Origin of the sequence: Mesorhizobium sp. M0910 (assembly GCF_040319465.1) — a bacterium.
Lineage (GTDB): Bacteria > Pseudomonadota > Alphaproteobacteria > Rhizobiales > Rhizobiaceae > Mesorhizobium.
Window position 1 is genome coordinate 1 of the sequence record NZ_JAMYNZ010000014.1, and the last position, 107,557, is coordinate 107,557.

The window sequence follows — 107,557 nt, forward strand, 5'->3', positions numbered from 1 at the left end:
GATGGCGTCTTCGATGCCTACTTCCGCCACCAGAAAATCCAGACCATCGACCTCAATGCAAGCCAACGATAGGATGGCAAACTGTTCGCGATGTCCTCGCACAGCTGTTCGCGATGTCCCCGGTCCAAACACCCCCTTGAGGGGGAGATGTCCGCGAGGACAGAGGGGGGCGCGAAGGAATGATGCGTCCGGAAAGCTTGCCCCGTGCGACCACGCCGTTCCTCGGCTTCGCCCGGTTGCTTCGCAGCCACGCCTTCGCCATCGCCCCCGAGCAGGTCTCCGGTTTCATGCAGGCGGTTACGTTGCTCGGCCCACGCTCGATGGCCGACATCCGCGAAGCGGCCCTCGCCACGCTGGCGCCGCCGCCCGACCGCCGCGACGAATTCGAGGCGCATTTCCGGAGCCATTTCTATGGGGATGCCGCGGCGCTGGTCGAAGGCGACGCCGACGAGGAAGCTCGCATCAAGGACGACGGCAAAACCAGCAAACAAGAAATCGAAGTGGTCCGCCAGGAGGAAGGTGGCGAACTGTCTTCGGCCAGCGAACAGTTGAGCGTCCGCGAGTTCCAGCGCGATCGCGACGGGCTTGCCGCCTTCCGCCGCAAACTCGCCACCGCTTTGCCCGCCCGCCGGTCCTTTCGCACCGTGCGCACACATGCGCGCGGCAAGCTCGACCTGCGCCGCTCGCTGCGCGAAATCGTCAGCGCCGACGGCGATATCCCCTCGCCGCTGCTGCGCCGGCGGCAGACAGTGCCGCGCAAGCTTCTCATCCTGATCGACGTGTCGGGCTCGATGAAGCACTACACATCGGACTATCTCAAGCTGGCACACGCGGCGGTGCAAGGCGCCGACCGGGCGGAGGTATTCACTTTCGGCACACGGCTGACCCGCATCACCTCGGCGCTGCGTATTCGCGACCGCGACCAGGCGCTGGCCCGCGCCGCTGCCCAGGTCGACGACTGGGACGGCGGCACCCGCATGGGTCCAACGCTGCTAGCCTTCCTCTCGGTGCCGCGCTTCTCCGCCTTTGCACGCGGGGCGGCAATCGTCATCCTGTCGGATGCGCTCGAGCGGGGCGATCATGCCGAGCTGGAAATGGCGATGCGCCGGCTGAGTGCCCGCGCCTTCCGACTCTCCCTGGCGACGCCGTTGGCCGGCGATCCGCGTTTCCAGCCGGCAACGGCAGCACTTCGCGCCATCCTGCCGATGCTCGACGACCTGGTCGACGGCTCGTCCATCGCGGGCCTCACCGATTTCATCCTGTCGCTCGCCCGCCCCGCCCCCGTGGCCGCGGCAATCTGGAAGAGGGTTTCGTGATGCAGAAGGCGATCGACGCGCATTTCCACATCTGGCGCCAAAAGGACCAGCCGTGGCTGGTCGGGCCGATGGTCCCGCGCATCTTTGGCCCCTACGAGCCGATCCGCCGCGACTATCCGATCGAGGAATTCCTCGCCGACCAGCAAGGCTCGGGCGTCGAGAAGGCGGTCTATGTCCAGACCAACTGGGCCAAGGAGGATTTCGAGAACGAGGTCGCCTTCCTGCAGAAGACCGCGGAAGAAACCGGCTGGCCGCACGCCATCGTCGGCTATGCCGACATGACGGTGAACGACGTGCGTTCCCAGATCGACCGGCTGATCAAATACCCTCTGCTGCGCGGCGTGCGCATGCAGCTGCACTGGCACGAAACGCCGGCCTTCCGCTTCGCCGCCTCGGCCGATCAGGTCATCGACCCGAAGGTGCGGGCCAATGTCGCGCGACTCAGGGATTATGGCCTGTCCTTCGACCTGCAGCTTTTCCCCGCCCAGATGAAGGATGGGCTGACGCTCGTCGGCGAGAACCCCGAGACCAATTTCATTCTCACCCACGCCGGCATGCTGACTGGCATGGAGCCCGAAACCACCGAGGCCTGGAAGGCAGGGCTGCGCACGCTGTCAGCGGCGCCCAACCTCTACGCAAAGCTGTCCGGCCTCGGCACCTTCGTCCACCGTAACGATCCGGGGCTGATCAGCTATGTCGTCGACAACGCGATCGACATCCTCGGCAGCGACCATCTGATGTTCGGCTCGAACTTCCCGATCGAGAAACTGTGGACCAGCCACGGCGAGCTGATCAGGGCGCACCGGCAGGCCGTGGCAAAACACGGCGCGACCGCCGAGGCGGATGTCTTTTGGAACACGGCGGAGAAGATATATCGGCCGGTGTAGCGCCGCTCTTTCCTTCTCCCCTGTGGGAGAAGGTGGCCGAGCGAAGCTCGGTCGGATGAGGGGTGCTGCAAGGATCGCTACCTCGAAGACGTAAGCACTTTAAATTCTTCGATATTTGCGCATCACATTTCTCCAATATCCTCATCCGTCTCGGCGCTACGCGCCGATCCACCTTCTCCCCCAAGGAGAGAAGGAAAAGCTCCCCGCCTCCGCCGACACAGGACGGACAACTGCGGCCGATTTCAGCTCCGCAAAACATGGCCCGAGACCTCGGCGCCGGCAGCGTTCGGCAACGCCAGAAAGCGGCACGAGGCGGCGAGCCCGATTGCGCCGATCGCCAGGAAGGCAAGGCGGAAGTCGACGAGATCGAGCGCTGCCGCGCCCCTGGCGATCTGCGACAGGTTGAGCAGCGCCGCGGCGACCGCCACGCCGAACAGCATCGCCACCTGTTGCAGCATGCTGGATAACGTCGCCGCCGAGCTGCGCTGCGGTGAGGCCACATCGGCGAAGGCCAGTGTGTTGAGCGCGGTGAACTGCATCGAACGAGACAGTCCGGCGATCAGCATCAGCACCACCACCAACGCTTGCGGTGTCTGCGGCGAAAGCGCCGCGCAGGCCATGATCGACAAGGAGGCGATCACCCCGTTGACGATAAGCACCGAACGGTAGCCGAAGCGCCTCAGCGTCGGCGTCGTCACCGCCTTCATGCCGAGATTGCCGAAGAAATAGGCCAGGATCATCATGCCCGCATCGATTGGGCTCAGTCCGAAGCCGACCTGGAACAAAAGCGGCAGCAGGAACGGCGTGGCGTTGATGGCGATCCGGAAAATCGTGCCGGCCGACAGCGTCGAGATGGCGAAGGTCTGCACCTTGAAAGCTGTGAGATCGAGCAGCGGATGGTTGGCGCGTCGCAGATGCCGCACCGCCAGCCAGCCGACCAAAATGCCCGTGCCGAGCAGTGCCACGGTTGGCAAGGCACCGTCTTGCTGATGCGCGATGCGCTCGAGGCCGTAGAGCATCGAGGCGAGCCCCACCGAGGTCAGCAGGAAGCCCGGCCAGTCGAGCGGCTTGGCTCCGGCTTCGCGGTCGCCGGGAATAAAGCGGGCGACCAGCGCCAAACCGGCAACCCCAAGCGGGATGTTGATGAAGAAATTCCAGTGCCAGGAGAAATAAGTGGTGATGAAGCCGCCAAGCACCGGCCCGACCACCGGCGCAAACAGCGCCGGCCAGGTGATCAGCGCCGTGGCGTTGAGAAGCTCGGATTTCGGCGCATTGCGCAACACCAGGATGCGGCCGACCGGCGTCATCAGCGCGCTGCCCAGGCCCTGCACCGCGCGGGCGGCAACGAACTCGGCCAGGTTCTGCGAGATGCCGCAAACGAGCGAGGCCAATGTAAACAGGGCGATCGCAACGAGGAAGATGTTGCGCGCGCCAAAACGGTCGGCGAGCCAGCCGGACAGCGGCACGAACACCGCCATGGTCAGCATATAGACGGTGATGCCGATGCTCATCGCCACCGCCGCCACGCCGAAGGATTCTCCCATCTGCGGCAGCGAGGTCGAGATGATGGTCGAATCCAGAAGCTGCCGCCAAAGGCGACGGCGACGATCAGCGCCACCCGCCGGGCTTGCCGCGCCGTCGCGGTTTCCGGCAAGGCTTCGTTTTCGGGAATGGCGGTCATGCGCAGAACTATCCGAAGGGAATTTTCACCCGCTCCATCGGCAGCCGCACAATTGTCCGGCAAACCGATGACGCACCGGTTTCAACAGCGTCTGGCCGGTGCCGTCCAGACAGGGACCAACAAACTTTCGTGTGGCATCGCAGCCGGCTATGCGATGACCTGGCCCTGCCGCCGAACCGGCCTTTTACGATCCGCGATGGCGCTTCGCGCCGCAGGCGGCGTGTCTCATGCGGCTTCGATCTTCTCCATAAACAGGCTGAGCTGGTCCGGGTCCATGTGCACGACGTGCCTGTCTTCGGGATACGCCAGGCTGTTCACATCGGCGACATATTCGGAAAAGGCGGCGATGCGTTCGGCCTGCAGGCGATCGTATTCGGCGGCGAAATTGCGATAGACCTTGGAATGGCGCGGCATGTGGCCACGGTTCTGGCCAAGGATGTCATCTGCGAACAGGTATTGCGCATCGCAGCCGGTGCCCGCCCCCATCGACAGCATGATCAGCGACGTCCGTTCCGAAATCGCCTTGGCCACCTCGACCGGCACCACCTCGATCTCGGCGCCGATCGCGCCGGCGGCCTCCAGTTGCTTCACCGCCTCGAACACCTGCATGGCGGTATCGGCGGTCTTGCCGACGGCCTTGAAGCCGCCAGTCCAGGTGGCGCGTGACGGGATAAGACCGACATGGCCGATTACCGGAATGGCATCGTCGGCCATCCGCTTGATGGTGGCGTAGCCGGCGCTGCAATAGACCGCATCGGCGCTGGCCTTGTAGAGCCGGAACGCCCAGCGGACGAAATCATCTGCGGTGCCGATCTCGAAGAAATTCTCGCCCGGCATGGTGAACAGGCTGGGTGCCGCATCGCGGTATTGCGGATTGAGCACCAGCTCCGGCGGTACCGAGACGATATCGACGCCGGCGCGTTCGGCGGCCTCGGCCTCGTCCATCGTCAGCACGCGCAGCATCGTCAGCTGCCGCTTGCCCTTCATGGCACGCAGGTCTGCGACGGTCGGTCTTTTCCGGCTCATGGATTTTGGTCCCCTTTGCTACGTGACAGAAGGCCGGTCAGGCGATCTGGATCATCACCTTGCCAGCTTCCACCTTGACGGAATAGGTCTGCAGATTGACACAGACGGGAGCCCCTTTGGCCTGGCCGGTTTTGTAATTGAAGCGGCCATTGTGCTTTGGGCATTCGATGATGTCGTCCATCACAAGCCCGTCGGCCAGATGCGCCTTCTCATGCGTACAAAACCCATCGGTGGCGAAGAATTCATCGTCCGGCGAACGGTAGATAGCGAAGGTGCGGCCGCCATGGTCGAAGCGGATGACGTCTTCCTCGTCGACATCGTCCACGGCGCACGCTTCGACCCAATCGGCCATCTCTGCTTCTCCCGAAATTTCTGCGTTGCGCTGCTGCGGTGCCTATTCAGCCGCCGCCGACATGTTCACTTCGTGGAACTCGCCACGATAGGGCCTAGCCGTTGGCGGCAGTTCGCGCTTGAGGAAATAATCCTCGTATTTGAGTTGCCTGAGCAGGACCGGCCAGACCTCGCGATAGGCATGCCATATCGACGGGTTCGGCTCCGGCAGATCGTGTTTGATCAGTTCGTGCAGCCTGGGCAGCGCGTGGTAAGGCACCATCGGAAACATGTGATGCTCCACGTGGTAGTTCATGTTCCAGTAGATGAACCGGCTGATCGGATTCATGTATACGGTCCTGGTGTTGAGCCGGTGATCGACGACGTTGTCGGCCAGACCGATGTGTTGCAGCAGGCCGGTCATCACCATGTGCCAGGTGCCGTAGAGGCGCGGCACGCCGATGAGCACCACCGGTATCCACGACCTTATGAAAATGGCGAGCGCGATCGTCGCAACGTAGATGGCGATGTGCCAGCGCGCCGCGATGACGGCCTTGTGCTGTTCCATCTCGGGAACGTAGCTTTTCTCGTCGGGCGTCAGCTTGCCGAACGCCTGGCGTACCAGTGCCGGGAGCGAATAGCGAAAATCGAGAATGCCGGTGAAAGCCAGCGCCGCACGCAAAAGGTCCGGCGGGCGCATCACGGCGATCTCGGCGTCGCGCCCGACGATGATCGTGTCTGTATGGTGGCGGGCATGGCTCCAGCGCCAGGTCACCGGGTTGCGCATCAGCATGAAGCTGGCGATCTGGTAGACGACATCGTTCATCCAGCGCGTGCGGAAGGCCGTGCCATGGCCGCATTCGTGCCAGCGCGAGTCGCTGGACGAGCCGTAGAGCACGCCGTAGACGAAGAAGAACGGCACGCACCACCAGGTACCCCAGAAATAGATGGCGCCGGCGGCCGAGCCGAGGATGGCGACGATCCAGATGATCGTGTCGCGGATCGCCGGGCCGTCCGAGCGCTGCATCAACTCCTTGATCGCCTTGCGGGGGACATCCGTGTGGTACCACTCCGCCGAGGCCAGTCCCGTCTCGATCGCCCTGCGCGTGCTTTCGCCGACCAGGCTGTAATCGCGCTTTACCGTGCCCGCCATTGTGACCTCCAATTCCCGATCGGCCGCGAGCCCTCCCCGCTCCGGCCGGAGCCAGCCTCCCGACTGGTGTCTCGTATCCTGTTCGCCATTATCACGACCTGCCTCCAAGAACAGGAAAACGGCCCGACGGCTGCGGATAATCCTGCTGCGGCTGTCTGGCAATCGCCGCGATCCGGCTTTCGGCGGCGGCGATCTCGCCGGCACCGTCGAGAACCCGGAACACCGCATCGTAGGTGCGGCTCTCGGCGTGCTCCAGCCAGATCATCTCGCCGCGTTCGCGCGCCGCCAGATTCCCAAGCACATGATGCGTCGACGGCTCGATGCCAAGCGCGTACTGTCCGGCCTGGAAATTCTGCCATTGATAGGCGCAGGGCAACTGGTCCTTGCGCGTGACCACCTCGAAACCGAGGCCGAGCCTGTCGTTGACCACCGCCACCGGGACTTGGCCGGTGCTGTCGGCGCCGAGTTCGTGCTGCCAGACCTGTTCCTTGAATCCCGGTTGCGGCGCCGGCACCGTGCGGTAGCCGACCTTCTGCGCCTCATAGCGCTCGCCGGCATGGCCTGCCCAGACGACGTCGCGGATCGGCGCCAGGTAGCGCGATCCCTCGTCAAGCACCGGATGACTGACATTGATGTGATAGAAATACATATGAGGGGTCCGGTTGAAGCCGTGATTGACGACACGGTCCGAAAGCCGGATCTCGTTGCCGCCGACATCGGCCTCGATGCGCCGCAGCAGCTGCAGATCCTCGCCGAATACAGTCGATTGCTGGACGATGCCTTCGGCCCACAACACGCAGTGGTCGCCGTCCCAGGTCTCGCCGTAGCCGGTCAGCCGCGCCGGGATGGTGCTGACACGGCCATGCAGCGAGTGGCGCACCGTCTTCTTGGGCGGGTAGTTGTAGGTGTCGGCCGGTACCTCGTTCATGAACAATATATGGTCGAGGCCGCAGGTCAGCAGAAGGCCGGAAAACGACCGCGCCCAGGCCAGCCCCTCCTCGCCTTCGTATTCGTGCAGGCCGGGATGCCGAAAGCCGCTCGGCGAATGCCAGCCGATCGCCTGGCCCCTGAAGTCGCAATCGGCGATATCGAGCGCCCGGTCGACCAGTGCGGTGAAGCGCAGGCCGGAGCCGGTGCGGAATTCGAGCATACGGATGCCGCGCTCGACGCCGTCGCCAAGCGTCATCAGCCTCACGCCGGCGAATTGCGACAGCATGCCCGAGCGTTCCGAGACCTGCCGGCGCGACAGCGTCTTGCCGTAAAGCTCTACCATGTGACGGCCAGTTCTTTCACGTTGCTCCCGTCCATCACTTCGCTCTCGTCTCCTTCAGCAGGGCCGACATGTCGGCGCCGGTGATGATGCTTTCCACGGTCAGCAGATCGGTGCCGGCGACCGTCTGCTCGGCGACGATCTCGCCGCGGCGCATAACGATGATGCGATCGGCGACCTGGAAGACGTGATGGATGTTGTGGGTGATCAAAAGCACCGAGTGACCGGCATCGCGCACCTCCTTGACGAAGCGCAGTACGCCGTGTGTTTCCTCGACGCCGAGATTGTTGGTCGGCTCGTCGAGGATGATGACCTTGGCGGCGAACTGCATGGCGCGCGAGATGGCGATCGACTGACGCTCGCCGCCCGACAGCGTTGAGACCAGCGCATCGGCGTCGAGTTTCTTCGAGATGCCGACGCGCTTCAAAAGTGCCGAGGCGGCATCGCGCAATTGGGCGAGATCGAGCGGCGCGAACACGCCAAGCCATTTGAGATTGACCGGCTCGCGACCGAGGAAAAGATTGCGCGCGATGCTGAGATCGGGAGCCAACGAGGTGTCCTGGTGGATGGTCTCGATGCCGAGATCCATCGCGTCGCGCGTCGAGCGGATGGAGACCTTCTGGCCGCGCACATAGATGTCGCCGCGATCGACCGGAAAGACTCCGGAGATCGCCTTGATTAATGTCGATTTGCCGGCGCCGTTGTCGCCGAGCAAGGCCACCACTTCGCCCTCGTTGAGCGTGAAGGAGGCGCTCTTCAGGGCGCGGACGCTGCCGAAGGATTTTTGCAGGTTCTGCAGCCGAAGCACTTCCATGATCAGCTCCTGGCGGCGTTCTTCTGCAGCAAAGCGTGCAGGATGAGCATGGCAAGGATGATGACGCCGACGAAGATGTTGTAGGCGAGCCCTGGCACGCCGATCAGCACGATGCCGTTGCGGATGCTGCGCAGCATCAGCGCGCCGACGATGGTGCCGAAAATGGTGCCGCGCCCACCGGTCAGCGCCGTGCCGCCGACGACCACCATGGCGATCACTTCCAGCTCATAGCCGGTGCCGGCCACCGGCGATGCCGCCGAGATGCGGAAGGCGCTGATCATGCCGGCGAGACCGGCCAGCACCGAGGTCAGGATAAACAGCCAGATCTTGACCGCATCGGCCGGCACACCACGCGCTACGGCAGCGTTACGGTTCGAGCCGATAGCGCTGATCCAGTTGCCGAGCTTGGCGTAGCGCAGCACATAGACCGCCAGCAGAGACAGGCCGATGAACCACCACAGCGAGGTATAGAAACGGAACGTTCCGATACTAAAGCTGCCGGCCAGCAGCGTCACGAAGAAGCCTGGCTGGTCCCAGGACTTCAGCGGAAAGCCCTGGGTGATGTAGAGGGCCGCGCCTCGCACCACCAGCAGCATCGACAGCGTCACCAGGAAGGACGAAATGCCGATCTTGGTGACGATCAGTCCGTTGATCGCACCGATCGATATGCAGAGCACCAGTCCGGCCAGCAGCGCCACGCCGATATCGACCCCGCCGTTCTGCACCAGCAGCATGACCACGACCGGCGCCAGCCCGAATACGGCGCCGACCGAAAGGTCGAATTCGCCGGCCGTCAAAAGCAGCGTCATGCCGAGCGCGATGATGCCGAGCTCGGGCAGAAACGCCATCATGTTGGAGATGTTGAGCGGCGACAGGAAATTGGCGTCGGCGATCGCGAATACCGCCAGCAGGACAATCAGGATGACGAGCGAAGAGAACTGCGGCGAGCGCATCAGGCTCGACCTGCGTTTGGCACGCGGCATTTCCTCTTCTGCGGCAATTGTCATGACTGCTTCGACCATATCTCAGGGGGACGCCCGCCGCCTGCGCGGCGAGCGTCAGTTCCAATCACTTGTTGTAGAGTTTCAGGATCGGTTCGACGCTCGAGGCGTCGTAGAGGCTGAAGGTGCGGATGTCGTAGCCGATCGGTTCGCCAGCGGCGGCCAGCCCGAGCAGCGCCACCGGCATGAAGCCTTGCGCCGAGGGAAACTGCCAGGCAGCCGCGTTGATGAACCCAGACTTGACTGACTCGGCCGTTTCCTTCGAATTGCCCCAGCCGACGACCGGGATCTTGCCGGCCGGCACGCCGGCGCCGTCGAACACCCGCTTGACGCTGGCCGCAACGGAATCGCCGAGCGCGATGATTGCCGGCGGGTTGTTGGCGACCATGTAGTCGGTCATCTTGGCGATGATGCCGGCCGGATCGGTGCCGCAATCGACCACGTCATATTTGATGCCGAGCGGATCGAAGACGCTGGCAATGCCTTCGGTCTCGAGCTGCTGGTAGCTGGCGCCCGGCACTTCGACCGGCAGGAACACCTTGTCGCCTTGCTTCACCATCTTGTGGTCGACCAGATACTTCGCCCAGATGACACCGGCTTCCTTCAGGTCGGCGCCGACATAGGCCTGCCGGCCGGTCGCCGGATCGTCGGTGTTGAAGAACACGATCGGGATACCGGCAGCCTTTGCCGCCTTGACCTCCTCGGTCCACAGGCCGGGCTGCGCCGAGGTGGTGGCGATGCCGTCCGGCTTGGCGGCCAGTGCCGAGGTGAAGGCTTCCTTCTGCGCCGCCATGTCGCCGCCGCTGAACGAGATCTTGCAGGTCACCTTGAGCTGGTCGCACGCCTTGGTGGCACCGGCATTCCAGTCGATCCAGAAGGCGTCCGACGGGCCGCCATGCGACAACAGGTAGAACGTCTTCTGGGCATCCTGTGCCACCGCCGAGCCAGTGGTCACGCCGGCGAGCACGATCGCCGCAGCCGCGATTTTCAACGCGAGTTTCAACATTTCTCTTCCTCCCTTGTTTAGTAGCCGAACCGCTCCGTCACAGTCCGTTGGCGCGGAATTTCCCGTCGAGGAATTTCTTGGCGCGCGGCACGTCGTCTTCCGAAAGATGCTCGATGATGACCGGAATGTTCGGATGCTTTTCGGCCAGCCGCTTGAGATAGAGGTCGTAATTCAGCGAACCGAGGCCAGGCGCCGGCAGCTCGATCTCGCCGACGCCGCGGAAAGTGTGGCTCTCCAGCGCGTCCTCGTCGCCGATGTCGGCGTGCTTCTCCGACTTGTCGCCGCCAGAACGCTTGACGTCCTTGGCGTGGGCGATTTTGATCTTGTCGGTCAGCGTGTCGAACACCTGGTTCAGGATCTGGTCCATCCTGTCGATATTGTGCGTTTCGAAATAGTTGGTCGGGTCCATCAACAGGCCGAGGCCTGGGTGGTCGACCTGCGCGAACATTCTCACCGTCTCCTCGACCGAACCGACGACATTGTTGACATAGGTTTCGAGCAGGAACACCGCGCCGTGGTCATAGGCGGTCTGGGCAAGGTCGGCGATGACCTTGCGACATTCTTCAAAACCTTCCTCGGTCTTGTTCTTCGGGTGATGCACCCAGTCGGACTCGGTGTTGTAGGTACCGGTTTCCGAGATCACGTAAGGGGTGCCGAAATGGCGTGCGTTACGGATGATCTCCTTCAGATAGCCGACGCGCCGCTCGCGCTCGCCCAGGTCCGGATGGATGATGTTGGTGTAACCCGATACGCAGCAGATCGGCAGATTGTGGTCGCGAAACGTATCGCGGACGGTCTTGGCCTTGTCCCTGGTGATCTGTCCGGCCGACAGGTCGATGTCCCTAAAATGCAGGTCGAGCTGCACGGTGTTAAAATCGAGCGCACGGATCTTCTGTGCGGTTTCCTTGAGACCATACGGAAAATAACCCGTGAAAATACCTGCCTGCATCATGGTGTGAAGTCCTCCCTGTAAGTGGCTCAGTCAGTTGATATTTCGGAAAGTTTGACCGTCCGGCCCTTGTCGATGGAGCGGTAGCCGGCTTCGACCAGCGCCATGGTCTTGACGTTGTCGGCGACGGACAGCGCCGGCGGCTCGCCAGTCTTGACCGCGTGCTGGAGCTGCTCCATGACGCCGATAAAAGCATGCGGGAACCACTTCGTGTCCCAGCTGGGTGTCACCCATTCCCCACCGGTGGTCTCGGTCGAGGCATAGGTCAGCGTCGAGGCAGCGCCAGTCGGCCAGCCGATGGTGCCCTTGGCGACGCCCTTGGTGCCGTCGACGCGCCAGTTGATGTGCTGGTCGTCCTTGTAGCCCTCCTGGCGCGGCCCGGACCAGACATCCTCCAGCGATACGGCAAGTACACCGGATGGGAACTTGATCGTCGACACTGTGATGCCGTCCGAATGGTCGAACCGGGTGCGCGGGTCCTTGCGGGTCAGGGTGGTGATCTCTAGGGGATCGCCGAACAGGAAGCGTAGTACGTCGAGATGGTGGACGCTCATGTTGGCGAGCGTCAACCGGTCATAGTCCTCAAGGAAGCTCTGCCAGTGCGGGATCGCATGCATGTCGATCTGGGCAAAGACGATGTCGCCGAGCGCGCCGCTGTCGATGACCTGCTTCAAGACGCGCATCGACTGGTCGTAGCGCATGTTCTGGTTGACCGAGAGGATCTTGCCTGTCTTGGCCGCCTCGTCGCGCAGTTTGACGGCCTCTTCAAGGGACAGCGCCAATGGCTTCTGCGCCAGGATCGCCTTGATATGTGCCTGCTTCAGCGCATGGCGGATCAGCGCCGGCTGCTGGTCGGGCGGAAAGGCAAGGTCGATGATCTCGACGTTTTTATCCTCGATGAGCTGTTCCGGCGTGTCGTGGACGGCCGGGATATCCCAGCGTTTGGCGACCTTCTCGGCGCTGGCCTTGGTCCGCGAGGCAATCGCCACCACGGGGAAACCGGCTTCCTTGTAGGCGGCAAGGTGACATTCGGCCATGATCATACCCGCGCCGACGCAGCCGATCCTGTATTCCCTGGTGCGGACTTTAACGTCCGGCTCGAAGCCGTTGCCGACCATTTCTTGGCTTGCCATATGTTCCTCCCGAAGCTCGTTTCTTGCAGCCGCCGTCACCTTGCCAGCGCTCCCCCGCTTTGCCCGAAATAATGCACCCTGCCCGGCTCGCAGGATATCGCCACCATCGCGTCCGGCCTGATGTCCGGCTGGCCGCGCAACAGCGCCCGCAGACGCGCCTGCCCGGCGGCGAGCGTCACTACGGTGTAGCCGCCGAGCGGCTCGACCTCGAACACTCGCGCCGGGCGGCCCGCGCCCCCCTCCGACCAGGCCTTGACCTTGATGTCTTCCGGCCTGAGTCCGATCTCGACGGCATCGGCCGGCGCCGTCTTGTCCGCGATGCGGATCGTGCCTTCCGCCGCCTCCACGCCTTCAGCGCCGTGCACCGACTTCAGTATGTTCATCATCGGCGAGCCAAGCAGCCGCGCCACATAGGTGCTGGCCGGCCGGTCATAGATCTCGGCCGGCGCGCCGATCTGCCTGATCTTGCCGTTGTCCAGAATGGCCATTCGGTCGGCGACCGACATCGCTTCTTCTTGGTCGTGCGTGACATAGATCAGCGTCTTGCCGAGCTCGCGCTGGATGCGCTTCAGCTCGACCCGCGTCTCCTCGCGCAGCCGGGCGTCGAGCGCCGAAATCGGGTCGTCCATCAGATAGGCGGCGGGATCTCGTACCAGCGCGCGGGCAATCGCCACACGCTGCCGCTCGCCGCCTGAAAGCTGCGCTGGCGGCTTGTGCAGGATATGGCCGATATGCAGCTTGGCCGCGACGTCGGCGACGCGCTTTTCGATCTCGGCTTCGGCGACCCGGCGTTCGACCAGCGGAAAGCGGATGTTGTCGCGCGCGCTCATATGCGGAAACAGCGCCAGGTTCTGGAAGACCATCGCGACGTTGCGTTCGGCCGGCGACACCGCGTTGACCGGCTTGCCACCGATCAGGATCTCGCCCGTGTCCGGGGTTTCCAGCCCGAGCACCAGGCGCAGTACCGTCGACTTGCCGGAAAGCGGCGGGCCGAAGAAGCAGAAGAACTCATTGTCGTTGACAGTGAACGAGGCGTCATCGACGGCGAGCGTGTTGCCGTAGCGTTTGGTCACATTGCGGAAGACGATATCGGCCATGGTCTCAGCCCGCTCTCAAGGCAAGGCCGGTGGCGGCGTCGAAGACACGCACCGCCTCCACCGCAGGTGCGACGACGGCTGTCTGCCCGATCGCCAGCCCGACATCATTGTCGAACACCGCCTTAACCGCGGTTTCCCCGTCGCCAAGGTGGATGATGGTGCGCGCGCCGATCCGCTCGACGAAACTCACCGGCATCGACAGGCCACGGCCGCCTTCAGTCAGCGTCACCTGCTCCGGTCGAAAGCCATAAAACACCTCGCCGCGCATCCGGCGTGCGGCATCGGCGATCTCGACCGGCAGCGGCGGCGTCGCCCCCAGTGGGCCAAGATCGATGACTAGGCCACCGTCGCTTTCCGCCGGCCTGCCCTTGAGCAGGTTCATGCCCGGCGCGCCGATGAAGCGGGCGACGAAGACATTGGCCGGGTTGTTGTAGACTTCCAGTGGCGTGCCGACCTGCTGCAGCACGCCATGGTCCATCACCGCGATGCGATCGGCCATGGTCATCGCTTCGAGCTGATCGTGGGTGACATAGACCATGGTCTGCCGGAACTGCCGCTGCAGCTGCTTCAGTTCGGTCCGCATCACCGCCCGGAAGGCGGCATCGACATTGGAAAGCGGTTCGTCGAGCAGGAAGATCGCCGGCTCCATGATCGCCGAACGGCCGATCGCGACCCGCTGCAATATGTTGACCGACAGCCTGTCGGCCTTGCGGTCGAGCAGCGGCGTCAGTTGCAGCATCTCGGCAATGGCGCCGACACGGCGGTCGATATCGGCCTTTGCTGCGCCGCGCATTTTCGGCCCGTAGGCGAGGTTCTGCCGCACGCTCATATGAGTGAAGATCGCATAGTTCTGGAAGACGAAGCCGACGCCGCGCCGCCCCATCGGCACGCCGGCCATGTCGCGCTCGCCGAACAGGATCTTGCCGCTGGTCGGCTCTTCCATGCCGGCAATCATGTTCATCGTCGTCGACTTGCCGCAGCCGGACGGCCCGAGCAGCGCCATGAACTCGCCGTCGGCAATGGCCAGGTCCATCGTCTTCAGCGCGGTGAAGTCGCCGAATTTCTTGACCAGGTTCTGCAGATGGATGGTGCTCATGCCGTCACCTCGCGTACCTGGGCCATGCGTTTCATGGCAAACACCGCGGCAATGGACAGCACGATCAGTATGGCCAGCGCGATTGCCGCCACATAGCCCCAGATCAAGTCCTGGGTGGTGAGCTTGTAGATGTAGACGGAGATGGTTTCGGTAGCGACGCCGGGACCGCCGCCGGTCATGATGTAAAGCGTGTCGAAGATCTTGAAGTTCTCGATCACCCTGATCGCCAGCGCGATGACGATGATCGTCTTCATCTTCGGCAGCACGATGGTGACGAAGCGCTGCCACGGGTTGGCGCCGAGCAGCGTCGCCGCCTTGATCTGGTCCTCAGGCACGCCGACCAGGCCGGCAAGCAGGATCAGGAACATCAGCGGCGTCCACTGCCAGATGTCGGCGACCATGACGGCGATGAGTGCCAGCGTCGGGTCCGACAGCCAGGCGATGGTGACGGGAAAGCCTGAGATCGCCGACAGGATGTCGTTGACCGGGCCGCCTGATTGAAACAACATGAAGAACATGTAGCCGGCCACCGCCGGCACCACCATCATCGGCATCAAGAGGATCGAGTAGAAGATCCGTTTGCCCGGAAACTCGTCGGCAAACAGCGTCGCGAGCGCCAGCCCGAGCAGGACCTCCGTCGGCACGCAGACGATCATGACGATGGCCGTGCGCTTCAGCGCGCTCCAGAAGCGTGCGTCGACGGCAAGGTCGGTGTAATTGGCGAAACTGTTCCACATCGACCAGGCATTCCACCAACCGGTGCCCGACAGCGGCGACCAGTCGGTGAGGCTGATATAGAGCTGCATCAGGAGCGGGAAGACGGCGATGAACAGCACCAGGATCTGCGCCGGCAGGGTCAGCTGGAAGCCGAGCCGTGCGCCCTCGTCCGGCAACACCGACGCCGCTTTGGAGGCAAGCATGTCGCCCTCCGAAATCGTCGCTGCCACCGCGCTCATTGCTTGAGCGCCCCGAAGGTCAGCCCGCGCACCAGATGGCGCTGGATGGCGATGCCCATGATCACCGGCGGCACCGCGGCGATCAGGCCGAGAGCAGCCTTGGCGCCGTAGAGCTGTCCGGTCATCGAGGAGGACAGCGAGGCCATGTAGACAGGGACCGTCACCCATTCGCGCGTCGTCAAAAGCAACGCGATCAGATAGTCCGACCAGTTGAGGATGAAGACGAACAGCGCCGCACTGGCCAGCGGCGCGCGCATCATCGGCAGCGTGATGCGGGTGATGACGCGCCACCGCGAACAGCCCTCGACCAATGCCGCCTCCTCGATCTCGCGCGGCATGTCGTCGAAGAAGGTCTTCATCAGCCAGAAGGCGAAAGGCAGCGTGACGATGCCATAGATCAGCGACAGCCCCCACCAGCTGTCGGTGAAGTTGAGGAAAGCCCACATGATCATCACCGGGGTCATGACCGCCATCGGCGGAAACAGGCGAAGCTGGATCAGCGCCAGCGGCAGGTTCTGGCCAGAGCCGAAGCGCGACAGCCCGTAGGCCGCCGCGGTGCCCGCCGACATGGCGATTGCCGTGCCGAACGTGGCCGACAGCAGCGACGACAGGATCGGCTTGAGGGCGGTGCGGTCGAGCGCGACGATCAGATTGTTGGTCGATTCCCCGAAGACGAAGCGGAAATTGCTGAGCGTCGGGTTCTTCGGCCACCAGGTCAGGTCGGCGCCGGTCGCCGACCATTCGGCGATCGGCTTGAGCGCCATCGACACCATCCACAGGATCGGCACCAGCGTCACCGCCATCGCCGCAAGGATCGCGGCATAGCGGAATATCTCGAAAGGAACTGAACGCTTCATCTTGCGGCTTTGCTGGGTCCTTCGTTGGCGAGGGGAAGAGCGGCCGCTCCTCCCCTCCTTGGTAAGATCCTGCGAGGATCAGGCGATCGGATCGAGGACGGTCGGCCAGGCCTCCTTGTTGGTCTTGATGGCCTCGAGAAGCTTCTCCTCGCCGGTCCGGCGGGCAATCTTCTTCCACTCGGCCTCGGTGTCGGCCATCGCCTGCTCGGCTGTCTTGGCCTTGGTCAACGCGGCGACGAGGTTCTCGTCCAGCGCGTTGTGGAAGGCGGTGGCGCCGGGATAGTTGATGGTGGGCACGGTGCGGGCGACCGTCTCGCGCACCACGTCCATGTGGTAGGCGTGATAGGTCTGGCGAACCAGCGGATCGGAGAAATCCGACAGCCGGAACGGATCGAAATAGCCGCCCGGATTGGCGGTCATCCAGGCGTAGATGCGGCTTGAACCCAGCCATTGCAGGAACAGGTAGCAGGCTTCCGGGTTCTTGGCTTGCGAGGAAACCGACGCCGACAGGTTAAGCCACAGCACCGAACGGCTGACCAGTTTTCCGTCGATCTCGCGGCCGGGCGGCAGCATGGAGCCGATCTTTCCAGTGACAGCTGAATCCTTGTTGCCGGCATTGTCGAGAAATTTCGGCAGGTTGGAGAAGGCACAGGTCATGGCCGCACCGCCCTTGGCGAAATTGCCGTACTGCTCCGGCCAACCCCAGGAGATCGCATCCGGCGAATGATGCGAGAGCGACGCAATGTACTCGCTGGTCGCCGCGATACCTTGCTCCGAATTGATCAGCGGCTTGCCGGCATCGTCGAACAAGAACTGATTGGGCGAAGCCATTGAGACATAACGCTGATACCAATTGGTATAGCCCCAGCCCTGGTTGCGCAGATCGGTCGAGCCGAACAGGCCCTTGTCCGGGCGCTGGAAGAAGGCTGCGATCTCGTCATGCTGCTTCCACGTCTTCGGCGCCGCCAGTTCATACCCGTATTTGTCGGAGAAGGCCTTCTTCTCGGCTGCGTCGCCGAACAGATCGGTGCGGTAGACCCAGGTCTGGAAATCGCCATCCAGCGACACGCCGTAGGTCGAGCCGCGATACTGGTTGAGCAGCGACACGCCCTTGCCGCCGTTGACGTAGCCACGCTCGGGATCGTCCCATTCCGGCTTATATTGTGCAACGAAGTCGTCGAGCTTGAGGATGCCGCCGGTTTCGGCGAGGTCGCCAAGACGGTTCCATTCGACCGCGTAGATGTCGTAGGCTCCACCCTTGGTGGAGATGTCCTGCATCGTCTTGGTGAATTCCTGGCCGTTGGGCACACCGACGATCTCGAGCGGAATACCGGTTTCCTTCTCCCATAGATCCTTGATCGACGGCGCGCCCGCCGGAAACGGCTGCGTCAGCTGGCCGATCGAACCGTCGGACAGGCCGAGCACGATCTTCGTCGGCGCCTTGCCGGCGCCCTTCATCGCCTTGGCTGCCTCGATGGCGCGGCCCTCGGGTGTGTCGGCGCCATACTGATAGCGCTCCGAGCCGTCGAATCCCGTCGGGCCGCCGATCATGCCGGGCGCCAGGGCATCGGCCGCATAGGCACGGCTTGGGCGAATGAATTTCGGCGCGATACCTGCGGCGGCAACAAGGACTGCCGCCTTTCCACCGGACGCCAGCAAACGGCGCCGCGACACGCGGATCAAATTCGACATTGGAACTCCTCCCTCAGGGCCTTGTTCCTCCACGGCCCTTATGATGGATATTGACGGCACTACACGAACGCTGTCAACATCATAAATAATCAAGACACATCATAATATCTCAAGGGACGGGAAAAATGGCGTTTATCGAGGCTCTCGCACTGAAGCCGGTGCTTGAATTTGAGGGAACCAGGCTGCCCACCTCGCAGCTTTGGTCCGCTTCGGAATTTGGTCTAGCGCAGCGGCTTGCGGATCGGCCAAGGCCGGTTACATCATTTCCCATCAGAATCGCGAGCGGCGATGAGGCCGCTCTCCGACATCGGACCTATGAAATGCGTAATCTCGATGCGCCTTTGGCACATTTTGGAATGAGGTGATCGACAGTGCGGTCCACCCTGACAGACATAGCCCGGGAAGCTGGCGTTTCCGCCGCCACGGTCGACCGTGTGCTCAACAACCGCGCCGGGGTCAGGGCGCGCACTCGCGAGGTCGTGCTCGAAACGGCACAGCGGCTTGGCTATATCGCTGAAAATTCAAATAATCCGAGCTCGCTCAACGCGCTGCGCGGTGAGGTCATACGGCTCGATTTCGCCCTGCCCGCCGGCACCAATTCCTTCATCAAGATGCTGCACCGCCAGATCGAGGCGCAGGCGCAGTCGCGGCCTGACCTCGACGTCCGCGTCGCCACTATCGAAGGCTTCAATCCGGATCGGCTCGCCCGTCTGCTGCAGGAACTGCACGGGCAGACGCAAGGCGTCGGTGTGATCGCGCTCGACCATCCGACGGTGCGCGAGGCGATCCGCTCGCTTTCGGCCAGCGGCGTCAAGGTGGTCACCCTCGCTTCCGACATCCTGCATGTGCCGAGGGTTGCCTATATCGGCATCGACAACCGCGCCGCCGGCCGGCTCGCCGGCTACCTGCTCAACCGCTTCATGGGCGCAGGGTGTCCGGGCAAGGTCGCGCTGTTCGCCGGTTCGCTCTCCTACCGCGGCCACGAAGAGCGCGAGATGGGCTTCCGCCACATACTGACGGAAGAATCGCCCAATCTGCAGATCGTCGAGATGCGCGAAATGCTCGACGATCGGGAAAAAGCCTACTCTGAGGCCTCCGCCCTGCTGGACCGGCACCCGGACCTGGCCGCCATCTACAATGTCGGCGCTGGCAACACCGGCATCGCCCGCGCGCTGAAGGAACGTGGGCGCGCGCTGTCGACGGTCTTTCTCGGCCATGAGGTGACGGAAGGCACCAAGGAGCTTCTGCTCGACGGCACGCTCGACGCGGTCATCGACCAGAACCCGCGCGTCGAGGCCCGCGAGGCGCTCAACACCTTGACCCACGCGGTCAGGGGATTGCCTTACGAACTGCACCAGCCGAGGCTGCAAGTGATCTTCAGGGAGAGCATCCCGGAGATCTGAACCCAGGTGAATGGCTGGGTTTTGTGAATCTTGCCGGCGCGCTCATCGACGCCAAGATCGTCAGCGTCGTCTATTCCGGCCAGCCGCTGAACAACACGCCGCTCGACCGCTCGCGGCGACCGTCGGCTTCAGGATGTTGGAAGACCAGCTCACCGTTGGCGCGCAATATCCCAGCGTTGGCAAGATCACGCGCACCAACCGCAGCAAACCGGACGAACCGGCGCTCGTCGATGACGGCTTCGATCTGGTCAACGTCTTTGCCAACTGGCGCATCAACGGCCACGCCAAACTCGATTTCAGCGTCGACCTGGCGGCGGGGCGCGGCGGAACCGATGGCCGGCTAGAGCTTGCTCACCATCGCTTGCGCATCTTCGCCCAGACCGATGGCGATCCGGTCGCCGGAGGCAATGCCTGATATGTCGCAGACGACCAGCGGCATGCTGATTTCGTAGAGGAATTCGGCAACGATGGCGCCGACGGCAAGGATCGGGTCCGGCCGCTCCAGGATAATACCGGCCGGCGCCGTTCCTCTGCGGATCGCTTCGGCCAGAACCGAAGACGAGGACGACGACCCCCGCCCGCTCGGCATCACCAGGATCCTGCCGGCGATATTGCCGCCCAGGTCCGGATGCGAATGGTCGATGATGTCGCCCGTTTCGACGTCGATCCCGCCCCAGAAGCTGAGCGCCTGCGAAAGCACCAGCGCCGGGCCTTGTGCGGAGCCGGCAAGGTGGAATGTACCGGTTCTGGCCGGCGCCTTCATGGCGCGCCTCGCACGACGCGGCCGGCCGCGGCCGAGCGGACGCAGTCTTCCATGTCGCCGAAGGCCACCGAGACACCGATGTTGCCAGGTGCGTAATGCGCCCATTTGCCCGAATTGGTCATCACCACGCCGTCGAGACGCTCGAGGATCGACGTGACATAGGTGCAGGTGTCGGTGACCGGGACAAGGCCGAAGACTTCCATGCCGGCCAGTGCGCCTTCGTCCTGCAGTCGTGTCAGCGTGGCACGCCCTGTGTTGACATAGATCGGGACGCCCCTGCCCGGCGCAACTTCGCGCAGCAGCGGCAACAGGCGCATCCACTCTTCATGGGAGAAATGCGGCGTGCCTAACGACACGGCTGCAAGCTGCACGCCGTCGGGGACGCTCGACAGCCTGGCCAGCGCATGGCGGATATCAGCGCGAGAGATCCGGATTTTTTCCTCTGGCACCAGGCCGTGCAACGCCTCATCCAGCGTCGTCGCCTCCGGCGTAATGCCGACCGCATGAAACAGCGCCACAGCGCCCGTCGTTGCCGCCGCCGCCCCCAGCGCCTTCAGTTGGTCCTCGTCGCGCGGCTGCGGCAGGCCTGATATGACAGGAATGCGGTCGCCGCTCTTTTGCCCGACAAGTAGTCCGACACCCACGAACAGGGCGTCGCTGGGCTCGAGACCGCCAGTCAGCTCGAACAGGATCTGGCCTCGTCGATTTTCACTCAGATGCAGCCCCCAGGCCGGCGCGCGTCCGGTCATTGCGCAGCATAAATCGATGAAATCGCCATAGCGGTTGGTTCGCGCCCCGATCACCGAATTGGCAAAGACGATGGCATTGGACTCACCCCAGGCGATCTGCTCGCCGAACCTTGGCCGGAACCGAGTCTGATAGGGTGCGCAGGTGAAGGTCGCCTGGCAGCCGAGGTCCAGATGCGCCATCATCAGGCGTCGCGCCGGCGCTTCTTGCGACATCGGCATCTTCACCAATCTGGGATGGATGAGGTCGAACGAACCGACATTCAGCGTCGTCGGCACCCGAACGCGGCCGACGCCCTCGATCAGCCTTTCGACGAGATCGAGGCTGGCCTGGCCGTGATAGAGGCAGCCGTCGATATGGGCACCGGCAATATCCAACAACTTGCGCGCGCCGACCGCCTTCGCGAAGGCGACCAGGATCTTCATGGCGGCAGCCGCTGCCGAGCCTTGCTCGCCATGCAGCATCGACTGGTCACCGGCCGTCAATTCCAGCATCATCGGCAAATTCCCGAGCCCGCACTATGCCGATCAAGCACTCCCTGATTGCGGAGCGTCTGGCAAGACAGAGCTTCGGATCTCTTCTACTTCGCGGCGATCAGCAGACCAGACGTTCACAGCTCCTCGCAAAGCGAGAGAGACGCGAAGCACGGTCGGAGAGCGGGCGATCCACGGCGGAAACGGCGCTATTCCTTCTGGGACGGTCCGTCGGCCGTGCTGCGGTCGCCATCTGCAGAATGCGGCAGGATGCCGAAGTCGCGCGACTTGGTCCCATGCGCCGCCGTCAGGAAACCATCGGCTGTGAGACCTCGCCTCAAAAGCTCACGTACCGCGGCCGACCGGCTCGGCATGTGCTTTTCGAAGCGCCAGTTCTCCAATGCCGCCAGTTCATCGACAGTCAGCATGATCTGCAGTCGTTCCGGGCGTTCCAGTTCGGACATCTCGGCCTCCAGTCATACCAGCCTAGTTAGTATGTCCCTGATTTTGTGTAGAATTAGCTACATGAGCAGAGTACGTCAAGGCCTTCAGATGTGTGACTCATGCAGAAGTCTGATGAAGCGGATCAAGCATCAAATGGACAATCCACAAAATACGCTAACTATTTGACACGAAACGATTTTTCAATGGTCTTCGCTTGCCAATCACGAGCCCTGGGCGCATGGTAGAACACGAGGGACAAACCGCTCCTGAAAGGAAGGTTTTCCATGCGCTACGGATTTTCGGTTCGCCTGCACGAAGACGTCGGTTCCCGAGTTCGAGCTACATTGCGGTCCGGGATTGCCATCAATCTGACTGCTGTCGCCGAAGCCGTGCGACTGCAAAACCTCGCCGAGAATATTGCGCGCGAAGACATCGAATGGCTCGTCATGCAGGCAGCCCAGCTCCAAGGCGCAGCTATCGAGTTCGACGGCTTCGCGGAAGCCGATCTGGCGGAGTTTGCGTGCACTCAGCTGATGCAAAGCAGCCCCGCATTGGGCTGGGACGCCCTGGAAGGCGGGGGGGCCGTTTCGCCGGATCTTGGCCGTCAAACGCATTGAAGCGCGTGCTCCTGTGAGCCCAGCCATGCTGCCGCCACGTGCTCGGCAAAAAAGCCCGCCGCAATGGCGGGCTTTGGACTGCTGGAGGTCTGGTGGACGAAGGCCTCTCGGCCCGGTCCGACATTTCATTCCGATGTATTCGCCTTAGCGGCGCGCGATAAGCAGGCACAATTGGCGCAGATCGCTATCGTAAGTGCCTTCGCTACTCAGCACGTCGACGCAGCGCTTCTTCATCCTGGCCAACTTGTCGCTCGACATGTCTGCGACGACCTGGGGTAAGCTGGGATTGCTGGGATTGGACGGGCTGCCCGGGTTGGACAGATTGCTCGGATTGGTACCACCGATCCCGACACCGGCGCCGACATTGATGCCGCTGCCGACCCTGACCCCCGCGCCAGCCCCAACGCCGCTGCCGATACCTACCCCCGCGTCGGCGGCAATGCCGCTCGAACCGCCAACCGTTGCGCCGGCACCAGCGTTGATGCCGCTTCTGCCCCCAACCGACGCGCCGGCGCCTGCGGCGATGTCCCTGGAACCGCCAACCGTAGCACCGGCACCGGTGTTAATGCCGCTGCCGCCGCGACCGCCAACCGTCGCGCCGAGGCCGGCATTGATGCCGCCGTTGCCGCCGATGGATGTTCCAACACCAACGGCAATTCCGTTCGCGGCATTCACGGGCATCGAGAGCATGAAAAGCATCAAACCGACCCCTCGGCAATAGAACAATGGGCCGAGAATATCCGCGCTGCGCGGGTTGCTTCACCGTGCTGCGTCATTTTTGACCGATCTGGACTGTCTCTGCTGCCGACCGCGGACGAAAGTACAAAGCGCCGAACCGCGAGATCCAGCGATGGAATCAAATCCGCTCGAGTTCACGCTTTGCGTGGTCGCGCCTTGGATTTGGTTTCCTCCTTGGCGGCGGGCGCCGTCTTAGGCTGACGTGGTGATGGCTTCGGCCGGCTGGCGGTCTTCTCTTTCGTGGCGATTTCTGCGTCGATTTCGGCGGTAGCCTGATCCCAATGTTGCTGATGCGCCCCGTCGGGCCTGCCTGCCCGTTCCCAGATCGCGTGTGCACGCTGGCGAATCCGTTCCTGTCTGTCCCTCACCGTTGCCTCCGTCGGTTTATGCGTAAGCAACTTTGTTCTAGCTGAAATTTCGACCGGCGTCTTGATCCCCAGGCAACACCGTCATTGAACCTCTCTGTCACACAGGACGGCGACGCCGAGGAGCGCCGCCTTCTTGATGATCAGCCCTTCAAGGTCGGCGTCCGAGCGCTCGGTTCCGGTGCGTTCGCGCAACAGTGCAATCGCCGCCTTCATCGACAGCAGCCCATCGCCTCGTTCAGCAAGCAGTTTGTCGACGGCGGCGGCCACGTTGGCCCGCTCGACATGCGGCAGCATGGGAATGGCTCCTTTCCTTGTTTCGCGACGACAGCGGCTCCATCCCGATCGCTCGGGATGGAGCTCTTATTCGATAATTTAGACCGTGACCTTTCCAAATCCGGTTCGCGGTTTGGAACGCCGATCACTCGATGACGTGCACGATCTTGCGGGTGCCTGGATCGACGAGCACGGTGCGATTGCCGACGACGACGTATCTGTACTTCACGTCGGGAACATCGATCGGTTGCAGCTCGACCGTATCTGGCACCGTGGAACCGATATTGAGCTCCACGCCCAGAAGATTGATCGACGCCAACGGGTGCTTATGGACGTATTCGCGGATGACCGTCTGCTGTTCGGGCGTGACAATCACCTGGTCCGCGGTGGCCACGCCGACGCCGGCGAGCAACACCAATCCCGCCGCAGCAGGAACAAGGTGGATTTTCATCGTCTACTCCTGTTGTTACGGGCCTCGCCCTTACAGTTGCGACGCGGCTTCCGGTCGAAGCGGCGAACCCTCTAGGCAAACGCCCACGCCACCTTGTTGTTCCGTAAGTGGCGGCTAATCGAATGGCGGTGAAGTGCCCGCGCGGTGCGGCGAATGAACTGCAAATGAGCTACGGTGGCCCGCGTCGCAAGACGCGGGCCGATCGGTTTCCCGATCAGCAGCGACACCGGAGGGGGATGATATCGGCTGCGTCTGAAACAACGTTTAGGACAAGCTAATGTTCCTGAGAGAGGGCAACAAACCTGCCGGTACAGCGCGACGTTACCGCCCATGGGCAAGCCCCTGTGGCCGCAAATGAAGCGGCTACTGCTTTGGCGGTTGTGGCGGCACCTCGCCGGGCTTGAGCACCGGGGTCTTGCCCTCGTCCGGCGGTGGCGCCGCCATGCCCTGATCGCCCGTTGGCGGCGGCTTCAGGACCCCACCGCATGGCTCGAGCGTGTCGGACAAATTGTTGCCGGCCGGCTTCTGCTGCTGGTTCTTCTGATCCTGCGGCTCGACCTTGCAGCGGTCGGATTGCGCCTGTTCGCCCGGCTGCGCGGCCGCCGGCGCCGCCAGCAGCGCACCTAGCATATACGGCAAGAAAATGAGCGGTCTCATGTCGAGCTCCTTTCGCGCCAGTATCTTCTGAATGTGAAGGCGGGCAGGCGCGATTGGTTCCGTCGTGCGGCAATGCGCCCAGACCGCAGCGGCCCGGAACCGGCTGCCAGACTTATGAGTTCAACCACTGAGCCAGTTCAGGGCTGCCGACATTATGGAGAACCAGCGATGGAACCGCGCAGGAAAGAACGAACCGACGACGAGACAGAGAGCCCGACCATCCAGCAACAGGACTGGGATGCCATCCGGAGTGGGAGAATCCTCCCAGACGGCGTGCCGCAAAACGGCGACATCCGTTACGACGTCGAGAAAGACGGCGAACTGCCGGAGGAGGACGACGACAACGCCTACCAGGACAGCGACGAGGCCTTGCCGGACGATAATGAGGAACGCGTTATTTCACGCGATCTCGCACGCGAAGGTGGTCCTTTCGACGAGGAATGAGCGACTGCCTTTCGCACTGCGCTCGCTATCCGGGTAGACGGTCGGATGAGCCTCTGCTTTCAATTCGGGAGGTCGAAGACCGGCTCCTGGCAGCGATAGACCAGACATTGACCATCACGCGTCTTGATATACGCGGAGCGCGGCACTTGCGGCCAGTCGCATTCATTGCCGAATTGGCGGACGTAACGGTCGTAGGTGTTCTGGCCGGTGGTCAGCACCACCGAGCGATGCCTCTGGATCAGAAGCTGCGTCTGTTCGCATGTCATCGCGCGGCTGTCCGGCCGGGCGTCGGCCGTCGCGGCAGACAGAAGCGCCCCGGCTGTAAGGACTGCCGCTTGTGTCAGGACTCTGCCAAGCATGAGACCATCTCCCGTGAAGCCTAACGCGCATCTTGGTTTCGCAAGCGCCGGATCGAGCCGCCCTCGCAAAGAAAAGATCGTACAGATTGCCAGGAAAAATGCAAAAGCCCGCCGCACCTTTCGGCGCGGCGGGCTTCAACTGAACGTCACTCTTAGTCAGGCTTGGGCGGCTTACTCCTCCTTCACCGGCCCGAACCGGCGCACGATCATTTCGAAGACGATATCCGAGATCCACATCGCCGATACGCCAATCAGAAAGGCCGCGGCCAGCGTCGTGGTGTCGTCGTCCGGCGAAGGAAAGGGCAGGCCGGCGGCGCGGAAATAATGCACGACCGGCAGCGTCAGATAGGCCGCCGCCAGCGCGCCGCAGATCGGCGAGGCCACCATTTCGCGGACCTTGTAGCGGTGACGTGACAAGGCCCGCAAAATGCCGCCGGACAGGCCGGCGACCAATACCGGCGCCTTGATGCCCAGAACGTCGAGCAGCTCATGCATCATGGCGTCCACCCGCACCATCTGGCGCCCTGCCCGTTGAAGGCGTTCATCTCGTCGAGCTCGGGCCGGGTCATGGCGGCGACGACCGGGGCGGATGGCCGGCGTGGCTGACTTTGGTCGCACCAGACTTGCCGCGGATTGCCGGCCGGCGCGGTTGTCGTGCAGCCGGCCAGCACCAGGCAGAGGATCAGCGCCTTGCCCATTTCTCAGCCTCCGCTCTTGCTGCCGCATCGATCATGCCGGCGGCCTTCCGCCCTTCGGCGGAAGCCTCGCGGTTCATTTCGAGGCGGTCCTCGGCGGCCGCGATTTTTGCCTCGACCTGTTTGACCGCCTCCTTCTTCGCCCGGTTGAAGCCGCCTGCAATGTAAAGGCCGATGCCGCCGGCCACAGCAGCGAATACCGTCATGACGACCTTGTTGCCGATGATGGTGCTGAGAATGGCGAGGAGCGCGGTCATCACAAATCCTCGGCGCGGCGGCGGCGCAGGAACTCGGTCAAGACGCCGTTGATCACAAGAAACCAGGGGAACCATTCCCCTGGGATGACCGGCGAAAGAACCTGCGGGTCGACATAGGTGACGATGCTCGCGATGATGCCGATAGCCGCCTGAAGCCGCGCCCAGACAATTGTTTCGCTGTCGCGGAAGAAGCTCTTGATCCGGGTCCACATGTCATTTCCTTCCGAATAGTTTGAGGATTGCTGATAATTTGAGGATGGTGGCGATCAGCGCTGCCCAGAAGCCGGGCTTGGCGGCAGGCACAGGAGGCCCAGGAGGCGCGTGCGTGGCGGCCGCTTGTGGAACGGGAATTGGGCTGGCTGGCTCTGGCGGAGTTGCAGGGACGACCGCCGACGACAGCGGGCCGGCAGACGGCCAAGGCGTGTCCTTGATGCGCGACCATTTGCGATAGGCCTCTGCGAGCCTGGTATCGTAGGCGTTCTTGCGATAGCCGGCGCCGTTGTAGCCCTTGGCGAAGCCTGCCCAGTCATGGTTGCGCAGATTGTCGTCGAGCTTGTTCGTCTTGATGAAGTTGATCGCGGCCTCAAGCTGGGCTTCCTCGTCGGCCATCATGGCTTCCACCATGGCCTGCACTGTCGCGAACCCGGCGGCGGCGTGGTTTTCGCCGAGAACCTGGCCAAGACCCCATGACGCGGATTTGAGCGCCGCGGTTTCGTCGATCGCACAAGCTGCCTTGAGCCGTGGGTAGCCATCCCTGGGATAGGGCTTCTCGCCCCACTTCGAATAGGCGAGGCCAGCGGCTACCGCTCTTGCCCGCTTGGCACCCGACAGGTTGCGATAGAAGACGTGCGGCTCGAACAGGATGACCGGCCGGCCAAGGGCGTCGAAGCCGTGCCCGCTCGTTTCAACATCGAGGAACGCGTGCATCTCGTCCTCGCCGACGCCGATCCGGGCGCCGAGTTTCGGCAAGTCCATATCATCGAGGCGCCTGGCGGCGCCCTTGAACAAACGGTCCATAGGTTTCCTTTCCGCCCTCGCGGGCAGAGTTTTGAGCTTGAAACGGCACGTGCGTGGCGGCAGAGCAGAATTGGGCGGCAGCGCGCGCCGATGTGGCAAGCAAGGTTGATGTTTTCGACCCGCCATGTGAAATGGCCGCGGGATGGTGCACATGTCTGATGACGAACAAACCGCTGCGGCGCGCTGGACGGTGAAGTCCGAACTCCGCGCCGTCGGTCGCGACAAGCCGCTGCTGCTGGTGCTGGCGGCGATCCTCTGCCTCTATTGTGCGTTTATCGCCGGACCGATCGTCTACGCGGTGCTGGCCATCAACGGCATTGCGAATTTCTTCAAATGAAGCCGGTTCCGGCGATCTCGCTCCGGTCCCGGTTCCTGCGTCCACCGCGCCCGAAATTGCTCGACCTGGATGAAATTGCTTAGCCGGGATGAAACCGTTCCCGTCTATCGTTCGTACCTGTAGCGGGTACGGGAGGACACGTGACGATAAGAATCAGGCTTCCAGGCGGGACTTTGAAGATCAAGAAAAGGGACGAGCTGCGGCGGCGCGAGCAGAAGCGCGAGGTGCCGGTTTGGCAGGTCGGCAATTATTTCGTCATCTGGTGGCCGAGCGGCATGTCCGATCGCCCATCGTCGCCCAACAAGTCCTCGCCCAGGAAATAGCCCGGGCACCCGACGATCCCGACCCGGCACTGATGCCTCGGTGCCGGATCAGGAACCGCCGTGCGCGCCAAACTTCCGAGACCGCTCGACAAATCCCAGAAAAAGTCAGCGGACAGGCGTTGACTCTTCCGCCACGGAAGGTTTTGATGCTGCATTGCACAATCAGGCGGGGGCCGATGGCAGTACGTATCAGAATGCCCGGCGGCACGCTGAAGGTGAAAGTGTACCGCGAATTGCGCGATCGCGAGCGCGCCCGCCGCATACCTGTCGTCAAGATCGGCCGGGTTTATTTCACCTGGTGGTCGAACCGCCAGCGACTCATTGACGACCAGTCGCCACGGTGAACGTCCCAATTCTTCCGACCTGGCATGCGCCTGGGAAGCCCGCTCAGCCTCCGCAGGCGAGCTCGCAAGATAAGTTGATGAGGCTGCTGTTGACTCTTCCGTGACGGAAGGTCTCTACTTACCGCATTGCACGAAAATTGCTGCGTTGCACAACGGGAGTTGGACCGATGGCAGTGCGTATCAGGTTGCCTGGCGGCACTCTGAAGATGAAGACCTATCGTGAGTTGCGAGCCCGGGAACGCGACCGCCGCGTGCCTGTGATGAAGATGGGTTCGCTTTATTTTGTCTGGTGGTCGAAACGCCAGGAACCTCACCAGAAGCCGCAGGACAGCAGACGGTAGCGGCTCCGCCGGCGACGGGTCCGCGTCAGCGATGAACCCTGAGAATTCCGAAATACAACTCCAGCTATAGGATTTCTGGTCGGCCGGGTGTGCCATTGTTGGTGCGCACAGCATCCAGAGCGGCCCTCGCAGAGCAATTCTTCCGACGTCTTTTCGGCGATTTTCAAACGGCGTCCAGACTGGCGGGCGCGGGTGTTTGCAACTTGCAAACCGTCGCCGCTTGTCGCAATAGCTAGGTCGTAAAGAGACGCATGGATGATGGAGGCTGACCTGTCTATTGCGAACAGCCAATTTCGGTTGTCGGCTCAGTTCGCCGACGAGCCACCAATCCGACGTGCAATTATTGATTCGGACCTCGAAGATATTGATTCGGACCTCGAAGACGCGGCGCGGACATTCTTCGAAGGGGTATCTGAACACCAACATTGGAAGCATTTCTTCGAGCGATCGCAGCTTTTCGCAGAGAGGGTGCGAAAGTCGCGCTTCGGCCGCAACTGATATGCCATTCGTTCCACCATTCCTCTACCGCCTAGCCGGCATCAACTCCGGCCCCGAAACGAAGCTAAGTTTGCGGAGCGTCCGCAGTTTGCGGCGAGGCAAGCATGCGATCGGCGAAGAATGCATCATCAACGGCGTCTTTTCCTTCGATCGCGCCGATGCAAAGATCACCGTTGGAAAAAGATCCTATATCGGCAAGAGCCACCTCGTGGCGGCTGAGAAGATCGAAATCGGAGATGACGTGATCATTAGTTGGGGTACCACAGTCGTCGATCACAACTCACACGCGACGGGTTGGCAAGACCGCAAGGAAGATGTCGCCGACTGGCATCAGGGAAAAAAGGACTGGTCAAAGATCACCATTGCGCCAGTGAAGATTGAAGACAGCGTCTTTATCGGCTTCAACGTCATTATTCTCAAGGGCGTAACGATCGGCAAGGGATCGGTCGTTGGTGCGGGGTCTGTCGTCACGAAAGACGTGCCGCCCTTTAGTATGGTCGGCGGTAATCCTGCAAAGCAAATCGGCGGCGCTGCTGCTAGATCATTGACTTGAGCACAGAGCTCCGGCCATGTAGGCCATGCTGCGCATCGCCGTCTTGGGTGCAAACCTTAGAAATTCGGTCCGCAGTCTGTGTTTTACCCATCCTTTTTTTTCGCCAGCCAAATGCTGTTCATAGGCGAGGTCGTGCGCAAAAACCTTTAGCCGTTCTACCTTTAGCCCGGACGTTTTGAGAAGGTTTTCAAACGTTTGGGTCGTGTAAAAGTTGATATGCCCATACGGCCCTGACATTCGAATGGCCTTGCTGAGATCTCGCGTATGCTCCAAAGGCACTTCAATATAGAGCTTCTTGCAGACCCGAGCTGCCTCCCTCAGAAACATCCGTTCGTGCTCGACGTGTTCGACGACGTGAATGGCAAGCCCGAGATCGAACGACTTGTCGGGATGAGGGATGTGATAGCCGTCGAATACGTCGATGCTGTCCAGTTTGGCGATTTTTCTTGCCTTGATGGCCTCGACGCCGCTCTTCGAAATCTCGACGGCGCCAAGCTTCTTACCGAGCCCCTTCCTGTTCAGCTTATCCAGCACCGCACCTTCGCCCGCCCCGATGTCAAGAATCCTGTCGAAGAATTGGCCTTGAATGACCGCTTCGATGTGCCCGACCGACTGGTTTGAAGCTATGTCCCGTTTTGCGGCTACTTTTCCATCGGCGTAATAGTCGTCATAGATGTCGATGATGCTGCCGGCATGCGCCATGAGACAATCCTCCAAGGATAGCCCCCGCCGACCTCATCCTGCCGTTGCCTGCGAATGGCGTCCAGCGTCGACTACGCCGCCTACCCAGACCTCAACGAGACCCTCAATGTCGCCGTCAGGAACCGGGATTTCGCGGCTGTGTGCCGGATCCTTCGGCTTTGCGACCATGATCATTGCGCCCACCACCAGCCATTCCTCGCCCTCCTCGAGCTCGGTGATGATTTCGCCCTTATGCTGAATAGCGAATGCCATTGCTTATCCCCTTTCCGCGACTTGTTCGATGAAGCGCAGCGCATTGCCGTCATGGCCGGCATCGTTGAAATGCAAGCCCTCTTGATAGTTTCCCGAATTGATGTAGTCGAAGCCGTCGATCGGGATGGTCAGCACATTGCGCGATCGATAGGTTTGACGGATTGCGCCAAGGGCGGCATCATAGCTCCGACCGCCCGTGTAGCTTGCATCCCATGCGGCTGACGGCCGCGTCGGCGGCATCACAAGGATACGCGGTGCAGCGGCCGCTTCCAGCGTGTTGATGATTGTTGCGATGTTTGCCGATATCGTGGCCGGCGGCGTGCCAAAGCTGTCATTGATGCCGAGCGCCAGGATGGGCACGATCTTGCCGCCGGCGTAGCCGCATTGAGCGGCGGCCGATGTAAGACGCGCGGTGTTGAATGACGAGAAGGCATAGCTGCCGTGTGCCGCGCGCAAGGTGCGCAGGCGCGGACGCGAGCCGGCCGCCTTGACGCCAAGCCTGATGAGCCCGGTAATCTCGACAGGACCGCCGACAGCCGTAAGAGTGTAATTGCCGCTTGCCGCCTGCCCGGTGAGCGACGGCCCCGAATACCTATCAAGCGCCAGGGCGCCGGCGCAGTTGACGGTTTTGTACGCCGCGCCGCCGTTGAAGACAAAGGCAAGCGATCCCTGAGCGGCGTCCTGAGTGTAGTGGACGTCGACCTGTTCATAGGTGCCGGTAAACGCCAAGGAAGCGCCGGCGGCGAGGATGATGCTCTCGCCGATCGGCCCGCGCGACCCTGTCGACACGCTCCCGGCGACGGTAACGCCATAGAAAGTCGGAAGGTAGGTAGAGCTTGGCCGCAAAGCAGTCATGCCCGGTTCATCGTCGGCAATGCCGATATTGGCAAAACGCGTAACCAGGTTGAACCAGTGTTTCGGCCCGTCGCTGGCAAGCGCCCAATGGCCGATGCTATCGGCGATCAGGCAGAGCACATCGTTGTTGGCGATGTGTTCGGCCATCGTCGCGCGAAAGCCGTCATAGAGATTTTGCAGCGACGGCCGGCGCGGAATGAAGAAGCGCTTACTGTTGACGGCCGGCTTGCCAGGTCCCCAAAAACCGTCGCCAGATGCGGGAATGGCCGTCAAGGCGAAATTTCCAGGCGGCACATAGGGATTGGGATGAGCGCTCGCCGCGGACGCAAACAGCGCGGTCGCATCGACGACGCCGTTAGGATCGGCGCCAGCCAGCAGGTTCATGCCGGTATTGCTAGCGCCGCCGGTCAAGGCCCGGTCGGCATCGGCGAGCAGACCGGTCTTGATCGTAAAGCGGACCTCGTACCGATGCTGGGCGGACGATGCTACGGTCGCGCCATTCGACAGCGCGCCTGATTTGATCCATGCCGGGATGCCTTGCGGGTTGACGTTGTTTTGAAATTTGTAGGCGCCACCGCTGATCGCCGGATATTTGCCGGCTGGGATTGGGATACCCAGCGGGATATGAACGACCCCGTTGACCAGCGTCACCGCATATGTGCTTAGGATGTTGACCACCAACCCGCCGAGATAGTCCACTACATGAATGAGCGCAGCGCCGGCGCCAGCGCCAGCGCCAACGTCCACCGCTGTAATATGGCCGTCGGCCGGCGCTGGCGTCTGCATGATGACGCTGTAGCTGCCCGGAACGTCCGACCCCGTGTTGACCAGCGTCGGCCAGCCGATTTCCTGGCTAACGCCGACAGCGGAAACGAGACCGTTTGCCGTGGTATAGGCAGCACGCGCCTTGACGGCGACTTCGCCGGTGAAGGTCGCCTTCCACTGCGGACCATTTACAGCGCCTATAGTCTTGGCAGTGTGCGAGGCCGGAACCGCCGCCGTGAACCACTCGACTTCGCCGTTCGGAATTGCCCCGGCAGTGTAGTACCAGCTACCAGCGCCAGTGCGCTGGACGCCCATGACGCTGCCGGCAGGCTTCAGGATCGAAAGCCCTGAAACAACAGACGACGGGCCGGCTGGAACGGACATTGTCTGCTCGGAAACCAGGCTAAGCGTCCCGTCGCCCTCGACGTGGGCAATAAGGATGTGGGCTGTTCCCGGCACGATGCCAAATCCAAGCTCCAAGGTCGACAGATATTCATCGACCGTCGACAGCGATCCAGGCCAGAAATAGACGCTGTCGTTCGTAATCACCGTGCCGCCGACGGAACCCGTGATCGGAACGGGTCCGACGATCCTTGAGCTGATCAGGCCAATTTCCGCCGTTGCCGCCCGGACGCCCGTATCAACTGCTACCGGTCCGGCCCCAACATTGAACAACCCCAAAGAACCTGTCGAAACTTCGGTCCAGAAATACTCACCGACATCGACATTCCTGCCCAGCACCGCCGCGGCGGCGGCGCCGGCCAGTCCTGCCGACGCCGCAAAGCTGAACGTCGGCGCCACTGTGTAGGAGCCCGGCGCCGTGATCAGTATCTGCGTCAGCACCCCGCCCGCCACCACGAAGCGGCCGGCAGCGCCCGACCCGGTGCCGCCGGTAAACGCCAGGTCGAACATGCCGTTGGCGCCGCCCGAGCCTGGCGTGATCGCTCCGTTGCCGGCAACGCCGAAGCCGATTGCGGCGGCAGTCGTCGGGAAAATGCCCTTGCCGTAAAGCGATGCGTCGCGTGCGGCCTGAGCGCTGATGACGGCCGCCGCGGCCGCGACGGAATCGGAATTGGTCGCAGCCCGGTCGGCAGTGGTTTGGCCGGCATTCGCGGCGGAAGCGGCGGCGCTGGCGGATGCCTGGCCGGCGCTGGCTTCGGCAGCATCCTTCAGCGCCTGGGTTTCATCGCGCAGCGCTTCGACCTCATCGACCATGTCCGCGATGTCGGGCGGAACGGATGCGGCGACGGTGATGGCATCGGCGCCGACGGCCGGCTCGTCGGCCGTGAACTCGAACACGCGGCCGGCATTGACCGATCCGATCTGGGTATGGACGGTGGTGCCCTTCTGCAGGGTGCGCGTAGTGCGGGCATCGGCGGCGCGGAACCATTCGCCTGCGCTCGCGGTGTAGATGCCGTTTTGCGTCGGGTCGGCCTGGTCCTTGACCAGCACGCGGTCGCCGACCTCGGCCGGCACGCCGTCGATCGCCTGCAGGCCATGCAGGAGGATGTCGGCCGTGGTCGCGAGGCGCACGGGTTCGCGTTCGCCGGTCAGGAGACGAACGGCGGCAGTTGCAGGTCGGGACATGAGGGCTTGCTCCATAAAAAAAGCCCCGCACAAGCGAGGCTGGAAGGGGTTCAGTGCTGTCGGTGGGAAACTTAGGCTACGCGGCCGGACACCGCCCTATCCGGCGCAGCCGGCGATTTTCCGGACAGAGAGCGGCAACGGGCTACAGCAATCCGCCAATGAGCCTTCTTGTGCCGCCCATTGCCGCCAGTCCGCAGGCCATGCCGGCGCAGTCGGCGACCCAGTCGAGGATATCCATATCGCGCGCGATCAGTTGGGCGCCCTGAAGAAGCTCGATCGCCGCGCCGGTGATGGCGAGGAGCAGGACCAGTCTCGTCTTGTGTTCCGGCCAGCCGAGGCTTCCAAGCGCCGCCAGCACCGCGAATGCCGCGGCGTGGTTGAGCTTGTCGTGGTGGAAGGTGAAGCCCAGGTCCAACTCCTGCAGGAAGCGCACCGGCGAAAGCGCGAGCAGGAGAACGCCGGCCAAGGTGAGCAGAAAAACGATCCTTGCCATGGTCGAAAAAGAGTCAGTGCGCAACAGGTCAATCCTTCGTCTGAAATGGGAGGCGATCCAGAAGGCACCACCGACTGGGATCGCTCTGCGGTTATCAGGCCATAAGCCAGCATCGTGACCACAATCAGACCGCTGGCCCGGTTGCGGCACGCTCTACTCGGGCCGTCCGGCCACAAAACCGATAGCGCGCATCACAGACCGCGGGGGGTTGCACCCCTTCAGACCAGAGGCAAATACCGCCTCTAGCCAAGCTTCGAACGGGAGTTCCCCAGTGGCAGATCAGCGGAAACCCTGTTTTAGAGAAGGTCTCGGATATTGACAGGTGTTCCCGGTGGCAGGTCTTTCACCTTCGCAATAAGTTGGCCCATTATGTGCCAATAGACTTCCAGGTCCGACAGCTCCTGGTTTTTGATTTCGTCCTTCCCGTTGAGAAACAGCGGTATCTTATAGCCGACGCACTGGTTAAAGGCTGGCTCGGCGCCGCCGGCCTCACGCCAATCTGAGTAGAGATTGGCGGCCAATGCTGCATCTTCGTCCTCGATGACATCGACTTCGTGGAAGGTCCGGATGTTGGCGGGCACCTGAAGAGCCTCGCCCATGCCCGGCTCGAACATCACGACACCAGGTTCCCCTTGTTCCAGCCTTTGGCTATCGACTGCAAGCGCCGTCCCCAGCCAATCATAACCAAAGCAGGTGATCCGGCCGGTGAATTCCGGAAAACCCAGGCAGACACGTGCGTTCCAACGTGCCACGTCCTGCGCCCGGATTATCCTGTACAAACCGTGCTTGAACGAAGCACCGCCGAAGCTGGTCAGCAACTCGGCTAACCCAGGCACTTTCGTATCCAGGGAGAAATTGCCGGTGTCCGCGGGCACCCTGCTATCCACCGGGAAGTTTTGGCGAAATGTCTCGAACATTGCGATCTCCAATCTACCAGCCCGATCAATCTGACGGTGCCTAACCTACTCTTGCGGAACGTGGAACGGTTTGATCGTAGCGGAAGGGAGACCTCGTTCATCAAACACATCGAAGACTCGCTCCGATAAGACGAGGTTAAAATTCTTGGCGATGCCGAAGTCATCGTGACCCGCTTTCCCGCTCACCTTCAGCCACACGAAAGATGGAAGCTCTACCTCGGGCTGCTGTTCGCGGAAATCTTCGGACGTTATGACTTCAACAGGGGCGAATGCCGCTCCGGTGAAGCCGATTTTTGATAATGCGTGCGCGGCCTCTTCCGTCACGAGAAAACATGGAAAGCTTGTTATAAGAACATCACCGATCCATCCCTCCATCTGGTACACAAGCTTGCTCACGATAGGAGGGTGGACACTGGTATCCATGATAGTGCCGTCACCCAATCCACCGGCCACATCGGGCAGAATGTCATAGTATCTCATCAGTCACCTATTGGTGGATCGAACAAATGTCCATACTTCTTGTCGATTTCAGTAACATAGTCAAGGACCTTCTGGCGGGTAGCGTGAGGGTTGTTCTTGTAGAAATATTCCCACTCGTTCCGAATTACCTTCTGGTGCAAATTTATGTCGAACTCTTTCCGGATTCCGCGAAGATTCTCGATTGAATGCAGCTCTTGCTCTGTAAAAAGCCCGGGATACCTTTTAAAAACTCCCTGCTCGACGCCATGATGCACTATGTAGTCGCTTTTGTTGAGACTAGGATTCGCGTCGAAAAAGGTTTTTCGATAGTCCTTGAATGGAGACCACCCAACCTTCGCCTCGGCATGTTTAACTTTGGACGTATCCCTAGCAAGCATCGCACCTAGTAACGCGGTATCAAAGGCACTATCGGACATTTCACCGGCTCGCGCCTTCCGGCGTGGGCTTGGTGGCGAGACCGAGCGCGCAAGCGCTTGCTGATGTCTAAGGGTTTCGGCATCTACACCATGAACAAGCGCCTCGCCGCCTTCGGCTAGGCCAGTTGGCAGCCTCGAAAATATTGGGAGTTTCTCTACCCATGGCTTGGCAATCTTCGCGGCAGCGCGTTCCAGGGCCACCGCCGCCAACCTATTGCCAGGAATTGCGCCCGCGGCATTGAGCAGTATTTCGTCGTAGTTGCCCTCCAGCGCTGCATTTCCAGCCTTCTCCAGTGCAAATGACGTCCCCAACGGCGTGAAGTCGGCCACCGAGATGCTGTCTTCGCCAAGCCCATCGGAGCCCACGAGTTTTTGCGCGAGAAGACGCCCTAGGCTCCCCCGCTCACTGTCGCCGGCTATCAATTTCCCGAGCCACTCTTGATTCGTCGGGAGGTAGTTGGTGAGTTCCGCGTTTGCTCCCGATCGTCCTGGCTCGACAGTGTTGGCCAAATCGAGCAGCATCATCGGGTCGACTACAGCTGCCCGGAACGACCTGTCCGCGATGCTGTTGTCCGTTTGGGATACGCTGGTCTGAAGCAGGTGGTTCAGTACCGCTTCGCGCGCGACTTGATTCGGTAGTGCGGCGAACACATTGCGCAGCTCTGCGGTCTGGTCTTGCGGCTGGGCCTTGAGTCTGCCGACAATGTCCTCAGCAACGGAGTTGGGTAGCGGCTGGGCGGTCTCAAAACCCAACTGTTGCTGGGCGGCGAGGGAGCCAATGATCGCCGCCTGATAGTCTCCCGGCGTCGACAGGTTGCTCCAGGCCGCATCAAGGTTCGCGAATGCCTCCCGGACATAGCCGCCGGGGTCGGCCCGCCTGGCCTTGAACGTCAGGTCCGCGGCGGTGGCGATAGCGTCGTGCCGCGCCTTGTCCTCTTCCGGCGCTGCACTGTCTGCCGCGGGGTCGGCGTCCTTGACCATGGCTCGCACGGCGTTGTTCGCAACGTCGCGCATGTCGTGGAAATGACGACTGACGTCGATGGTCCTGTTGAACGCCTCGAAGCGCCTGGCGCCCTCGGTGGCGCCATAGAGAGCGACGAACTGTTCCGACGTTGGGATCGGGCCGGAATAGGTTCCGGTGTCCCTGATGGCGACCGGCGCATTCTGCTCGGCTAGGCCAATGCTGATACGTGTGCCGATTTGCCGTGTCGCATCGGCAGCGTGGGCTCGCCGCACCAAGGCTGGCCGCTCTTCGGACGGAATGTCGTCCCGAAAAGCCTGCGCGACTCTTTCGTTCGGCGTAAGCTTGCCTACGCGGTCACGGGACGTAACCGGTGTGGCAGACCCACTCGCCCGAGGCCCACCCACAGCCTCGATGGTATCGTCCTTGGTCCTGCCGTCCGTTGAGACCGGCCCAGTCCCCAGCATCCCGGCAACGCGCTTCGGGTCTTGGGCGATCATCGCCTGGGCGAGCGCCTTTGCCGTGTTGGCGCGCCAGGCGGCCTCGGCCGCCTGCCGGGCCGCCGCGTTGCCCATCTTGCCGATCAGGTCGAGCCCGCTCTGCCTGATCGCCTCGAATGTTTCTATGTCGTTCGGGTCGCTTTGCGCGATCGAGCCGGTATAGATTTGCTCGACCTTGCTCCACTCGGTCTGTTCATAGCTCTGGCGCCGCGCGTGCTGCTGCGCGGCCATGCGCGCCGAGCCGGCCAGCCGCAACGCCTGCTTTTGCGCGAGGAAGTTGGCGCGTTCGCCCTCCGGCACTTTCGCCGCGGTGTCGTCGAAGATCTGGTCGAACAGGCCGGGCTTGACGACGCCGTCGCTGCGCGGATCGAGCTGGCCATACATGAAGTCGTGCAGGCCGCCGCCGTCGGCCGGCGCGGTCTGCACCGCCACGGCCTCGGCGTGCGCTATGCGTGCGTTCAGCTCGCGGCCGATAATGCCGGCGTCGAACGCATCCTGCTGCTGCTTCTGCTGCCGGAAGCGTTCGGCAATCGCCGACAACTCGTCGCCAAAGCCTTGCATGGCGGCGCCCACCGGCGAGCCGTTGGGATAGGAGGCCACAGTGCCGGTGTCGAGGCGGCGCTGGGCAAGCTGGAGCGGGATGGTGGCCATCAGTAGAGGCCTCCACCCGGCGCCGGCGGGAAGGCGCTTCTGCCGAACGTCACCGTCTTGGCCGGGTCGTAGAGGCCGGAGATGCCCGACACGAGGCTGCCGCCGGCCTTGAAGATCGAGGCGCCCACCGCCTGCTTGCCGGAAAAGCGCGCGATCGCCGCTTGCGTGGCGAGACCGTTCTGGCGCAGCTGCGAGCCGTACTGGATCGCCTTGAGGTCGAGCTGGCCCTGCCTGGCATTGGCCGTCAGCACCTCGGTCGGAGAACCAGAAATGGCGACGCCCGAAGTGCCGGCCTGGGCACGCGCCTGAGCCTGGAGGAGATCCTGTTTGTGGCGCTCCTGGCCCTGCTCGAAGACCGAGCTTTGGGCGTCGGCCCGCGCCTGCTGTTCATAGGCCTTGGCCTGGTAGTCGGCCATCTGCTTGGACTGCTGGCCTTCCGCCAGCGCGCCGCCGACGGAAAGCGCCGTACCGATAAGAGCTAGTGTGCACATGGTCAGCCTCGTTCGCCGGCGGGAATGAATTTGCTGTTGATGCCGTCGACCGGTGCGCCGATCGCGGGGCGCCGGTCGAGCACGCCGCCGGGGCTGAGGAAGGACAAAAGCAGTCGGTCCGCCTGGATCGCCGGACGGCTGAGACGCGATGGTGTGGTGGCGCGAGGACCGGCCATGGCGGTGCGCCGGATGGTGGTCAGGTTGACCTTCAGGTCGACGGCGCCGTCGGCATCGAAAAGGCCGTTGGCGGCGGTGACGGCTCGGCTCAAGGCATCGGCCGCGAACAGCTCCTGGCGCAGCTGCTCGATCAGCTCGTGAACGCTCTTCCAGCGCTCACCGAGGGAAGCCGCCTTTGTTCGGATCTCGGCGCCAAGCGCTTCAATGTCGACGCGGGCTTCGCTTCGGGCGGCGGCGATGCGGCGCTTGTCTGCTGCCGCGATGGTCTGCTCGATCAGCGCAATTGCATCGTTGCAGTCGTCAGGGGCGGCACGGGCTGCTGCCAAGTCGCCCTCGCCGAAAATCGCGCGATCCTCGGCCTGTTGCAGCTCCTGCTTGCGGGCGATCGCATCATTGAGGTCGGTATCGAGCAAGGCGATGACGGCCGCGAAATCGGCAGCCGTCCGCGCCTTGCCGAGTTGCTCGGCATGGGGGATTTGAGTCACGGTAGGTTCCTTGGTTGGGGAAGCGATGGAGGACAGAGAGGTGATCTCCCCCCTCGAGGGGGAGATGGCCGGTAGGCCAGAGGGGGTCGTCTCGCGTGGAGCGCCGGCGTCTTTATCTGCAATGGATTCGATAGGAGGCCGCGTCAGGACGAACCGCCCCCTTCGGTCGCCCTCGGCGACATCTCCCCTTCGAGAGGAGAGATCAGCAGTTCCTAAGGCTCGGCGTCGAACACCGGCGTCATCGCCCTGATCGTGCAGGGCGTCGGGCTGGTATGGCGAATGCGCACCCGCCCCTGCCCTTCCCAGCTATCGTCGATCGGCACCTCGACATTGCCGGTGAACAATTTCGCCATGCCGTCGGGTGCAATCACGGAGGGGATGCGAACCTGCTCCCAGCGGCCCCGGATGAACGACTGGACCTGAAGCCCGGTTGTGTCGGTTTCCAGCAGCGAAAGAATGAGCTTGGCCACCTTCTTGCGCCGGCCGACGATCGATCCGTCGCGGCCGCCGACATCGAGCTCCAGCGTGTTGGCTTCGGACTGGTAGCCGAGCCCGACCTGCCATTTGGCTGCCGTAGCTCCACCGGGCAGCGAAACCGCGCCAGCGGCCACAGCAAGGCCCATGTAGACCTTGCCATCGGCCAGGACGTCGACTGTTTCGCCGTTGAGATGATCAAGCCCTGAGACCGTGCCCACAGCGACGCCATCATAGGTGAGGCCGCAGTCGACTTCGAATGCATCGCCGATCCTGCCATACTCGAACGGCGCGGTCTTTATTTCGATATAGCGCCTGGTCACGCCGCCGATCGTGCGCTTGACGATCAGCCAGAGATCGTCGTTGCCGTCCTGGCCGGGCGTCACCACGGCGCTTTCGACAACGGCCCAGTTCGATCCTGCGAAGCTTCCGGCGATCTTGTGGACATGCATGCCGCGAACGTCTTGCGACGGCTGGTGCGTGTAGCCGCCGAGTTCGCCATTTCCGAGCGGGAACCACAGCAGTGGGTCGGGGTCGGTCTGGAAGGCGAGTTCAACGACGCCTTTCTTCGGAATGTGCTCGGAAATCTGCCCGACATCATCCGAGGTGAAGCGGCCGGTGGCGTTTTGCGTCAGCTCGGCAATCGATTTGCGGGAGCGGGTCACATAGAGGAACGACTGCCCGGCATCGACGGGACGCAGCGGGGCACAACCGAAAGTCCGGGACCGGCGGTTCTTGAACGAGGACGGCGTCAGCGCCTCGTCGATGCCGGAGCCCGACAGCGCCCTCACCCCGCCAAGCGTTCCGATGATCAGCGCACCGTCCGATTCCGCCACCCACGTAATGTCATTGGCCTGGCCGCCACCTGCCTGCACGAATTCCAGCGCGTCGGTGTCTTTCTCACCGGTGGCGAAGTTATCGAAATCGCCGGTTTGCGAGGCATAGACCGAGAATTTTCGGCTGAACGCCAGGCGCTCCTCGTAAAGCGAACCGCTCTGGACGTACTTGCCGGGCACGAACGTGCCGAGACGCCAGCGGATGATCGGGCTGAGATCGGGCAGAGCGTGCCCGTATAACTGGACCGTGACTACCGTCGTGCTGGGCCGGCCAACGACCTTGGCCCAGCGCCAGAAGCCATCCGCGCCAAGCAGACGAATGGCGCGACCGATATCGCTGGTCTGGAAGCCGATGCCGTCATTGATGCCGACGATCGAGGATGCCGAAAGATCGAACGGCGTTTGCGACGGCGCGTATTCGTGCAGGGCCAGTTCGGCGATAGCGGTTCCGTCGCTGCCGCCACCTGAAAACAGCAGCTGATAATATTCGTAGGCAACCGTGTTGTTGAAGCCGTCGAAGAAGCGGGTTTCCGACTTGGACCAGCCGGTCTCTCCGTCCCGGCTGTCGAGCGTCGTCCAGTCGGTGCCGTTGTGCGAGGCCTGGAATTGCCACTGGGTCGGCGATGCAGTGTCTGAGTGATCATTCGTGGCGGTAATCCAGTAGGCGTCGACCGTCTTGGTCCCGCCGCCGCCGAACTGGTAGCGCAGATACCCGCTCGGAAAGCCCGCTATATTCTCTCCCTTCTGCTTGTCGCCATCGAACACCTGCCACACGTCGGATGAGCCGTTGCTGTTGCTGACCGTGCCGCTTGGCAGCGTATTCGAGGCCATGACCGGCATGGCGTTGCCGGTTGCGGCCGGTGTCAACGTCGTGGCGGTGGTGTTGATCTTGTCGTATGGGCCGTCGAGAAAGACGAAATCGGCGAGCGTCCAGGTCGTGTGCGCGGTGCGCGTCAGCACTTTGACCGGATGATCCTTGTGGGTGATCCACATCTGGTCTGCCGACTGGACGAATTGCAGGTCGAACAGATCGGCCTCGAGATAAGGCGAAACGACTTCGACCGTGCCGACACGCGCACCATAGGCATAGACGCGGATGTAGAGATCGCCGAATTCGAGCGCATAGGCCTGGTCGGCCGAGAAGATGAACGGGATCAGCCGTGTCGCCTTTGACGGAGCCTTCACCTCAGCGCAAAAATACGTGCCGCCGCGCTTCCTGATGCCGCCATGCGGCAGCGTGACGAAATTGGTGCATTTCGACAGCGCCGCCCGGTAAAGCTCGAGCGAGGCGCGAGCATGCAAGCGGGGAGAAATCTCACCGCGGATGAAAGCGTCCTGGACCGGATAGAGCGTGGTCATCGGCCGACGAACCTGTTGTCGCCGCGCTGGAGAGCCCAGGAGGATCTGCAAAATCTGCCCCCGCGCTGGATGGCATTGGCCGAGTAGGCGGCATCCAGCGCCCTCTCATAGGCGCTGCGGGCGACGTCGATCATGCCGGCCTTGTGGGTCAAGGGATGCGCGATCTTGACGGCGAGCGCCGCCACCATCACTTCGCTGAACAGCGCATTCCAGTCGTTCGGGTCGGTCAGGTTGGCGACATAGCGGATGATGCGCGGGCCGGCCTGATCGGAATAGATCAGCCCGGCCTCCTGCCGCCATGAGAGCGGAACGCCGTCCGGCTCGCCATTCCCCGTCAGCGGCAAGGGCCGCAGGCAATCGGCGGGAAGCTCATAGGCAAAGTTCAGCGTGCCAGCACCGCTGCCGGTGTCGAAGCCGGCGACCGAGGCTGCCAGGATGGCGAAGACAAAGGCATGTTTGGTCAATTCGGCCTCGCGGGTCAGGTCGAAATGCAGATTGAGCAGGCGCGCCGCCTTGGCGTCCTGGTCGAGGCTGTCGATCGGCGCCTCGTCGAGCACGGCGAGCGCCATGTTGGCGATGTCGAGCGGGGTGATGGCCATGGCTCAGGCCTCCGGCTGTGTGATTGGTCGGGGAAAACGGGACATGGTGCCTCCACGGCAAAAAGGCCGCTTCGAGGCGGCTGGGGATTTCTTGTGATTTGTGGCTTGGGCAGATGTTGCACGTCTCGTGCATGAGGCCGTCACGCCACCAACCGCCCATCAGGAAATGGCGTGGCAGACGCTTCGTCAGTCGTCTTTTCCCATCGAGCAAGGAAGACGGCAATGCTTGGGCTATTGCAGTTTCACGACACCGCCGCGCAACGCGGCGATGTCTTGCCTTGATTGTGTCAGCCGACGCGTGCGCTGGTCGCGATCCACTGCCCTGTTTCGGCTGACTTGACAAAGGCGCCTGATTTCACCCTTCCGGCACCTCCTGCCATGGCCAAGCCCTTGTCCAGGGCATTCTGAAGACTTGGTGTGTAGTAGGCGGTGTTTTCCAGACCGCTGAAGAAGTTTATGCGATGAACGTTCCCCTTCTTGCTCATGACAATGCCCGCTTTTCGGAGCACTTCCTGAACTGTCTTGTACTTCATGTTCATAGTTACCTCCCTTGCCGAGACAGGCAGCATCGCCCTTTCTTGTAACTGTTTGGTGCCGTCGATTGACCAGAGGGCAACATGAATGTTGTAGCGAACCCCAAATTCACATCACTCTGACGCAGCGCGGCGGGTGAACTTGGGATTCGCCACAGTGGCCGACCTGGCGTCCCGAAGGGGCGAGACGTCGGACGCCCGCCCCTTCGCCGATCAGGACTCGGTCGTCTTCAGCGCGATGAACGTCATGTGCTTGACGCTCGAGGCCGTGCGGTCCCAGTTTGCCGCCAGTGCCAACTCGACATCGGTGGCGAATTCGCCGGCCGAGGACGCGTCGAGAAAGCGGGTGCCCGGCACATGCGGCACGAAATGCCGGCGGCCGACCATTTCAGTGACGCCGCCGCCATGGCCCTGCCGCGGCTTGCGGTCGAACTCGAGCGGCCCGCCTTCGGTGTTTACCGGCAGCTCGTTCCACAGAATCGCCTTGTCCTTGAACATGAACGCGGTGTAGACGCCGCCGGCAACCGGAATGTCGTCATCGACGACGGCCCTCAGCCCCATGTAATAGGGGATCAGCGGCCCGCCCTGCTCGGACGACGGCACATAGTCGATGAGGTCGGCGAGTTTCAGCGCCTTCATCTGTTTCGAATGCATCCAGATCGTCTTGAACTTGTCGGCGCGGTCGCCCATCAGATAGGCGGCCTCGATGATGTCGGTGTCGACGATGGAGGCGCCGGTGACGCGCACCAGGTCGCCGGCGTCATTGGCGATGTTGTCGGCCAGCACGCCTTTCAGGATGCCGAGCAGCGTCAGCTTGTTGGCGCGCTGCCAGTAGTCGGTCTGGCGACGCACGATGAGCTTCTGCGGATCGTCACCGGCAAGGATCGAGGTCAGGTCCGGGATGCCCCAGGCCTGCGCACGCACATTGCGGGCCGCGACTTCGCGGCGCGCGCCGATCTTCTTCATCTCGATCGAGTCGGCCGGGTCGTCATTGACCGGCTCGGAGGGATCGTTGCCGAGGTCCTTCCAGCCGGGCATGTCGACCGAACGACCGCCCAGGCTGAGCTTCGAGGCGATCGACGGGTCGGAAAACAGGATCCCGGCCTGGTAAATCTCCAGCGACTGGACGTGCTCCTCGAACGAGTATTGCGCGTAGACGGACGGAACGATCGCGTCCGCGATACGGGTGTAGGCGTCTGCCATTTTTGTCTTCCTTCAGGTTTGGGGTCAAAGAGGGTTGTTGGGCATCCACAGGTCGGGGTTTTCGCCGGCCTCGCGTGCCAGCCGCCGGGCGCGGGCGGGGTCGCTTTTGACCAGGGCCGAGATGCCAGTCAGGTTGCGCTCGCCGGCGGCATTGCGCTTGAAGGGGTTGCCTCCGCTCAAGGCAGCATTGCCGTCGATCGTGTCTTCGCGGAACATCGCCTCGCCGATAGCGTGGAACGCCTTGGCGATCTGCGGGTCGGTCAAGGCGCCGTCCGGCAGAAGGATGCCCTTCGCCTTGTAGGCATTGACCAGGCCGAGCTTCTTCATCGCCCGGTTGGCGACCTCGAGCTTCTGGCGAAAGCCATCGCTCCCGGTCGGTCCCCAATCCCGCACGAGGTCGTCGTGCGTAGTCTCGACCGAGCGGGCAACGGCGATTTGCTGTGCCTTGGCCTGCTCGGCCATGTAGCCGACGAAGCGGTCGTGATAGGCCTGTGCAACCTTCGGGGTAGCACCTGCCTCGACCGCCCAGGCCTTGGACGCATTGGCGAGCTCGTCCGAATAGGCGAAGTTTTCGGGGAGCCCGTCGGGGCGCCGGTACTCGACCTTGTCGGGCGAGGTCAGCGGACGCATCGCCTCGGGCAGCCGGGCATGGAACCTGTTCCAGTCTTCCGCGGCTGCATCGGCTGCCGGAACGCGCAGGCTCTCACCCTGCTGCCGCTCCAGCTCCGCATAGGAGGCGAAAACCCGATCGAGGCTTTCAGGCTTGGTCCAGCCCTTGGTTTCAGCGAGCTTGCGGTTGCCTTCGGAAAGACCGTCAAACCAGCTTGCGGCCTTAGGCGGGGCGGACCCGTTGTCCCCGTTGGCCGGTGGCCGTGCAAGGTTGCCCGCCGGTGGCGCCGCCACCACGGACCCGGCGTCTACCAGATCTGTCATGAGAAGATTCCTTTTGCTGAGAGTTTGAAGGCCGGTGATGAGAGCACTGGCGGTGAAACTTGGTATCTCCCCCCTCGAGGGGGAGATGGCCGGCAGGCCAGAGGGGGTAGCCGCGCGTGGAGCGCCGACCTCATCTGTCGCCGGGGGTCGCGCCCGGTCGAACCGACCCCCTCTGTCGCCTTCGGCGACATCTCCCCCTCGAGGGGGGAGATTAGCGCCTACGCATTGTCGCCCCAGTTCTCCCAGAGCAGCGTGATCGTGCCGGTAACGGCAATCGTGCCGTCGGCATCGATGTCGGTGCCGGTGGCAAACGCCAGATTGAGATAGAGGTCGACCGGCGTCACGGTGCCGTCGAGCGTCAAGGCTGCGGCAACATCGGCAATCGACGCGCTCGACGGCGCGGCACCGGCGCCATCCAGCGTGCGGCCGGTCGCGCCCAGCACATTGACCATGGTTCCGGCAAGCACAGCGCTCGACCCTGCCGCCGAGCCGAGCGACCAGGTCAGCGCGGCATTGTCGTTGATGGTCGACGCGCGGGTAGTCAGCACCGCAAACTGCAGCCGGGCCGTACCGCCCTTGATACGGATCTTGCCATCGATGAAATCGAACAGCTTCTGGCTGGCAAAGGCCTGCGCATCGGTGACCGGCACCGGCATGGCATTGAATGAAAAGACCGTGCGGTAGGTGCCGCCCTGTCCGCTCGTCCTGGCGGAAAGTCCGGCCCTGGGCGGGGCAAGGCCGGCTTCTCTGGCGGCGGCACGCGAAAGCGTCCGGGCAAGACCTCGGGTCATTTGGTTTCTCCATTTTTGGGATTTGAGGAAGAGTTAGCCGCTGCGTAGAAAAAGCAGATCGGGCACATGGGCCGTCAAAGATTAGTCTCGTTTGGGCATCGTCTTGCCGAGCCGTCGTCTCCGGCCGTCAGACAAAAACAACCATGTCTTTATTCGTGAGGCACGGTGCCTATGTTCCGCCGCAAATGCCACCGCACTTGGCAAAATCGGCCCGTGTATTAGTTCATAGACTTCAAGGGAGTACCAGACGATGACCATGTCCAGAGCCATTGCCGCCATGCTCGTGACTGCCGCATTGGCAGGCTGTGCGCAGACCGAAGCACAGCAGAGAACCAGCACCGGCGCGCTCCTCGGCGCCGGTGCCGGCGCGCTCGCCGGCCAGGCCATAGGCGGCAACACCAAAAGCACGGTTATCGGCGCAGCCAGCGGCGCCCTGCTCGGTGCGGTCGTCGGCAACGCCACCACCCCGCAACCGCGCGGCCAACAGCTCTGCCGCTATCAGGATCGCTACGGCCGCATCTACACCGCCCCCTGCGACGACCGGTATTATAACGGCGATTATTGAGCGTAGCGAAAGCCCCGGCGACAGCCAATCTCCCCCCTCGTGGGCGAGATGTCCGGCAGGACTGCGGGGCGCCGTAGAGCGCCAGCCATAACAGCAATTCCAATCAATGCAGAATATTCAATCCACGAAATTTTCGTCCACGAACATCTCGGCAAATTTCTGGGGTGGGAGGGTTACACCATTGACGCGGGCGATCTCGAGATTCCTTGCCCACATATCCCGGATTGCTGCCGGCATTCCCTCGGGCATGTGCATAGAGTGGGCTATTGCGTCATGCCATTTGTCCGTCGCCGCCATAGATAGATCGCAGTTTGGGGGCCATCCTTTTCAAGCCATCCTCCGACTCTTGAGAAAGTTCTCCGATCGCCCAGAGCACATAAACATCGAGCAGCCTAAGCAGCGGCTGTCCATCATAACGTGGGTTAGTCAACATTTAACCTCTCACGCATCATAGGTGGCATAATAAATAACGCGTTCGCAGATGGCGGAAATGCTTGGCTTTTCTTTCTGCGATGCAACCAAAGCCTCGGTAATCTCGATCGCAAGGTTGATTTCGAGAAAGTATGCCAGGCCCTCTTTAGCTGCCTCGGGTGGTACCAACACCCCATCCTGCTGAGGCAAAACCATCGCGTCTGAATCCTCTGTCCAAGGCTCCGCCGCGTAGATTGTGGGCTCCGCTGCGTAGACCGGGTCCTCCTCGTCAAATTCCGACAACCGCCCAACGATATCCAGCAACTTCATTTTTTTCCCCATAGGGAAAATCCTCCTCGGCCATTCGGATGCAGTGCTTTCTGGAAGATACTCCCTCGATCATGTTGAGATCTAGGGACGAGTTGCATTACACCGGGTTCGTAAACTTGCACAATGATCGGCCGAAAGCGTCATGGCCTCCGCAAGGTCAGTGCTCCCCGCACCCTACCCATCCGCCGGTGCCGCTTTCTCCGGCGCCGCCTTAAGCAGAATCCCGATAGCTCGATTCCAGTAGCGCACCGCCTCAAAATGCCCTTGTCTGGTCAACCAGATCTTATTCTCCAAACTGACTGGATCGCCGATCTCAAACAGCTCCATGCCCTTGGGGCGCAAATATCTATTTTGGTCGGGCATTTTCAGTCCACCAACCGAGCAAATAGATCGGCGAGGTCACGCGCTATCGTCTCAGCGGATTGCCGATTCATACCTATGAATGGGATGCGTACGATTGGCATGGCCGCATCTTCAGTGTCGAAGCCATAGCCTTCACCTCCTCCGTCAGATGCGAATAAGAAGATGCCTGGCGCATATTTTTCAACCTCATATCCGCGGTTGAAGTCAGCCAGTTCTTCGGCTTTAAAAAAATAGTATAGTAATTGCCGATGAAACCTTCGCCTCCATTATGCTCTTTGAGGAAATCATGTAATCCTTGGCAGCACGACTCCCAACCGTGCGGACAGGCCGTCGACGACTGCGGATTCAGCCGGTGCGTCGAATGTCCCTCAGTTAAATATGTCCCATTGCTATCGTCCCAGGTCGCTCAGCAACTGGTTCCACCACGGCATACCCCTGTTGTCGGTGAACTGCCGCCAAACTTCACTGGATTGATTTCATGCACATCCACTACGGCGCGAACTATGGCAACAATAGCACTACCGACCGTCGTAGGGCTCAATCGTCGCTGACGGAATACCAAAGCGGTCGAGTAGATTCAGCACACGCTCTATATGACCACACGCAGATCGCCAGCAATGATAACATCGCCGAACCATCCTTCCATCTGGTAGGTGAGTTTGCTCACAACAGGGGGTGAACGCTTGTGTCCATGATGGTGCCACGGCCTATTCCGCCGGCGACATTGGGCTTTATGTAAAAATAGTCCACCATTCACCTAATGAGGATCAAAAAAATGAAAGCCCAACCTCATTGCTACTTACCATCGTAAGGCTCGATGACAGCAAACGGTATTCCCAATGATTCCAGCAAATCAAGAATGCGTTTCGAGATGACGAGGCGATAGTCCGCTGCGATCCCGAAATCGTCCCGGCCGGCCTTGCCATTCACTTTAAGCCAGACGAAGGGTGGAAGTTCCTGCCCAGGTTGATCCTCATGAAACTCTTCGGATGTTGTCACTTCGGCGTCGGCGAACGTCGCGCCTGAAAAACCCATCTTTTGCAGTGCGCGCTGGGTGTCTTCGGTGACGAGATAACACGGGAACGTCGTAACGATCACATCGCCAAACCAGCCCTCTATAACGTAGTGAAGCTTGGTCACGATTGGCGGATGGACACTCGAGTCAAGAACGGTGTTTTCACCAAGTCCACCAGCGACGTTCGGCCATATGTAAAAATATTGCATCACTCACCTATTGGAGGATTGAACAGATGTCCGTATTGTTTGTCGATATAAGTCACGTAGTCCAGCACCTGCTGACGCGTTGGCTGGGGGTGCGACGCATAAAATTTATCCCATTCGAATCGGAAAACGATCTTGTGCAAAAGGTTATCTAATCCTTTTGGTATGCCGCGAAGATTTTGAAGAGAGTGCATCTCATCTTCAGCAACAAGGCTTGGATATCTGGTCCATATCTGTTGCTCTGCAGCGTGATGGACGACAACCTCTCCCTTTAGATTCGGGTTCGCATCAAGAAATGTTTTGCGGTAATTTTTTGAAAGAGCTTTGCCAAACGATGCTCCCGGATGCCTAATCTTAGAGGGGTCTCTGGCGATCGACTTTATTATCGCAAGAAGCTCAGCCTTGTCAGGCTTGACGCCGGTGCTCAAGAGGTAAGCGGCCTCTTTTGCTGCATTTATTGCACGAGACTCAACCTCGGTCGTCTGGCGAACCGCCGCTCCCTCAACGGCGAGTTCTGATGTGGCCCGCGACCCACTGGCCGTAAGCTCCTCTAACGGCTTGGCAAACTTGCCCGTCCCGGCGCGGACAATGGCCAGTCCTTTTGCAACGGCTTGGCCGAGTGACTCGAACGCCAGGCTGCCCTCTGCAGCTAATCCGGAGGCAGAAGTGACCGGCAGTTGACTGAGCGCGTCCAAAGGATCGTCGCGCAGATCCTGAAGAAACAGCCCAATGTCGTGCGGGGCTCGGCCTAGGCCTTCAAAACCTTCGGTGAGGTAGTTGCCGAAGTCCTCCGCGGCGAGTTCCAGTTTCGATTGAGGTTTCCTGCGGTTTGAAGGAGCAGGCGGTTGATTCTGCTTCCCGGCGATCACAGGTGCAACAACGGGCCTAGCCGGTTGGCTTTCGACCGATTGAGGAAGCCCGGCTTGGACGAGCTGTTGGGATAAGGCTGCTCGGACCTCTGGATCGGACGCCCCACCAACGAGGCTGTACAGGATGGTGTGCTTGTCCGCCTGTGGCACGCTCCCGTCTTTGAATGTCGTGGCGATGTTCTTGAGAACAGACCATGGGAAAGGTTGATAGTTCTCGATGCCCAGTTGCTTTTGTGCTGCAACTGAAGCGGCGATTGCTCGGACATAAGTTCCTCGGTCGTAGGTGTCCGGCCCTCCTTCACGATTCCATGACTCGCTGTCGGGAGTGGTGATCTCGCTCCAGGCTGCGTCGACGCTCGGAAAGACCTTGCGAACGTATGCGGCAGGGTCCGTCCGCCTGGCGTCCAGCGTCTGAAGCGCGGCGGCGGCCGTGACGTGATACCGCGCCTGCTCCCCTTGGGAACCTGCAGGACCAGGTTCGGCATCGCGTAGCGCCGCATGGATTGCTTGGTTCGGCATGGTGCGCATGCCGAAGGCCTGACGACCAACATCAATCTTTCTGGCAAAATCCCCGTACTGCTTGCCGCCCTCCTCGACGCCATAGACAGCGATGAAGGCGTCCCGACCAGGCATCTTGCCGGAATAGGCGCCAGTCTGTGCGATGGCGCCCGGCGCGTTCTGCTCGGCGAGACCAATGTTGGTGCGAAGCTCAACCTGCTGAGCAGTGTTGGCCGCCTGCGCCTGTCGGATCAGCGCTGCCTGTTCCTGTTGCGGAAGGTCGTCCCTGAACGCCTGCGCCACCCTTTCATCAGGCGTCTGCTTGCCGACGCGATCACCCTTCGCTGCCGCCGCATTGGGCGCACCAAAGGCGCTGGAGCCGCCAACGACTTCGGTGGTGTCGTCCTTAGTTCGGTTTCCAGCCTGCGCGGCACCCAGCATCTCTGCAGCACGTTTCGGGTCCTGGGCGATCATCGCCTGGATCAGCGCCTTGGCCGTGTTGCCGCGCCAGGCGACTGCCGCCGCTTGCCGGGCAAGCGGGTTGCCGATCTTGGCAATCAGGTCAAAGCCGTTCTGCCGGATCGTGTCGAAGTTCTCGGTGTCCTTCGGGTTGCTTTGCGCGATGGCACTGGTTGAGATGTTGTCGACCTTGGTCCACTCGGCCTGCTCATACTCGTCGCGCCGCTGAAGCTGCCTCGCCGCCATCCGTAGTGAGCCGGCCTCGGGCAATGCCTCCTTCTGCCTGGCGAAATTGGCGCGCTGGCTTTCGGGCATTTTCGGCAGGGCATCGGCGAACAGCGTGTCGAAAAGGCCGGTCTTGATCATCCGGCCGGTGCGCGGATCGACCTGGCCATACATCGTGTCATGCAGGCCGCTGCCGTCGGCCGGCGCATTCGCCACCACCTCGTCTTCCGCCTGCCCGATCTGGCCGTTGAACCGACGGCGCGCGAGGTCGGCGTCGAACGCCGCCTCCTGCTGCTTCTGCTGCTGGTAGCGTTCGGCGACGGCAGAGAGCTCGTCGCCAAAACCCTGCATCGCCCTGCCGACCGGCGATCCTTCGGGATAGGAGAGCACATTGCCGGCATCGAGCCGGCGCTGGGCAAGCTGGAGAGGTATGGTCGCCATCTATTTGTGTCCTGCCATGAGCGCGCCGGGGATCGTGGCGCGGCGCTGCCGCGCGCCGGCCCCGTGCCGCCGCCTTCGTCGGGTCATGAATTTTGGAGAAGTCGCCAATGAGAGTGTCGCCGGCACTGAAGATGCTGGCGGTCTGCGCCGTCGGCTAAATGGCCTCGGCAAAATATTGTCATTCCCTTATGAGTTGGCCGGGCTCGCGGACTCCCGCGAACGATCGGTCGGAGCAGGCCATGACTGTGGCAAGGCCGCCGGTCCTAAGCCCGCTACCCTTCCAACCGCGCCGCCTTCTCCAGCGCCGCCAGCTGCGCTTCGTCCAGCGTCAGGAACCCCATAATGTGCTGCACCACTTCGGCCCGCGCGTTGCTGAGCGCGCTGTGCAGCTCGAAGCCGTTCGGCGTCTTGGTCTTGGCCAGCCATTCACCGTAGGACGGGCGGCGGTAATAGCCGGTCGCAGCCGTCAGGTCGGCCAGCACCATCTCGCCGTCCTGGCCCGAGAATACCCTGAAATAGGCTTTGGCCAGCGCATCCCGCGCCTTGGCCGGGCCGCCGGCCTGGCTGGAATGGGCGAAGCGTTTGCCACTCATGCCCCGCCACCCTGTACGTCGCCACCCTGTACGCCGTTGCCCTGCGGCATCAGCCCGCCGAGCCCATCGAGCAGGCCGCTGTCGCGCGCCTGCACGGCCGCCGGTACGGCATCCCTGGCCAGCTTGCCGGCAGAAACGATCGAAGCCATGCCTGCTTGTGCGGTTTGAGCCTTGGCTCTGGCATCGCGGATGCCCGCCACTTCATCCTGGCGGCGGAAGATGCGTTGTGGGCTGCGGCCGGCGCCCTGCACGATCTTCAGCGCCTCGTCGCCGTCGATATTGTCCATGACGCCGGGGTCGAACTGCGCCATCTGCATGGCGGTGGTGACCACCTGGATGGTGTCGCGCGCTTCGGCCGAGCGGCGCAGCACGTCGAGCGGGCCGGTGAAGGTCGGCCGCAGCGCCTTGCCGGCAAGGCTCGCCGGCGGCAGGAAGCGGCTGTCTTCCTCGTAAAGTCCCTTGTCTTCCAGAATACCCAGCTCGCGGTCGAGATTCGAGGCAAAGCCGGCCTGGATAATCGAGCCGGAGGGGCCGAGCAGAGCACCCTTTTCCTCTTGCCGGATCAAGGCCTCGGTCGCCGTCATCTGCGGGTTCTGTACCAGCGTCTGGAACAGATTGACGAACATCATGTCGCGGATCTCCTCGGCCCGGCTGTCGGCGTAATTGAAGGCATAGGTCGGGTTCTGGCCGGTGGCGATCGGCGCGATCAGCGGCCGGCCGGCATCGTCGATCAGGCCGGGATAGTTCTCGCCGGGATTGAGCACCGGCACATAATCGAGCCTGGCCTTCGAGGCGGTCGCCGGATCGGTGATCTGCTGAAGTGCGCGCAGGCCGGAGCGCCGCACGGCGTTCTCTTCGCGCACCGTCGTCAATGCCTCGATGGTTGGCGAGATGCCGTAGGGATCGCCCTCGTAGCGGCGCCAGTTGAAGCACGATACCGGGAAGGAGCGAAAACCGCTTTCCCTGACGATCGCCTCCTCGTCCTCGATCACATGATAGGACGCGAACGCGGTGTCGAGATACTGGTAGGAGCCGCTCAGGCTGTACATCTTGCGCTCGTCGCGCGGCTGGATGCACTGGATCAGCGAGATTTTTGTCTCGCATTTGGCGGGGTCGTCGACCAGAACTTTGATCCGCGCCGGCAGTCTGTCGTAGCCGAGCAATTGCGCCGCCTGTCTTGCGGTGCGCTCGTAGCGGCGGTGGAAGATATCGACCTGGCCCCAGCGGTTGCGCGAGAGATAGCCTTCGACCACCGGGATCGAGGCATAGCGGATCAGCGTGCTGCCAAAACCCTCCTCGGCGTAGAGATAGGCCGGGCCGTAGCGCACGACATTGCGCAGGCAGGCTTGCGTTGCCGGCACGAAATTCGAATTGGCGGAGTAGCGCAGCGAAAACAGGAAATCGCGCAGCGCTTCCGCCCATTCCTTCTCCTCGTCGGTTTCCTCGTCATTGATTGCCGCGGTCGACAGCCCATGCCATTTCTCCGACTGCGGGATGATCAGGCTTTCCAGCCCCGCGGCCAGCCGGTTGGCGGCCGAGTTGATGGTATTGGCGTAGACACGCGCACCGCGCCGCTCCTGCCGCTCGGACTGCGAGTCCGCGCCGGCCTGCCGGCCGCCGCTCCACATGTCGGGCGCATCGGGATCGCAGAATTCGGACACCGCCTCCCAGACATGCTCATACTGGCTGCGTTCGCTCTCCAGTTCAGCCTGTCGCGACAGAATATCGCGAGCACGGGAATCGCTCATGGTCAGCCTCGCTTGATGAAATTGATTGAAAAAGAAAACGGCGGGACGCCGAAGCTGCCAATCTCCCCACTTGAGGGGGAGATGTCCGGTAGGACAGAGGGGGTCGTCTCGCGTGGATCGGCGACCCCCTCTGTCGCCTTCGGCGACATCTCCCCCTCAAGCGGAGAGATTGGAAGCGCCTTATTCCGCCGGCGTCGTCTCCAGCGCGGCTTTGCGCCCAAAGCGCTGCACCACGAAACGTCCCATCTTCTGGCCGGGCACTTCGATCAGCGTATAGGTGATCCAGGACAGCAGGCACACCACCGGCAAGACGAGGACAACAACGATCGCGAAGCGCAGCGGCGCCGACAATTCGTGGCCGAACTGGGTGATAACCAGAGCCGCCGCCGGCTGGAGAACCAGCAGATGGATCAAATAGATGCTGAAGGAAAGCTCACCCATCAGATGAAAGAACCGGTTGGCGAGCGTCATGGCGATCTTTCTGGCCATGATGCCCGCTATTCCCGGCAGCATCTGGTAGAGAACCAGCGCAAAGAAACCCACGACGAGCGCTTCGCGCATCAAAAACTTGCCAAGCCCGTAGCCGCCGCCGAAGGGCAGCGCGGCCAGAGCCATGGCCAATGTCAGATGCACGAAAGGCCGCTTTTGCCTTTGATGGACGACGCCCGCCAGCAGCATCCCGCACAGGAAAATCTGCATCTTCAGCGGCAGGAACGACGGCATCGGAAAATGCACCGACAATTGTCCCATCAACAACACGATCGCGCTGCCGATCGCCGCGACCAGGATACCGCTCCATATCCAGTCAAGCCTGCGCACCAGCAGCATAATCGCCGGGAACACTGCATAGAACTGCATCTCCAAGCCAAGGCTCCAGTCGGGCAGCGGCGTGCGATAGGCGAAATTCGGCACCAGGCCGAACAGGAACAGCAGATGGGCGCCGATGTTTTTCAAGCCGCCGTCGAGATAACGCTCGGGCGCCTGCGGCGACCGCAGCAGGAACTCGTCGATGACCATCCTGGACTGGTAGAGATAAGGGCCAAGCGCCAGGGCAGCGAACAGCATGACGTAGAACAGCGGCGCAATCCTGAAATAGCGGCGGGTCCAGAACTTCAGCCAGGTTTCCGGCCTTTGCCAGGGCTCCTTGTCCTGGCGCAGCTGGTAGTGGAACACCATCAGGAAACCGGACAGCATGATGAAGAGGTCGACGCCGAGATCCGGTTCGCCGAGAATAGGAATATGCCAGCCGGTCAACAGCACGCAGTGTCCGATGAGCACCCAGATCGCGGCGAGCGCCCGAAGCCCGTCCAGGCACTCGATGCGCGATGACCGGGCTTCTGTCATGCCGGACTCCTCGATGGCCATGTTGCATTGCAGCATGGCGGCTGAGGAAGGAATGTCAACCGTGCGGAAGGAACACGAATTGCGCTCGGCTGTTACGGAAAATGCGGAAGCTGCCGATCTCCCCACTCGTGGCGGAGATGGCCGGCAGGCCAGAGGGGGGCGCGAAGGAACGCCAAGCTCAGTTTCGTTCCCACCGGAATGAGCCGATGGCGGTAATTGCAAATTGATCACCGAGGCGGCGGGATAGCGCCCCCTCTGCCCTGCCGGGCATCTCCCCCACGAGTGGGGAGATTGGCAGCATCACCGCTTCTTCGCCAACCTTGCGTGCCGGCGCCAGTACCACCACGCCAGCACCCGGTTGCGGAACACTCTTCTCATGGCGCCCATGTCAAACCCCCAGCAGCACGCGGCGCTGGCCGGTGAGGTCGCCGGGCGACAAATCGGTCTTCACGGTTCCTGCAGTGCCATCATTGGCCGCAAGCTGAGCCCGTAAAGCGGCTTCGCGCGCCTGCACGTCCTTGTCGGCAATGGTCGGTGTCGGCGCCAACGGCTTCAGCGCCGGCGGCTTTTGAAAAAGGCACATGGTTTTCTCCAAAGTGAGAGCTTCTTGTCCAGTCGTAGAGCAGAAAGTCCTCGCCGTTCCGGCCATAGCCCGGCAGGCGGCAGCGTTGCGTCGCGCCCAGCCTTGCAAGCCAGCGCAGCGCCAAACCGTTGGCGGCCAAGGCGCGGGCCTCGACCCGCCAGGCGCCGCGTGCCGCAACCTCCGGCCCGAGCACCGCGTGAAAGAACTCCGTAATAGCAGGCACGCAGCGCCGCATGCGGCGCGTGCCCCAACTCCAGGCGATCCACAATCCGCTGCGCTGCTCGGCAGCACCGAAGCCGGCCTCCGGATTGCCATCGAGCTCGGCGACATAAGCAAAGCCCTGCAGCGCCGTCAGTGCCAGCAAAGCCGGCGACCATGCGTCGAACTGGCAGTCGATCTCGGCCCGGTCTTCGGGCCGGAGGTTGGCAGCGATATAGGAGAGATCGCGCAAAGTGGCGGGAATGATGCGGAGGGTCACCGAAACGCCCCCAGCGGATCGGCCTGCCCGGCCTTCCGCCGCGCCGCCTTGAATACCGCCGGATCGACCACCGCTTCCCGCAGCATCATCACGCCATAACGGGTCGCGGCCATCAGATCGTCGCGCAGCTTCACCACCTGGCCGTCCCTGCGGTGATAGAGCCGGAACTCCTCGAACCAGGGCAGAAGCGTCGAAAACACCTTGAAGCGGCCGGATTGCATGCGGTCGAGCATGTCCATCAGCCCGGCCTCGACCGATACGGAACCGTCGGCGAACTGCGCATGGCTGGCGAGCATGTTCAGCCCATGCGCGGAATATTGCTTCGCAAGCGCGGTGCCCGCACCCTCCAGCGTCTCGCGACGGCCGTCGCGCGGCCATGCCCATGGCAGCCAATCGCCCCACGGTTTCAGCGTCAGCGCCTGCATGGCGGGAGTCTGCTGCGAGGCACGGCAGGCCTTCGTGACATAGACGACATCGGCTTCCGTATCCCAGGCAAGCTCGACCGCGGCCGAGGGATGGTCCCAACCGAAATCGAGCGCGCCGAGCCGCGGCCAATAGCGCGGCAGCCGGAACGGCTCGCAGGCGATCAGCTCCTCGGCCACCGGAAAGATGCGGCCGGAGCCGAGCACCGGAATGCCCTTGGCCCGCGCCTCGCGCTCATGCGCCGGATAGGCGGCAATGATCTCGGCGCGCTGCTGCGGCGTGTAGTGCTCGGCGTCGTCGATGGTCATGAAGGTGACGTGACGGGTCATTGTTTTCACCCTCGCGGCATTGAATCATGGTGGCAGGTGTTGGACGTATGCTGCTGTTCGGTAAGATGTTTTCATGATGGCGGGACAGCGCCCCCCTCTGTCCTGCCGGACATCTCCCCTCAAGGGGGGAGATGGCAGCTTCAGCGTCTCGCTTATCCGCAAGCATTGGAGATTGGCGAAAGCCAATGCGACATCCAATCTCCCCACTAGAGGGGGAGATGTCCGGCAGGACAGAGGGGGGCGCGAAGGAACGCGAGTTGCGCGATTTCGCAGCCCTGTCATCCCCTCCCCATCCCTCCCACCTGCTCCGCGGACAAAAACAGCAGCACCACGTCCGACATGCCGAGCAGCGGCGTGAAGGTGACGATGGTGATGCCGCCGGTGGCGTTGGTGCGGGTCAGCCCTTCGGAATAGATGTCGAGCGGCGGCTCCTCGTCGAACCAGACGCCGTGCAGCGTCTCGCCCTGCCACTTCTCGCGGCCCTTCTCGTAACTCTTGAACGACAGCACGGATTCGCCGGCCTGCACGTCGCCACCGCCGCCCCAGGCCACCACGACGCTGTCGAGCGCGCCCGGCGCCCGCCCCGCCATCGTGCTGAGGATCGCGTCGGCCGGGATCATACCGGTGCCCCACGCCGCCTGCTGCTGCGGCGGGCCGATCAGGATGCGCTGCGGGTTGTCGCGCGTGCTTTCGCCGGTGACGCCGGCCGCCCACATCCGAACCGGACAGTCGAAAACCTTGCCTTGCCACCAATCTGGATAGCGGCCGGTGAGGTGCATCGCCCATTCGGCGCCGCCGGCCCTGGTCTTGCCGAGCTGGTTGCCGGCCATGAACAGGCGCTCGCGATTGGTCGCGCCGGCTGCATGGAACTCAGCCTGCCTGGGATAGGGCCGATAGGCGGCAAGCTGGTTAGTGCGGCGCCTGCGGTCCAGCTCCGCCAGCAGGCTGAGATATTCTGTCCTTGCCGCCCGGGTCTGCGAGGCCTTTTGCGAAGCCCGGCTTCTCGAGGAACGGCCTAAGGACGGCTTCGAGGCCGCGGATGCGCTGCCTGATTTCGTCATCGCTCAATGCATCCAGATTGTTAATGTTGACATTAAGATCCTTGGGCAGCACCGACAGCACGAGCTTCAGATACTGATCGGGCTTTTCGACGCGCACCTCGGCGATGACGCCGGCGCCATGGGCGCGAAAATCGGCGCGGATCGCTTCGAGAAAGCCGTCGGCCAGCGTCTTCTTCGGCCGCCTGGTTCGGCCGAGTTTGCCGGGTGCTTGATCGTGCGGCTGCGGATCGCCGGCGGAAGGAGCTTTGGCCATGCCCTACTCCGCCGTCCCGGCGGAGATCGCCGGCTTCTTGTTGCCTGGCCGCACGATGCGCTTGCGCGGCTGCGCTTTCTTGCCGGCGCGCGCCGACTTCGGTTTCGGCGGCTGGCTTGCCGATTTCGCATCGGTCGTCGTGCCAGGCCCCAACGTACCGGCGTCGGGCAACGCATTCAGCCTTGCCCTTAGAATTGCCACCGCCTTGCCGTCGAGTGCTGCCGACGGGAAGCCGAAGCCCCCGACCGCGTCGACGGTACCGCCACGCACCATGCCGATCCGCACGCCGGCGGCTATCAGTTCGAAGCGGCCGATGCGTGCATAGGGTGCGGCTCCGGCGAACTCGCCAATGGCACTGACGACCTCTTGGCCGTCATCGTCGGTGATCATGGTGGCGTAACGGTTGGACATGGTGCTTTTCCTGGGATGGGGCGCACGGCGGCGCGTTAATTTGAGGATCCTCGAGGTCGCGTTCCGTCGCGCCCCCTCTGTCCTGCCGGACATCTCCCCCACAAGGAGGGAGATTGGCTGTCATCACCGCTTTCGCCAATTTTGTAGGATGCAAAAAAGGTGCTGTCGCCCAAGCTGCCAATCTCCCCACTAGAGGGGGAGATGTCCGGCAGGACAGAGGGGGGCGCTGTCCCGCCAACTTCACAGCCGGCAGCACGCACATCATTCGATCGAAAGATAAAGCCTGAAACAAAAAACCCGCCTCGGCGGGCGGGTCGTTGGAGCCAATTAGCACCATACGCAGATTAGTAGCATAGCTGCCAGCACAAAGCAAGAACAAAATGTGGCAGGGTGGAAAAAAAGCGATTTCCTTTGCCCGCCGCGAGGTTGTGCTCAAGAAACGGTCGCCAAGGTTGTGTTCATTCGCGCCCCCTCTGTCCTGCCGGACATCTCCCCCTCTAGTGGGGAGATCGGCAGTTCCAGCGCCTCGCTGCGTCCGCCCACTTCACAGCCGGCAGATCACGTAACGTTTGGTCGAAAGGGAGCCTGAAACAAAAAACCCGCCTCGGCGGGCGGGTCGTTGGAGCCAATTAGCACCATACTCAGATCAGTAGCATAGCTGCCGGCACAAAGCAAGAACAAAATGTGCCATCGGCGGCAAAAAATGGGAACTTCCCTCGGTGCCTCGGCTGTCAGCCGGCAAGCTTGCGTTCCTTCGCGCCCCCCTCTGTCCTGCCGGACATCTCCCCCACGAGGGGGGAGATCGGCAGCTTTGGCGGCAGCGCCTTTTTGCACCTACAAAATTGGCGAAAGCGGCAATGACAGCCAATCTCCCCACTAGAGGGGGAGATGTCCGGCAGGACAGAGGGGGGACGCTGTCCCGCCGACTTCATAGCCAGCTCACGTAACGTCTGATCGAAAAAGAAGCCTGAAACAAAAACCCGCCTCGGCGGGCGGGTCGTTGGAGCCAATTAGCACCATACCCACATTAGTAGCATAGCTGCCGGCACAAAGCAAGAACAAAATTCACCTGAGACGCGAAAAAACGCAGAGTAGCCGATTGGCGAAGCACACTGGAATGTCCGGCGAGACGCCACCGTCCGGATCAGAACAGGCATTCGCGCGTTTGACCCTTAGCCAATGGGAGCAAAAATCATGAACGTCGCCAATCTGCAACTCGAAGGCCTGCTTATGGCCATCGCATCGATCAATCAGGTCCTGGTCCGCAAGGGCGTGCTCTCCGTCGAGGATATAGATATCGCATTGCGCAAGGCCGAAGCCAGCGAGACCAACGAGGAAAGGTCCGAGGGCATGTCGGCGTCGAGCCGCGACGCCGTCAACTTCCCGATCCGACTGCTGGAGTTGGCCAATCAGTGTCAGCCGGAGACGGACATGCCGTCCTTCTCGAAACTGGCGCGCATGGTTGGTCAGATCAAGGAACCTTACAACGACCAGATGTGAAGCGGCGATCGAGGATGACCGCCGCAGCAAGCTTTGGCATCATCCCCTGCCAAGCCTCAGCGCCAGGACGCGGCCCGGCCCGTGCACGGCGGCAAACAGCAGCCCGGCCAGGAAGGTGAAGTGATCGACGAAGAAGCCGAACTCCGCCTGGTTGCCGGCCCAGTGCGACGGCCCGTGGAAGGCGAAGCCCAGGAACAGCACATAGGCGCCGGCGACGAGTGCTGCCCATGAGAAGAAGGCGCCAGTCAGGAAGCATAGAACGAGGACGACCTCAAGCAGGGCTGCGCACCAGGCCAGGAAGAGCGGGAATGGAAACCCGGCCGCCGCGATATAGCCGGCGGTGGCGCCGATATCGACGAATTTGAAGATCACGGCCATCAGGAAGACGGCTGCGAAGATCAGGCGGGCGATGAGGATTGCCGCGGTCTGCCACGGCGACTGGACGGTTGATTGAGCGGTTTCCAAGGTCACGACCTCCTCCCAAGAGTTACGATGGTTGTGCCCCAAGGACGCACCACCAGCCGCAAGCCCGACATCATCCCCCGAAAAACCTGCAGGAGACAAGTGCGCGGGGAGAAGGCCTCGCAAGACCAGGTTCCTCGCCCCCATTCATGGGGGAGAGGTGGCGCGGCGAAGCCGCGACGGAGAGGGGACTGCGCCGGCAAAGAAAGGCCCTCTCCGGCCGCTTCGCGGCCCTCTCTCCGCCGCGAGGCGAGGAACCCGAGCCTGGAACTACCCTAAGTTCACCCCCGGCTTGCTGATCGGCTCCCGTACGGTTCCATACTGGCTGCCCCAGCGGTCGGTCATCGCCCAGCGTATGTCCCACAGTTCCGGGAAGAAGCGGTGGCGGGCGCCGGCCTCCAGCAATTCGACCGGCCTGCCCTTCAGCGATTTCGCGCCGAGGCCGATCGTGCGGTGGATGAGGTAGAGGTGGTTGGCGCGGAATTTCTGGAACAGCTCGTCGAACTCGACCAGCGCTTCGGCAACGACATAGCTGTCGCCGTGATCGTAGCCGGTATCGTAGACATCCTCGACCGAGAGGCCGCGGCCGTCGAGGTATGACGCCTTGAAGGCCCGCCACAGATCCGGCGGCAGACGCAACAGCTGCTTGAAACCCGGCGATTCCTGACCGCTGCCATTGCCGAGCTGCAGCCGGATCTGCTGGTATTCCTTGGGCGACATGGTTTCGAGCAGGTCGAGCTGCGCCGTCATCAGCCGCATCAGCCGGTGCACGCGCCCCATCAGCGTGACGATGCGATGCGTGTCCTGCTTTTCCAGGAAATCAACGACGTCGATCAGCGTGTAGGCGATGAGCTTCATCCACAGCTCCTCGACCTGGTGCACGATCTGGAACTGCAGCTCGTCGGCATTGACCATCTCGGCCAGCGGCTTCTGGCAGGCCAGCAGCCTGTCGCATTTGAGGTAGACGCCATAGTCGCGCATCTCAGGCGTTTCGATGCGGGCATAATAGTCCTGCTTGTCCATGGCCATGCTCCTTGCCGCGGCCGTTGGGCCGCAGGCGTTTGTTGGATCCCGGTCCCCCGAGTCTAATCGCTTTCTTGCCGAACATTGTCCCTTTCTGTTATTCGATTGGCGAGAAATGAAGGACGAAAGCTGCTTCTGAAGCAGACAGGAAGAACGAATGATGCTGGATGCGGTCGACCGGAAGATCGTCGCGGCGCTCGAACGCGATGCCCGCACCTCCTTTGCCGCGCTCGCCGACGAGGTCGGCTTGAGCAAGACGCCGTGCTGGAAGCGGGTCAAGGCGCTGGAGGATGCCGGCGTCATCCGCGGCTACTCGACCCGCATAGACCCGGCCAAGCTCGGCTTCGGCATCGAAGCCTTCATCCAGGTGTCGATCGATTTCGAACTGTCGGACGCCTTCGAGGCGGCGGTCAAACAGCATCCGCTGATCCGCCGCTGCCACGCCACGACTGGCGAGGCCGACTATCTCCTGCAGATCGTCACCGTCGACATGATGGCGCTCGACAGGATGCTGCGCGAGGAGCTCAGCCGGCTGCCCGGCGTGCGGCGCACGATTACCTCGATGGCGATGCGCGAGATCAAGGGCGGCATCTCGTTCGCCAATGCCGTCGGGCATACGCAGACCAAGCGATAGTCAGGCCCTGGTCATCAATTCGCGTCCCAGCCGCTTCGGTTGCTCGGCGCGCAGAACCACATTTGTCGTCACCGTGCCGTACCGGCCGATGCTGTCGACGATGCTTTCAAGGTCGGGCGGTGACGGGACCACGACCTTGACCAGAAAACAATCCTCACCGGTCACCCGCAGCACCTCGACCACCTCCGGCAATTGGGCGAACTTCTTCAGGCAGGCCTGGATATGCTCATGCGTGGTGCGCAGGCGGATGACCGCCATGGTGCCGAGCCCGAGCGCTGCCGAATTGATCACCGCCTTGTAACCGGTGATGACCCCGCGCTCCTCCAGCCGCTTCACCCGTTCCGAGGTGGCGGGCTGGGACAGTCCGACGCGGCGGCCAAGCTCGGAGATGCCGATGCGGCCATCCTCCTGCATGATCTCAATGATCGCCAGATCGGTGGGATCGAGCCTTGGCCGGTAATCGCCGTTCCGCATGATCGCCTTTAATCCATCGGATTTCTTTGCCGCTTTCCGATGATCTCTCATTCCGCCGCCGGGGAGAAGACCTAGAATTGCACGCGCTGCATCAGGAAAGAAGGGCTTCGCATGACCGAATTCATCATTGTGCCGGGCATCGACGGATCGGGCAAAGCCCACTGGCAGACTCATTGGCAGCAGGCAAACCCGGCGATGCGGCGGTTTAATCCGGCGAGTTGGGACGCGCCGGATTTCGACGACTGGGTGGCAGCATTGGAAACCGCTGTATGCCAGGCATGGACACCGCCGGTGCTCGTCGCCCATAGCCTCGGCTGTCTGCTGGTCGTACACTGGCAACGGATCTCCCCTCGCGAGATCAGCGGCGCGTTGCTGGTCGCGGTTCCGGACCCTGCGTCGCCGGCCTTCCCCTCCTCCGCCCGGGCCTTCGCCGACGCGCCGCAACAACGGCTTCGCTTTCCGTCGCTGATTGTCGCCAGCACCAACGATCCCTACGGCTCGCTGGACTATGTCAGGGCGAAATCCGAGCGCTGGGGCAGCGATCTCCATATCGCCGGGCCGCTTGGCCACATCAATGGCGACAGCGGGCTCGGCGACTGGCCGGTGGGAATGGAGCTGCTGACGGCTTTTCTCGGGCGAACGCAAGCAAGCGCCCGAGGCGCCGTGCTTCAGCCGTGACCGCAATGGGACGGCTACCTTGCCGCCGTCCTGATCTGGTTTGCGCCGCGGCGCCGCGCCTCAGTTCGATGCTGCGGCAGGTGTGCTGAGCTCCAGGAACGGCACTGTCGAACCCGGGATCATCGACTTCGGCAATTCGCCGTTCCATCTCTCCGCCTTGGTCAGTTCGACCAGCAGCGGATTGTTGGCGATTGCGGCGGCGCGAGCCTTGATGGCGCCCGCGGTCGCATCGCCTTCGACCCTGGTCTTGTAGGCGCTGGCCTCGGCTTCGGCCTTGACGCTGTCGGCGCGGCCCTTGGCCTGGGTGACAGCGATATCGGCCTTGATCTTTTCCTGCTGCAGGTTCTGTTCCTGCTTCTGCACCTCCACCTGCGCCGTCATCCTGGCTTCGACCGCCTGCTCGTAGGCGTCGGAGAAGTCGATGTTCTCGACCTGCACGCTGTCTATCATCACCGGGCCGTCGGTTACCGCCGCGATGGCGTCGGCAACGTCCTTGTTGAACTTCGCCCGGTTCTGGATAACCGACACCGCGTCGTACTGGCCGAACACGGTCTTGATCTCCTGCGGTGCTTTCCTGGCAATGACACGGTCGGCCAGTGCCTCGATCGATCCATAATTGGTGTAGACGTTGCTGACTTCGGCGGCCGGCACGTGGAAGTTGACGGTGACGCGCATGTCGGCCGGCTGCTGGTCGCGCGAATAGGCCTGCATGGCCGGCAGGCCGCCGCAAGCGTTCTGGTTCTCGCAGCCCCATTTGAGCACCTGCTGGCGCAGGCTGATCTTCTCGACGCGCTGTAACCACGGCAGCTTGAAATGCAGTCCGGGATCGACGACCGAACTCAGCGCCCCGTTGGTCAAGAGCACGCCGCGGTCGCCCTGATCGATCGTGTACCAGGATCCAAACAGCGCAAAGATGCCGAGCGCCACGATGAGGAGTGCGACCAGGCCGGAACCGATCGACCCCGACGCCGTCCCCGGCTTGCCCTGCGGACGGCCTGAATTGCCTTGCGTTTCGGTCATTACCCCACCCCAACCCGATTGCCCGTGCTGCTTTTGCCCACAATAGCGGCGGCATTGCAATCCTCTCGACATGGAAGGATCTTCGCGCCGGCCGGCCCCGGACCGGCGGGGTGGTTCAGGCTGGCTAGCGGATTTCCCCTGCAGCCGCGGCAGTACGCGTTGCCTGGCGTCTCCTTCTGCCGTTCGGCATCGCTTTTGCGCTTCGGGCAATCCTCGTAGTCGTGGTCGCGCCCACCGCAGTAGGAGCAGCATTTTGCCGGCGCGTCGGAGCGAAGCATCGTTGGCATGCACAAGGATGCACGAAAACCCGACAGATTGCGACGGCTTGCGCACCGGCAACGTCGATTTCGCCACGGAACCGCTGCCGCCGCATGAAAGTTATCTGCTCATTGCAACGGGAGCACAGGACATGGCCGACGACCCGAACCGCTACGAGACCGGAGCGAGGAAATATCCGGCAAAGATGAGCCCCGACGCGGCCGACCAATTTTCGCAGGATGCGGCCGGCAACAAGCCGCCTCCCGGCGGCATGGGATTGACCAGGCCGGCTGACGATTTCGACGACAAGACCCGGCATTCGGAGGGCCAGAACCCGCCGCGCGCAGCGATCCGGCCAGACGACAAGGCCACCGCCAAGAAGCCCGGCGAGGACGCAAAACGATGAACGTCGCCAATCTCCAACTCGAAGGATTGATGATGGCGATCGCGGCCGTCAACAACGCGCTGGTCCACAAGGGCCTGCTGTCGGTCGACGAGGTCGACATGGCGTTGCGCCGGGCCGAGGCGGCGATGACCAGCGACGAGCGTCTCTATGAAGACATGTCGCCATCCAACCGCGACGCCGTCTGCTTTCCGCTCAGGCTGCTGCAGGCGGCCAACAATGCCCAGGGCGAAACCGGCGTGCCGTCCTTTGCCGAACTGGCCAGGATGGTCGGCCGGACCAAGGAGCCCTATAACGACCAGATGTGATGGAGGACGCCATGGCCGACGACAAATCCAAGACCAAGCAGGATCGCAAACTGGTCTCAGGCGAAGAGCCTTACGAGGTCGCTGCCTTTGCCCGCAAATACGGCATACCGCAAAGCGAGGCCGCGACCATCATCAAGCGTTACGGCCCCTCGAGGAGGAAGCTCGACGCGCATATGGCGAGCCGCAACGCCTGAACCAATTCTGGCGGCGGCCGCCGTTCACGCCGGAAGCGTCCCTGCCCTGCCGCCTTGTCGAGAGTATCGGCACCGTCAGCCGTGACCTGTCGGGTTCGCCCCTGTGGGGATTCAACGCCTGGTTTTGACAGCCGCGGAATACTCTCGCCGCGCAACAACTCATTTACCTCGACGCTGTACCAGTCCGGTGAGCAAAGCCGGGGGTCGGATGCAGGAACAATTATTGCGCTATGAATGTGTCATGGAGCCGAACGGCCGTTGGATGGTGTGGGACATCGTTCACGATCTGCCGGCGCAATTTTCGGAGATCGCGCTGATCGGCCTGAGCCGTCGTGAAGCGGTTTCGCTCTGCCGGCTGCTCAACGAGACGAGCCGTTCCGAGACGCGGCAGAGCCGGGCCTCCTGAGAAGCGCGTGCGTCTCCGGCCTGCCCAGGCGAAGAGGATTTCACATGCGGTCGACAATATTCGGTTTGGTCCTGTTGCTGCCGGCCGCCGCACTGGCAGAACCGATCGAGACGCAGAAGATCATCACCGCGGCGACCGGCGATTGGAACGGCGACGGTGCCGCCGATCTGGCGATGATCGTCGAGACCGAGCCCGGCCATCCCATGGATCTGCATTTGTTCCTCAGGGACCGCGACGGCAATTTTCTCAGACCTGCCGGGGTCGTGCATGAACAGATTGACGGGGAATGGAAGGATTACGACCGGCCGGGCCCCGCCACATCCGACACCGAGCCCGAACTCACTACGCTCCCCAACGGCTCGATCAAGCTCTATATTCCGGCGATGGAGATCGGCAGCGAGCGGACCAATAAGACGCTGACGCTCGCCTGGCGCAACGGCACGTTCGTCGTCGCCGGTTTTGCCTACGAGTATTGGGATTACATGGACGACAATGTTGCCGGCGACTGCAACTACAATGTGCTGACCGGCAAGGGCAAAAGCAGCAAGAAGCTGGCGGACGGCACCACCAGGCAAGCGACCGTATCGGTCGAAGGCAAGGTCATCCCATTCGCGGAGTGGACCCCGGGCACTGGCTTCAGCGCTTGCGGAGAGTGAGAGGTTTCGGTTGCCTCACTGCAGCGGCGGCTTCCACAGCAGGCTGTTGCGATCGGCGGACTTGACGCGCAGCCAGGTTTCGCGGCCATCGCGCAGCACCCGGAGCGGGATCTCGGCACCCGCCGGGCCGCTCTTCCAAAGCTTGCGATAAAAATCGGCAAGCCCATCGACCGCCGTGTCGCGGACATCCGAGATGACATCGCCTTGGCGAAGGCCCGCCTGGGCGGCTGGACCGCCCTCGGCGACGCTCATCACCACGACCTTGCCGTCGCTCTCGGCCGAGAAGGCGCCGAGCCACGGCCGCGGCGGCTTGGCGACCTGCCCGCGCGTCAGCAGATCGTCGAAGATGGGCGGCAGAAGATCGATCGGCACCACCATGTTGATGTCGGCGACCTCGCCGTTGCGGCTCATCTGCAGGCGCAGCGAACCGATGCCGAGCAGCCTGCCATCCGCGCCGATGAGGCCGGCGCCGCCCCATGAAGGGTGAGCCGGCGCCGTGAAGATCGCCTCGTCGAGCAGATATTCCCAATAGCCGGCGAATTCCTGCTTGGTGACGATCCGCGCCCGCACGGAGCGGCCGACGCCGTCGGCGAGCACGACGGGATCGCCGATCTTGGCCCTGGACGCATCGCCGAGCGCAATGGCGGGCAGCCCGAGCGGCGCCAGCGCCTGCACCAGGCCGAAGCCCGACTCCTGGTCGTAGGCGAGCGCATGGGCGGGAACCACGCGCCCGTCCTGGTCGGCCAGCCAGACCTCCTCGGCCTCGGTGATGAGATAGCCGATGGTGAGTACCAGCCCGTCGCCGCGGATGACCACGCCACTGCCCTCGCGGCGGGTGCCAAGTGTATTTGCCGTGAAGGCGTCCTCTGGCACGGTGGCGCGGACGGCCACGATGGATCGCAAAAGGGGTTCGATATTCATGCTTTGGTTCCTGGCAATGTTCGCAGGCTGATATGGGCTATAGGTATGGCGCAGGTGATCAGGCGCAAGAGGTGGCGCCGGCTTTGGCGTGGACCGGCGCCGCGCCGTTCGCGCCGGGGTTTTGCATCAGCGCCGGCAGCCCTATCTGTACCTACGGCTATCCCAAGCTGCCCTATGCAAAGTTCCTCCGCCATTACCCACGTTGATATCTGATATCCTCCCAACCCAACCCTTCCAAAGGCCTCCCAAATGAACGACTACGCAACGGACCAATACACGCCGCCAAAAGTCTGGACCTGGAACAAGGCAAATGGCGGCGCTTTCGCCAGCATCAACCGGCCGACCGCCGGCCCGACGCATGACAAGAAACTGCCGGTCGGCAAGCATCCGCTGCAGCTTTATTCGCTGGCGACACCGAACGGCGTCAAGGTGACGATCATGCTGGAGGAACTTCTGGCGCTCGGCCACAGCGGCGCCGAATACGACGCCTGGCTTATCAGGATCAACGACGGCGACCAGTTCGGCAGCGGCTTCGTCGAGGTCAACCCCAACTCGAAGATCCCGGCCATGATGGATCGCAGTGGGAAAAAGCCGGTCCGCATCTTCGAATCCGGCTCGATCCTGCTCTACCTTGCCGAAAAATTCGGCGAATTCCTGCCGACGGAGCGGCCGGCTCGCGCCGAGACCCTGTCATGGCTGTTCTGGCAGATGGGCTCGGCGCCCTATCTCGGTGGCGGCTTCGGCCATTTCTACACCTATGCGCCGACGAAGATCGAATATGCCATCGACCGCTTCGCCATGGAAACCAAGCGGCAGATGGACGTGCTCGACCGACGCCTCGCCGAAAGCGAGTATTTAGGCGGCAACGACTATACGATTGCCGACATTGCGGTGTGGCCCTGGTATGGCGGGCTGGCCAAGGGCCGTATGTATGACGATTCCGGCGAGTTCCTGCAGGTGGAGCAGTACAAGAACGTGCAGCGCTGGGCCGACGCCATCGACGCGCGGCCGGCGGTCAAGCGCGGCCGCATGGTCAACCGCACCTTCGGCGAGCCTTCGATGCAGCTGCACGAGCGCCATGACGCCAGCGATTTCGAGACCAAGACGCAAGACAAGCTCGCGGCGGCCAAAAGCTAAGCGGACGACGCGCCGATCTCCCGCCTTGTAGGGGAGATTGGCAGCTTCGGCCGACTGCTCAAGCTCGCCTTCACCGCCGCCATCCACAGCCGGTCGATGTTGGCCAGGAATTTCTCGTCGAGTTTGTCGAGGTGCTTCCAGTACATGCCGTCTTCGAAGAAATAGCCGAGTTCCTTCTCGATCCTGTCGGCCTCCTCCGCCTGATCGAGCCGCAGGCCGGCAAACATCTCGGCCTTCATTTCCGAAAGCTGCGAGGAAGAAAGCGCGCCGAGTTCATCGAGCGTCAGCCGCGGGAAGACCAGCCGGCTGCGCGGCAGGTCGGATAGGTTGACGCACAGGCAGCCGCGCCGAAGCGCATGGATGAGCAGGCGGGCCGACTTCGCCTCGAGGTTGCGCAGGGTGACGTCGTTGCGCAGCGGATCGGCGCGGCCGACGCCGTAAAAATGCGTGTTGCCGGGCTGGTCGTAGATCATGTCGCAGCCAAGGAATGCCAGCACGTCCGGCTTCTGACTGTGGATCGTCCAGTAGGCCGCCGTCATCGACATGGTGCCGCCGGCATAGACGAAGCCACCAAAGCTGTTTTGCGCCGGCACGTAATGCGAGGCGCTGAAGATCTGCGCCTGCTGCAGGGGACCGCCTTGCGGCATCCGCTCCGCCGGGAAATCGCCGGCATGGACGAGGAAATCCCAGTCCGGGCGCACGCGCCAGGCGTTGTTGATGGCGACGATCTTGCCGAAGGCCTGCTTGGGCCAGGCGGCGCAGCGCACGACATCGGGGGCGCTACCGATCATCAAGATCACGTTCGGCGTTCCGTCGATCACCACAACCCTCTCGACCGGCCGAAATGCATCTCGATGCCGCCCGGTTGAACGGCTTTATAGCCTCAACGGCCCATCGAAAACACCAGCCGGATTTAAGCTGGCATCAACAAAAGGGAGCTTGCCAGCCGGTTGTAAAATGTGGCCTTAGGCACCGTCGTACAAACAGCAGGCAGGTTTTCCCGCTAGCCCAAAAACGACGATATGAGTTGGGCGATATATATTAGTTGACTAAACTAGCGGAACGTCCAATGCACATTCCCAGAACCGAACATGTCCTGTCTAGACCATGATATCTATATGGGACATTACTACATAAGCTGAACGCGACCTCGACGGTTCGGCGGCACAGCCCTCAGACGCCGCGGCTTTGCCGCCGCGCTTTTCGCCCCGGATCCGTAGATCAACCGGACGACGAACAGGAAATATCCAACCTGCATGACGATCAAGGTCAAGATCGTCCAGGCCAGCGTCTTCCAGATTGAACCCGTCGCAAGGTAAGTCGAGATCGCCACGATGGACGATGTGGTGGTCAGCCCCACCAGGAACTGTGGAAAGTTCATGACTTTTCTGCGCCGCCCCGAAACTCGCTACAGCCGGGACGAACTCCCCTAACCCATTACCCCGGACCAACGTTTTCACTATTTCAGCAATTGCGCAAGCACCAAATAGAACAGCAGTTAACGCATGCTTCCGTGATCAAGCGCTGCATGTCAGGTCACCAAGGTGGGCTGGCTTGGACGGCGGCTGCGCGTCCCTCCTCCCCAACCAGCTCTCCATAACCCCTCACCGCCCCATCAAGCCCACGTATTCGCCACGTCTCCCCTTCCCGTGCCTCAAGATGGGACGGGCCGAGCGGCACTTTCCCTCCGCCGTCCGGCAGGTCCAGCACGTAGACGGGATTGCAGATGCCCGACAGGCGCGCACGCAAGGCGCTGACCAGCGCCTGGCCCTCGGCGATCGTGGTGCGCCGGTGCGCCATGCCGCGCACGAGATCGCCGTGGTGCAGATAATAGGGTTTGACGCCAAGGCGATACATCAGCTCGCGGCACAGCTCTTCCAGCACCTCGACCGTATCGTTCACGCCTTTCAGCAGAACGCTCTGGTTCAGCAGCACGAAGCCGCCCTGCCGCAACGTGCGGCAGGCCCGCTCGGTCGCCTCCGTGATTTCGCGTGGATGATTGAAATGGGTGACGACAGTGACCATCAGCCGGCCCTGCAAGGCTTGAATCAACCCGCCGGTGACGCGCGACGGCAGCGCGACGGGTACGCGAGTGTGGATGCGCAACAGCCGCACATGCTGGATCGCCTCGACACGCGCGCGGATTTCCGCCAGCGCTTTGTCCGGCAGCGACAGCGGGTCGCCGCCGGTCAGGATCACCTCGCGGATTTCCGGATGGGCCGCGATATAGGCGAAGGCCGGCTCCAGCGCCTCGCGCGAAAAACCCCGGCCGATCGAGGTCAGCTGCTCCTTGCGAAAGCAGAACCGGCAATAGACCGCGCATTGATAGGTCGGGAACAACAGAACCCGGTCGGCATGTCGATGCGTCAATCTAGGCACGGGACTGAAGGCGTGGTCGGCGATCGGATCGTCGAGTTCGCCCTCCTGCTCTGCCAGTTCGTCGGGCGACGGGATGACCTGAAGCCGTATCGGATCGGCGGGGTCGTTCCAGTCGATCAGGTCGAGATAGGCCTTGGGAATGCGAACCTTGTGGCGCGTGGCCGCGGCTTCGGCCGCCGCCCGCTCGGCTGGCGACAGCGGCAGCGAATCCAGATCGCCTACCTGCCGCACGCCCTCGCGAACATCGTCCCGCCATGCGGCATCCGCCTCGCGAGCGCGCCGGTCATCGGCTGCCACGCCGGCCGCATCGACCGCCATGCTGGCGTCGGGGATGTCGGGATGTGAGGTCATCGCAGGCTCCTTGAATTTCGGGCCGGGGTACAGCATTGGAGCCAGGACTTGAAGGCAATAAGCGGTGTTTGGCCGGGTTGGAGGGCGCGGCAGGAAGCCACAACCGGCCACTGATCAGAACAATCGTCCAACATCGCTGACGCAAAACATTAGCTTGCTCTTATATTAGCTTGAGCGTATACACATAAACGGCCGGTGATCTACCCCCCAACCGGTTAGGCTCGGCGCCAGTTCCCTCCCTACCCCTCAGGTCAACGACGCCGGGCCGCTCGGAGTCCGCCCGGTCGCCCGCGGTCGAGATCGTCGACCTCTTCGATGTCGATCATGCCCCTGCTCAAGCAGCACCCAACTGAACATACCAGCTGAACACATCGGCGATGCCCGCGTCTCTCGGCCTTCCCGTCGCCGGCCGCGGTCGCTAATCTCGGATTGCGAAAAAGCTGGAGAAGAGCGTATGGCGAACGACTTGTCGCCAAGGCTTTTGGAGATCGTCAATGCGCTGCCCTTGCGGCGGGGCATGCGAGTGCTGGAGATCGGCTGCGGACCGGGTGCTGCAGCGCGCGAGATCGCGCGCCGGATCGGCGGTGGGCACGTGCTGGCGATCGACCGCTCGGCCAAGGCCATCGCGCAGGCCGGGGCCGCCTCGCGCGCCGAGATTGCGGCAGGCCGGCTGAGCCTTCGCCAGGTCGCCATCGAGGATTTCGAGTTGGAGGCCGATGAGAAGCACTTCGACATTGCCGTTGCGGTGCGCGTCGGCGCGCTGGACGGGCGTCATCCCGAAGCAGGAAAAATTGCCCTGCGACGGCTCAAGGCGGCGTTGACCGCGCAAGGCCGGCTGTTCATCGACGGCGGCGATCCGCTGCGCGAAATTGCGATACATGGCTGAGCACCTCGTGCTTGGCCTCCGGAATCGAGCGTCTACGTGACCGTGGGCGGCAGAGCCGGCCTCAACTCCGCAACCCCGGCGCCTCCTGCCCGGTGCGCTCGACATATTCGGTATAGCCGCCGCCATAGGTGTGGATGCCCTCGGGCGTCAGTTCCAGCACCCGGTTCGACAGCGCCGCCAGGAAATGGCGGTCATGCGAGACGAACAGCATGGTTCCCTCGTACTGCGACAGTGCCGTGATCAGCATCTCCTTGGTGGCGATGTCGAGGTGGTTGGTCGGCTCGTCCAGCACCAGCAAATTGGGCGGATCGAACAGCATCAGCGCCATCACCAGCCGCGCCTTCTCGCCGCCCGACAGCACGCGGCATTTCTTCTCGATCTCGTCGCCGGAAAAGCCGAAGCAGCCGGCCAGCGCCCTGAGCGGCGCCTGGCCGGCCTGCGGAAATGCGTCTTCCAGCGTCTGGAACACGGTGCGCTCGCCCTCCAGCACTTCCATGGCGTGCTGGGCGAAATAGCCCATCTTGACGCTCGGCCCGCGCGCCACCGTGCCATTGTCCGGCTCGGAAGCGCCGGCGACCAGCTTCAACAGCGTCGACTTGCCGGCGCCGTTGACGCCCATGATGCACCAGCGCTCGCGGCGGCGCACCTGAAAATCCAATCCCTCGTAGATCGAGCGGCTGCCATAGCCCTTGTGCACGTTCTTCAGCGTCACCACGTCCTCGCCGCAGCGCGGCGCCGGCTGGAAGTCGAACGATACCTTCTGGCGGCGCTTGGGCGGCTCGACCCGGTCGATCTTGTCCAGCTTCTTCACCCGGCTCTGCACCTGGGCGGCATGCGAGGCACGTGCCTTGAAGCGCTCGATGAAGGCGATCTCCTTGGCCAGCATCGCCTGCTGGCGCTCGAACTGCGCCTGCTGCTGCCGGTCGGCAATCGCCCGCTGCTGCTGGTAGAATTCGTAGTTGCCGGAGTAGGCGGTCAGCGAACCGCCGTCGATCTCGACCACCTTGTTGACGATGCGGTTCATGAACTCGCGGTCGTGCGAAGTCATCAGCAGCGCGCCGTCATAGTTCTTCAGGAACTGCTCCAGCCAGATCAGGCTTTCGAGGTCGAGATGGTTGCTCGGTTCGTCGAGCAGCATGGCGTCGGGCCGCATCAAAAGGATCCTGGCAAGTGCCACGCGCATTTTCCAGCCGCCGGACAGCTTGCCGACGTCGCCGTCCATCATCTCCTGGCTGAAGCCAAGGCCGTCCAGCACCTCGCGAGCACGCCCATCCAGCGCGTAACCGTCGAGCTCCTCGAAGCGGTGCTGTGCCTCGCCGTAACGGGCGATGATCTCGTCCATTTCACCGGCGCGATCGGGGTCGCCCATGGCGTGCTCGAGCTCGCGCATCTCGGCCGCCACTTCGCTGACCGGCCCGGCGCCGTCCATCACTTCGGCAACGGCGCTGCGGCCGGACATATCGCCGACATCCTGGCTGAAATAGCCGATGGTGACGCCGCGATCGACCGAGACCTGGCCCTCGTCAGGCTGCTCCTCGCCGTTGATCATGCGAAACAGCGTTGTCTTGCCGGCGCCGTTAGGCCCGACCAGCCCGACCTTCTCGCCCTTCTGCAACGCGGCGGAGGCTTCGATGAAGACGATCTGCCGGCCGTTCTGCTTGCTGATGCTTTCGAGACGAATCATGGTTTTCCAGGAAAGGCCAAAGGAGAGTTCCCGCGCCAATACGCGATAGGCCGCGCCGGCGGAAGCCCGCAAGTGGTGAGGCGCCCCGCGCCAAATTGTCTGAACCCGCCAGTTTCTTCCCCGGCTGGATCAGACCCGGTGGGACGGGACCGGCGATGACGCGCACGGCAAGAGGTTGGACTTCGAGATATGCGCAAATCCGCTTGCGGCAGCGCTAGTATGGCCCGCTATTGGGATGTGGGTTCAGTTTGAAATTCTGGCTATCGGCCGTGACCGGATTGCATTCGTGACAAGCTCCTGCGAAGAAATTCCCATGACACATGCAGCCGTAGCTTTCCTTGCGATCGTGACTTCGGTGTTGGTTGCGATCCTACCCGCACAATCGCAAGAGTGGACGCCCTCAGAGGACGCGGTTCGAGATGCAACGGAAACGGTTGGTCGCTATTTCCTTTCGCTCGATAGCCAAGAGTATGGGCGGGCATACGAAATGATAACTGATACCGCCAAAGCTTTGATCCCATCGAACGCCTTCGTGGAGCAAAGTAAACATTTTCATTCTCAGGCCGGCACTGTGCGTGAGCGCCGGCTACTCAAATTCACGTGGTTGAAGGACCCAGCGAACGCTGCCTTTCCTGGCGTTTATGCCGCAGTAGACATAGCGGCGAAGTTTGAAAACATCGATCGTTACTGCGGGTATATTGTCCTCTATCAGCGGCCGTCAGGTGGAAATTTTCGAGTCATGCGGGTCGAAAGCAACTTCATCGACAACGCTACCGCGAAAAGCATTGAAAAGACCCAATCGAAACTCGAATTGGATCGAGCATGGGCCGAGTTGTCGGCTAACTGTCCGAATTTTCCATCGTGAAGGGTCTGTTTTTGTACCTTCCGCGGCTTTTCGGCTTCCCTCGCTTCGATCAACGCAACGATGTCGGTGAGCTCCTATAGTTTGCCGGCCCTGGACGCGAACGCAGCGAGAGCGCAGCTTTTGTCCTCACCCAACCCCGCCCGTTACGGCATAAGCGCCGGCGGTGCGCCCGTCCTCAAGTCGCACGATGGCGGTAACGATCGAACCGTAGGCGGCGCGCCAGACGCTGTGGATCCTCTCTTGCTCTTTGGCCGGTACGACTTCCGGTGAAGCGCGCGTCGCTCCGCTGCATGGGGGACAGGCTCGCCGCCGACATGGACTGATGCGCTGGTCCCGGTCCCGATCTTGTCACTAAACCCAAGCGCGATGTTTATCTCGTCCGATCGCCTTCGCAAAGTAGCCGGCGGTCCGGACGATCACACCCGGCCCGATGTCCCGCCCTCGCCAAAAATCCCGGTCACCCAGTCGATGAACACGCGTACCCGTGGCGCGAGCTGGCGGTTCTGTGGGTAGAGCGCCGACAGCGGTGTCGGCGACGGCGGGTAATCCGGCAGCACTTCGACAAGCGTGCCGCGTGCGAAATCCCCGGCGAAGCGGTAATGCGGCGCCTGCACCAGGCCGAAGCCGAGACGCGCCAGCTCCGCCATCGTGTCGGAGCCGTTGACCGTCACCCGGTTCGGCAGCGTGACATAGCGCAACGCGCCGCCAACGGTGAATTCGAGCGGCATGATCTCGCCGGTCCGCGACGAGCGGAAGCCGACCATCAGATGGCCTTCGAGATCGTCGGGGGTTGCCGGCATGCCGTGCTTTTCGAGATAGGCGGGGCTGGCGCAGGTGACTTCGCGCAATGTTGCCACCCGCCGCACGATCATGCCGCTGTCGGCCTGTTCGCCGGAACGCAGCACGCAGTCGATGCCCTCGCGCACCAGATCGACCAGCCGGTCGCCGTCGCCGATATGCAGGTCGATCCCGGGGTAGCGGTCGAGAAATTCGGTGAGCCGCGGCAGGATGAAATGGCGGGCCATGAAGCCGTGCACGTCGATCCTCAAAAGGCCTTGCGGCTGCGCCGATTGAAAGCCGGCCTCGGCATCTTCGACATCGGCAAGGATTGCGAGGCAGCGCTGGTAATAGGCCTGGCCGTCCAATGTCGGCCTGACATGGCGCGTGGTCCGTTCCAGCAGCCTCACCCCCAGCCGCGCCTCGAGATCCTTGATCGCCTCGGTGGCGCTCGATCGCGACATCGACAGATCGGCGGCGGCCGCGGTGAAGCTGCCGCGCTCGATCACACGGGCAAGCAGGCGCATCCGGTCGAGACTGTCCATCGCCATTGTTCGCCATATCCGAATGGTGTTGGCAAGTCCCGAGCGATTATCCCGCAGGATTTATCGCCTATTTTCAGCCGACAAGAATTGGAGAGCTGACATGACTGCGCAGAATGCAAAGGTGGCGCTGGTAACCGGCGCCTCGAAGGGTATCGGCGCCGAAATTGCCAGAAGGCTGGCACGCGACGGCTTTTCGGTCGTCGTCAACTATGCCAGGGGCGCCGAAGCAGCCGAAGGCGTGGTGCGCGGGATCGAGGCGGCGGGCGGCACGGCGATCGCCGTTCAGGCCGATGTCGGCGATCCCAAAGGCGTGGCGCATCTGTTCGGCGCAGCCGAGCAGGCGTTTGGCGGCCTCGACGTGCTGGTCAACAACGCCGGCATCATGAAGCTCGCGCCGATCGCGCAGATGGACGACACCGGTTTCGAGCAGCAGGTCGCGGTGAACCTTGGTGGCGTCTTCCGTGGCATGCGCGAGGCCGCACGAAGGCTGCGCGACGGCGGCCGCGTCGTCAGCTTCTCGTCCAGCGTGGTCGGGCTCTACCAGCCGACCTACGGCGTTTACGCTGCCACCAAGGCCGGCGTCGAGGCGATGACGCATGTGCTGGCCAAGGAACTCGGGCCGCGCGGCATCACAGTCAATGTCGTGGCGCCGGGGCCGGTGGCCACCGAGCTGTTCCTCGGCGGCAAGTCTGAGGCACTGGTCGAAACGATCACCAGGATGATCCCGCTGGGGCGGCTCGGCCAGCCCGCCGACATCGCCGGCGTGGTGTCGTTCCTCGCCGGACCGGACAGCGGCTGGGTCAACGGCCAGGTGCTGCGCGCCAATGGCGGCACGGTCTGACTTTACCTTCCAACAACCAACAGGAAATCGACGTCATGCCCTTTGCAAACTTCAAGGTACCTGAGCGCGCGCTGTCCGCCGCACAGAAGGAGGACCTCGTCCACAAGACCACAGCCCTGTTCGTCGAAATGTTCGGCGAAGGCGTGCGCCCCTACACCATGGTGCTGATCGAGGAGGTCGCCGATGGCGGCTACGGCCGCGCCGACGTGGTGTTCACGATTCCTGGGGCAGGATAAAATCCTGAACCCTAAGCACCGCCTTCACCCGCTCGAGCGCCAGCTCGTCATGAAGCTTTCGATGGAAAAGACGTTGCAATAGGCGCCAAGGCCGCGCAGCGACGAGACGCGCAACGGCATGTCGGCAACGAAATGCCAGTTCACCCGCTGGTTCGGCGCGAACAGCTTCGTCAATCATGTGATCGCTTCAACTTGCGATCACCGCGGCCGCGAGAACGCGGGTTCGGGGACGGCTAAGCTGCCGATGCCTTCTTTGAGGGACCGTCAAGGGAGAGATTGCAGCATGGCGGTCGCGCGCTAGATCGCTGGCAGAGGCTAACGCGAGGCCAGCCATGGACGATTGGAAGCTACCTTGGGACGGCGGTTGCCTATGCGGCGGGATACGCTTTCGCGTAAGTGCGCCGCCTTTGCTGACGACGGCGTGTCACTGCACCGGCTGCCAGAAACTGAGCGCCAGCGCGTATTCCTTGACCATCGCCGTGCCGAGCGACGGTTTCGCCGTCACCCAAGGCGAGCCGGTGGTCGGCGGCCTGCACGGCCCGCACCGGCAACTCTACTGCCCGCATTGCAAGAACTGGATGTTCACGCGTCCGCATGGCCTGGACTTTTTCGTCAACATTCGCGCGACCATGCTGAACGAGCACCATTGGTATGTGCCTTTCGTCGAAGTCTTCACATCGGAAAGGCTGCCCTGGGCTTCGACCGCCGCTACCCACAGTTTTGCTACGCAGCCCGACCTTGAGGGATACGCCCCTTTGATCGAAGCATTCGCCCGTGAAGCGGCGCGGCCAAGCTGACTGGTTGGCGCCCGGAAAGGCGGGGCCAGTCTTCGTGCTTCACCGCAACTCCACCCAGACAGGCGCGTGGTCGCTGGCGCCGGTCTCGCCACGCACGTCGCGGTCGATGCCCGCCGCGACCAGCCGGCGCGACAGCTTCTTCGAGAGCAAGATATGGTCGAGCCGCAGGCCGGCATCGCGCGGCCAGCGATTGCGGCGATAGTCCCAGAATGTGTAGAGCGTCTCCGTCGGGTGCTTCTTGCGCAGCGCGTCAAGCCAGCCCTGGTCGAGCAGCCGCTGGAACGACGCGCGGCTTTCCGGCTGCACCAGCGCGTTGTCGTCATAGGAGCGGGTCGGGTAGATGTCGCGCGCCTCGGGCACGATGTTGTAGTCGCCGGCCAGCACCACGGGCAGGCCGGTGTCGAGCAACTGCGCCGCATGCGCCTCCAGCCTTTCGTGCCAGGCCAGCTTGTACTGGAATTTCGGGCCGGGCTGCGGGTTGCCGTTCGGCGCGTAGAGCGAGGCGACGACGATACCGTTGACCGCCGCTTCGATGTAGCGCGCCTGCTGATCGCTATCGTCGCCGGGCAGCGCCTCGCGGGTCAGAACGGGTTCTGAGCCACGCGAAAGGATGGCGACGCCGTTCCAGGTCGGCTGCCCGACCCAAACCGCGCCGTAGCCGGCGGCCGCCAGCGCAGTGCGCGGAAACTGCGTCTGTCTCGCCTTGAGCTCCTGCAGGCAGGCGATGTCGGGTTTGGCGGCGGCCAGCCATGCGAGCAGGTTCGGCAGCCGGCTGTTGATGTTGTTGACGTTGAAGGTGGCGATCTTCATCGGCCTGCTTCAGCGCACGATGCGTTCGGTCCACGCCTTCACCGCATCAGCGAGCGTCTTCAGATGATCGGCGATGGAGAAGCCGGAGATGTTTTTGCGCGGCTTCAGATCATGGTCGCCATCTTCCAGCCAGAGAATCTCGATCGCCTCGGACAGAGCATAGGTCGCGACCTCGTCTTTGGTCCCGAACTCGTCGCGCGTGCCCTGGAGGATCAATGTCGGCGTCTTGAGATCGGCGAGGTGCTTTGTCCGAAGCTGCGTCGGTTTGTCCGGCGGATGGAACGGATAGCCGAGGCAAAGCAGGCCCGAGATCTCGCCCTTCGAAAACATCTCGTCGGCGATCATCGAAGCGACGCGTCCGCCCATCGACTTGCCGCCGATGATGAGCGGCCCCTCCACGCCCTTCGCCCTGAGGTCGGCGATCGCCTTGACGTATTCCGGGTTAACCGTCTCGGCGCGCGGCGGCGGCTTGCGATGGCCGTAGCGGCGGGCGGCCATGTAGTGGAATTCAAAGCGCGCGACGCGGAAACCGGCCGCGGCGAGCGTTTTTGCCGTGGCTGTCAGCGAGGGCGAGTCCATAGGAGCGCCTGCGCCATGCGCGAGCAGGATGGTGTTGGCGGCGGTGTCGGGGCCGTCGAAGAGAAAGGTGGTCATGGGGCGGTCCACTTATAGAGGCCGCGCTCCGTCCCACCCCCCTCTGTCCTACCGGACATCTCCCCCTCAAGGGGGGAGATTGGATGTCGCCGCCGGTTTCGCCAACCACTAAAGCTGAAAGGCACGCGGGGCACCGAAGCTGCCGATCTCCCCCCTTGAGGGGGAGATGTCCGGCAGGACAGAGGGGGGCGTTCAAGCGCAGGCATTGGATTACCTCACCCCGCCGACAGCCGCGCCAGCTGCAAATCCACGAACTGTATCCCCTTGGCCGCCATACGCGCCCATTCGGAATTGGCGTCGAGTTCGAGGTAGCGCACCCAGCGACGCCGCGCCTCGGCGAAATTGCCGGCATCGAACTCCAGCCTCGCAAGGTTGAACACCGCGTCGGCATAATTGGGATCGAGTGCGATCGCCTTCAGCAAATGGCGGCGCGCCGAGGCTACCCGCCCCTCTTCGCTCATCAGCCCGGCAAGATTGAACCAGGCTTCTACGAAGCCGGGGTCGCACTTGATGGCGCGGGCATAGTCGTGCGCCGCCTCGGCCGCGTGGCCGGCCGCGCGCAGGCAGTTGGCGCGGTTGAAGGCGGCGATGGCATCGCTCGGGTCGATGGCCAGGCAGCGCTGGTAGAGTGCCGCCGCCTGCTCGTGGTCTTCAGCCTCTTCCGCCGCCTCGGCATCGGCGAACAGCTCTTCCAGCGTGTCGTCATCCCGCGTTCCCAGATCGAACAGCAGCTGGCCGTCGAGTTCGCTCTGGCCTCCCTCGAGATAGATCGCGTCGGCCCTCCCATGCTGCGAGCCGACGGCGAGCGACTTGGCGGTGAGCGAGGCGACCGGGCCCGAGCGATGCACAGAGCGCGCGATCGCCCCCCACGAGGCGCCGCCGGCAACCAGCCCGGCATATTTGCGGGCGAGGATCAGGTCGCGAAAGGAATACGGTTCGCAATCATGCTCGAAGGCATCGAACAGCGACAAAAGGTCGAGATCCGCGCCGGTCAGCCGCGACTGGTCGATCAGCGACTGCCGCGACAGCGCCGAAGCCTCCGGCGCTTTCATCAGCCCGAGCAGGCGCAGGAAGCCGTTCTCGCTGACCAGCTTGCGCCCGGCCGCGCGCTCGGTGACGACGCGGCGTTCAATCTCGGTATCGCCGGCCCTGGCGAGCAACATGCGGCCCAACACGACATGTGTGGTGCGCCGAGTGACGCCGCGCCGCAACTGGCCGTGCCGACGCTCGACCTCGCGCGCCGCCAGCCTGAGCGGGAAGGCCGCCAGCGCACCGACGATGCCGAAGACCGTGCCGGCGAGAGCCGTCACGCCTTGCTCTTGCCGACGGCTTTGAGAAGGTTCGCCTTGAGCGGGTTATCCTTGGCCGCGGCGGCGCCGGCCTTGGCGGATTTCGCCGCGGGCTTGGCCGTTTCATCGGCCTTGCTCTTGGACTTGGCCGGCGGCTTGGCCGATTGCGACAGGCTCGCCTTCAGCGCATCCATGAGGTTGATGACATTGCCGCGCTCAGGCGCCGCCGCGATGATAGGCTTGTGGCCCTTGAGCTTCTCGCGGATCATTGCCATCAGCGCGATCTCGTAGCGGTCCTCGTAATTCTTTGGATCGAAGGCGGTTTCCTTCTGCTTGATCAGCGCTTCGGCCAATTGCAGCATTTCGGGATCGGGGTTTCCGGCCGGGATATTGCCGAAATATTCAGCCGTGCCACGCACTTCGTTCGGATTCCTCAAGGTGCAGACGAACATGCCGTTCTCGCGCGCGCCGATCGTCACGACGCGCTCGCGGCTGGACAGCACAAGGCGGGCGATCGCCAGCTTGCCCGATTTGCGCATCGCTTCGCGCAACACGGCAAAGGTCTCCTCGGCCATTGCGCCATCCGGCGCCAGGTAATAGGGCGCGTCCTGATAGATGACGTCGACCGAATGCTCGTCGACAAAAGCCTCGATGTTCATCGTATGGTTGGATTCGATGCGCACCGCATCGAGATCGGAGTCCTCGATGATGATGTACTGCTTGTCCTCGTATTCGTAGCCCTTGACCAGGTCCGAACGCTCGACCAGCCCGAGCTCGGGGTCGACCGGCTTCATGTTGATGCGGTTGTGCGTCTTCTTGTGCAGCTGGTTGAAGCTGATGCGTTCGCTGGCGCTCGTCGCCGGATAGAGCCGGACCGGACAGCTGACCAGACTGAGCTTGAGGTAACCTTTCCAACTTGCCCTGGGCGCCATGAAATAACTCCTACGCGGCCTTGTGCTGTCGAACAGTTCGCAGCGTTCATTCGTCCGGAGGACGAACGGGACTGCCGAAATCCTACATTGCCCTTACAATACCGGGCCCTTACAATACCGGCAAATCCCTAGCGAAATCTTCCTCCGCTGAGAGCCGCCTGCACGCAAGAGGTCCATGGCGAAGAATAATTCAAATTTTCCGGAGCGTCGATGGAGTCTGGGCCCGCAGAACTACCTCGCGGTGGCTATCAACGGCAAATCCCGGGCGAAATCTTCCATGTCGGCCCAGGGATCGCCTGACGTCGCCAGCAGGCCAGGCAGCGACGAATAATTCAGATCCTGCGGAGCGTCGATGGATTCCAGATCGCTCCAGCTCACCGGCGTCGAGGCCGGCAAATTGGTGCGGGCGCGCAGCGAATAGGGAGCCGCAGAAGTGTGGCCGCGCGCATTGCGGTGATAATCGATGAAGATGCGCCGCTTGCGGTTATCCTTGCCCATGGTGGTGGTGAAAGTGTCGGGCGCGGTGGCGGCAAGATGCGTCGAGATGGCGCTGGTCGCCTGGTGCAATTTCTTCCAGTTCTGCTTTTGCGTCACCGGCACTGATATGTGGATGCCGTGGCCGCCGGACGTCTTGGCGAACGGCACCAGCCCTAGCGCTTCCAGCTCGCCCTTAATGTGCACCGCCGCCTCAACCACCTCGCGCCAGGCGATCCCCTCGCCCGGGTCGAGGTCGAAAACGATCAGGTCCGGCTTGTCGAGCCGCGTGCGATGGGTGCCCCAGGTGTGGAACTCGACGACACCGAACTGCGCCAGCGCCAGATAGCCCTTGGCGTCTTCCACCGAGAGATAGGATTTGGTCTCGCCCTCCGAATTGGTCGCTTCGAAAGTCGCCACAGAGGACGGCATGCCGGTGAAGGCGTGGCGCTGGAAGAAACAGTCCTGCGGCCTGCCGGTCGGGCAGCGCACCAGCGACACCGGCCGGCCGAGAATGTGCGGCAGCATGAAATCGCCGACCAGCGCGTAATAGACGGCAATGTCGAGCTTGGTCGGGCCGGTCTTGCCGAACAGCCGCCGCGTCGGGTTGGTCACCCAGATTGTGGCGAGGTCGGCCTCGGCGATCAGCCGCTTGCGCTTGGCCGAAACCGGCGTCGACAGGCCGACGTCGCGCAGGCCGCGGAACACGGCATGGCGCAGCGCATTGTCGGTGGTCCGATTGGCGTAGTGGATGTGCGCCGAAAGCAGCGGCCGCACCCACTTCATCTCGCGCATGATTTCGCGGGGAACCCCTTCGGGCGCGGACGCACCCGCCCTTAGCGGCTCCAGCCTGGCCAGCAATTCGCCGGCGGTCCCCGCATCGAAGCCGGTGCCGACCTTGCCGCGATAGTGCAGCTCGCCGTCTTCGAATTCGCCGAGGCCAAGTGCAGCCAACCCCTCTGCCGCATCGGAGACTGTGTAGCCGGCGATGACGAAGTCGCCGGTCTGAAGCGCCTTGGTCTTGGTCCAGGTCTTGGTACGGCCGCTCTGGTAGATTGCCGTGGCGCGCTTGGAGACGACACCCTCGAGCCCCATCTCGGATGCCTGGTCATAAAGTGCTTGGCCGTCTCCTTCGACATGATCGCTGAGCTGGATGGCCGAATTGGCGCCGAGACCGGACAGCAATTGCGAAAGCAGCGCCTTGCGCCGGCGGAGCGGCGCTTGTCTCAGGTCCCAGCCGTCGAGATACAGAAGATCGAAGGCGTAGAAGTGGAGCTTGTTGCCGGCGCCTTCGGCCAGCGCGTCTTGCAAAAGGGCAAAGCGGCTGATGCCCTTGGCGTCGAGCGCGACGACCTCGCCGTCGATGATCGCCTCGCGGCACGGCAGCCTGGCGAAGGCAAGCGGCAGGTCGCCATAACGCTTCGTCCAGTCGAGGCCGGCGCGGGTGATCAGCCTGACTGCGCCGTTAGCGAGATGCGCCATGGTGCGGTAGCCATCGAATTTGATCTCGTGCAGCCAGACTTCGCCCGTTCGGGCCGCTGGGTCATCGCCGCCCGGCGGCTTCGGAACCTGCGTAGTCAGCTGCGGCTCGATCCGGGAAGGCGGCGGCGCCTTGACGGCGCCCGGCAAAGCACCTGGCTTCAGCACCACCGGCCTGGCAGGCTTGGCGGCCGGCTTCGGCGTTGCCACCAGTTCCTCGATGCGGCGTCCGGATTTGACGCTTTCCGGCCGGGCTTCCAGTATGTCGAGCTTGGCGTCGGCGGCCAGATCACGCTCCTTGAACAGCAGCCAGTTCTTCTTGCCCTCATCCTCGCCGGGCTTCGGTTTCAGTCGCGTCAGCATCCAGCCGCCATTCAGCTTTTCGCCGGCGAGGCGGAACTTGAAGGAACCGGTGCGCAGGCTCTTCTCGACATCGTCCATCGGCGCCCAGATGCCGGTGTCCCAGACGATCATCGGCCCGCCGCCATATTCGCCTTCGGGAATGACACCTTCGAAGTCGATATATTCGAGCGGATGGTCCTCGGTCTCGACCGCCAGCCTTTTATCGGCCGGATTGAGCGACGGGCCGCGCGGCACCGCCCAGCTCTTCAGCACGTCGCCGACCTGCAGGCGCAGATCGTAGTGATCGGCGGTGGCGTGATGCTTGTGAACGACGAAACGATTGCCCTCATCGGCAACCAGACCGCCGGCTGGTTCCGGCGTCCTCGTGAACTCGCGCTTGGCGCGATAGGCCTTGAGCTTTGGCGGGGCGGTCACGGCCACATGCTCTTGCGCAAAAACAACGGCTTGATGCGCATGTCTTGAATCATTTTGTCAGCATCGGGCAGGTCGGCGTCACGCCGCTCAATCGTCGGTGGCCGGCGTCAATTCGAGCTCGGCCGGCGACAGGCCCTGCTGCAGCTGGCTGAGCCGGAATTCGTCGACCCAATAGGCCTCGCCGTCGACCAGCACGCGCGCGCTGTAGCTGCCGGCCGAAAAACGCTGCGCGGTGATGTACACCTTGTGGCGGTCGAGCGCGTTCCGCACCGCGGCGCGCTTGGATTTCTGACTGGCGACGGAACTGGCCATGCTGGTTACTCACGCACAAGCCGCAAGGCGGCGTGCCTTAAGGATGGCCGAGAGCGTGTCGGCTGTCAATTTGGCGGTCGCTGCGAGCCGCGCGCGGTAGCGCCTCCCGCTCTGTGGAAACCGAGCCGGTGCGCTATATTGCCCTGGCGGCTTGGAACGCGATGCTGATCCGGAGAGCTTCACATGACATTGACGATGCGCAAACTCGGCAGCCAGGGGCTGCAAGTCTCGGCAATCGGTCTCGGCTGCATGGGCATGAGCCAGTCCTATGGCCCGGCCGACGAGGCGGAATCGACCGCCACGCTGCACCGCGCCATCGAACTCGGCTGCACCTTCCTCGACACCGCGGAAGTGTACGGGCCGTTCACCAACGAGGAACTGCTCGGCCGCGCGCTGAAGGGCCGGCGCGACGAGGTGACGATCGCGACGAAATTCGGCTTCCGCATTGAAAACGGCAAGCAAGTCGGCACCGAACGCGACAGCCGGCCCGAACATATCCGCGAGGCTTTGGAAGGTTCGCTGAGGAGGCTCGCCACCGACCAGGTCGACCTCCTCTATCAGCACCGCGTCGATCCGGCGGTGCCGCTCGAGGATGTGGCGGGTGCTGTCGGCGAGCTGATCGCTCAGGGCAAGGTTCGCTTCTTCGGCCTGTCGGAAGCCGGTGCCGCCAACATCCGCCGGGCGCATGCCGTTCATCCGGTGTCGGCAGTGCAGAGCGAATACTCGCTATGGGAGCGCAATCTGGAACCGGAAATCATTCCGCTGCTGAAGGAGCTCGGCATCGGCCTGGTGCCGTTCTCGCCGCTCGGCCGCGGCTTTCTCACCGGCGACGTCAGGCGCGCCGAAGACTATCCAGAGGGCGATTACCGGCGCGGCGACCCGCGCTACCAGGGCGCCAACTATGACGCCAACATGCAGGCGGCAGCCACGGTACTCGACATCGCCGCGGCCAAGCGCGTCAAGCCAGGCCAGATTGCTCTGGCCTGGCTGCTCCACAAGGGGAGCGGCTTCGGCATCGACATCGTGCCGATCCCCGGCACCAAGCGCCGAAAGTACCTCGAGGAGAACGTCGCCGCGGCTTCGATCAAGCTCGACACAGCCGAGATGCAGGTGCTCGACGACGCATTGGCGCCGGGCAAGGTCGCCGGTCCGCGCTACGGCGAGCGCACCATGGTGATGATCGATCGGTAGGTCTTGCCTTCTCCCGTTCTTGCGCAAAGCTCCGGCCTTGGTTAGCATCCTTGGGCAGGCACCGAGCGGAGGAGAACGTCGCGGTGGACCGGCTGGAGCGCCGTTGCGTCCCTTCAAACACGAGTTGGGCGCTCGAAGGACACTCCATTTTTGAATCGACGCAAGGAACCTTCCGGAAAACCCATTCCGGTTCCGGGGTCGTGCGCTCATCTGGGAGGAGACTAAATTGATCAACAGACGTGAATTCCTGCTGTCGACCGCGGCGATGGGCGCCCTGGCGGTGGCCGCTCCGCAACTGGCTTTTGCCCAGGACAAGCTGACCATCCTCGGCTCGGTGCCGAGCCTCGGCTTTCCGTTCTTCGTGCACATGCTGAACCAGATCAAGGCGGAAGCCCAGGCGCAGGGCGTCAACCTGATCGAGAGCGACGGCCAGAACTCGGCGCCCAAGCAGACCGCCGACATCGAGGCGGCACTCGTGCAGAAGGTCAACGCCATCGTCATCTCGCCGCTCGACGTCAACGCGCTGGCCCCAGCCATCGAAGAAGCGGTCAAGGCCGGCGTTCCCGTCGTCACCATCGACCGCCGCGTCGACGGCGTCGAGGGCATCCTCGCCCATGTCGGCGCCGACAATGTCAAAGGCGGCGAGGCCGAAGCGCAGGCCATGGTGGCGGCGTTCCCGAACGGCGCCAAGATCTTCCATCTGCAGGGCCAGCCCGGTGCCGGCCCGGCGATCGACCGCAACAAGGGTGTGCACAATGTCCTCGATCCGATGAAGGACAAGTACCAGATCATCTTCGAGCAGACCGCCAACTTCGCCCGCGCCGAGGCGCTGTCCGTCACCGAGGCCGGCCTTGCGGCCAACGGCAAGCCCGACGCGATCATCTGCGCCAATGACGACATGGCGCTTGGCGCGGTTGAAGCCTGCGCGGCGCGCAACTTCACCGACGTCAAGATCTACGGCTTCGACGCGCTTCCCGAAGCGCTGGTCGCCGTGCGCGACGGCAAGCTGGCCGGAACGGTCGAGCAATTCCCCGGCGAACAATCGCGCACTGCGGTGCAGATCGCGGTCGCCTACGCCAGGGACAAGACCGAGCCGAAGGAAAAGCTGGTGCTTTTGACGCCGATCGTCATCGGCAAGGACAATCTCGACAAGGCGGAGAGGCTGGGCGAGACGAAGTAAGCGCCGAGGGCGCACAGCGCCAAAAGCAGCGTTCTGTCGCGCCCCCTCTGCCCTGCCGGGCATCTCCCGCTCAAGGGGGGAGATTGGCAGTTTCAACGCGTCGCCTTCTCTTCAACGCCGGAGTAGCGAAAGCCTGGGTGACATCCGATCTCCCCCCTGGAGGGGGAGATGTCCGGCACGACAGAGAGGGGCGCTGTCCCGTGGCCTTTCGGGTGGACCACAATTCAAGGAGCATCCTTTGCCAGTCGAAGCCATTGCGCCATCGCCCGCCCTGCTCGCCGTCGAGGGCGTGACCAAGCGCTTTGCCGGCGTCACCGCGCTGAACGACGTTTCGCTTGAAGTCCGCCCCGGCGAGATCCTCGGCCTGCTCGGCGAGAACGGAGCGGGCAAATCGACGCTGCTCAAGATCCTGTCCGGCGTGATGCCGCCGTCCAGCGGCCGCATCGTCTTCGACGGTGTCGAATTCAGCCCGCACAATCCGCAGGATGCCAAGCGCCACGGCATCGTAACAATCTACCAGGAGCTGAGCCTGATCCCGACGCTGACCGTGGCGGAGAATATCTTCATCGGCCGCGCGCCGCTCGGCCGGTTCGGGCTGGTCAGTTGGCGGCGAATGGAGGAAGATTCCCGCACGATCATCGCTCGCGTCGGGCTCAATCTCGACCCGGCGACGCCGGTTTCCGCACTGTCGGTGGCCGAGCAGCAGCTGGTCGAGATCGCCCGCGCGCTATCGCTGAAGAGCCGCTTGATCATCATGGACGAGCCGACCTCGGCGCTGACCGAGACCGAAGTGCACAGGCTGATGTCGATCATGGACCGGCTGCGCAAGGATGGCGTCGCCATCATGTTCGTCACCCACCGGCTGGAGGAGGCATCGGCGATCTGCGACCGTATGACCGTGCTGCGCGACGGCAGGCTGGCCGGCCATCTCGACCGCGAAGGCGGGCCGATCAGGCTGCCGAAGATCATCGAGAAGATGGTCGGCCGTGCCGCTTCCGAGCTCTATGCCAGGCCGACGCAGCGCGATGTCGCCGGCGACGTCCGGCTCTCTGTGCGCGGCCTGCGCACGGTGCGCGATCCGCAGGCGCCGCACGCCATCGTACTCGAAGGCGTCGATCTCGACCTCAAGGCGGGCGAAATCCTCGGCGTCGCCGGGCTCGTCGGTTCCGGCCGCACCGAGCTCGCCCGCGCCATCTTCGGTGCCGACCGCATTGCCGCCGGCACCATCATGCTCGACGGCAAGCCGATCGCGCCGGCATCACCCGCCGACGCCATCGAGCTCGGCATCGGCCTGGTGCCGGAGGACCGCAAGCACCAGGCAATCTTCGCAGCACTCGCCATCCTCACCAATTTCTCGATCGCCGCGCTCGACCGCTACTCCAGTGTCGGTTTCATGGCCGAGCGGCGCGAACGCGAGGCGCTGGCGAACTACAGGAAGATGCTGTCGATCCGCATGGCTTCGCCCGAGCAGGCGATCGAGGGCCTGTCCGGCGGTAACCAGCAGAAGGTGATCCTTGCCCGCTGGCTGGCGCGCGATCCCAAGGTGCTGATCGTCGATGAACCGACGCGCGGCGTCGATGTCGGCGCCAAGGCGGAAGTGCACCAGATCCTGGTGGAACTCGCCGCGCGCGGCATCGCCATCATGATGATCTCTTCGGAGCTGCCCGAGGTGCTTGCAGTGTCGGACAGGATCGTCACCATGCGGCGCGGGCGCATTACCGGCGAGATGCCCGGCGTCGAGGCGACCGAGGAGAAACTGATGGAACTGATGGCGCTCGACCAGAAGCAGGAAGCAACGCAATGACCAGTACGACCGAACGGAGCCAGCGCGGTGGCGTCAATATTGCGCGCCTGCTGATGAGCTTCGGCCCGCTGATGTTCCTGGCGTTGCTGATCGTCGTCTTCACTGTGCTGAAGCCGAGCTTCATCGACCCGATCAACCTGTTCAACATCATGCGCCAGATCTCGATCACCGGCCTGATCGCGCTCGGCATGACCTTCGTCATCCTCACCGCCGGCATCGACCTGTCGGTCGGCTCGCTGCTCGCCTTCTGCGGCATGGTCGCGGCGGTGGTGGCCAAAGGCGGCACCGCCAACACGCTGTCGCTGTCGACAACGGGCACGCAGGGCTATGGCTGGTTCGCCGCCCTTCTCGCCGCCGTCGTCGTCGGCGCCGTGGCCGGCGGCGTCCAGGGCTTTGCCATCACCAGGCTGAAAGTGCCGCCCTTCGTCGTCACGCTCGGCGGCCTAACCGTGTTTCGCGGCCTGACCTTGACCATCTCCAATGGTGGCCCGATCTCCGGCTTCGACGCCTCGATGCGCTGGTTCGGTACCGGCCTGATCGGCCCGGTACCGGTGCCGGCGATCATCTTCGCGATTGCCGCCATCCTTTGCCACATCGTGCTGCGCTACACGCGCTACGGCCGCGCGGTCTACGCAGTCGGCGGCAATGCCGAGGCCGCGCGCCTCTCCGGCCTGCGCGTCGACCGCATCCTGATCTCGGTCTACATCATCGTCGGCTTCTTCGCCGGCCTTGCCGCCTTCGTTTTGTCGGCGCGGCTCAACTCCTCCGAAGCCGTCGCCGGCATCGGCTACGAGCTGACGGTGATCTCGGCGGTCGTTATCGGCGGCACCTCGCTGTTCGGCGGCATCGGCAGCGTCGGCGGCACGGTGGTCGGTGCAGGACTGATCGGCGTCTTGCAGAATGGGCTGCAGTTCAACAACGTCTCGTCCTACACGCAAAGCATCGTCATCGGCCTGATCCTCATCCTCGCCGTGGCCTTCGACCGCTGGCTGAAATCGCGGGTAATGCGGTGATGGCCGAGCGAACGCTGCGGTGCCATAAACTGCACGGCAGGTGGCGATGCCTCAAATAAGAACCATGACCGAACAGGATGTTCCGGCGGTGTCGCGGCTGCTTGGAGGGTCCTGGCGACAGACCTATTCGCCGATCCTGGGTGCCGCGACCACGGCACGGCTGTCGGATGAGAGGCACGCGCCGGAGCGGCTGGCGTCCGAGCTCGGGGACGACAACAAGATGTCCTTCGTCGCCGAGCGGGCTGACAGCTCGCTCGCCGGTTATGCGATGGCAGCGATGGACGACAAGGGCGAGGTCATGCTCGAGCGGCTCCATATAGACAAAAGCGAGTACGGCACCGGCCTTGCCGCCGACCTGCTGCATGCCGTTCTTGCCGCGCATGCGGGTATTCCCAGCATCGCCCTGGAAGTGATCGAGGGCAACGACCGCGCAATCGCCTTCTATCGCAAGCACGGCTTCGAGGTCGTCGAGCGCCGGCCGGCTGCACACGGCGTGGGCGGCCACGCCTCGCTGATCATGCGCCGGCTGCTGCCGATGGCTTAGCAAGCGAAAGCGGCTGAGCGCGTAATCTCCCCCCTTGAGGGGGAGATGTCCGACAGGACAGAGGGGGGCGCCGCGCGTGAGGCGCCAACTTTCTCTTTCGTCCAATATGGCGTCGCGCCAGGACGTACCGACCCCCTCTGTCGCCTTCGGCGACATCTCCCCCTCAAGGAGGGAGATTGGCACTCGCTCAGGCCGGGGCGTTGACGCGCTGTGGGCGCGTTGCCCAGTCGGCAACGGTCGCGCCAGCAACGCTCTCGCCGGCAACCATCCCGTTCGTCTGCGGCGCAAGCAGGTCGTTGCGGCGGGCGAAGGCAACGAAGGTGGCGCGCGCCGTTTCGGCGTCGATCTCTCCTTCCAGTGCTGCACGGCACGCTTTTGCGGCGATGTCATGCGCGGCCGTCCGGCTCGTTGCCGGCCATTCAGCCAAAAGTGCATAGGCCTCAGCCGCGCTTTCTATCTTCGTCGGTGTACCGAGGCCGGTGAGGATATTAACCGGCTTGTCGAACGAAGCACGATCCATGACACTCTCCTTTCCTGGCTCAATCGGCTCCTTTCGGAACTCCACCGCGCGGGCGCTTCGATCCTCGAGGGCCGCCTGCAGAACGATGCCACCGATCTGCGAGTTGGACGCAATCGGGGGCATGCCCGGCCGCGGCAGCAGCCGATGCACCTTGACCAGCGCTTCGAGCCAGGCCGCCACGCCCAGCGGCGGATGTTCGCGCCCGTAGAGCCACGCCTTTGCCTTGGCGAGCGGGTATCCCGCCTCTTCGGCGAAATCGTTTTCCGACCACCGCAGCAGGCGCAGGCATTCGCGCATCCGCGCCGCGATCATTTGCGCTCCTCCGTGCCGGCCCCCACGCGTTGAGCCGATAGAAACATCAGCGTGTAGGCCGCCTTGCGGCGGTCCCAGCCGGCCGACTCGGCCATATCCAGCAAGCCGTCGACCAAAGGCGCCAGCGCCGCCCTGCAGTCGGCTTCATAGTTGAAATCGTTTTTCGGGCGGGTCGGCGCCGCGATCTTTCCAAAACTGTCCATCATATCCATGGCAACACCTGCTCAGCATTAGTCCCGGACCGGCAAGACCGTGCCCGCTTTTGGCGGACACGGTCCATCTGCCGTTTCGAAGTCGCGCTTTGGAAGCCTGGCTTTAGAAGTCCATGCCGCCACCGCCGGGCATTGCCGGCGCGCCAGCTTCCTTCTTCGGCTTCTCGGCCACCATCGCCTCGGTCGTCACCAGCAGGCCGGCGACGGAAGCGGCATCCTGCAGAGCGGTGCGCACCACCTTGGCCGGATCGATGACGCCCTGGCCGAAGAGATCGCCATAGTCGCCGGTCTGCGCGTTCCAGCCGAACGAGAACTCCTGCTTTTCGCGCAGCTTGCCGACGATAATCGAGCCTTCGGCGCCGGCATTTTCGGCAATCTGGCGCACCGGAGCCTCGATCGCGCGCCGCACGATTTCGACACCGGTCTTCTGGTCGGGATTGTCGACCTGAATATTGTCGAGCGCCTTTGCCGCCCGCAGCAGCGCCACGCCACCGCCGGGCAGGATGCCCTCCTCGACCGCGGCACGGGTGGCATGCATGGCGTCGTCGACCCTATCCTTGCGCTCCTTGACCTCTATCTCGGTCGAGCCACCGACGCGGATGACGGCGACGCCACCGGCGAGCTTGGCCAGCCGCTCCTGCAGCTTCTCGCGATCATAGTCGGAGGTGGTCTCCTCGATCTGCGCCTTGATCTGGGAGACCCGGCCCTGGATTTCGCTCTTCGAGCCGGCACCGTCGACGATCGTGGTGTTTTCCTTCTCGACCACCACCTTCTTGGCGCGGCCGAGCATGTTGAGCGTGACGTTCTCGAGCTTGATGCCGAGATCCTCGCTGATTGCCGTGCCGCCGGTCAGGATGGCAATATCCTCCAGCATGGCCTTGCGGCGATCGCCGAAGCCCGGTGCCTTGACGGCCGCGACCTTCAGGCCGCCGCGCAGCTTGTTGACGACCAGCGTCGCCAGCGCCTCGCCCTCGACGTCCTCGGCGATGATCAGCAGCGGCTTGGACGACTGCACCACCGCCTCCAGCACCGGAAGCAGCGCCTGCAGGTTGGACAGCTTCTTCTCGTGGATCAGCACATAGGGCTCGTCGAGCTCGACGCGCATCTTGTCCTGATTGGTGATGAAATAGGGGCTGAGATAGCCGCGGTCGAACTGCATGCCTTCGACGACTTCGAGCTCCGTCTCGGCGGTCTTGGCTTCTTCGACGGTAATGACGCCCTCATTGCCGACCTTTTCCATCGCTTCGGCGAGGAAGCGGCCGATCTCGGCGTCGCCATTGGCCGAGATGGTGCCGACCTGGGCGATTTCGTCGTTCCTGGTCACCTTGCGGGCATTGGCCTTGAGTTCGGCGACGACGGCTTCGACCGCCTTGTCGATACCGCGCTTCAGGTCCATCGGGTTCATGCCGGCGGCAACCGCCTTAGCGCCTTCCTGGACGATCGACTGCGCCAGAACGGTCGCGGTCGTGGTGCCGTCGCCGGCGACGTCACTGGTCTTCGAAGCCACCTCGCGGACCATCTGTGCGCCCATGTTCTCGAACTTGTCCTCGAGCTCGATCTCCTTCGCCACGGTGACGCCGTCCTTGGTGATGCGCGGGGCGCCGAACGACTTGTCGAGGACGACGTTGCGGCCCTTGGGACCGAGCGTCACCCTCACCGCGTCGGCGAGGATGTTGACGCCGCGCAGCATCTTCTCGCGGGCTTCGGTATGAAATTTCACATCTTTGGCAGCCATTGGATCACTCCTTCGATAGGCAGCTTCGTTGACTGGAATGCTTGTTCAGGCCCACTCAGGCAGCCTTCTTCATCTCGCCGGCGCCCTCGATAACGCCCAGCACGTCGCTCTCTTTCATGATGAGCAGATCCTCGCCATTGAGCTTGATCTCGGTGCCGGACCATTTGCCGAACAGGATGCGGTCGCCGACCTTGACGTCGAGCGGCTGCAATTGGCCGCTGTCGTCGCGCGCGCCCGGACCGGCGGCAATGACCTCGCCCTCCTGCGGCTTCTCCTTGGCGGTGTCGGGGATGATGATGCCGCCGGCGGTCTTCTCGTCGATCTCGATACGGCGGACCAGGATACGGTCGTGCAATGGACGGAACGTCATGTCGTTCTCCTCTCGGGACAAACAGATTTTCGAAGATCCTCCTGACCGAACCGGCAATATCGGCCCGGCACGGGGTGCGCGACCCCTTCATCAGGCATCGCGCGCATACGAACTAGTCGCGCTTTTTTCTGCTTTCAAGAGGGTCACGCAAAAATTTTAGCACTCGACGCATGAGAGTGCCAATGCACTGTAATCGTTCGCACATTAGCCGCTCTCAGCTAAAGTGCGGCTCAAATTTTGGCGCGATATTTCAAAATGCCGCCGGTCCGGAGCCGCTCGTGGCGGCGGGAACCTATGTGGAAGGCGAGGCGTTTTGCAGACCGAGATTTCAACGGACCGAGATTTCAACGGAAAGGACGATCGCATGACCAGCAGGGACTTTCAGCTCCAGATGCAAGGGTTTGGTCTTACCACGGCGGAGATCCACTATCGCCTGCCCGATCATCGGAGCCTGCTGCAACTCTATATCTGGCAGGAATACGATATTGCCCCCGATTTCCCGACGCTGAAGCATTTCCTCGATTTCTGGGAGCGCGAAATCGAAGGCCCGCTGCATTCGGTGCGCGTCGCCCATCATCACCTGATCCAGCCCTCCGAATGGCGGGCCGTAAACGGCATTATCACCGTCCACTGAGGAGCAAGCCGATCTGCCGCTAGACAGCGGGCAAAGTCTCTCGCGGTGGGGGAAAGGCAGTTGCCTTTTCCCCAACTTGTTTTGGAGTTCAAATATCGGAGGGTCCGGGCTAGCCGGCGTGGTCGACAGGCTCGCAGGCGAGCAATCCGGCGTTGCGCGCCGCCCTGACGAAGGCCTTGCGCGCATCTCGCGCGGTGCGCCAGCCGTCGAGCGCGTCGCGGCAGGCCCGATAGGCGGCGCGCCAACTCCGGCCGCGGGCACGGTCCGGCCACTGCTGACGCATGCATTCGATGGCTTCCCAACTACTGGCGACCTTGCGCTCGCTGGATTGGAATTTCAACGTGATCGGCTCGGCGAAGCGGACGTCGTCCATCACTTCCTCCTTGTTTTCTGATCGTCTTCTTGTTTGAGCAAGCAACGTCATGCTGGCGGCACCGGCGACCAGCCGGCGCCGCTGAAGGACATGGTTCGTCCCTTTGCGCGGTTCAAGAGCATCGCGGCAACAGCGGTTATTCCTCCTCGTCCGGCCCTTGCAGCAGTTCGATCAGCGTCGCTACTCTTGCCGTCGGCAGCGGTCGGCCTTCGTTCACCAGCGCCTCGTCGGCGGCGATCCAGGCCAGGGCCTCACGCAATTCCTGGACCGTCCCGTCCGTCGCCGCAATGTCGGCGATAACGGCGTCGTCGACCGGGCCCAGCACGGAAATGATCTCGTCGCGTGTCATGGTCAGCTCCATCTGCGAGTGCCGGGAATGGGCCCGGCAACACAAGAATCTGGGTCTTGACCTGCGGCAGACAATAACCGGCCGGGGAACTCGGCGTTGGCGATTGAAGCCAAACAGGCAATCTCCTGCCGGACATCTCTCACAAGTAGATTGGCAGCCTCGCCGAACCGACCAAAAACCGGCCCGAAAACCGGCAACGCGAGAGCCATCGGGGTCTTGACTTGCGGCGGACAATAACCAAATCGATGGCACCGGTCGCCGAAATGGGGCCGGCGAAACCAGGGAGCGCCAGCTCTTTGGCGCTCCTCGTATCTATGTTGCTCGATGGAGGATGTAGCTATGAGAACCGCATTCGACTTTTCCCCGCTCTATCGGTCGAGCATCGGCTTCGACCGCGTCTTCAACCTGCTGGAAAATGCGCCGCAGGCTTTCGACGCCTGGCCGCCCTATGACATCGCGCGCAGCAGCGAGAACAACTACCGCGTCACTATCGCCGTCGCTGGCTTTTCCGAGGACGACCTCGAAATCATTCATGAACCCAACCTCCTGATTGTCTCCGGCCAGCATAAGGAGCCGGACAACGCGGAGTATCTGCATCATGGCCTCGCCACACGGCCCTTTACCCGCCGTTTCGAGCTTGCCGATCACGTCAAGGTCGCAGGCGCCTCGCTCGACAACGGCCTGCTCAGCATCGATCTGGTACGTGAGGTGCCCGAGGAGATGAAGCCTCGGCGCATCGCCATCGCGACCGATGTCGCCTCGCCGAAGACCGGGCCGAAGGCCGCGCAGGTCGAAGCAAACAAGCAGGCTGCCTGAACGAACCAGTCGAGAAAGGAGACTATGCAATGGCTATTCGTGATCTCATTCCCTGGGGCCGGGAGAATAATCAGGCCCCCAGCCTGTTCCGCAGCGGCGATCGCGATCCCTTCCTGACGCTGCATCGCGAAATGAACCGCCTGTTCGACGAGGCGTTCCGCGGCTTCGACACGAGGCTGCCGTCGCTCGGTGGCTTCTCCGCTGCCGGCGCCAGCTGGCCGAGCGTCGAAATCTCCGATAGCGAAAAGGAGATCCGCGTCACCGCCGAGATCCCCGGAATGGACGAGAAAGACGTCGAGCTGCTGCTCGATGACGGTGTGCTGACGCTGCGCGGCGAGAAGCGTGAAGAGACCGAGGACAAGGACAGGCAGTTCTCCGAACGCTTCTATGGCCGTTTCGAGCGGCGTATCCCGCTCGGCTACGAAGTCGACGAAGACAAGATCAACGCCGCGTTCCGGAACGGCGTGCTAAGCGTGACGCTGCCGAAGACGGAGCGCGCTCAGGCCAAGGCCAAGCGTATCGCCATCAACGGCGGCAACGGCAAGTCCTGATGGCTCGCAGCAGGACGACGCCCGCTTCTGCCCTGCCGGTTCCGGCGGGCAGAAGCGGGGAATGTCGATGACCCGTTCTCCCGACGCTCCGGTTCCGCCTGACCAGGCGCAGCAAGTCTTGCAGTGCCTGACGACCGAGCATTTCGTGCTGCAAAACGCTCGCGCCGCGACCATTCAGGAAGCGAACCAGCGAGCCAATCTGTTCCTGACGTCGGTCTCGAGCGCAACGATTGCCTTGTCCTTCGTCGCCCAGGTCACGGAGATGGGCAGGCCGTTCGTGTTGTTCAGCCTTATCTTGCTACCTTGCCTTTTCTTCATCGGCCTGGTCACCTTCGTGCGCGCTGTGCAGGTTGCCATCGAGGACATGGTGCATGCCCGCGGCATGGCCAGGATCCGCCACTATTTCGTCGAGCTGGCGCCGGTCCTGCAAAGATACCTTGTCAACTCCACGCATGACGACCTCTCGGCGGTGCTGGTCGACAAGGGCCTCCGCCCCTCGCCGCTGCAATATTTCATGACCACCGCTGGGATGGTGGGCACGATCAACGGCGCCATCGCCGGCGCCTTCACCGGCATCGTTGTTAAGTCCGCTTTCGGCGGAGGCATGTCGCCCGGCGTGATTTGCGGGCTGGCGGTCTTCGCGACATGCATTCTCGTCCTGCGGCGTTATCATAGTCGCGCCTGGGCCACGGCCGAAGAAAGCTTGCCAGCACGGTTCCCGGTCGACAATGACAGGAAAAGCTAGCGCCGACATATCCGGATGTCGAAAAATGGCAGGGCGCCGCCCTTGCGTCTTGCGCGCCAATTGACCATCCTCGCCAACATCATTTGCACCGCGGCCGGGGGGTTCGCACATGCCGACGCTTTATGCGCTGAAACCGGCCTTCCAGGCCAGGCTGCGGCCGCTTGCCGACGGCCTGGCCAAGGCCGGCGTCACCGCCAACCAGATCACACTGTTGGCCGCTGCCCTCTCGCTCGCTGCCGGCCTTGCGGTGGCAGCCCTTGCAGGCCGCCGCGCGGTCTTTCTGCTGATGCCGCTCGTGCTGTTTACGCGAATGGCGCTAAACGCCATTGACGGCATGCTCGCAAGGGAACATGGCCAGGCCTCGACGCTCGGCATGTATCTCAACGAGCTTTGTGATGTCGTCTCCGATCTCGCTTTGATCCTGGCCTTTACTGTCATTTTTCCTGCCTGGGGCGTCGTTGCATTCGCTATCGCGGCTATGATCGCGGAATTCGCCGGCGTGCTCGGCATCGCGGCCGGAGCTGGGCGCAACTATGCCGGCCCGTTCGGCAAAAGCGACCGGGCGCTGGCGCTTGGCATCCTCGCGGTGCTTATCGCGTCCGGCCTGTGGGTCCCGGCGCTCACGCCGCTCGTGTTTCCGGCCATGGCTACACTCTCGCTGGCGACCGCCATCAACCGGATACGCAGCGGCCTTAACGGGAGCGGTAGCTGAATTCCGGTCTCGCCAGGGAGAACAACATGCTTCACCAACAGACGGTTGCCGCCGTGGCTTCAGTCAATATCGAGCGGGTGGCGCAGGAGCGCAGCTTCAAGAGCCACGATGGCACAGAGATCTTCTATCGCTATTGGCCGGCGCTGTCGGAAAACCCCAAGGGCGCCATCCTGCTGTTCCACCGCGGCCACGAGCATGGCGGCCGTATGGCGCATCTGGTCGACGAGTTCCAGATGCCCGACCACGCCTTCTATGCCTGGGACGCGCGCGGCAATGGCCGCTCCGCCGGCGAACGCGGCTATGCGCCGTCATTTGCCGCGCTGGTGCGCGACATCGATTGTTTGGTGCGCGAGATCGACAGCGACGGCTTTGCCCGGCGCGACATCGCGCTGATCGCGCAATCCTTCGCCGCCGTGCTTGCCGCCGCCTGGGTGCACGATTACGCGCCCGACATTCGCGCCCTGGTGCTGGCCTCGCCAGCCTTCTCGGTCAAGCTCTACGTGCCCCTCGCCAAGCAAGGCATCGCGTTGTGGCAGAAGCTGAAGGGCCGCTTCTTCGTGAATTCCTACGTCAAGGCGAAATTCCTGACGCATGACCCCGAGCGTATCGCCTCCTTCGACGCCGACCCGCTGATCACCCGGCCGATCGCCTCCAACATCCTGGTCGAGCTCTACGACCATGCTGCGCGCATCGTCGCCGACGGACGCGCCATCACGGTGCCGACACAGCTTCTGATCTCCGGCAGTGACTGGGTGGTGCGGCATGAACCGCAGCACGAGTTTTTCGTCAATCTGGCGAGCCCGGCCAAGGAGCGGCATGTTTTGGCCGGCTTCTTCCACGACACGCTGGGCGAGCGCGACCGCCACAAGGCACTCGACCTGATCAGGCCTTTCCTTGAAAAGCAATTCGCGGCGCCGGAAAAGCCGGTCGACCTGACCGAGGCCGACCGCGCCGGCTACACGCGCGACGAGGCCGACCGGCTTGCCTCGCCGCTGCCGCTGCTGTCGCTAAGGGGCCTCTACTGGGCAATGAGCCGCGCTTCGATCCGCATGGGCGCCTGGCTGTCGTCCGGTATGAAGACGGGGATTGCCACCGGCTTCGATTCGGGCTCGACGCTCGACTATGTCTACGAGAACGAGGCGCGGGGCATCAGCCCCATCGGCCGCATGATCGACCGCACCTTTCTCGATGCCATCGGCTGGCGCGGCATCCGCCAGCGCAAGCTGCATCTGGAAGAACTGATCGGCAGCGCCGCCGCCTCGTTCAAGGCCGCCGGCCGGCCGGTCCATATCGTCGATATCGCCGCCGGCCATGGCCGCTACGTGCTCGATGCCGTGCAGAAATGCGCCGAGCCGCCGGCAAGCGTACGGCTGCAGGATTTCTCCGAGCTCAACGTCTCGCTCGGCCGCAAGCTGATCGCCGAGCGCCAGCTGCCGGCGAGCGTCACTTTCCATCAAGGTGACGCCTTCGACGCCACGATGCTGGCCGGGCTCGACCCGGCGCCGGATCTCGCCATCGTCTCGGGGCTCTACGAATTGTTTGCCGACAATGCCGTGATCGCCCGCTCGCTCGGTGGACTGGCCAGCGCCATGCAGCCGGGAAGCCTGCTCGTCTATACCAACCAGCCCTGGCATCCGCAGCTCGAGATGATCGCGCGCAGCCTGACCTCGCATCGCGGCGGCCAGGCCTGGGTGATGCGCCGCCGCACGCAGGCCGAGATGGACCAGCTGGTGGCGGCCGCCGGCTTTGAGAAGCTCGACCAGCGCATCGACCAGTGGGGCATCTTCACCGTTTCGGTCGCGCGGCGCGTCTGAACATGGACTTGCCTGCCTCTGCCTTACCTCGCGATGCCCCTGCCCTTCCGGCCTTGCCGCGTGAGCGGTATCCCGGGACCGTCCTGCGCGCCGCATTGTGGCTGGCATTTCTGGCGCCGTTCTTCTACGCCACCTACGGCTTCGCCAATTGGCTGGCGTCGCGGCGCGACGATGTCGGCAGCATCGTCTTCGGCTGGGAGCATGGCATCCCGTTCCTTGCCTGGACGATCGTGCCCTACTGGTCGATCAACCTGTTCTATGGCTTGTCGTTGCTGTTGAACAATTCGAAGAGCGGCGTCGACCGCCTTGCCGGCCGCTATCTGACGGCGCAGCTCGTCGCCGTCGCCTGCTTCATCCTGTTCCCGCTGACTGCGACCTTCGTGCGCCCGCAGACGAGCGGCCTGCCCGGCTTCATGTTCGCCGTGCTCGGCGGCTTCGACAAACCCTTCAACCAGGCGCCGTCGCTGCATATCGCGCTGCTGGTCATCATCTGGGACCATTGGCGTTACAGATTGACCGGCATCGCCGGCTTCGCCTGGCATGTCTGGTGTTTCCTGATCGGCGCCTCGGTGCTGACGACGTGGCAGCACCATTTCATCGACATTCCGACCGGCGCGCTGCTCGGCCTTTTCGCCCTGTGGCTGTTTCCGCGCGACAGCGAGCTGCCGTTCACCGGCTTCCGCCTGAGCGCTGACCCGAAGGCGCGGCGGTTGGCGCTGTTCTATGCGCTCGGCGCAAGCCTTGCACTGACCGGCGCCGCTGCCGGCGCGTTGGTCTCGGCGCTGTGGCTCATCCTGTTGTGGCCGGCACTGGCGCTGGCCATAGTCGCTTTCGCCTATGCCGGCGCCGGCGCCAAAATGTTCCAGAAAACAGCCGATGGCCGCGTGTCGCTGGCCAGCCGTCTACTGCTTTGGCCCTACCGCCTTGGCGCCAAGGCCAATGTGTGGGCATGGACGCGAAAGCTTCCGGCGCATATCGTCGTTGCCGACGGTGTTTCCCTTGGCCGTTTTCCGACCGCCGCCGAAGCCGACCCTTTCGGCACGGTGATCGACCTTGCCGGCGAACTGGAAAGGCCGCGTGGCGCCTCGATCCGCTGGGTCAGCCTGCCCATGGTCGACCTTTTGCCGCCGTCTCGCGAGGCGCGTGCGCAAGCGGTGGCGGCGATCGGGGCGGCGCAGAACCAGGGCACGGTGCTGGTCTGCTGTGCGCTCGGCTTCCAACGCAGCGCCGCCGTGGTCGCCGAATGGCTGGTCGCCAGCGGCCGGGCCGCCACGCCCGATCAGGCGCGAGGCAAGCTCGCCGCCGCGGGCCGGCCGGTGCATCTTTGCACGGACGCACCGGCATGACCGCCTATCGTGACAGGGCCGAAGCGTTCGCTGCCGGGCTGATGGTGCAGGTGGCATGGCCGCTGCTGCTGATTGCTGCTGCCTTGCTGGCGGCGCCGGTCATCGGCCTGGCGGTTGCGCCGCAAACATCGTCGCTGTCCGCGGTAGCCTGGCTGATCGCCGCCGCAAGTGCCATAGCCACAATCATTCTCTCGGCCCTGCTTTTGTTCGACGCGCTGCTGTTTCGGTTGATGGCCAGCCACGCCAGCGAGGCAGGCGGCGGCGCGGCGATCGACGACGTGCTGGCGCGCATGCGGCTGAAGTCCACTGCCGGCGGCCGCTCACTCGAGCAGCGGATGGCCGGCACGCGCCGCCTGCTCGCCAAGCAGCGTATCGCGTTCGGCCTGTTCGCGGCGGCCTCGGTCGTCGCGGCATTCTTTTGAGCCCGTCCATGACAAAGCTTCGCGTCAGCACCTATACCCTGCTGCAGACGGTGACCTCGGTCGGCCTGTCGGCGCTGGCCTGGGCGGTCACCGGCGTGCGGCCGATCTGGAACGGCAGCCAGCCATCGGACCGGCAGCGCATCTACTTCGCCAACCATGCCAGCCACGGCGATTTCATCCTGCTGTCGGCCTGCCTCAGCGAGAAGGAACGCGCCCGTACCCATGCGGTGGCGGCCGCCGATTATTGGGGCAAGACGCGGCTGCGCCGTTTCATTGCCGAGGACATGCTGTCTTCCGTGCTGATCCACCGGCAGTGGACGGATGAAACGCAGCACCCGATCTCGATCATGCTGTCGGTGCTCGACCAGGGCCATTCGCTGATCCTGTTTCCCGAAGGCACGCGCAACATGACCGACGAACCGCTCCTGCCGTTTCGCTCCGGCCTCTACAATCTGTCGATGGCGCGACCCGATGTCGAGCTCATCCCGTGCTGGATCGAGAACATGTCGCGGGTGCTGCCCAAGGGGCAATTCGTGCCGGTGCCGCTGCTCTGCCGCGTCGTCTTCGGCGCGCCGATCGCCATTCAACCTGGTGAGGAACGCCGCGCCTTTCTCGACCGCGCCCGCGAAACGCTGCTGGCGCTGAACCCCCGGCCGGAGCGAGACGATTGAGGATCAAGGCAAAATGCTGCCGATGATGCACGAAACCCTCATTCTGATTGTCGGCCTGCTGGCGGTGCTGATCAGCGCCAGCGTCGTCGCCGGCGTTTTGTCGTGGCGCGCGCCGAAGCCGTTGTCGCCGACGCTGGTCAACCTCACCCAGCGCATCAATGCCTGGTGGGTGATGGTGGTGGCGATCACCGTTGCCTTCTTCTTCGGCCGCCCCGGCATGACCATCCTGTTCGCGCTGATTTCGTTCGCCGCGTTGCGCGAATTCGTGACGCTGACGCACAGCCGCCGCAGCGACCACTGGGTGCTGCTCGGCATGTTCGGCATCGTCATCCCGTTCCAGTACTGGCTGGTGTGGACCGCCTGGTATGGCCTGTTCACCATCTTCATCCCGGTCTACTGCTTCCTGCTGATGCCGGCGATCACCGCGCTGCACGGCGACACCGAGCGCTTTCTCGAGCGCGTCTCGGCGCAGCAATGGGCGGTCATGATTTCGGTCTACTGCGTCAGCCACGTGCCGGCGCTGCTGACGCTCGATGTGCCTGGCTTCGAAGGCCGCAACCTGTTGCTGATCGCTTTCCTGATCATCACCGTGCAAGGCAGCGACGTGCTGCAATATATCTTCGGCAAGCTGTTCGGCCGGCATCTCCTGGCGCCGACGGTCTCGCCGTCGAAGACTTGGGAGGGGCTTGTCGGCGGGCTGGCGGCATCGAGCCTGCTCGGCGTGCTGCTGTCGTTTCTGACGCCGTTTTCGCCGCTGCAGGCAGCCGGCGTCGCCTTCATCGCCTGCCTGATGGGCTTCCTCGGCGGGCTGGTCGCCTCCGCCATCAAGCGCGATCAGGGCGTCAAGGACTGGGGCCATCTGATCGAAGGCCATGGCGGCATGATGGACCGTGCTGACAGCCTGGTCTTCGCCGCCCCGGTCTTCTTCCATACGGTGCGCTATTTCTGGACTGTATGAAGGTTGGCGCCGTTTGCCGGGGCGGACGGTTCAGCGCGACCTTGCGAGGATAACCTGATCCGTTTGGTTATTACCACTTTCGCGAAAGCGGTAATAACCCGACCTGCCGCCGTCGTCGGCCGCGTTCATTTTGCCGCGGCGAGCGGCTCTTTCTTGCGCGCCGGCGTCAAGCGGCGCATGCGGCGTTTGGCGGTAGCCTTCAGCGCCACCGGCGGAGCGCTGGACAACGCGCCGAGCACCGCGCCGACCATGCCGTGTGCGACGAAATCGGCATTGATCTCGTTGGCCAATCTGGCGTCTGCCTCCTGGTTGTCGCTGTCGGGTTCCGACCACAACACGATACCCACCCGCAACCTTGGTTTGGCGCGTTTCAGCCGACGGACCAGGAACCGGCCGTGCTTGACGGAATCGCGGTTCAAAAATCCGACGACGACGGTATCGACGGCGTCGAGTTCAAGGCGGCGAATGCTTCCCGGTTCCAGATCGGCGAAGCTCGCCCTCAACACCGTAGCGCCCTGGACTTCGAGCACCTGCGCCAGCATGGCGGCAGCGGCGTCGTCGAGTTCGCCGCGCCCTCCGGCGCACAGCACCGACATGCCCGTGCCATCCGGCAGTTCGGTGTCGTCCTCGTCCTCCCCCTGAATCTGCTTGTCCTCGCGTACACCATTGTCCTCGGCCGCGGCCGTATCGTCCGCTTCCGCCTCCTCCTGCGCGCTGTCGTCGAGGTTCGCCACCATCGTCAGCGCGCTGCCGGCGACCTGCTGTCTTTGCTCATCGCTCAACACACCACGCACACGGTCCTGCTCGCCGAGCAGAAGTGCGGGAATCGCGACCTTGTCGTAGAACTCGACTAGATAGTTTTCCTCCAGCATCTCCTCGGCATGGTCTGTCGCTTCCTCGGGATCGCCGGCCAGCAGCCGTTGGTAAAGCCGGGCGTGCGGTTCGAGCACGGGTTCGTTGCCGAACAGAACGTCGAGGAATTCGAACTGCGGCACATGGCGGCCGAGCACGACGAGGCAGACCGTGAGCGGCGTCGACAGAACCAGGCCCAATGGCCCCCAGAGCCAGGTCCAGAAGATCGCCGCAACGATGATGGCCAATGGCGACAGCCCGGTGCGCGAGCCGTAGAGCCAGGGTTCGATCACGTTGCCGGTGATCAGTTCCACGACCACGAAAAGCCCGGCGGTCCATAGCACGAGCGACCAGCCGGGCGCCACGGCCAGCGCCAGGAACAGAGGCAGCAGCGTCGCGATGACCGGGCCGATATAGGGAACGAAGCGCAGCGCCAGCGCCAGCAAGCCCCACAGCAATGGATTGGGTATGCCCAGAACCCAAAGCCCGAACGTAATCGGCACGGCATAGACGATGTTCACGACCAATTGCATGAGCAGGTAGCGGCCGACCCGCTTGCCGGCATCCTGCAGCGCCTCGGTGGTTCGATGCAGATCGCCGTAGCCGACGAGACGTATGAAACGATCGCGCAGGTCTTCCCGCTCGAGCAGCATGAATATGACGACCACGACGATCAGCCCGGCCGATCCCAGCGGGCTCAGCAGCGGGCCGATCAGATTCTGGAGAACCTCGAGCGGTCGTTCGCGCGCGACGATTTCGACCGGGATCGGCTCCCGCGGAGGCTGATCGGCGGCGGGTTGCACAGGTCCGGGTCTGTCGAGTTCCTGGCCGACGCGTTCGATCACCCGGCTCAATCTGGAAACGATACCGCCGCCGACGCCGGTGTCCTTGAGGGACCGGACCTTGGTCAGGATATTAGCCTGGTAAAGCGGGATGTTCTGCGCCAGTTCACTGACCTGCGTGGCGACGATGAAGGAGAACAGCGCCAGCACCGTGAATGCGCCGAGCACGCTCGCGATCACGGCAGGAAGACGCGGAATGCCAGCGCGCTTGAGTGCCGACACCATCGGTACAAGCGCAAAGGTAAGCAGCAGGGCGATTGCGATTGGCAGAAAGACCTCGCGCCCGAAATAGAGCGCCGCGACGGCCGTCACGACCGACGCTACGCTGGGCAACGATGTGCGCGGAAGCGCCCTGGCAGCGGCAACAATGCCCGCCCGCCGGGGCTCCGACAGGTGCGCGCCGTTTCGACGATTTGCCGCCACTTGATACCTCCGCCCCGCCGTCGCCATGATCGGGCATATTGAGCCGGCGTGCAACTTCGCAGCGTCTCCCCCAACTGGACACCGATTGCCCTGGACCTTAATTGGCTTTGTCGGGCTTCAGATCGGCAGCGCGGCTATTCAGTCACGGTAGAATTTTTCAGTCACGGTAGAATTTTTTGCATAAATGGCGTCACGGGCAATCCTGTTCCATGTCTGCGCCGGAACGCGGAACTTTTGGGTCAAAACACCGTTCCTTCGTAGATCGCTGATGGACAACCTCAAAGCAGCAGCTCAGGAGGAATGATCATGAACATCAAGATGCTTTGCATGGGCGCGATGGCGCTTTCGATGATGACCGGCGCAGCGCTTGCCGCCGGTGCCACTGGCACTTCGGCGCTCGACGATCCGCAGAAAATGTCACCCTTCTTCACCGACGCCGGCATGAAGAGCATGAAGTCGGAAGCCGAATTCAAGACCGCATGGATGGCCATGTCCACGAGCGACCGGGCCATGGTGTTGAAGGAATGCAGCGACGCCGGCATTGCCAAGACGCATGCCGACTTCTGCAAGATGGCCAACCAGCTCGGTAACAAGTGACCGCCGGCGTCTTGCCGATCGCAATAACGGACCAAGCGAAAGGGCGGGCAGGTCCGTCATTGCGCGACCTTCCAGTCTGCACGGCGGCTTAGCCATTTGACGTCGCTACGCCGGAATATCCGCGCAATGAAGGCCACGGCTTTTGTTCGATTGCCGTGGCGCCATCGGCATGGCCTGGTCGGAACGCATGTCGCGGAGTGGCAATGCCACCCCGAGCGGTCCCGTCTGCTCGCAGCCCGCCGGTTAGCCTCCGCATGGCATTGCCGGCACCGGCGATCCAGGCGAGATCGCATGCAGCACCAGGCAGCTGAAGGGCCTGGTGCTGAAGACCGAGTTTTTGAAAAAGGCCTGATCGCCTCGGCACCCTTCGCTTCCATCTCAATCGCCTCATGACTGAACCGCCAATGTGAGCGAATCGCCCATGCGACGAGTGGGAGGAGCCTGTCCCCTCGCCCTATGTTGCACTGCGTTAGATTTGTTGCATTGCAATATCGGCGCATCGGTCGAGCCTCTGCGAGGTGGGCATTCCTTGCACGAGGTGATTGTGTCGGCATCATTTCGGCCTGACATCGAAGGGCTGCGCGCACTGGCGGTGGCGGGTGTCATCGCCTTCCATTTTGGTCTCTCCGGCCTGCCCGGCGGCTTTGCTGGCGTCGACATCTTCTTCGTCATCTCCGGCTACCTGATTACAAAACACCTGGTTACGGAAATAACCGAAACCGGGCGGCTGAACCTCTGGCGCTTCTACGCCCGGCGCGCCCGGCGCCTGCTGCCGGCGGCACTGTTCGTCATTCTCGCCACGCTGTTTGCTGGTTACTTCATCCTGTCGCCGGAGGAACAGGCGCTCTATTCGAAAGGCGCTATGTTCGCCTCCGCCTACATGATCAACCTCTGGCTGATCCGCTGGTCGTTCGACTATTTCGCCGCCGACGCCACCAACAACCCCTTCATCCACTTCTGGTCGCTGTCGGTCGAAGA

122 protein-coding genes and 3 pseudogenes (1 of these 125 cut by a window edge) are annotated in these 107,557 nt (G+C 62.9%); 45 read left to right on the plus strand and 80 right to left on the minus strand.

The annotated features are described in order from the left end of the window. The first annotated feature begins 179 nt into the window (after nt 1-179). Nucleotides 180-1,316 carry a vWA domain-containing protein gene (locus NKH78_RS27025; protein WP_352740609.1) on the plus strand — a complete coding sequence of 379 codons (1,137 nt, stop codon included), beginning with the start codon at nt 180-182 and terminating at the stop codon, nt 1,314-1,316. Next, a complete protein-coding gene (locus NKH78_RS27030; RefSeq protein ID WP_352740655.1) occupies nt 1,316-2,203 on the plus strand; it encodes an amidohydrolase family protein in 888 nt (295 codons plus the stop codon). The genes NKH78_RS27025 and NKH78_RS27030 overlap by 1 nt, the downstream gene beginning before the upstream one ends. 242 nt (nt 2,204-2,445) lie before the next feature. Here NKH78_RS27030 and NKH78_RS27035 read toward each other — a convergent pair. The 15 genes and pseudogenes from NKH78_RS27035 to NKH78_RS27105 all read right to left on the minus strand — a co-directional run bounded on the left by NKH78_RS27035 (nt 2,446) and on the right by NKH78_RS27105 (nt 18,264). Further along, a pseudogene (locus NKH78_RS27035) lies at nt 2,446-3,884 on the minus strand (DHA2 family efflux MFS transporter permease subunit). 225 nt (nt 3,885-4,109) lie between these two features. Beyond that, nucleotides 4,110-4,910: a 3-methyl-2-oxobutanoate hydroxymethyltransferase gene (locus NKH78_RS27040; protein WP_352740611.1), complete on the minus strand. Its 801-nt coding sequence runs from the start codon at nt 4,908-4,910 to the stop codon at nt 4,110-4,112. Between the two features lie 37 nt (nt 4,911-4,947). Then, complete coding sequence (locus tag NKH78_RS27045) at nt 4,948-5,262, minus strand: MocE family 2Fe-2S type ferredoxin (RefSeq protein ID WP_352740613.1); 315 nt, start codon at nt 5,260-5,262, stop codon at nt 4,948-4,950. A 42-nt stretch (nt 5,263-5,304) separates the two neighbouring features. Continuing rightward, entirely contained in the window at nt 5,305-6,393 is a 1,089-nt protein-coding gene (locus NKH78_RS27050) for a fatty acid desaturase family protein (RefSeq protein ID WP_352475469.1), read from the minus strand. Between the two features lie 91 nt (nt 6,394-6,484). After that, nucleotides 6,485-7,666 carry an aldose 1-epimerase family protein gene (locus tag NKH78_RS27055; RefSeq protein WP_352740615.1) on the minus strand — a complete coding sequence of 394 codons (1,182 nt, stop codon included), beginning with the start codon at nt 7,664-7,666 and terminating at the stop codon, nt 6,485-6,487. Between the two features lie 34 nt (nt 7,667-7,700). Next, complete coding sequence (locus tag NKH78_RS27060) at nt 7,701-8,483, minus strand: ATP-binding cassette domain-containing protein (RefSeq protein ID WP_352740656.1); 783 nt, start codon at nt 8,481-8,483, stop codon at nt 7,701-7,703. Further along, nucleotides 8,480-9,484, minus strand: a complete 1,005-nt coding sequence (locus NKH78_RS27065; protein WP_352740617.1) for an ABC transporter permease — start codon at nt 9,482-9,484, stop codon at nt 8,480-8,482. The genes NKH78_RS27060 and NKH78_RS27065 overlap by 4 nt, the downstream gene beginning before the upstream one ends. A gap of 61 nt (nt 9,485-9,545) precedes the next feature. Further along, on the minus strand, nt 9,546-10,484 hold the full coding sequence (locus NKH78_RS27070) for a sugar ABC transporter substrate-binding protein (RefSeq protein WP_352778891.1): 939 nt from the start codon (nt 10,482-10,484) through the stop codon (nt 9,546-9,548). Nucleotides 10,485-10,521: 37 nt separating this feature from the next. After that, nucleotides 10,522-11,436, minus strand: a complete 915-nt coding sequence (locus NKH78_RS27075; protein WP_352475473.1) for a sugar phosphate isomerase/epimerase family protein — start codon at nt 11,434-11,436, stop codon at nt 10,522-10,524. 26 nt (nt 11,437-11,462) lie between these two features. Continuing rightward, on the minus strand, nt 11,463-12,551 hold the full coding sequence (locus tag NKH78_RS27080; RefSeq protein ID WP_352740658.1) for a Gfo/Idh/MocA family protein: 1,089 nt from the start codon (nt 12,549-12,551) through the stop codon (nt 11,463-11,465). Nucleotides 12,552-12,601: 50 nt separating this feature from the next. Beyond that, nucleotides 12,602-13,663: an ABC transporter ATP-binding protein gene (locus NKH78_RS27085; RefSeq protein WP_352740621.1), complete on the minus strand. Its 1,062-nt coding sequence runs from the start codon at nt 13,661-13,663 to the stop codon at nt 12,602-12,604. A gap of 4 nt (nt 13,664-13,667) precedes the next feature. Then, nucleotides 13,668-14,759: an ABC transporter ATP-binding protein gene (locus NKH78_RS27090; protein WP_352740623.1), complete on the minus strand. Its 1,092-nt coding sequence runs from the start codon at nt 14,757-14,759 to the stop codon at nt 13,668-13,670. Further along, nucleotides 14,756-15,715 carry a carbohydrate ABC transporter permease gene (locus tag NKH78_RS27095; RefSeq protein WP_352705191.1) on the minus strand — a complete coding sequence of 320 codons (960 nt, stop codon included), beginning with the start codon at nt 15,713-15,715 and terminating at the stop codon, nt 14,756-14,758. Before NKH78_RS27095 ends, NKH78_RS27090 begins: the two co-directional genes overlap by 4 nt. Continuing rightward, nucleotides 15,712-16,572 carry a carbohydrate ABC transporter permease gene (locus NKH78_RS27100; protein WP_352740625.1) on the minus strand — a complete coding sequence of 287 codons (861 nt, stop codon included), beginning with the start codon at nt 16,570-16,572 and terminating at the stop codon, nt 15,712-15,714. Before NKH78_RS27100 ends, NKH78_RS27095 begins: the two co-directional genes overlap by 4 nt. Before the next feature lie 78 nt (nt 16,573-16,650). Further along, a complete protein-coding gene (locus NKH78_RS27105; RefSeq protein ID WP_352705195.1) occupies nt 16,651-18,264 on the minus strand; it encodes an extracellular solute-binding protein in 1,614 nt (537 codons plus the stop codon). Between the two features lie 371 nt (nt 18,265-18,635). Here NKH78_RS27105 and NKH78_RS27110 point away from each other — a divergent pair, with 371 nt between their 5' ends. Together NKH78_RS27110 and NKH78_RS27115 are read left to right on the plus strand one after the other, a co-directional pair. Beyond that, nucleotides 18,636-19,667: a LacI family DNA-binding transcriptional regulator gene (locus tag NKH78_RS27110; RefSeq protein WP_352740626.1), complete on the plus strand. Its 1,032-nt coding sequence runs from the start codon at nt 18,636-18,638 to the stop codon at nt 19,665-19,667. A gap of 133 nt (nt 19,668-19,800) precedes the next feature. Further along, nucleotides 19,801-20,082, plus strand: a complete 282-nt coding sequence (locus NKH78_RS27115; RefSeq protein WP_352884790.1) for a hypothetical protein — start codon at nt 19,801-19,803, stop codon at nt 20,080-20,082. Here NKH78_RS27115 and NKH78_RS27120 read toward each other — a convergent pair. From NKH78_RS27120 to NKH78_RS27130, 3 genes are all read right to left on the minus strand, one after another. After that, nucleotides 20,008-20,430 carry an aconitase X swivel domain-containing protein gene (locus tag NKH78_RS27120; protein WP_352778883.1) on the minus strand — a complete coding sequence of 141 codons (423 nt, stop codon included), beginning with the start codon at nt 20,428-20,430 and terminating at the stop codon, nt 20,008-20,010. The two genes, NKH78_RS27115 and NKH78_RS27120, sit on opposite strands and share 75 nt — an antisense overlap. Beyond that, nucleotides 20,427-21,674 carry an aconitase X gene (locus NKH78_RS27125; protein WP_352740632.1) on the minus strand — a complete coding sequence of 416 codons (1,248 nt, stop codon included), beginning with the start codon at nt 21,672-21,674 and terminating at the stop codon, nt 20,427-20,429. Before NKH78_RS27125 ends, NKH78_RS27120 begins: the two co-directional genes overlap by 4 nt. Before the next feature lie 185 nt (nt 21,675-21,859). Continuing rightward, nucleotides 21,860-22,114 (minus strand): hypothetical protein, encoded by a 255-nt coding sequence (locus tag NKH78_RS27130; RefSeq protein ID WP_254820505.1) that lies wholly within the window; start codon nt 22,112-22,114, stop codon nt 21,860-21,862. 264 nt (nt 22,115-22,378) lie between these two features. On the opposite strand from NKH78_RS27130, the gene NKH78_RS27135 reads away from it, so the two are divergent. Further along, complete coding sequence (locus tag NKH78_RS27135; protein ID WP_352687451.1) at nt 22,379-22,711, plus strand: hypothetical protein; 333 nt, start codon at nt 22,379-22,381, stop codon at nt 22,709-22,711. 144 nt (nt 22,712-22,855) lie between these two features. Here NKH78_RS27135 and NKH78_RS27140 read toward each other — a convergent pair whose 3' ends face one another. From NKH78_RS27140 to NKH78_RS27160, 5 genes are all read right to left on the minus strand, one after another. After that, nucleotides 22,856-23,410 (minus strand): hypothetical protein, encoded by a 555-nt coding sequence (locus tag NKH78_RS27140; protein WP_352884792.1) that lies wholly within the window; start codon nt 23,408-23,410, stop codon nt 22,856-22,858. Between the two features lie 173 nt (nt 23,411-23,583). Beyond that, a complete protein-coding gene (locus tag NKH78_RS27145; protein WP_352740636.1) occupies nt 23,584-23,817 on the minus strand; it encodes a DUF2934 domain-containing protein in 234 nt (77 codons plus the stop codon). Between the two features lie 81 nt (nt 23,818-23,898). After that, a complete protein-coding gene (locus NKH78_RS27150) occupies nt 23,899-24,111 on the minus strand; it encodes a hypothetical protein (RefSeq protein WP_254820502.1) in 213 nt (70 codons plus the stop codon). 124 nt (nt 24,112-24,235) lie between these two features. Then, nucleotides 24,236-24,541: a DUF1236 domain-containing protein gene (locus tag NKH78_RS27155; RefSeq protein ID WP_352475486.1), complete on the minus strand. Its 306-nt coding sequence runs from the start codon at nt 24,539-24,541 to the stop codon at nt 24,236-24,238. Nucleotides 24,542-24,904: 363 nt separating this feature from the next. Next, a complete protein-coding gene (locus NKH78_RS27160; RefSeq protein WP_352644917.1) occupies nt 24,905-25,198 on the minus strand; it encodes a hypothetical protein in 294 nt (97 codons plus the stop codon). A gap of 168 nt (nt 25,199-25,366) precedes the next feature. On the opposite strand from NKH78_RS27160, the gene NKH78_RS27165 reads away from it, so the two are divergent. After that, a complete protein-coding gene (locus tag NKH78_RS27165) occupies nt 25,367-25,642 on the plus strand; it encodes a hypothetical protein (RefSeq protein ID WP_352884794.1) in 276 nt (91 codons plus the stop codon). A 59-nt stretch (nt 25,643-25,701) separates the two neighbouring features. Here NKH78_RS27165 and NKH78_RS27170 read toward each other — a convergent pair whose 3' ends face one another. The 6 genes from NKH78_RS27170 to NKH78_RS27195 all read right to left on the minus strand — a co-directional run bounded on the left by NKH78_RS27170 (nt 25,702) and on the right by NKH78_RS27195 (nt 27,970). Beyond that, a complete protein-coding gene (locus NKH78_RS27170) occupies nt 25,702-26,001 on the minus strand; it encodes a hypothetical protein (RefSeq protein WP_352740638.1) in 300 nt (99 codons plus the stop codon). 171 nt (nt 26,002-26,172) lie between these two features. Then, nucleotides 26,173-26,496 (minus strand): hypothetical protein, encoded by a 324-nt coding sequence (locus tag NKH78_RS27175; RefSeq protein ID WP_352505661.1) that lies wholly within the window; start codon nt 26,494-26,496, stop codon nt 26,173-26,175. Continuing rightward, a complete protein-coding gene (locus NKH78_RS27180) occupies nt 26,496-26,699 on the minus strand; it encodes a hypothetical protein (RefSeq protein WP_254820497.1) in 204 nt (67 codons plus the stop codon). Before NKH78_RS27180 ends, NKH78_RS27175 begins: the two co-directional genes overlap by 1 nt. Next, entirely contained in the window at nt 26,684-26,953 is a 270-nt protein-coding gene (locus NKH78_RS27185; RefSeq protein WP_352505491.1) for a hypothetical protein, read from the minus strand. The genes NKH78_RS27180 and NKH78_RS27185 overlap by 16 nt, the downstream gene beginning before the upstream one ends. Next, nucleotides 26,953-27,165, minus strand: coding sequence for a hypothetical protein (locus tag NKH78_RS27190; RefSeq protein ID WP_352740641.1), 213 nt, complete (start codon nt 27,163-27,165; stop codon nt 26,953-26,955). Before NKH78_RS27190 ends, NKH78_RS27185 begins: the two co-directional genes overlap by 1 nt. A 1-nt stretch (nt 27,166) precedes the next feature. Next, nucleotides 27,167-27,970 (minus strand): N-acetylmuramidase family protein, encoded by an 804-nt coding sequence (locus NKH78_RS27195; RefSeq protein ID WP_352740643.1) that lies wholly within the window; start codon nt 27,968-27,970, stop codon nt 27,167-27,169. 151 nt (nt 27,971-28,121) lie between these two features. Here NKH78_RS27195 and NKH78_RS27200 point away from each other — a divergent pair, with 151 nt between their 5' ends. From NKH78_RS27200 to NKH78_RS27225, 6 genes are all read left to right on the plus strand, one after another. Next, nucleotides 28,122-28,307, plus strand: a complete 186-nt coding sequence (locus NKH78_RS27200) for a hypothetical protein (RefSeq protein ID WP_352740644.1) — start codon at nt 28,122-28,124, stop codon at nt 28,305-28,307. A gap of 173 nt (nt 28,308-28,480) precedes the next feature. Next, nucleotides 28,481-28,630: a hypothetical protein gene (locus NKH78_RS27205; RefSeq protein WP_023721750.1), complete on the plus strand. Its 150-nt coding sequence runs from the start codon at nt 28,481-28,483 to the stop codon at nt 28,628-28,630. A 176-nt stretch (nt 28,631-28,806) separates the two neighbouring features. Beyond that, nucleotides 28,807-28,974 (plus strand): hypothetical protein, encoded by a 168-nt coding sequence (locus NKH78_RS27210; protein WP_254820491.1) that lies wholly within the window; start codon nt 28,807-28,809, stop codon nt 28,972-28,974. A gap of 167 nt (nt 28,975-29,141) precedes the next feature. After that, the gene (locus NKH78_RS27215) at nt 29,142-29,315 is read left to right on the plus strand and encodes a hypothetical protein (protein ID WP_352740647.1); all 174 of its coding nucleotides are present in this window, start codon (nt 29,142-29,144) and stop codon (nt 29,313-29,315) included. Nucleotides 29,316-29,570: 255 nt separating this feature from the next. After that, the gene (locus NKH78_RS27220) at nt 29,571-29,813 is read left to right on the plus strand and encodes a hypothetical protein (RefSeq protein WP_352884797.1); all 243 of its coding nucleotides are present in this window, start codon (nt 29,571-29,573) and stop codon (nt 29,811-29,813) included. 1 nt (nt 29,814) lies between these two features. Continuing rightward, a complete protein-coding gene (locus tag NKH78_RS27225) occupies nt 29,815-30,366 on the plus strand; it encodes an acyltransferase (protein ID WP_352705213.1) in 552 nt (183 codons plus the stop codon). Here the strand turns inward: NKH78_RS27225 and NKH78_RS27230 are convergent. The 15 genes from NKH78_RS27230 to NKH78_RS27300 all read right to left on the minus strand — a co-directional run bounded on the left by NKH78_RS27230 (nt 30,355) and on the right by NKH78_RS27300 (nt 46,826). Further along, the gene (locus tag NKH78_RS27230) at nt 30,355-31,068 is read right to left on the minus strand and encodes a class I SAM-dependent methyltransferase (protein ID WP_352705215.1); all 714 of its coding nucleotides are present in this window, start codon (nt 31,066-31,068) and stop codon (nt 30,355-30,357) included. The genes NKH78_RS27225 and NKH78_RS27230 overlap by 12 nt on opposite strands. 33 nt (nt 31,069-31,101) lie before the next feature. Then, complete coding sequence (locus tag NKH78_RS27235) at nt 31,102-31,320, minus strand: hypothetical protein (protein ID WP_352740649.1); 219 nt, start codon at nt 31,318-31,320, stop codon at nt 31,102-31,104. 3 nt (nt 31,321-31,323) lie between these two features. Further along, nucleotides 31,324-34,527, minus strand: a complete 3,204-nt coding sequence (locus NKH78_RS27240) for an SGNH/GDSL hydrolase family protein (protein WP_352778877.1) — start codon at nt 34,525-34,527, stop codon at nt 31,324-31,326. Between the two features lie 142 nt (nt 34,528-34,669). Continuing rightward, nucleotides 34,670-35,044 carry a hypothetical protein gene (locus NKH78_RS27245; protein ID WP_352705219.1) on the minus strand — a complete coding sequence of 125 codons (375 nt, stop codon included), beginning with the start codon at nt 35,042-35,044 and terminating at the stop codon, nt 34,670-34,672. Nucleotides 35,045-35,316: 272 nt separating this feature from the next. Further along, the gene (locus NKH78_RS27250; protein WP_352687438.1) at nt 35,317-35,937 is read right to left on the minus strand and encodes a DUF1851 domain-containing protein; all 621 of its coding nucleotides are present in this window, start codon (nt 35,935-35,937) and stop codon (nt 35,317-35,319) included. A 45-nt stretch (nt 35,938-35,982) separates the two neighbouring features. Beyond that, entirely contained in the window at nt 35,983-36,417 is a 435-nt protein-coding gene (locus NKH78_RS27255; protein ID WP_352475500.1) for a hypothetical protein, read from the minus strand. After that, nucleotides 36,417-38,945: a hypothetical protein gene (locus NKH78_RS27260; protein ID WP_352687436.1), complete on the minus strand. Its 2,529-nt coding sequence runs from the start codon at nt 38,943-38,945 to the stop codon at nt 36,417-36,419. The genes NKH78_RS27255 and NKH78_RS27260 overlap by 1 nt, the downstream gene beginning before the upstream one ends. Next, a complete protein-coding gene (locus NKH78_RS27265) occupies nt 38,945-39,436 on the minus strand; it encodes a hypothetical protein (protein ID WP_352740099.1) in 492 nt (163 codons plus the stop codon). The genes NKH78_RS27260 and NKH78_RS27265 overlap by 1 nt, the downstream gene beginning before the upstream one ends. 2 nt (nt 39,437-39,438) lie before the next feature. Then, entirely contained in the window at nt 39,439-40,098 is a 660-nt protein-coding gene (locus tag NKH78_RS27270) for a hypothetical protein (protein ID WP_352687434.1), read from the minus strand. Between the two features lie 212 nt (nt 40,099-40,310). Then, nucleotides 40,311-42,767: a phage tail protein gene (locus NKH78_RS27275; RefSeq protein ID WP_352778874.1), complete on the minus strand. Its 2,457-nt coding sequence runs from the start codon at nt 42,765-42,767 to the stop codon at nt 40,311-40,313. Beyond that, nucleotides 42,764-43,366 (minus strand): phage connector family protein, encoded by a 603-nt coding sequence (locus NKH78_RS27280; protein WP_352740095.1) that lies wholly within the window; start codon nt 43,364-43,366, stop codon nt 42,764-42,766. The genes NKH78_RS27275 and NKH78_RS27280 overlap by 4 nt, the downstream gene beginning before the upstream one ends. Before the next feature lie 287 nt (nt 43,367-43,653). After that, a complete protein-coding gene (locus NKH78_RS27285) occupies nt 43,654-43,905 on the minus strand; it encodes a hypothetical protein (RefSeq protein WP_352687429.1) in 252 nt (83 codons plus the stop codon). Between the two features lie 207 nt (nt 43,906-44,112). Further along, on the minus strand, nt 44,113-45,102 hold the full coding sequence (locus NKH78_RS27290) for a Coat protein (protein WP_352687427.1): 990 nt from the start codon (nt 45,100-45,102) through the stop codon (nt 44,113-44,115). Between the two features lie 24 nt (nt 45,103-45,126). Further along, nucleotides 45,127-46,035, minus strand: a complete 909-nt coding sequence (locus NKH78_RS27295) for a hypothetical protein (RefSeq protein ID WP_352740093.1) — start codon at nt 46,033-46,035, stop codon at nt 45,127-45,129. A gap of 218 nt (nt 46,036-46,253) precedes the next feature. Next, complete coding sequence (locus tag NKH78_RS27300; RefSeq protein WP_352705229.1) at nt 46,254-46,826, minus strand: hypothetical protein; 573 nt, start codon at nt 46,824-46,826, stop codon at nt 46,254-46,256. Between the two features lie 250 nt (nt 46,827-47,076). Here NKH78_RS27300 and NKH78_RS27305 point away from each other — a divergent pair, with 250 nt between their 5' ends. Next, nucleotides 47,077-47,391: a YMGG-like glycine zipper-containing protein gene (locus NKH78_RS27305; RefSeq protein ID WP_352740091.1), complete on the plus strand. Its 315-nt coding sequence runs from the start codon at nt 47,077-47,079 to the stop codon at nt 47,389-47,391. Between the two features lie 441 nt (nt 47,392-47,832). Here the strand turns inward: NKH78_RS27305 and NKH78_RS27310 are convergent, their stop codons facing one another. The 12 genes and pseudogenes from NKH78_RS27310 to NKH78_RS27365 form a co-directional block, all read right to left on the minus strand. Further along, entirely contained in the window at nt 47,833-48,132 is a 300-nt protein-coding gene (locus NKH78_RS27310) for a DUF7716 domain-containing protein (RefSeq protein ID WP_164759187.1), read from the minus strand. A 174-nt stretch (nt 48,133-48,306) separates the two neighbouring features. Next, nucleotides 48,307-48,495 carry a hypothetical protein gene (locus NKH78_RS27315; protein ID WP_352475512.1) on the minus strand — a complete coding sequence of 63 codons (189 nt, stop codon included), beginning with the start codon at nt 48,493-48,495 and terminating at the stop codon, nt 48,307-48,309. 795 nt (nt 48,496-49,290) lie between these two features. Continuing rightward, complete coding sequence (locus tag NKH78_RS27320) at nt 49,291-49,719, minus strand: hypothetical protein (RefSeq protein ID WP_352475513.1); 429 nt, start codon at nt 49,717-49,719, stop codon at nt 49,291-49,293. Continuing rightward, nucleotides 49,719-52,208 (minus strand): hypothetical protein, encoded by a 2,490-nt coding sequence (locus NKH78_RS27325; protein WP_352884803.1) that lies wholly within the window; start codon nt 52,206-52,208, stop codon nt 49,719-49,721. The genes NKH78_RS27320 and NKH78_RS27325 overlap by 1 nt, the downstream gene beginning before the upstream one ends. Before the next feature lie 272 nt (nt 52,209-52,480). Continuing rightward, nucleotides 52,481-52,801, minus strand: a complete 321-nt coding sequence (locus NKH78_RS27330) for a Bbp19 family protein (protein ID WP_352509923.1) — start codon at nt 52,799-52,801, stop codon at nt 52,481-52,483. Next, entirely contained in the window at nt 52,798-54,549 is a 1,752-nt protein-coding gene (locus tag NKH78_RS27335; protein WP_352509924.1) for a portal protein, read from the minus strand. The genes NKH78_RS27330 and NKH78_RS27335 overlap by 4 nt, the downstream gene beginning before the upstream one ends. A gap of 180 nt (nt 54,550-54,729) precedes the next feature. After that, nucleotides 54,730-55,893, minus strand: a complete 1,164-nt coding sequence (locus tag NKH78_RS27340) for an acyltransferase family protein (RefSeq protein WP_352740087.1) — start codon at nt 55,891-55,893, stop codon at nt 54,730-54,732. 467 nt (nt 55,894-56,360) lie between these two features. Beyond that, on the minus strand, nt 56,361-56,954 hold the full coding sequence (locus NKH78_RS27345; protein ID WP_352740086.1) for a hypothetical protein: 594 nt from the start codon (nt 56,952-56,954) through the stop codon (nt 56,361-56,363). After that, nucleotides 56,951-57,712: pseudogene (locus tag NKH78_RS27350) on the minus strand (phage terminase large subunit family protein); the annotation flags it as partial. The pseudogene NKH78_RS27350 and the gene NKH78_RS27345, both read right to left, overlap by 4 nt. A 272-nt stretch (nt 57,713-57,984) precedes the next feature. After that, a complete protein-coding gene (locus NKH78_RS27355) occupies nt 57,985-58,536 on the minus strand; it encodes a terminase large subunit domain-containing protein (RefSeq protein ID WP_254819621.1) in 552 nt (183 codons plus the stop codon). 79 nt (nt 58,537-58,615) lie between these two features. After that, nucleotides 58,616-59,020 (minus strand): hypothetical protein, encoded by a 405-nt coding sequence (locus tag NKH78_RS27360; protein WP_352645407.1) that lies wholly within the window; start codon nt 59,018-59,020, stop codon nt 58,616-58,618. 3 nt (nt 59,021-59,023) lie between these two features. Further along, complete coding sequence (locus NKH78_RS27365) at nt 59,024-59,431, minus strand: hypothetical protein (protein ID WP_352884806.1); 408 nt, start codon at nt 59,429-59,431, stop codon at nt 59,024-59,026. Nucleotides 59,432-60,625: 1,194 nt separating this feature from the next. Here NKH78_RS27365 and NKH78_RS27370 point away from each other — a divergent pair. After that, a complete protein-coding gene (locus NKH78_RS27370) occupies nt 60,626-60,931 on the plus strand; it encodes a hypothetical protein (protein ID WP_254819625.1) in 306 nt (101 codons plus the stop codon). Nucleotides 60,932-60,970: 39 nt separating this feature from the next. Here the strand turns inward: NKH78_RS27370 and NKH78_RS27375 are convergent, their stop codons facing one another. After that, nucleotides 60,971-61,402 (minus strand): DoxX family protein, encoded by a 432-nt coding sequence (locus NKH78_RS27375; protein WP_254819626.1) that lies wholly within the window; start codon nt 61,400-61,402, stop codon nt 60,971-60,973. 261 nt (nt 61,403-61,663) lie between these two features. Continuing rightward, nucleotides 61,664-62,416 (minus strand): tryptophan 2,3-dioxygenase family protein, encoded by a 753-nt coding sequence (locus NKH78_RS27380; protein WP_352705245.1) that lies wholly within the window; start codon nt 62,414-62,416, stop codon nt 61,664-61,666. Nucleotides 62,417-62,573: 157 nt separating this feature from the next. Between NKH78_RS27380 and NKH78_RS27385 the strand changes: the two genes are divergently transcribed. Next, nucleotides 62,574-63,050, plus strand: a complete 477-nt coding sequence (locus NKH78_RS27385) for an Lrp/AsnC family transcriptional regulator (protein WP_254819628.1) — start codon at nt 62,574-62,576, stop codon at nt 63,048-63,050. On the opposite strand, the gene NKH78_RS27390 is transcribed toward NKH78_RS27385, so the two are convergent. Further along, complete coding sequence (locus NKH78_RS27390) at nt 63,051-63,524, minus strand: Lrp/AsnC family transcriptional regulator (protein ID WP_352472087.1); 474 nt, start codon at nt 63,522-63,524, stop codon at nt 63,051-63,053. A 111-nt stretch (nt 63,525-63,635) separates the two neighbouring features. On the opposite strand from NKH78_RS27390, the gene NKH78_RS27395 reads away from it, so the two are divergent. Next, nucleotides 63,636-64,202, plus strand: coding sequence for an RBBP9/YdeN family alpha/beta hydrolase (locus NKH78_RS27395; protein WP_352705247.1), 567 nt, complete (start codon nt 63,636-63,638; stop codon nt 64,200-64,202). A 60-nt stretch (nt 64,203-64,262) separates the two neighbouring features. Here the strand turns inward: NKH78_RS27395 and NKH78_RS27400 are convergent, their stop codons facing one another. Then, the gene (locus NKH78_RS27400) at nt 64,263-65,222 is read right to left on the minus strand and encodes a prohibitin family protein (protein ID WP_352740083.1); all 960 of its coding nucleotides are present in this window, start codon (nt 65,220-65,222) and stop codon (nt 64,263-64,265) included. 295 nt (nt 65,223-65,517) lie between these two features. Here NKH78_RS27400 and NKH78_RS27405 point away from each other — a divergent pair, with 295 nt between their 5' ends. The 5 genes from NKH78_RS27405 (at nt 65,518) to NKH78_RS27425 (ending at nt 67,447) form a co-directional block, all read left to right on the plus strand. Beyond that, nucleotides 65,518-65,886 carry a hypothetical protein gene (locus NKH78_RS27405; RefSeq protein WP_254819632.1) on the plus strand — a complete coding sequence of 123 codons (369 nt, stop codon included), beginning with the start codon at nt 65,518-65,520 and terminating at the stop codon, nt 65,884-65,886. After that, on the plus strand, nt 65,883-66,191 hold the full coding sequence (locus NKH78_RS27410; RefSeq protein ID WP_023675703.1) for a hypothetical protein: 309 nt from the start codon (nt 65,883-65,885) through the stop codon (nt 66,189-66,191). Before NKH78_RS27405 ends, NKH78_RS27410 begins: the two co-directional genes overlap by 4 nt. 11 nt (nt 66,192-66,202) lie before the next feature. After that, complete coding sequence (locus NKH78_RS27415; protein WP_023675702.1) at nt 66,203-66,385, plus strand: DUF3606 domain-containing protein; 183 nt, start codon at nt 66,203-66,205, stop codon at nt 66,383-66,385. 241 nt (nt 66,386-66,626) lie between these two features. After that, a complete protein-coding gene (locus NKH78_RS27420; RefSeq protein ID WP_023675701.1) occupies nt 66,627-66,791 on the plus strand; it encodes a hypothetical protein in 165 nt (54 codons plus the stop codon). Between the two features lie 44 nt (nt 66,792-66,835). Next, nucleotides 66,836-67,447, plus strand: a complete 612-nt coding sequence (locus tag NKH78_RS27425; protein ID WP_352705251.1) for a hypothetical protein — start codon at nt 66,836-66,838, stop codon at nt 67,445-67,447. A gap of 15 nt (nt 67,448-67,462) precedes the next feature. Here the strand turns inward: NKH78_RS27425 and NKH78_RS27430 are convergent, their stop codons facing one another. Beyond that, entirely contained in the window at nt 67,463-68,368 is a 906-nt protein-coding gene (locus tag NKH78_RS27430) for a S1C family serine protease (RefSeq protein WP_352884809.1), read from the minus strand. 249 nt (nt 68,369-68,617) lie between these two features. Between NKH78_RS27430 and yghU the strand changes: the two genes are divergently transcribed. Continuing rightward, nucleotides 68,618-69,505, plus strand: a complete 888-nt coding sequence (yghU, locus tag NKH78_RS27435) for a glutathione-dependent disulfide-bond oxidoreductase (RefSeq protein WP_352740077.1) — start codon at nt 68,618-68,620, stop codon at nt 69,503-69,505. Here yghU and NKH78_RS27440 read toward each other — a convergent pair. From NKH78_RS27440 to NKH78_RS27450, 3 genes are all read right to left on the minus strand, one after another. Next, nucleotides 69,502-70,296: a hypothetical protein gene (locus tag NKH78_RS27440; RefSeq protein ID WP_352884810.1), complete on the minus strand. Its 795-nt coding sequence runs from the start codon at nt 70,294-70,296 to the stop codon at nt 69,502-69,504. The two genes, yghU and NKH78_RS27440, sit on opposite strands and share 4 nt — an antisense overlap. Before the next feature lie 338 nt (nt 70,297-70,634). Further along, nucleotides 70,635-70,886, minus strand: a complete 252-nt coding sequence (locus NKH78_RS27445) for an exopolysaccharide production repressor protein (RefSeq protein ID WP_352458715.1) — start codon at nt 70,884-70,886, stop codon at nt 70,635-70,637. Between the two features lie 155 nt (nt 70,887-71,041). Then, entirely contained in the window at nt 71,042-72,202 is a 1,161-nt protein-coding gene (locus NKH78_RS27450; protein WP_502899856.1) for a KamA family radical SAM protein, read from the minus strand. Between the two features lie 487 nt (nt 72,203-72,689). On the opposite strand from NKH78_RS27450, the gene NKH78_RS27455 reads away from it, so the two are divergent. Then, a complete protein-coding gene (locus tag NKH78_RS27455) occupies nt 72,690-73,121 on the plus strand; it encodes an SAM-dependent methyltransferase (protein WP_352740071.1) in 432 nt (143 codons plus the stop codon). 61 nt (nt 73,122-73,182) lie between these two features. On the opposite strand, the gene NKH78_RS27460 is transcribed toward NKH78_RS27455, so the two are convergent. After that, on the minus strand, nt 73,183-74,805 hold the full coding sequence (locus NKH78_RS27460; protein WP_023675691.1) for an ABC-F family ATP-binding cassette domain-containing protein: 1,623 nt from the start codon (nt 74,803-74,805) through the stop codon (nt 73,183-73,185). Between the two features lie 313 nt (nt 74,806-75,118). Here NKH78_RS27460 and NKH78_RS27465 point away from each other — a divergent pair, with 313 nt between their 5' ends. Then, nucleotides 75,119-75,670: a DUF4019 domain-containing protein gene (locus NKH78_RS27465; protein WP_352740069.1), complete on the plus strand. Its 552-nt coding sequence runs from the start codon at nt 75,119-75,121 to the stop codon at nt 75,668-75,670. Between the two features lie 416 nt (nt 75,671-76,086). On the opposite strand, the gene NKH78_RS27470 is transcribed toward NKH78_RS27465, so the two are convergent. Continuing rightward, nucleotides 76,087-76,992, minus strand: a complete 906-nt coding sequence (locus NKH78_RS27470; protein ID WP_254819724.1) for a LysR family transcriptional regulator — start codon at nt 76,990-76,992, stop codon at nt 76,087-76,089. 100 nt (nt 76,993-77,092) lie between these two features. Between NKH78_RS27470 and NKH78_RS27475 the strand changes: the two genes are divergently transcribed. Both NKH78_RS27475 and NKH78_RS27480 read left to right on the plus strand, forming a co-directional pair. Further along, nucleotides 77,093-77,833: an SDR family oxidoreductase gene (locus NKH78_RS27475; RefSeq protein WP_352740067.1), complete on the plus strand. Its 741-nt coding sequence runs from the start codon at nt 77,093-77,095 to the stop codon at nt 77,831-77,833. A gap of 35 nt (nt 77,834-77,868) precedes the next feature. Then, nucleotides 77,869-78,069, plus strand: a complete 201-nt coding sequence (locus NKH78_RS27480; RefSeq protein ID WP_352475732.1) for a tautomerase family protein — start codon at nt 77,869-77,871, stop codon at nt 78,067-78,069. 24 nt (nt 78,070-78,093) lie between these two features. On the opposite strand, the gene NKH78_RS27485 is transcribed toward NKH78_RS27480, so the two are convergent. Beyond that, nucleotides 78,094-78,243, minus strand: a complete 150-nt coding sequence (locus NKH78_RS27485; protein WP_352705261.1) for a hypothetical protein — start codon at nt 78,241-78,243, stop codon at nt 78,094-78,096. Between the two features lie 158 nt (nt 78,244-78,401). On the opposite strand from NKH78_RS27485, the gene NKH78_RS27490 reads away from it, so the two are divergent. Continuing rightward, a complete protein-coding gene (locus tag NKH78_RS27490; protein ID WP_352705263.1) occupies nt 78,402-78,866 on the plus strand; it encodes a GFA family protein in 465 nt (154 codons plus the stop codon). Nucleotides 78,867-78,905: 39 nt separating this feature from the next. Here the strand turns inward: NKH78_RS27490 and NKH78_RS27495 are convergent, their stop codons facing one another. The 6 genes from NKH78_RS27495 to NKH78_RS27520 all read right to left on the minus strand — a co-directional run bounded on the left by NKH78_RS27495 (nt 78,906) and on the right by NKH78_RS27520 (nt 85,593). Further along, a complete protein-coding gene (locus NKH78_RS27495) occupies nt 78,906-79,676 on the minus strand; it encodes an exodeoxyribonuclease III (RefSeq protein WP_254819644.1) in 771 nt (256 codons plus the stop codon). Between the two features lie 9 nt (nt 79,677-79,685). Next, nucleotides 79,686-80,330: an alpha/beta hydrolase family protein gene (locus tag NKH78_RS27500; RefSeq protein WP_352705265.1), complete on the minus strand. Its 645-nt coding sequence runs from the start codon at nt 80,328-80,330 to the stop codon at nt 79,686-79,688. 215 nt (nt 80,331-80,545) lie between these two features. After that, nucleotides 80,546-81,640 (minus strand): tetratricopeptide repeat protein, encoded by a 1,095-nt coding sequence (locus NKH78_RS27505; RefSeq protein WP_352740063.1) that lies wholly within the window; start codon nt 81,638-81,640, stop codon nt 80,546-80,548. Then, the gene (ku, locus tag NKH78_RS27510) at nt 81,637-82,551 is read right to left on the minus strand and encodes a non-homologous end joining protein Ku (protein WP_352644978.1); all 915 of its coding nucleotides are present in this window, start codon (nt 82,549-82,551) and stop codon (nt 81,637-81,639) included. The genes NKH78_RS27505 and ku overlap by 4 nt, the downstream gene beginning before the upstream one ends. Nucleotides 82,552-82,782: 231 nt before the next feature. Then, nucleotides 82,783-85,281: a DNA ligase D gene (ligD, locus tag NKH78_RS27515; protein WP_352740061.1), complete on the minus strand. Its 2,499-nt coding sequence runs from the start codon at nt 85,279-85,281 to the stop codon at nt 82,783-82,785. An 87-nt stretch (nt 85,282-85,368) separates the two neighbouring features. Further along, a complete protein-coding gene (locus NKH78_RS27520) occupies nt 85,369-85,593 on the minus strand; it encodes a hypothetical protein (protein ID WP_023675682.1) in 225 nt (74 codons plus the stop codon). 183 nt (nt 85,594-85,776) lie between these two features. Between NKH78_RS27520 and NKH78_RS27525 the strand changes: the two genes are divergently transcribed. From NKH78_RS27525 to NKH78_RS27545, 5 genes are all read left to right on the plus strand, one after another. Next, nucleotides 85,777-86,784: an aldo/keto reductase gene (locus tag NKH78_RS27525; RefSeq protein WP_352740059.1), complete on the plus strand. Its 1,008-nt coding sequence runs from the start codon at nt 85,777-85,779 to the stop codon at nt 86,782-86,784. A gap of 229 nt (nt 86,785-87,013) precedes the next feature. Beyond that, nucleotides 87,014-87,964, plus strand: coding sequence for a substrate-binding domain-containing protein (locus NKH78_RS27530; RefSeq protein ID WP_352507835.1), 951 nt, complete (start codon nt 87,014-87,016; stop codon nt 87,962-87,964). 238 nt (nt 87,965-88,202) lie between these two features. Continuing rightward, nucleotides 88,203-89,768: a sugar ABC transporter ATP-binding protein gene (locus tag NKH78_RS27535; protein ID WP_352507795.1), complete on the plus strand. Its 1,566-nt coding sequence runs from the start codon at nt 88,203-88,205 to the stop codon at nt 89,766-89,768. Next, nucleotides 89,765-90,781 carry an ABC transporter permease gene (locus NKH78_RS27540; protein WP_352507796.1) on the plus strand — a complete coding sequence of 339 codons (1,017 nt, stop codon included), beginning with the start codon at nt 89,765-89,767 and terminating at the stop codon, nt 90,779-90,781. The genes NKH78_RS27535 and NKH78_RS27540 overlap by 4 nt, the downstream gene beginning before the upstream one ends. Nucleotides 90,782-90,827: 46 nt before the next feature. Beyond that, on the plus strand, nt 90,828-91,325 hold the full coding sequence (locus NKH78_RS27545; RefSeq protein ID WP_352507797.1) for a GNAT family N-acetyltransferase: 498 nt from the start codon (nt 90,828-90,830) through the stop codon (nt 91,323-91,325). A gap of 187 nt (nt 91,326-91,512) precedes the next feature. On the opposite strand, the gene NKH78_RS32720 is transcribed toward NKH78_RS27545, so the two are convergent. From NKH78_RS32720 to NKH78_RS27565, 4 genes are all read right to left on the minus strand, one after another. Next, a complete protein-coding gene (locus NKH78_RS32720; RefSeq protein WP_502896260.1) occupies nt 91,513-92,157 on the minus strand; it encodes a DUF982 domain-containing protein in 645 nt (214 codons plus the stop codon). Continuing rightward, nucleotides 92,154-92,369: a hypothetical protein gene (locus tag NKH78_RS27555; RefSeq protein WP_254819654.1), complete on the minus strand. Its 216-nt coding sequence runs from the start codon at nt 92,367-92,369 to the stop codon at nt 92,154-92,156. The genes NKH78_RS32720 and NKH78_RS27555 overlap by 4 nt, the downstream gene beginning before the upstream one ends. Nucleotides 92,370-92,472: 103 nt before the next feature. Continuing rightward, nucleotides 92,473-94,104 carry a chaperonin GroEL gene (groL, locus tag NKH78_RS27560; RefSeq protein ID WP_352507798.1) on the minus strand — a complete coding sequence of 544 codons (1,632 nt, stop codon included), beginning with the start codon at nt 94,102-94,104 and terminating at the stop codon, nt 92,473-92,475. 55 nt (nt 94,105-94,159) lie between these two features. Beyond that, nucleotides 94,160-94,474: a co-chaperone GroES gene (locus NKH78_RS27565; protein ID WP_352884812.1), complete on the minus strand. Its 315-nt coding sequence runs from the start codon at nt 94,472-94,474 to the stop codon at nt 94,160-94,162. Nucleotides 94,475-94,838: 364 nt separating this feature from the next. Between NKH78_RS27565 and NKH78_RS27570 the strand changes: the two genes are divergently transcribed. Beyond that, complete coding sequence (locus NKH78_RS27570; RefSeq protein ID WP_023718102.1) at nt 94,839-95,108, plus strand: usg protein; 270 nt, start codon at nt 94,839-94,841, stop codon at nt 95,106-95,108. Nucleotides 95,109-95,217: 109 nt separating this feature from the next. Here NKH78_RS27570 and NKH78_RS27575 read toward each other — a convergent pair whose 3' ends face one another. Together NKH78_RS27575 and NKH78_RS27580 are read right to left on the minus strand one after the other, a co-directional pair. Next, nucleotides 95,218-95,481: a DUF982 domain-containing protein gene (locus NKH78_RS27575; RefSeq protein WP_254819658.1), complete on the minus strand. Its 264-nt coding sequence runs from the start codon at nt 95,479-95,481 to the stop codon at nt 95,218-95,220. Between the two features lie 136 nt (nt 95,482-95,617). Further along, a complete protein-coding gene (locus tag NKH78_RS27580; RefSeq protein ID WP_352475551.1) occupies nt 95,618-95,830 on the minus strand; it encodes a hypothetical protein in 213 nt (70 codons plus the stop codon). Between the two features lie 339 nt (nt 95,831-96,169). Between NKH78_RS27580 and NKH78_RS27585 the strand changes: the two genes are divergently transcribed. The 9 genes from NKH78_RS27585 (at nt 96,170) to NKH78_RS27625 (ending at nt 103,865) form a co-directional block, all read left to right on the plus strand. Continuing rightward, a complete protein-coding gene (locus NKH78_RS27585) occupies nt 96,170-96,646 on the plus strand; it encodes an Hsp20 family protein (RefSeq protein WP_254819660.1) in 477 nt (158 codons plus the stop codon). Between the two features lie 29 nt (nt 96,647-96,675). Then, complete coding sequence (locus NKH78_RS27590; RefSeq protein ID WP_352705277.1) at nt 96,676-97,197, plus strand: Hsp20/alpha crystallin family protein; 522 nt, start codon at nt 96,676-96,678, stop codon at nt 97,195-97,197. Nucleotides 97,198-97,264: 67 nt separating this feature from the next. After that, a complete protein-coding gene (locus tag NKH78_RS27595; RefSeq protein WP_352507800.1) occupies nt 97,265-97,942 on the plus strand; it encodes a hypothetical protein in 678 nt (225 codons plus the stop codon). Between the two features lie 109 nt (nt 97,943-98,051). Beyond that, nucleotides 98,052-98,654, plus strand: coding sequence for a CDP-alcohol phosphatidyltransferase family protein (locus NKH78_RS27600; protein ID WP_254819663.1), 603 nt, complete (start codon nt 98,052-98,054; stop codon nt 98,652-98,654). A 26-nt stretch (nt 98,655-98,680) separates the two neighbouring features. Next, nucleotides 98,681-100,468, plus strand: a complete 1,788-nt coding sequence (locus NKH78_RS27605) for a bifunctional alpha/beta hydrolase/class I SAM-dependent methyltransferase (protein ID WP_352741000.1) — start codon at nt 98,681-98,683, stop codon at nt 100,466-100,468. A gap of 2 nt (nt 100,469-100,470) precedes the next feature. After that, a complete protein-coding gene (locus tag NKH78_RS27610; protein ID WP_352740998.1) occupies nt 100,471-101,814 on the plus strand; it encodes a phosphatase PAP2/dual specificity phosphatase family protein in 1,344 nt (447 codons plus the stop codon). Next, nucleotides 101,811-102,236: a hypothetical protein gene (locus NKH78_RS27615; RefSeq protein WP_352740996.1), complete on the plus strand. Its 426-nt coding sequence runs from the start codon at nt 101,811-101,813 to the stop codon at nt 102,234-102,236. The genes NKH78_RS27610 and NKH78_RS27615 overlap by 4 nt, the downstream gene beginning before the upstream one ends. Before the next feature lie 8 nt (nt 102,237-102,244). Further along, nucleotides 102,245-102,907 carry a lysophospholipid acyltransferase family protein gene (locus tag NKH78_RS27620; RefSeq protein ID WP_254819667.1) on the plus strand — a complete coding sequence of 221 codons (663 nt, stop codon included), beginning with the start codon at nt 102,245-102,247 and terminating at the stop codon, nt 102,905-102,907. Nucleotides 102,908-102,929: 22 nt separating this feature from the next. Beyond that, nucleotides 102,930-103,865, plus strand: coding sequence for a phosphatidate cytidylyltransferase (locus NKH78_RS27625; protein ID WP_254819727.1), 936 nt, complete (start codon nt 102,930-102,932; stop codon nt 103,863-103,865). 125 nt (nt 103,866-103,990) lie between these two features. Here the strand turns inward: NKH78_RS27625 and NKH78_RS27630 are convergent, their stop codons facing one another. Further along, nucleotides 103,991-105,982, minus strand: a complete 1,992-nt coding sequence (locus NKH78_RS27630; protein WP_352507803.1) for an AI-2E family transporter — start codon at nt 105,980-105,982, stop codon at nt 103,991-103,993. 306 nt (nt 105,983-106,288) lie between these two features. Between NKH78_RS27630 and NKH78_RS27635 the strand changes: the two genes are divergently transcribed. From NKH78_RS27635 to NKH78_RS27645, 3 genes and pseudogenes are all read left to right on the plus strand, one after another. Beyond that, nucleotides 106,289-106,579: a hypothetical protein gene (locus NKH78_RS27635; protein WP_254819668.1), complete on the plus strand. Its 291-nt coding sequence runs from the start codon at nt 106,289-106,291 to the stop codon at nt 106,577-106,579. Nucleotides 106,580-106,835: 256 nt separating this feature from the next. Continuing rightward, a pseudogene (locus NKH78_RS27640) lies at nt 106,836-106,931 on the plus strand (alkylphosphonate utilization protein); the annotation flags it as partial. A 192-nt stretch (nt 106,932-107,123) separates the two neighbouring features. Next, on the plus strand, nt 107,124-107,557 hold the beginning of the coding sequence (locus NKH78_RS27645) for an acyltransferase family protein (RefSeq protein WP_352691792.1). Its footprint extends 1,537 nt past the window's final position; the window shows 434 of its 1,971 coding nt (coding positions 1-434); its start codon is at nt 107,124-107,126; its stop codon lies beyond the right edge, outside the window.

Excerpts from the sequence above, each read along its gene's own strand:
- NKH78_RS27045 (WP_352740613.1), bottom strand. The coding sequence starts at position 5,262 with ATGGCCGATTGGGTCGAAGCGTGCGCCGTGGACGATGTCGACGAGGAA.
- NKH78_RS27215 (WP_352740647.1), top strand. The coding sequence starts at position 29,142 with ATGGCAGTGCGTATCAGGTTGCCTGGCGGCACTCTGAAGATGAAGACC.
- NKH78_RS27250 (WP_352687438.1), bottom strand. The coding sequence starts at position 35,937 with ATGTTCGAGACATTTCGCCAAAACTTCCCGGTGGATAGCAGGGTGCCC.
- NKH78_RS32720 (WP_502896260.1), bottom strand. The coding sequence starts at position 92,157 with ATGATCGCGGCGCGGATGCGCGAATGCCTGCGCCTGCTGCGGTGGTCG.
- NKH78_RS27130 (WP_254820505.1), bottom strand. The coding sequence starts at position 22,114 with ATGTCCGAACTGGAACGCCCGGAACGACTGCAGATCATGCTGACTGTC.
- NKH78_RS27380 (WP_352705245.1), bottom strand. The coding sequence starts at position 62,416 with ATGGACAAGCAGGACTATTATGCCCGCATCGAAACGCCTGAGATGCGC.
- NKH78_RS27120 (WP_352778883.1), bottom strand. The coding sequence starts at position 20,430 with ATGAAGGCGCCGGCCAGAACCGGTACATTCCACCTTGCCGGCTCCGCA.
- NKH78_RS27295 (WP_352740093.1), bottom strand. The coding sequence starts at position 46,035 with ATGACAGATCTGGTAGACGCCGGGTCCGTGGTGGCGGCGCCACCGGCG.
- NKH78_RS27400 (WP_352740083.1), bottom strand. The coding sequence starts at position 65,222 with ATGACCGAAACGCAAGGCAATTCAGGCCGTCCGCAGGGCAAGCCGGGG.
- NKH78_RS27465 (WP_352740069.1), top strand. The coding sequence starts at position 75,119 with ATGACACATGCAGCCGTAGCTTTCCTTGCGATCGTGACTTCGGTGTTG.
- NKH78_RS27390 (WP_352472087.1), bottom strand. The coding sequence starts at position 63,524 with ATGCGGAACGGCGATTACCGGCCAAGGCTCGATCCCACCGATCTGGCG.
- NKH78_RS27470 (WP_254819724.1), bottom strand. The coding sequence starts at position 76,992 with ATGGACAGTCTCGACCGGATGCGCCTGCTTGCCCGTGTGATCGAGCGC.
- NKH78_RS27625 (WP_254819727.1), top strand. The coding sequence starts at position 102,930 with ATGATGCACGAAACCCTCATTCTGATTGTCGGCCTGCTGGCGGTGCTG.
- NKH78_RS27090 (WP_352740623.1), bottom strand. The coding sequence starts at position 14,759 with ATGAGCACCATCCATCTGCAGAACCTGGTCAAGAAATTCGGCGACTTC.
- NKH78_RS27220 (WP_352884797.1), top strand. The coding sequence starts at position 29,571 with ATGATGGAGGCTGACCTGTCTATTGCGAACAGCCAATTTCGGTTGTCG.
- NKH78_RS27305 (WP_352740091.1), top strand. The coding sequence starts at position 47,077 with ATGACCATGTCCAGAGCCATTGCCGCCATGCTCGTGACTGCCGCATTG.
- NKH78_RS27100 (WP_352740625.1), bottom strand. The coding sequence starts at position 16,572 with ATGAAGCGTTCAGTTCCTTTCGAGATATTCCGCTATGCCGCGATCCTT.
- NKH78_RS27050 (WP_352475469.1), bottom strand. The coding sequence starts at position 6,393 with ATGGCGGGCACGGTAAAGCGCGATTACAGCCTGGTCGGCGAAAGCACG.
- NKH78_RS27475 (WP_352740067.1), top strand. The coding sequence starts at position 77,093 with ATGACTGCGCAGAATGCAAAGGTGGCGCTGGTAACCGGCGCCTCGAAG.
- NKH78_RS27520 (WP_023675682.1), bottom strand. The coding sequence starts at position 85,593 with ATGGCCAGTTCCGTCGCCAGTCAGAAATCCAAGCGCGCCGCGGTGCGG.
- NKH78_RS27025 (WP_352740609.1), top strand. The coding sequence starts at position 180 with ATGATGCGTCCGGAAAGCTTGCCCCGTGCGACCACGCCGTTCCTCGGC.
- NKH78_RS27165 (WP_352884794.1), top strand. The coding sequence starts at position 25,367 with ATGGAACCGCGCAGGAAAGAACGAACCGACGACGAGACAGAGAGCCCG.
- NKH78_RS27335 (WP_352509924.1), bottom strand. The coding sequence starts at position 54,549 with ATGAGCGATTCCCGTGCTCGCGATATTCTGTCGCGACAGGCTGAACTG.
- NKH78_RS27300 (WP_352705229.1), bottom strand. The coding sequence starts at position 46,826 with ATGACCCGAGGTCTTGCCCGGACGCTTTCGCGTGCCGCCGCCAGAGAA.
- NKH78_RS27395 (WP_352705247.1), top strand. The coding sequence starts at position 63,636 with ATGACCGAATTCATCATTGTGCCGGGCATCGACGGATCGGGCAAAGCC.
- NKH78_RS27200 (WP_352740644.1), top strand. The coding sequence starts at position 28,122 with ATGTCTGATGACGAACAAACCGCTGCGGCGCGCTGGACGGTGAAGTCC.
- NKH78_RS27425 (WP_352705251.1), top strand. The coding sequence starts at position 66,836 with ATGCGGTCGACAATATTCGGTTTGGTCCTGTTGCTGCCGGCCGCCGCA.
- NKH78_RS27065 (WP_352740617.1), bottom strand. The coding sequence starts at position 9,484 with ATGACAATTGCCGCAGAAGAGGAAATGCCGCGTGCCAAACGCAGGTCG.
- NKH78_RS27430 (WP_352884809.1), bottom strand. The coding sequence starts at position 68,368 with ATGAATATCGAACCCCTTTTGCGATCCATCGTGGCCGTCCGCGCCACC.
- NKH78_RS27285 (WP_352687429.1), bottom strand. The coding sequence starts at position 43,905 with ATGAACATGAAGTACAAGACAGTTCAGGAAGTGCTCCGAAAAGCGGGC.
- NKH78_RS27490 (WP_352705263.1), top strand. The coding sequence starts at position 78,402 with ATGGACGATTGGAAGCTACCTTGGGACGGCGGTTGCCTATGCGGCGGG.
- NKH78_RS27265 (WP_352740099.1), bottom strand. The coding sequence starts at position 39,436 with ATGTGCACACTAGCTCTTATCGGTACGGCGCTTTCCGTCGGCGGCGCG.
- NKH78_RS27500 (WP_352705265.1), bottom strand. The coding sequence starts at position 80,330 with ATGACCACCTTTCTCTTCGACGGCCCCGACACCGCCGCCAACACCATC.
- NKH78_RS27125 (WP_352740632.1), bottom strand. The coding sequence starts at position 21,674 with ATGATGCTGGAATTGACGGCCGGTGACCAGTCGATGCTGCATGGCGAG.
- NKH78_RS27460 (WP_023675691.1), bottom strand. The coding sequence starts at position 74,805 with ATGATTCGTCTCGAAAGCATCAGCAAGCAGAACGGCCGGCAGATCGTC.
- NKH78_RS27635 (WP_254819668.1), top strand. The coding sequence starts at position 106,289 with ATGAACATCAAGATGCTTTGCATGGGCGCGATGGCGCTTTCGATGATG.
- NKH78_RS27545 (WP_352507797.1), top strand. The coding sequence starts at position 90,828 with ATGCCTCAAATAAGAACCATGACCGAACAGGATGTTCCGGCGGTGTCG.
- groL (WP_352507798.1), bottom strand. The coding sequence starts at position 94,104 with ATGGCTGCCAAAGATGTGAAATTTCATACCGAAGCCCGCGAGAAGATG.
- NKH78_RS27600 (WP_254819663.1), top strand. The coding sequence starts at position 98,052 with ATGCCGACGCTTTATGCGCTGAAACCGGCCTTCCAGGCCAGGCTGCGG.
- NKH78_RS27195 (WP_352740643.1), bottom strand. The coding sequence starts at position 27,970 with ATGGACCGTTTGTTCAAGGGCGCCGCCAGGCGCCTCGATGATATGGAC.
- NKH78_RS27160 (WP_352644917.1), bottom strand. The coding sequence starts at position 25,198 with ATGAGACCGCTCATTTTCTTGCCGTATATGCTAGGTGCGCTGCTGGCG.
- NKH78_RS27290 (WP_352687427.1), bottom strand. The coding sequence starts at position 45,102 with ATGGCAGACGCCTACACCCGTATCGCGGACGCGATCGTTCCGTCCGTC.
- NKH78_RS27415 (WP_023675702.1), top strand. The coding sequence starts at position 66,203 with ATGGCCGACGACAAATCCAAGACCAAGCAGGATCGCAAACTGGTCTCA.
- NKH78_RS27105 (WP_352705195.1), bottom strand. The coding sequence starts at position 18,264 with ATGTCGAATTTGATCCGCGTGTCGCGGCGCCGTTTGCTGGCGTCCGGT.
- NKH78_RS27590 (WP_352705277.1), top strand. The coding sequence starts at position 96,676 with ATGGCTATTCGTGATCTCATTCCCTGGGGCCGGGAGAATAATCAGGCC.
- NKH78_RS27610 (WP_352740998.1), top strand. The coding sequence starts at position 100,471 with ATGGACTTGCCTGCCTCTGCCTTACCTCGCGATGCCCCTGCCCTTCCG.
- NKH78_RS27565 (WP_352884812.1), bottom strand. The coding sequence starts at position 94,474 with ATGACGTTCCGTCCATTGCACGACCGTATCCTGGTCCGCCGTATCGAG.
- NKH78_RS27170 (WP_352740638.1), bottom strand. The coding sequence starts at position 26,001 with ATGCTTGGCAGAGTCCTGACACAAGCGGCAGTCCTTACAGCCGGGGCG.
- NKH78_RS27410 (WP_023675703.1), top strand. The coding sequence starts at position 65,883 with ATGAACGTCGCCAATCTCCAACTCGAAGGATTGATGATGGCGATCGCG.
- NKH78_RS27580 (WP_352475551.1), bottom strand. The coding sequence starts at position 95,830 with ATGACACGCGACGAGATCATTTCCGTGCTGGGCCCGGTCGACGACGCC.
- NKH78_RS27495 (WP_254819644.1), bottom strand. The coding sequence starts at position 79,676 with ATGAAGATCGCCACCTTCAACGTCAACAACATCAACAGCCGGCTGCCG.
- NKH78_RS27235 (WP_352740649.1), bottom strand. The coding sequence starts at position 31,320 with ATGGCATTCGCTATTCAGCATAAGGGCGAAATCATCACCGAGCTCGAG.
- NKH78_RS27030 (WP_352740655.1), top strand. The coding sequence starts at position 1,316 with ATGCAGAAGGCGATCGACGCGCATTTCCACATCTGGCGCCAAAAGGAC.
- NKH78_RS27445 (WP_352458715.1), bottom strand. The coding sequence starts at position 70,886 with ATGAACTTTCCACAGTTCCTGGTGGGGCTGACCACCACATCGTCCATC.
- NKH78_RS27325 (WP_352884803.1), bottom strand. The coding sequence starts at position 52,208 with ATGGCGACCATACCTCTCCAGCTTGCCCAGCGCCGGCTCGATGCCGGC.
- NKH78_RS27585 (WP_254819660.1), top strand. The coding sequence starts at position 96,170 with ATGAGAACCGCATTCGACTTTTCCCCGCTCTATCGGTCGAGCATCGGC.
- NKH78_RS27420 (WP_023675701.1), top strand. The coding sequence starts at position 66,627 with ATGGAGCCGAACGGCCGTTGGATGGTGTGGGACATCGTTCACGATCTG.
- NKH78_RS27255 (WP_352475500.1), bottom strand. The coding sequence starts at position 36,417 with ATGAGATACTATGACATTCTGCCCGATGTGGCCGGTGGATTGGGTGAC.
- NKH78_RS27340 (WP_352740087.1), bottom strand. The coding sequence starts at position 55,893 with ATGACAGAAGCCCGGTCATCGCGCATCGAGTGCCTGGACGGGCTTCGG.
- NKH78_RS27575 (WP_254819658.1), bottom strand. The coding sequence starts at position 95,481 with ATGGACGACGTCCGCTTCGCCGAGCCGATCACGTTGAAATTCCAATCC.
- NKH78_RS27175 (WP_352505661.1), bottom strand. The coding sequence starts at position 26,496 with ATGCATGAGCTGCTCGACGTTCTGGGCATCAAGGCGCCGGTATTGGTC.
- NKH78_RS27320 (WP_352475513.1), bottom strand. The coding sequence starts at position 49,719 with ATGCAATATTTTTACATATGGCCGAACGTCGCTGGTGGACTTGGTGAA.
- NKH78_RS27615 (WP_352740996.1), top strand. The coding sequence starts at position 101,811 with ATGACCGCCTATCGTGACAGGGCCGAAGCGTTCGCTGCCGGGCTGATG.
- NKH78_RS27540 (WP_352507796.1), top strand. The coding sequence starts at position 89,765 with ATGACCAGTACGACCGAACGGAGCCAGCGCGGTGGCGTCAATATTGCG.
- NKH78_RS27330 (WP_352509923.1), bottom strand. The coding sequence starts at position 52,801 with ATGAGTGGCAAACGCTTCGCCCATTCCAGCCAGGCCGGCGGCCCGGCC.
- NKH78_RS27085 (WP_352740621.1), bottom strand. The coding sequence starts at position 13,663 with ATGGCCGATATCGTCTTCCGCAATGTGACCAAACGCTACGGCAACACG.
- NKH78_RS27315 (WP_352475512.1), bottom strand. The coding sequence starts at position 48,495 with ATGCCCGACCAAAATAGATATTTGCGCCCCAAGGGCATGGAGCTGTTT.
- NKH78_RS27240 (WP_352778877.1), bottom strand. The coding sequence starts at position 34,527 with ATGTCCCGACCTGCAACTGCCGCCGTTCGTCTCCTGACCGGCGAACGC.
- NKH78_RS27135 (WP_352687451.1), top strand. The coding sequence starts at position 22,379 with ATGCGCTACGGATTTTCGGTTCGCCTGCACGAAGACGTCGGTTCCCGA.
- NKH78_RS27605 (WP_352741000.1), top strand. The coding sequence starts at position 98,681 with ATGCTTCACCAACAGACGGTTGCCGCCGTGGCTTCAGTCAATATCGAG.
- NKH78_RS27480 (WP_352475732.1), top strand. The coding sequence starts at position 77,869 with ATGCCCTTTGCAAACTTCAAGGTACCTGAGCGCGCGCTGTCCGCCGCA.
- NKH78_RS27620 (WP_254819667.1), top strand. The coding sequence starts at position 102,245 with ATGACAAAGCTTCGCGTCAGCACCTATACCCTGCTGCAGACGGTGACC.
- NKH78_RS27210 (WP_254820491.1), top strand. The coding sequence starts at position 28,807 with ATGGCAGTACGTATCAGAATGCCCGGCGGCACGCTGAAGGTGAAAGTG.
- NKH78_RS27080 (WP_352740658.1), bottom strand. The coding sequence starts at position 12,551 with ATGGTCGGCAACGGCTTCGAGCCGGACGTTAAAGTCCGCACCAGGGAA.
- NKH78_RS27185 (WP_352505491.1), bottom strand. The coding sequence starts at position 26,953 with ATGACCGCGCTCCTCGCCATTCTCAGCACCATCATCGGCAACAAGGTC.
- NKH78_RS27455 (WP_352740071.1), top strand. The coding sequence starts at position 72,690 with ATGGCGAACGACTTGTCGCCAAGGCTTTTGGAGATCGTCAATGCGCTG.
- NKH78_RS27525 (WP_352740059.1), top strand. The coding sequence starts at position 85,777 with ATGACATTGACGATGCGCAAACTCGGCAGCCAGGGGCTGCAAGTCTCG.
- NKH78_RS27370 (WP_254819625.1), top strand. The coding sequence starts at position 60,626 with ATGAACGTCGCCAATCTGCAACTCGAAGGCCTGCTTATGGCCATCGCA.
- NKH78_RS27360 (WP_352645407.1), bottom strand. The coding sequence starts at position 59,020 with ATGGCCAAAGCTCCTTCCGCCGGCGATCCGCAGCCGCACGATCAAGCA.
- NKH78_RS27450 (WP_502899856.1), bottom strand. The coding sequence starts at position 72,202 with ATGGCGGTCGATGCGGCCGGCGTGGCAGCCGATGACCGGCGCGCTCGC.
- NKH78_RS27570 (WP_023718102.1), top strand. The coding sequence starts at position 94,839 with ATGACCAGCAGGGACTTTCAGCTCCAGATGCAAGGGTTTGGTCTTACC.
- NKH78_RS27440 (WP_352884810.1), bottom strand. The coding sequence starts at position 70,296 with ATGATCGGTAGCGCCCCCGATGTCGTGCGCTGCGCCGCCTGGCCCAAG.
- NKH78_RS27555 (WP_254819654.1), bottom strand. The coding sequence starts at position 92,369 with ATGGATATGATGGACAGTTTTGGAAAGATCGCGGCGCCGACCCGCCCG.
- NKH78_RS27095 (WP_352705191.1), bottom strand. The coding sequence starts at position 15,715 with ATGAGCGCGGTGGCAGCGACGATTTCGGAGGGCGACATGCTTGCCTCC.
- NKH78_RS27225 (WP_352705213.1), top strand. The coding sequence starts at position 29,815 with ATGCCATTCGTTCCACCATTCCTCTACCGCCTAGCCGGCATCAACTCC.
- NKH78_RS27055 (WP_352740615.1), bottom strand. The coding sequence starts at position 7,666 with ATGGTAGAGCTTTACGGCAAGACGCTGTCGCGCCGGCAGGTCTCGGAA.
- NKH78_RS27230 (WP_352705215.1), bottom strand. The coding sequence starts at position 31,068 with ATGGCGCATGCCGGCAGCATCATCGACATCTATGACGACTATTACGCC.
- NKH78_RS27180 (WP_254820497.1), bottom strand. The coding sequence starts at position 26,699 with ATGGGCAAGGCGCTGATCCTCTGCCTGGTGCTGGCCGGCTGCACGACA.
- NKH78_RS27260 (WP_352687436.1), bottom strand. The coding sequence starts at position 38,945 with ATGGCCACCATCCCGCTCCAGCTTGCCCAGCGCCGCCTCGACACCGGC.
- NKH78_RS27155 (WP_352475486.1), bottom strand. The coding sequence starts at position 24,541 with ATGAAAATCCACCTTGTTCCTGCTGCGGCGGGATTGGTGTTGCTCGCC.
- NKH78_RS27115 (WP_352884790.1), top strand. The coding sequence starts at position 19,801 with ATGTTGGAAGACCAGCTCACCGTTGGCGCGCAATATCCCAGCGTTGGC.
- NKH78_RS27075 (WP_352475473.1), bottom strand. The coding sequence starts at position 11,436 with ATGATGCAGGCAGGTATTTTCACGGGTTATTTTCCGTATGGTCTCAAG.
- NKH78_RS27190 (WP_352740641.1), bottom strand. The coding sequence starts at position 27,165 with ATGTGGACCCGGATCAAGAGCTTCTTCCGCGACAGCGAAACAATTGTC.
- NKH78_RS27405 (WP_254819632.1), top strand. The coding sequence starts at position 65,518 with ATGCACGAAAACCCGACAGATTGCGACGGCTTGCGCACCGGCAACGTC.
- NKH78_RS27385 (WP_254819628.1), top strand. The coding sequence starts at position 62,574 with ATGATGCTGGATGCGGTCGACCGGAAGATCGTCGCGGCGCTCGAACGC.
- NKH78_RS27140 (WP_352884792.1), bottom strand. The coding sequence starts at position 23,410 with ATGCTTTTCATGCTCTCGATGCCCGTGAATGCCGCGAACGGAATTGCC.
- NKH78_RS27280 (WP_352740095.1), bottom strand. The coding sequence starts at position 43,366 with ATGGCCATCACCCCGCTCGACATCGCCAACATGGCGCTCGCCGTGCTC.
- NKH78_RS27040 (WP_352740611.1), bottom strand. The coding sequence starts at position 4,910 with ATGAGCCGGAAAAGACCGACCGTCGCAGACCTGCGTGCCATGAAGGGC.
- NKH78_RS27355 (WP_254819621.1), bottom strand. The coding sequence starts at position 58,536 with ATGGCCGGCAACCAGCTCGGCAAGACCAGGGCCGGCGGCGCCGAATGG.
- NKH78_RS27595 (WP_352507800.1), top strand. The coding sequence starts at position 97,265 with ATGACCCGTTCTCCCGACGCTCCGGTTCCGCCTGACCAGGCGCAGCAA.
- yghU (WP_352740077.1), top strand. The coding sequence starts at position 68,618 with ATGAACGACTACGCAACGGACCAATACACGCCGCCAAAAGTCTGGACC.
- NKH78_RS27365 (WP_352884806.1), bottom strand. The coding sequence starts at position 59,431 with ATGTCCAACCGTTACGCCACCATGATCACCGACGATGACGGCCAAGAG.
- NKH78_RS27070 (WP_352778891.1), bottom strand. The coding sequence starts at position 10,484 with ATGTTGAAACTCGCGTTGAAAATCGCGGCTGCGGCGATCGTGCTCGCC.
- NKH78_RS27310 (WP_164759187.1), bottom strand. The coding sequence starts at position 48,132 with ATGAAGTTGCTGGATATCGTTGGGCGGTTGTCGGAATTTGACGAGGAG.
- NKH78_RS27275 (WP_352778874.1), bottom strand. The coding sequence starts at position 42,767 with ATGACCACGCTCTATCCGGTCCAGGACGCTTTCATCCGCGGTGAGATT.
- ku (WP_352644978.1), bottom strand. The coding sequence starts at position 82,551 with ATGGCGCCCAGGGCAAGTTGGAAAGGTTACCTCAAGCTCAGTCTGGTC.
- NKH78_RS27150 (WP_254820502.1), bottom strand. The coding sequence starts at position 24,111 with ATGCTGCCGCATGTCGAGCGGGCCAACGTGGCCGCCGCCGTCGACAAA.